82 protein-coding genes, 1 pseudogene and 1 riboswitch are annotated in these 101,707 nt (G+C 71.5%); of the genes and pseudogenes, 41 read left to right on the forward strand and 42 right to left on the reverse strand.

Going from position 1 to position 101,707, the window contains the following annotated elements:
* The first annotated feature begins 387 nt into the window (after positions 1 to 387).
* Positions 388 to 1,317, forward strand: a complete 930-nt coding sequence (locus tag ACIRJT_RS31080; protein ID WP_403915690.1) for an aminoglycoside phosphotransferase family protein — start codon at positions 388 to 390, stop codon at positions 1,315 to 1,317.
* Positions 1,318 to 1,565: 248 nt separating this feature from the next.
* On the opposite strand, the gene ACIRJT_RS31085 is transcribed toward ACIRJT_RS31080, so the two are convergent.
* The 7 genes from ACIRJT_RS31085 to ACIRJT_RS31115 form a co-directional block, all read right to left on the reverse strand.
* Positions 1,566 to 2,240 (reverse strand): response regulator, encoded by a 675-nt coding sequence (locus tag ACIRJT_RS31085; RefSeq protein WP_403915692.1) that lies wholly within the window; start codon positions 2,238 to 2,240, stop codon positions 1,566 to 1,568.
* Position 2,241: 1 nt separating this feature from the next.
* A complete protein-coding gene (locus ACIRJT_RS31090; protein WP_403915695.1) occupies positions 2,242 to 3,426 on the reverse strand; it encodes a sensor histidine kinase in 1,185 nt (394 codons plus the stop codon).
* A 4-nt stretch (positions 3,427 to 3,430) separates the two neighbouring features.
* Positions 3,431 to 5,752 carry an MMPL family transporter gene (locus tag ACIRJT_RS31095; protein ID WP_403915698.1) on the reverse strand — a complete coding sequence of 774 codons (2,322 nt, stop codon included), beginning with the start codon at positions 5,750 to 5,752 and terminating at the stop codon, positions 3,431 to 3,433.
* 102 nt (positions 5,753 to 5,854) lie between these two features.
* Complete coding sequence (locus ACIRJT_RS31100) at positions 5,855 to 6,592, reverse strand: MerR family transcriptional regulator (RefSeq protein ID WP_403915700.1); 738 nt, start codon at positions 6,590 to 6,592, stop codon at positions 5,855 to 5,857.
* Between the two features lie 265 nt (positions 6,593 to 6,857).
* Positions 6,858 to 8,432: an alpha/beta fold hydrolase gene (locus ACIRJT_RS31105; protein ID WP_403915703.1), complete on the reverse strand. Its 1,575-nt coding sequence runs from the start codon at positions 8,430 to 8,432 to the stop codon at positions 6,858 to 6,860.
* 98 nt (positions 8,433 to 8,530) lie between these two features.
* Positions 8,531 to 9,796, reverse strand: coding sequence for a peptide synthetase (locus ACIRJT_RS31110; protein WP_403915705.1), 1,266 nt, complete (start codon positions 9,794 to 9,796; stop codon positions 8,531 to 8,533).
* Positions 9,797 to 9,841: 45 nt separating this feature from the next.
* On the reverse strand, positions 9,842 to 10,516 hold the full coding sequence (locus ACIRJT_RS31115) for a DUF3159 domain-containing protein (protein ID WP_403915707.1): 675 nt from the start codon (positions 10,514 to 10,516) through the stop codon (positions 9,842 to 9,844).
* 385 nt (positions 10,517 to 10,901) lie between these two features.
* On the opposite strand from ACIRJT_RS31115, the gene ACIRJT_RS31120 reads away from it, so the two are divergent.
* The 12 genes from ACIRJT_RS31120 (at position 10,902) to ACIRJT_RS31175 (ending at position 25,159) form a co-directional block, all read left to right on the forward strand.
* Complete coding sequence (locus ACIRJT_RS31120) at positions 10,902 to 11,558, forward strand: GntR family transcriptional regulator (protein ID WP_403915710.1); 657 nt, start codon at positions 10,902 to 10,904, stop codon at positions 11,556 to 11,558.
* A gap of 50 nt (positions 11,559 to 11,608) precedes the next feature.
* Positions 11,609 to 12,511: a dihydrodipicolinate synthase family protein gene (locus tag ACIRJT_RS31125; RefSeq protein WP_403915713.1), complete on the forward strand. Its 903-nt coding sequence runs from the start codon at positions 11,609 to 11,611 to the stop codon at positions 12,509 to 12,511.
* Positions 12,508 to 14,262, forward strand: coding sequence for an L-arabinonate dehydratase (gene araD / locus ACIRJT_RS31130; RefSeq protein WP_403915716.1), 1,755 nt, complete (start codon positions 12,508 to 12,510; stop codon positions 14,260 to 14,262). The genes ACIRJT_RS31125 and araD overlap by 4 nt, the downstream gene beginning before the upstream one ends.
* 217 nt (positions 14,263 to 14,479) lie before the next feature.
* Positions 14,480 to 15,412 (forward strand): carbohydrate ABC transporter permease, encoded by a 933-nt coding sequence (locus tag ACIRJT_RS31135; RefSeq protein WP_403915718.1) that lies wholly within the window; start codon positions 14,480 to 14,482, stop codon positions 15,410 to 15,412.
* Positions 15,409 to 16,320, forward strand: a complete 912-nt coding sequence (locus tag ACIRJT_RS31140) for a carbohydrate ABC transporter permease (protein ID WP_403915721.1) — start codon at positions 15,409 to 15,411, stop codon at positions 16,318 to 16,320. The genes ACIRJT_RS31135 and ACIRJT_RS31140 overlap by 4 nt, the downstream gene beginning before the upstream one ends.
* The gene (locus ACIRJT_RS31145; RefSeq protein ID WP_403915723.1) at positions 16,317 to 17,522 is read left to right on the forward strand and encodes a Gfo/Idh/MocA family protein; all 1,206 of its coding nucleotides are present in this window, start codon (positions 16,317 to 16,319) and stop codon (positions 17,520 to 17,522) included. The genes ACIRJT_RS31140 and ACIRJT_RS31145 overlap by 4 nt, the downstream gene beginning before the upstream one ends.
* A complete protein-coding gene (locus ACIRJT_RS31150; protein ID WP_403915725.1) occupies positions 17,519 to 18,373 on the forward strand; it encodes a PmoA family protein in 855 nt (284 codons plus the stop codon). Before ACIRJT_RS31145 ends, ACIRJT_RS31150 begins: the two co-directional genes overlap by 4 nt.
* Positions 18,370 to 19,974: a family 43 glycosylhydrolase gene (locus ACIRJT_RS31155; RefSeq protein WP_403915728.1), complete on the forward strand. Its 1,605-nt coding sequence runs from the start codon at positions 18,370 to 18,372 to the stop codon at positions 19,972 to 19,974. The genes ACIRJT_RS31150 and ACIRJT_RS31155 overlap by 4 nt, the downstream gene beginning before the upstream one ends.
* Positions 19,971 to 21,305 carry an ABC transporter substrate-binding protein gene (locus ACIRJT_RS31160; protein WP_403915731.1) on the forward strand — a complete coding sequence of 445 codons (1,335 nt, stop codon included), beginning with the start codon at positions 19,971 to 19,973 and terminating at the stop codon, positions 21,303 to 21,305. Before ACIRJT_RS31155 ends, ACIRJT_RS31160 begins: the two co-directional genes overlap by 4 nt.
* Before the next feature lie 115 nt (positions 21,306 to 21,420).
* Positions 21,421 to 22,269: a rhamnogalacturonan acetylesterase gene (locus tag ACIRJT_RS31165; RefSeq protein WP_403915734.1), complete on the forward strand. Its 849-nt coding sequence runs from the start codon at positions 21,421 to 21,423 to the stop codon at positions 22,267 to 22,269.
* 87 nt (positions 22,270 to 22,356) lie between these two features.
* Complete coding sequence (locus tag ACIRJT_RS31170) at positions 22,357 to 23,700, forward strand: polysaccharide lyase family 1 protein (protein ID WP_403915737.1); 1,344 nt, start codon at positions 22,357 to 22,359, stop codon at positions 23,698 to 23,700.
* Between the two features lie 241 nt (positions 23,701 to 23,941).
* Complete coding sequence (locus ACIRJT_RS31175; RefSeq protein WP_403915740.1) at positions 23,942 to 25,159, forward strand: pectinesterase family protein; 1,218 nt, start codon at positions 23,942 to 23,944, stop codon at positions 25,157 to 25,159.
* Here the strand turns inward: ACIRJT_RS31175 and ACIRJT_RS31180 are convergent.
* Together ACIRJT_RS31180 and ACIRJT_RS31185 are read right to left on the reverse strand one after the other, a co-directional pair.
* On the reverse strand, positions 25,147 to 26,709 hold the full coding sequence (locus tag ACIRJT_RS31180) for a polysaccharide lyase family 1 protein (RefSeq protein ID WP_403915743.1): 1,563 nt from the start codon (positions 26,707 to 26,709) through the stop codon (positions 25,147 to 25,149). The genes ACIRJT_RS31175 and ACIRJT_RS31180 overlap by 13 nt on opposite strands.
* Before the next feature lie 319 nt (positions 26,710 to 27,028).
* Positions 27,029 to 27,589 (reverse strand): TetR/AcrR family transcriptional regulator, encoded by a 561-nt coding sequence (locus tag ACIRJT_RS31185; protein ID WP_403915746.1) that lies wholly within the window; start codon positions 27,587 to 27,589, stop codon positions 27,029 to 27,031.
* A 35-nt stretch (positions 27,590 to 27,624) separates the two neighbouring features.
* Between ACIRJT_RS31185 and ACIRJT_RS31190 the strand changes: the two genes are divergently transcribed.
* A complete protein-coding gene (locus ACIRJT_RS31190; protein WP_403915749.1) occupies positions 27,625 to 28,518 on the forward strand; it encodes an SDR family oxidoreductase in 894 nt (297 codons plus the stop codon).
* A 145-nt stretch (positions 28,519 to 28,663) separates the two neighbouring features.
* Here the strand turns inward: ACIRJT_RS31190 and ACIRJT_RS31195 are convergent, their stop codons facing one another.
* The 3 genes from ACIRJT_RS31195 to ACIRJT_RS31205 form a co-directional block, all read right to left on the reverse strand.
* Positions 28,664 to 30,136, reverse strand: coding sequence for an FGGY-family carbohydrate kinase (locus ACIRJT_RS31195; protein WP_403915751.1), 1,473 nt, complete (start codon positions 30,134 to 30,136; stop codon positions 28,664 to 28,666).
* A gap of 142 nt (positions 30,137 to 30,278) precedes the next feature.
* Entirely contained in the window at positions 30,279 to 31,055 is a 777-nt protein-coding gene (locus ACIRJT_RS31200) for a DeoR/GlpR family DNA-binding transcription regulator (protein WP_097869533.1), read from the reverse strand.
* Between the two features lie 5 nt (positions 31,056 to 31,060).
* Positions 31,061 to 31,711, reverse strand: coding sequence for a histidine phosphatase family protein (locus ACIRJT_RS31205; protein WP_403915755.1), 651 nt, complete (start codon positions 31,709 to 31,711; stop codon positions 31,061 to 31,063).
* Between the two features lie 202 nt (positions 31,712 to 31,913).
* Between ACIRJT_RS31205 and ACIRJT_RS31210 the strand changes: the two genes are divergently transcribed.
* From ACIRJT_RS31210 to ACIRJT_RS31235, 6 genes are all read left to right on the forward strand, one after another.
* Positions 31,914 to 32,969: a 2-hydroxyacid dehydrogenase gene (locus ACIRJT_RS31210; RefSeq protein ID WP_403915757.1), complete on the forward strand. Its 1,056-nt coding sequence runs from the start codon at positions 31,914 to 31,916 to the stop codon at positions 32,967 to 32,969.
* A 123-nt stretch (positions 32,970 to 33,092) separates the two neighbouring features.
* On the forward strand, positions 33,093 to 34,559 hold the full coding sequence (locus ACIRJT_RS31215) for an FGGY family carbohydrate kinase (protein ID WP_403915759.1): 1,467 nt from the start codon (positions 33,093 to 33,095) through the stop codon (positions 34,557 to 34,559).
* A gap of 167 nt (positions 34,560 to 34,726) precedes the next feature.
* Positions 34,727 to 35,761, forward strand: a complete 1,035-nt coding sequence (locus tag ACIRJT_RS31220) for a substrate-binding domain-containing protein (RefSeq protein WP_403915761.1) — start codon at positions 34,727 to 34,729, stop codon at positions 35,759 to 35,761.
* 58 nt (positions 35,762 to 35,819) lie between these two features.
* Complete coding sequence (locus tag ACIRJT_RS31225) at positions 35,820 to 36,674, forward strand: ATP-binding cassette domain-containing protein (RefSeq protein WP_403915763.1); 855 nt, start codon at positions 35,820 to 35,822, stop codon at positions 36,672 to 36,674.
* A complete protein-coding gene (locus ACIRJT_RS31230; RefSeq protein ID WP_403915766.1) occupies positions 36,671 to 37,927 on the forward strand; it encodes a sugar ABC transporter permease in 1,257 nt (418 codons plus the stop codon). The genes ACIRJT_RS31225 and ACIRJT_RS31230 overlap by 4 nt, the downstream gene beginning before the upstream one ends.
* A 57-nt stretch (positions 37,928 to 37,984) precedes the next feature.
* Positions 37,985 to 39,157 (forward strand): hypothetical protein, encoded by a 1,173-nt coding sequence (locus tag ACIRJT_RS31235; protein ID WP_403915768.1) that lies wholly within the window; start codon positions 37,985 to 37,987, stop codon positions 39,155 to 39,157.
* A gap of 6 nt (positions 39,158 to 39,163) precedes the next feature.
* Here ACIRJT_RS31235 and ACIRJT_RS31240 read toward each other — a convergent pair whose 3' ends face one another.
* From ACIRJT_RS31240 to ACIRJT_RS31265, 6 genes are read right to left on the reverse strand one after another with little or no spacing between them, the layout of a single operon-like run.
* Entirely contained in the window at positions 39,164 to 39,931 is a 768-nt protein-coding gene (locus ACIRJT_RS31240) for an urease accessory protein UreD (protein ID WP_403915771.1), read from the reverse strand.
* A complete protein-coding gene (gene ureG / locus ACIRJT_RS31245) occupies positions 39,928 to 40,680 on the reverse strand; it encodes an urease accessory protein UreG (RefSeq protein ID WP_403915774.1) in 753 nt (250 codons plus the stop codon). Before ureG ends, ACIRJT_RS31240 begins: the two co-directional genes overlap by 4 nt.
* Positions 40,673 to 41,338, reverse strand: a complete 666-nt coding sequence (locus tag ACIRJT_RS31250) for an urease accessory protein UreF (RefSeq protein ID WP_403915777.1) — start codon at positions 41,336 to 41,338, stop codon at positions 40,673 to 40,675. Before ACIRJT_RS31250 ends, ureG begins: the two co-directional genes overlap by 8 nt.
* Entirely contained in the window at positions 41,338 to 43,041 is a 1,704-nt protein-coding gene (locus ACIRJT_RS31255) for an urease subunit alpha (RefSeq protein WP_403915780.1), read from the reverse strand. Before ACIRJT_RS31255 ends, ACIRJT_RS31250 begins: the two co-directional genes overlap by 1 nt.
* A 1-nt stretch (position 43,042) precedes the next feature.
* A complete protein-coding gene (gene ureB / locus ACIRJT_RS31260) occupies positions 43,043 to 43,387 on the reverse strand; it encodes an urease subunit beta (RefSeq protein ID WP_403915783.1) in 345 nt (114 codons plus the stop codon).
* Positions 43,384 to 43,686: an urease subunit gamma gene (locus ACIRJT_RS31265; RefSeq protein WP_403915785.1), complete on the reverse strand. Its 303-nt coding sequence runs from the start codon at positions 43,684 to 43,686 to the stop codon at positions 43,384 to 43,386. Before ACIRJT_RS31265 ends, ureB begins: the two co-directional genes overlap by 4 nt.
* A gap of 527 nt (positions 43,687 to 44,213) precedes the next feature.
* Between ACIRJT_RS31265 and ACIRJT_RS31270 the strand changes: the two genes are divergently transcribed.
* Both ACIRJT_RS31270 and ACIRJT_RS31275 read left to right on the forward strand, forming a co-directional pair.
* Positions 44,214 to 45,404: an NAD(P)/FAD-dependent oxidoreductase gene (locus ACIRJT_RS31270; protein ID WP_403915788.1), complete on the forward strand. Its 1,191-nt coding sequence runs from the start codon at positions 44,214 to 44,216 to the stop codon at positions 45,402 to 45,404.
* A 10-nt stretch (positions 45,405 to 45,414) separates the two neighbouring features.
* Complete coding sequence (locus tag ACIRJT_RS31275) at positions 45,415 to 46,353, forward strand: sigma-70 family RNA polymerase sigma factor (protein WP_403915791.1); 939 nt, start codon at positions 45,415 to 45,417, stop codon at positions 46,351 to 46,353.
* Positions 46,354 to 46,371: 18 nt separating this feature from the next.
* Here ACIRJT_RS31275 and ACIRJT_RS31280 read toward each other — a convergent pair whose 3' ends face one another.
* Positions 46,372 to 47,043 (reverse strand): hypothetical protein, encoded by a 672-nt coding sequence (locus ACIRJT_RS31280; RefSeq protein ID WP_403915794.1) that lies wholly within the window; start codon positions 47,041 to 47,043, stop codon positions 46,372 to 46,374.
* Between the two features lie 297 nt (positions 47,044 to 47,340).
* On the opposite strand from ACIRJT_RS31280, the gene ACIRJT_RS31285 reads away from it, so the two are divergent.
* Together ACIRJT_RS31285 and ACIRJT_RS31290 are read left to right on the forward strand one after the other, a co-directional pair.
* Positions 47,341 to 47,904, forward strand: a complete 564-nt coding sequence (locus ACIRJT_RS31285; protein ID WP_403915796.1) for a GNAT family N-acetyltransferase — start codon at positions 47,341 to 47,343, stop codon at positions 47,902 to 47,904.
* A gap of 182 nt (positions 47,905 to 48,086) precedes the next feature.
* Positions 48,087 to 51,431, forward strand: a complete 3,345-nt coding sequence (locus ACIRJT_RS31290; RefSeq protein WP_403915799.1) for a S8 family peptidase — start codon at positions 48,087 to 48,089, stop codon at positions 51,429 to 51,431.
* Between the two features lie 180 nt (positions 51,432 to 51,611).
* Here the strand turns inward: ACIRJT_RS31290 and ACIRJT_RS31295 are convergent, their stop codons facing one another.
* The 4 genes from ACIRJT_RS31295 to ACIRJT_RS31310 form a co-directional block, all read right to left on the reverse strand.
* The gene (locus ACIRJT_RS31295) at positions 51,612 to 52,199 is read right to left on the reverse strand and encodes a hypothetical protein (RefSeq protein ID WP_403915802.1); all 588 of its coding nucleotides are present in this window, start codon (positions 52,197 to 52,199) and stop codon (positions 51,612 to 51,614) included.
* On the reverse strand, positions 52,196 to 53,719 hold the full coding sequence (locus tag ACIRJT_RS31300; RefSeq protein WP_403915805.1) for an ATP-binding protein: 1,524 nt from the start codon (positions 53,717 to 53,719) through the stop codon (positions 52,196 to 52,198). The genes ACIRJT_RS31295 and ACIRJT_RS31300 overlap by 4 nt, the downstream gene beginning before the upstream one ends.
* Positions 53,716 to 54,399: a response regulator gene (locus ACIRJT_RS31305; protein WP_403915808.1), complete on the reverse strand. Its 684-nt coding sequence runs from the start codon at positions 54,397 to 54,399 to the stop codon at positions 53,716 to 53,718. The genes ACIRJT_RS31300 and ACIRJT_RS31305 overlap by 4 nt, the downstream gene beginning before the upstream one ends.
* A 93-nt stretch (positions 54,400 to 54,492) precedes the next feature.
* The gene (locus ACIRJT_RS31310) at positions 54,493 to 55,119 is read right to left on the reverse strand and encodes a class I SAM-dependent methyltransferase (RefSeq protein WP_403915810.1); all 627 of its coding nucleotides are present in this window, start codon (positions 55,117 to 55,119) and stop codon (positions 54,493 to 54,495) included.
* 116 nt (positions 55,120 to 55,235) lie between these two features.
* Between ACIRJT_RS31310 and ACIRJT_RS31315 the strand changes: the two genes are divergently transcribed.
* Positions 55,236 to 56,054 (forward strand): APH(3'') family aminoglycoside O-phosphotransferase, encoded by an 819-nt coding sequence (locus ACIRJT_RS31315; protein ID WP_403915812.1) that lies wholly within the window; start codon positions 55,236 to 55,238, stop codon positions 56,052 to 56,054.
* On the opposite strand, the gene ACIRJT_RS31320 is transcribed toward ACIRJT_RS31315, so the two are convergent.
* Positions 56,041 to 58,017, reverse strand: a complete 1,977-nt coding sequence (locus ACIRJT_RS31320) for an NAD-binding lipoprotein (RefSeq protein ID WP_403915815.1) — start codon at positions 58,015 to 58,017, stop codon at positions 56,041 to 56,043. The genes ACIRJT_RS31315 and ACIRJT_RS31320 overlap by 14 nt on opposite strands.
* Before the next feature lie 171 nt (positions 58,018 to 58,188).
* A complete protein-coding gene (locus tag ACIRJT_RS31325; protein WP_403915817.1) occupies positions 58,189 to 59,016 on the reverse strand; it encodes a class I SAM-dependent methyltransferase in 828 nt (275 codons plus the stop codon).
* Positions 59,017 to 59,314: 298 nt separating this feature from the next.
* On the opposite strand from ACIRJT_RS31325, the pseudogene ACIRJT_RS31330 reads away from it, so the two are divergent.
* Both ACIRJT_RS31330 and ACIRJT_RS31335 read left to right on the forward strand, forming a co-directional pair.
* Positions 59,315 to 59,524 (forward strand): annotated as a pseudogene (locus tag ACIRJT_RS31330) (TetR family transcriptional regulator); the annotation flags it as partial.
* 71 nt (positions 59,525 to 59,595) lie between these two features.
* Positions 59,596 to 60,141 (forward strand): MOSC domain-containing protein, encoded by a 546-nt coding sequence (locus ACIRJT_RS31335; protein ID WP_403915820.1) that lies wholly within the window; start codon positions 59,596 to 59,598, stop codon positions 60,139 to 60,141.
* Positions 60,142 to 60,276: 135 nt separating this feature from the next.
* Here the strand turns inward: ACIRJT_RS31335 and ACIRJT_RS31340 are convergent, their stop codons facing one another.
* Entirely contained in the window at positions 60,277 to 60,501 is a 225-nt protein-coding gene (locus tag ACIRJT_RS31340) for a hypothetical protein (RefSeq protein ID WP_403915823.1), read from the reverse strand.
* A 479-nt stretch (positions 60,502 to 60,980) separates the two neighbouring features.
* Here ACIRJT_RS31340 and ACIRJT_RS31345 point away from each other — a divergent pair, with 479 nt between their 5' ends.
* The 3 genes from ACIRJT_RS31345 (at position 60,981) to ACIRJT_RS31355 (ending at position 64,197) form a co-directional block, all read left to right on the forward strand.
* Positions 60,981 to 61,853, forward strand: coding sequence for an alpha/beta fold hydrolase (locus tag ACIRJT_RS31345; RefSeq protein ID WP_403915826.1), 873 nt, complete (start codon positions 60,981 to 60,983; stop codon positions 61,851 to 61,853).
* Between the two features lie 988 nt (positions 61,854 to 62,841).
* Complete coding sequence (locus ACIRJT_RS31350) at positions 62,842 to 63,498, forward strand: DedA family protein (protein ID WP_403915828.1); 657 nt, start codon at positions 62,842 to 62,844, stop codon at positions 63,496 to 63,498.
* 147 nt (positions 63,499 to 63,645) lie between these two features.
* Positions 63,646 to 64,197 (forward strand): tellurite resistance TerB family protein, encoded by a 552-nt coding sequence (locus ACIRJT_RS31355; protein WP_403915831.1) that lies wholly within the window; start codon positions 63,646 to 63,648, stop codon positions 64,195 to 64,197.
* 125 nt (positions 64,198 to 64,322) lie between these two features.
* Here ACIRJT_RS31355 and ACIRJT_RS31360 read toward each other — a convergent pair whose 3' ends face one another.
* From ACIRJT_RS31360 to ACIRJT_RS31370, 3 genes are all read right to left on the reverse strand, one after another.
* Complete coding sequence (locus tag ACIRJT_RS31360; protein WP_403915834.1) at positions 64,323 to 64,520, reverse strand: ferredoxin; 198 nt, start codon at positions 64,518 to 64,520, stop codon at positions 64,323 to 64,325.
* Positions 64,521 to 64,525: 5 nt separating this feature from the next.
* Entirely contained in the window at positions 64,526 to 65,776 is a 1,251-nt protein-coding gene (locus tag ACIRJT_RS31365; protein ID WP_403915835.1) for a cytochrome P450, read from the reverse strand.
* 344 nt (positions 65,777 to 66,120) lie between these two features.
* Positions 66,121 to 66,612, reverse strand: a complete 492-nt coding sequence (locus ACIRJT_RS31370; protein ID WP_403915838.1) for an FBP domain-containing protein — start codon at positions 66,610 to 66,612, stop codon at positions 66,121 to 66,123.
* Between the two features lie 82 nt (positions 66,613 to 66,694).
* Here ACIRJT_RS31370 and ACIRJT_RS31375 point away from each other — a divergent pair, with 82 nt between their 5' ends.
* Both ACIRJT_RS31375 and ACIRJT_RS31380 read left to right on the forward strand, forming a co-directional pair.
* Positions 66,695 to 67,267, forward strand: coding sequence for a TetR/AcrR family transcriptional regulator (locus ACIRJT_RS31375; RefSeq protein WP_403915841.1), 573 nt, complete (start codon positions 66,695 to 66,697; stop codon positions 67,265 to 67,267).
* A 40-nt stretch (positions 67,268 to 67,307) separates the two neighbouring features.
* Positions 67,308 to 68,492: a GDSL-type esterase/lipase family protein gene (locus ACIRJT_RS31380; protein WP_403915844.1), complete on the forward strand. Its 1,185-nt coding sequence runs from the start codon at positions 67,308 to 67,310 to the stop codon at positions 68,490 to 68,492.
* Between the two features lie 196 nt (positions 68,493 to 68,688).
* Here the strand turns inward: ACIRJT_RS31380 and ACIRJT_RS31385 are convergent, their stop codons facing one another.
* Entirely contained in the window at positions 68,689 to 69,267 is a 579-nt protein-coding gene (locus ACIRJT_RS31385; protein WP_403915847.1) for a snapalysin family zinc-dependent metalloprotease, read from the reverse strand.
* Positions 69,268 to 69,547: 280 nt separating this feature from the next.
* Between ACIRJT_RS31385 and ACIRJT_RS31390 the strand changes: the two genes are divergently transcribed.
* The 3 genes from ACIRJT_RS31390 (at position 69,548) to ACIRJT_RS31400 (ending at position 72,927) form a co-directional block, all read left to right on the forward strand.
* Positions 69,548 to 70,438 carry an NAD-dependent protein deacetylase gene (locus ACIRJT_RS31390; RefSeq protein ID WP_403915850.1) on the forward strand — a complete coding sequence of 297 codons (891 nt, stop codon included), beginning with the start codon at positions 69,548 to 69,550 and terminating at the stop codon, positions 70,436 to 70,438.
* 174 nt (positions 70,439 to 70,612) lie between these two features.
* A complete protein-coding gene (locus ACIRJT_RS31395; protein WP_403915852.1) occupies positions 70,613 to 72,028 on the forward strand; it encodes an NAD-dependent succinate-semialdehyde dehydrogenase in 1,416 nt (471 codons plus the stop codon).
* A 68-nt stretch (positions 72,029 to 72,096) separates the two neighbouring features.
* Complete coding sequence (locus tag ACIRJT_RS31400) at positions 72,097 to 72,927, forward strand: aldo/keto reductase (protein WP_403915855.1); 831 nt, start codon at positions 72,097 to 72,099, stop codon at positions 72,925 to 72,927.
* Positions 72,928 to 72,999: 72 nt separating this feature from the next.
* Here the strand turns inward: ACIRJT_RS31400 and ACIRJT_RS31405 are convergent, their stop codons facing one another.
* The 5 genes from ACIRJT_RS31405 to ACIRJT_RS31425 form a co-directional block, all read right to left on the reverse strand.
* Complete coding sequence (locus ACIRJT_RS31405) at positions 73,000 to 74,022, reverse strand: ABC transporter substrate-binding protein (RefSeq protein ID WP_403915857.1); 1,023 nt, start codon at positions 74,020 to 74,022, stop codon at positions 73,000 to 73,002.
* A gap of 16 nt (positions 74,023 to 74,038) precedes the next feature.
* Complete coding sequence (locus tag ACIRJT_RS31410) at positions 74,039 to 74,821, reverse strand: ABC transporter ATP-binding protein (protein WP_403915860.1); 783 nt, start codon at positions 74,819 to 74,821, stop codon at positions 74,039 to 74,041.
* A complete protein-coding gene (locus ACIRJT_RS31415; RefSeq protein ID WP_403915863.1) occupies positions 74,821 to 75,930 on the reverse strand; it encodes a FecCD family ABC transporter permease in 1,110 nt (369 codons plus the stop codon). The genes ACIRJT_RS31410 and ACIRJT_RS31415 overlap by 1 nt, the downstream gene beginning before the upstream one ends.
* A 100-nt stretch (positions 75,931 to 76,030) precedes the next feature.
* Positions 76,031 to 76,157: riboswitch (cobalamin riboswitch) on the reverse strand.
* Between the two features lie 105 nt (positions 76,158 to 76,262).
* The gene (locus tag ACIRJT_RS31420) at positions 76,263 to 77,387 is read right to left on the reverse strand and encodes an endonuclease/exonuclease/phosphatase family protein (protein WP_403915865.1); all 1,125 of its coding nucleotides are present in this window, start codon (positions 77,385 to 77,387) and stop codon (positions 76,263 to 76,265) included.
* Positions 77,388 to 77,410: 23 nt separating this feature from the next.
* On the reverse strand, positions 77,411 to 78,022 hold the full coding sequence (locus ACIRJT_RS31425; RefSeq protein WP_403915868.1) for a M15 family metallopeptidase: 612 nt from the start codon (positions 78,020 to 78,022) through the stop codon (positions 77,411 to 77,413).
* A 164-nt stretch (positions 78,023 to 78,186) separates the two neighbouring features.
* Between ACIRJT_RS31425 and ACIRJT_RS31430 the strand changes: the two genes are divergently transcribed.
* Genes ACIRJT_RS31430 through ACIRJT_RS31440 form a run of 3 tightly spaced genes read left to right on the forward strand, consistent with a single transcriptional unit; the run spans position 78,187 to position 80,328 of the window.
* Positions 78,187 to 78,885 (forward strand): response regulator transcription factor, encoded by a 699-nt coding sequence (locus tag ACIRJT_RS31430; protein WP_403915870.1) that lies wholly within the window; start codon positions 78,187 to 78,189, stop codon positions 78,883 to 78,885.
* Entirely contained in the window at positions 78,878 to 80,002 is a 1,125-nt protein-coding gene (locus ACIRJT_RS31435; RefSeq protein WP_403915872.1) for a sensor histidine kinase, read from the forward strand. The genes ACIRJT_RS31430 and ACIRJT_RS31435 overlap by 8 nt, the downstream gene beginning before the upstream one ends.
* A complete protein-coding gene (locus ACIRJT_RS31440; protein ID WP_403915875.1) occupies positions 79,999 to 80,328 on the forward strand; it encodes an antibiotic biosynthesis monooxygenase family protein in 330 nt (109 codons plus the stop codon). Before ACIRJT_RS31435 ends, ACIRJT_RS31440 begins: the two co-directional genes overlap by 4 nt.
* A gap of 90 nt (positions 80,329 to 80,418) precedes the next feature.
* Here ACIRJT_RS31440 and ACIRJT_RS31445 read toward each other — a convergent pair whose 3' ends face one another.
* Positions 80,419 to 80,964: an AAA family ATPase gene (locus ACIRJT_RS31445; protein WP_403916052.1), complete on the reverse strand. Its 546-nt coding sequence runs from the start codon at positions 80,962 to 80,964 to the stop codon at positions 80,419 to 80,421.
* A gap of 142 nt (positions 80,965 to 81,106) precedes the next feature.
* On the opposite strand from ACIRJT_RS31445, the gene ACIRJT_RS31450 reads away from it, so the two are divergent.
* Positions 81,107 to 93,877, forward strand: a complete 12,771-nt coding sequence (locus ACIRJT_RS31450) for an amino acid adenylation domain-containing protein (protein ID WP_403915877.1) — start codon at positions 81,107 to 81,109, stop codon at positions 93,875 to 93,877.
* Positions 93,878 to 93,969: 92 nt separating this feature from the next.
* Here ACIRJT_RS31450 and ACIRJT_RS31455 read toward each other — a convergent pair whose 3' ends face one another.
* Positions 93,970 to 94,161: a DUF4236 domain-containing protein gene (locus tag ACIRJT_RS31455; protein ID WP_403915880.1), complete on the reverse strand. Its 192-nt coding sequence runs from the start codon at positions 94,159 to 94,161 to the stop codon at positions 93,970 to 93,972.
* Between the two features lie 221 nt (positions 94,162 to 94,382).
* Positions 94,383 to 94,736, reverse strand: coding sequence for a PRC-barrel domain-containing protein (locus tag ACIRJT_RS31460; protein WP_403915882.1), 354 nt, complete (start codon positions 94,734 to 94,736; stop codon positions 94,383 to 94,385).
* A 467-nt stretch (positions 94,737 to 95,203) separates the two neighbouring features.
* Here ACIRJT_RS31460 and ACIRJT_RS31465 point away from each other — a divergent pair, with 467 nt between their 5' ends.
* Positions 95,204 to 96,091: an SIS domain-containing protein gene (locus ACIRJT_RS31465; protein ID WP_403915885.1), complete on the forward strand. Its 888-nt coding sequence runs from the start codon at positions 95,204 to 95,206 to the stop codon at positions 96,089 to 96,091.
* 53 nt (positions 96,092 to 96,144) lie between these two features.
* Positions 96,145 to 97,014 carry a ketose-bisphosphate aldolase gene (locus ACIRJT_RS31470; RefSeq protein WP_403915887.1) on the forward strand — a complete coding sequence of 290 codons (870 nt, stop codon included), beginning with the start codon at positions 96,145 to 96,147 and terminating at the stop codon, positions 97,012 to 97,014.
* An 81-nt stretch (positions 97,015 to 97,095) separates the two neighbouring features.
* On the opposite strand, the gene ACIRJT_RS31475 is transcribed toward ACIRJT_RS31470, so the two are convergent.
* The 4 genes from ACIRJT_RS31475 to ACIRJT_RS31490 form a co-directional block, all read right to left on the reverse strand.
* A complete protein-coding gene (locus tag ACIRJT_RS31475; RefSeq protein WP_403915890.1) occupies positions 97,096 to 98,133 on the reverse strand; it encodes a hydroxyacid dehydrogenase in 1,038 nt (345 codons plus the stop codon).
* Positions 98,130 to 99,059: a carbohydrate ABC transporter permease gene (locus ACIRJT_RS31480; RefSeq protein ID WP_403915893.1), complete on the reverse strand. Its 930-nt coding sequence runs from the start codon at positions 99,057 to 99,059 to the stop codon at positions 98,130 to 98,132. Before ACIRJT_RS31480 ends, ACIRJT_RS31475 begins: the two co-directional genes overlap by 4 nt.
* Positions 99,056 to 100,066 (reverse strand): carbohydrate ABC transporter permease, encoded by a 1,011-nt coding sequence (locus ACIRJT_RS31485; RefSeq protein WP_403915896.1) that lies wholly within the window; start codon positions 100,064 to 100,066, stop codon positions 99,056 to 99,058. Before ACIRJT_RS31485 ends, ACIRJT_RS31480 begins: the two co-directional genes overlap by 4 nt.
* 80 nt (positions 100,067 to 100,146) lie before the next feature.
* Complete coding sequence (locus tag ACIRJT_RS31490) at positions 100,147 to 101,454, reverse strand: ABC transporter substrate-binding protein (protein WP_403915899.1); 1,308 nt, start codon at positions 101,452 to 101,454, stop codon at positions 100,147 to 100,149.
* Between the last annotated feature and the right edge of the window lie 253 nt (positions 101,455 to 101,707).

The following is a 101,707-nucleotide window of genomic DNA, read 5'->3' on the forward strand; positions in this document are numbered from 1 at the left end:
CCACCAACCAACCAACACAGAACAAACACGCTAACAAAACGGATGTATGGTTTAGAACACAACCCACACCAATGGCCGAAAACAACCACCACCCCGCAGGACGACCGACACTCTCCGGGCCCGGAGGGTGTCGGCGGAGATGCTGATGAAGGTCCGGCCACCTCGCCGTCCGGCGCAAGGCCCGAGAGCGTACGGGCGACAGGTCTGTATAACGTGGATGCACACGCACGACGCCGAAGCCGAAGCCGAAGCCGAAGCCGAAGCGTTCAACTTCAGCGCTCCGCGAAGGCACCTTCAGCGAACCCACACCCCGAAGCAGCCGCCGCAGAAGGCCGTCACAAGCTGACGTCGCGGTGGTAGGCCCACTTCTCCCAAGGACACCTCCTCATGAGTTCGCCGCAGGACCTCGAAGTCCCTGACGCCCTGGTCGCGTCGTACACGAGCAACGGGAACGAAGAACAACGCACCTGGATCGCGCAACTGCCCGCATTGGTGGCAGAGCTGCTCGACCGATGGGAACTGGAGCGCGATGGCGGCACCAGGTCCGGCGAAGCGTCATTGGTAGTGCCGGTGCGCCGCAGAGGCGAGGACGGTGCCCTCGCCGCGCTCAAACTCCAGATGCCCCGCGACGAGACGACCGCCGCGCTGATCGGGCTGCGGGCGTGGAACGGCAAGGGCATCGTGCGGCTGCTCGACCACGACCCCGAGAGCAGCGCCATGTTGCTGGAACGCCTGGACGGTTCACGCACCCTGGCTTCCGTCGAGGACGACGACGTGGCCATGAACACCTTGGCCGGACTCCTGGCCCGGCTGCACTCCGTCCCGGCCCCCGAGGGCCTGCGCGGCCTCGGTGACATCGCGCGCGACATGCTGGCGTCCGTGCCGACGGCCGTCGCCGCCCTACCGGACCCCGAGGACCAGCGGAGACTGCACGGCTGGGCATCAGCGGTCACCGAGTTGGCCGGCGAACCCGGCGACCGGATGCTGCACTGGGACCTGCACTACGACAACGTGCTCGCCGCCGAGCGCGAGCCGTGGCTGGCCATCGACCCCGAACCCCTCGTCGGCGAACCGGGCTTCGACCTGTGGCCCGCGCTGGACACCGGCTGGGAAAAGCTCCAGGCCACCGGGGACGCTCGCCGGACGGTGCGACGCCGCTTCGACCTGCTGACCGAAGCGCTCGGGCTGGACCGTCAACGCGCGGTCGGCTGGACCCTGGCCCGGCTGCTGCAGAACACGCTGTGGGACATCGAGGACGGGCGGACCACCATTGGCCACTCACAGACCGCTGTGGCCGAGGCACTGCCCCGCCGCTGAACACTTCACCACCGAGCGCGACACTCCCGAAGGAGGGGACCCGTCGTCGGGCAGGCAGGCAGGCAGGCAGGCAGGCAGGCAGATGATGCGGAACCACCTACCGCTCAACGCGGACTGCCTCAAGAGCACCATCACAAAACGGCCACACTCACCAGCGACGCCCCATCCACCCCATGAAGGGCGGCCACCTGTGCCATCACACGCATAGGCCCACTACCCGCCTGCCGGGCGCCGGTCCGGAAACGACGTCAACCGCCTTCCGCTGCCCCCCGGGGCCCGTCCAGCAGCCCGAGTTCGAGTGCCCTGACCACGGCGTGCGTCCGGTCGCCGACGTCGAGTTTGGCGAAGACCCTCAGCAGGTGCGTCTTCACCGTCGCCTCCGCGATGACCAGTCGGCGGCCGATCTCCACGTTGGACAGTCCGTCCGCCACCGCGCCCAGCACATCCACCTCCCGTCTCGTCAGCGCCACCGGCTCGGGCCTGCGCATCCGGGCCACCAGCCGCGCCGCGACGCGGGGAGCCAGCACGGTCTCACCCCGGGACGCGGAGTGGACGGCATCCACCAACTGCTCGCGGGTGGCGTCCTTCAGCAGGTAGCCGATGGCGCCTGCCTCGACGGCGCGTTCGATCTCCGCGTCGCTCTCGTACGTGGTCAGGATCAGCACCCGGGTCCGGGCGGGCCCGGCAACGATCTCAGCGGTGGCGCTCGTCCCGTCGAGGACGGGCATCCGCAGATCCATCAGCACCACGTCGGGCTCCAGCCGTTCCGCCAGACCGACGGCCGCCCGGCCGTCCTCGGCCTCGCCGACGATCTCGATGCTGGGTTCGTCCGCCAGCAGGGCGACGATCCCGGCACGCATCACCGTGTGGTCGTCCGCCACGAGGATCCGGAGCTTCTTCTGCGCTGTCGGCCCGTGTGTCATCTCAGCCCTGCCTGTCGGTGGGAATCATGGCCAGGACGCGTGTACCGTCGCCGACCGAACTGGTGACGGTGAGCTCGCCGCCGAGCTCGTCCAGGCGCTTGCGCATTCCGTGCAGCCCGAATCCGTGCGAGTCCTCGGTCACGAAGCCCCGGCCGTCGTCGGTGATCTCCAGCTCGATCCCGTACGGCTGCGCGGTGAGGACCACCTCCACCGTGGAGGCCTCCGCGTGCTTGCGGATGTTGGCGAGGGACTCCTGGGTGCAGCGCAGAAGAGCGATGCGGGTCTGCTGGTCGCAGGTGACGTCCGGCAGTTCGAAGGTGACGCCGGTCCCGGTGTCCTCGGCGAACCGGTCCAGGGTCCGTCGCAGGGTGTCCGCCACCGAGCCTGCGGCGACACCGCTCGCCGGGGCGGAGCCGACGAGGACGCGCGCCTCGGCGAGGTTCTCGCGCGCGGTGTTCTCGATCGCGAGCAGGTGCTTCCCGCTCCTGCCCGGGTCGGTCGCCAGACCGGATCTTGCAGCCTCCGCCAGCACGATGATGGACGCGAATCCCTGGGCGAGCGTGTCGTGGATCTCCCGCGCGAGACGTTCGCGCTCGTCCGCCGCCCCCTGGCGGTGGTGTGCTTCGATGAGCCGGAGCCTTGCTTCCTCCAGTTCGGCGCTCAGTCGACGGGCCCGCTCGTCGGCGTCCTCGGTGATGTGGCGCACCCCCAACCCTATGAGCACGCCTGCCGCGTACCCGATGAGCGTGAAGATCACGTTGCCGGTGAAGAACTCCCCGTCCCAGCCCTGCCGTACGACGTTGCCGGCCACGACGCCCGCAGCGGCGAGACCGCTCAGGGCGATCGCGGCACGCGCGCTCGCGCTGTAGATCCAGAAGTGCGGCAGTGTCACCACGAAGAGCGCCGCACCGCCGTCGAGCAGGTACGACATGGCTCCGAGGCCGACGACGAGGACGTACAGGTAGGGGCGGGGGCGCAGGGCGGGGTTGCCGGGGAACAGTCCCACCGCGCCGTACGACAGGGCGAGCACGGCCAGCAGCCCCAGCACCGGCAGGCGCGTCGTCCCGGGTGCGTCGGCGACCGCGAGGGCCGGCGGGACCAGGCCCAGCAGCACCCAGAAGACGGCGTTCCACCGGTGCAGCGAGGGTACGGTCAACGCGGTGTCGGGCTGCGGCCGTTGATTCACCGCGTCAGCCTACTTCCGCCAGGGGCCCGGCGGCGGGTTCCTGCGACCGCCGGACCCGCCCGGCACGGCCGGGACTCCGGGCCGGCCACCAGGCACGCTCACCGAGGAGCAACAGCACCGACGGCAGGACCATGAGCCGGATGACCACGGCGTCCAGCAGGACGGCCACGGCCAGGCAGAATCCCATCTGCTTCATCTCGGTGAGGTGCAGGGCCACGAACGCGCCGAACACCGTCACCATGACGATCGCCGCGCTGGTCACCACCTTGGCCGACCGGTTGATGCCCTCCAGGACCGCCTCGCGGGCGGACATGCCGTTCTGTCTGGCTTCCTGGATCCGGCTGACCACGAACACCTGGTAGTCCATCGACAGGCCGAAGAGGATCACCACGAGGAACAACGGAACCCTGGACGCGATCGCCCCGAGGGAGTCGAAGGCCAGCAGTTCCTCCGCCCACGTCCCCTGGAAGACCAGGACCAGCATGCCGAGCGAGGCGCCGGCGGAGAGCAGGTTCAGTACGACTCCGATCGCGCCGATCACCACCGAGCGGAACGCCCACACGGTCATCAGGAAGGTCATCAGCAGCAGGAAGCCGAGGACCAGCGGCAGTTTGTCGCTCTCGTGACCCACGTAGTCGCGGCCCCGCGCGACGTCACCGCTCACCGTCGTCTCCACGCCGGGCAGTCGGCCGACGGTCGCGGGGATGTGGTCCTGGCGGAGGTGGGTGAGCGACGCGATCGCCTCGGCGGAGGGCGCGGGATGGGGGACCGAGAGCGCCAGCACGCTGATCCGGCCGTCGGCCGACGTGCGGACCGTCGGGTGGACGTTCTCCGGGGATTTCGGGCCCGCCCCCGGGTTCGTCAGGTCTCTCGCGTCCTCCACCTCCTCCTCCGCGTCCTCCACGGTCTTTGGGCTCTCCGGGTTCTCCGGGGCCTGGGCGAAGAGAGGGTCCGCCTGGACTCGTCGGCCGAGATCCTCCAGGGCCTGCTTCACCTGTGCCGCCTGCTCCGGCGTGGAGCGGGTGACGACCTCGTGGGTGACGAGGAGTTCGGGGAAGCTCTCGGTCAACCGGTCGTAGACCCGCATGGCCGGGATGTCGCGGGAGAAGGTGTCCTTTCCCGGGTCGATCAGTTTCAGACCCAGCGCGGGCACGGCCAGACCCAGCATGACGAGGACCGACAGGCACAGGGTGAGAGCGGGACGGGTCCGGGCCGGGCGCAGCAGAGCGGCGAACACCCGCCCCGTCTCCGGCTTCCCGGCCCGGGCCGGCTTGCCGCGCGCGGCCCGGCGGGCGGCCCTGCGGGGAGCGAGCCGGTCGGTGCGGCGGCCGATGACGACCAGCAGCGCGGGGAGCACGCTGAGCGAGCTGACCACGGCGACGGCCACGACGAGGATGGTCCCGGTCGCCAGTGAGGAGAAGATGACGTCCGTGGCCAGATACAGGGTGGCCGTGGAGACGATCACGGCAAGACCCGAGATCGCGATGGCCCGGCCCGCTGTCGCCGCCGCCAGTTCCACGAGGGCTTCCGGGCCGAGCCGCCCGTCGGCGCGCGCCCGTTCCTCCCGTTCCCGCTTCAGGTAGAAGAGCGTGTAGTCGACGCCGACCGCCAGACCGATGAGGAGGATGAGGTTCGTCCCGACCCCCGCGTCGGGCATGACGTGCGAGGCGACCATGGACAGTCCGATCGCCGCGGCGATCGAGGAGAGTGCCAGCAGCAGCGGCACACCTGCCATGATCACCGAGCCGAACACGATCAGCAGGGTGATGACGGTGACGGGCAGGCTGATGCGTTCGGAGAGCGCGAGATCCTCATCGCGCTGGTCGTTGACGCCCTTGCTGATGGCGGGGGATCCGGTCTCCTCCACCACCAGGTCCGGGTGGTCGGCGCCCACCGCCGCCGTCTGCTCCAGGAGCGGTACGACGTTCTTCTTGCCCTCCAGTTCGGGTCCGTTCAGGACCACCGAGACCAGCAGGACCTCGCCGTCCTTCGAGCGGACGGGAGCGGCCACGCTCTCCACTTCGGGCAGCTCCCGCATCCGCACGGTCACGTCGCGGGCCGCCGCACCGGCCGCTGCCATGTCCAGCTCCCCCGACCTGGCCCGGATCGTGATCCGCTCGGTGGGGGAACGCTCCAGGCCGCCCTCGGTCGCCGTCGCCTCGGCGCGTCCCGCCTCGCCGACCCAGAAGTCCTTGGTGGTGGCCTCGTTGGTGCCCAGCGCGATGCCGGCCGCGAGCCACAGGGCGACGAACGCGAACCAGCCGGCGATCGCCCGCCCGGCGTGCCGGGCGCTCCATCGGGCCATACGTACAGGTAGGTGTCTCATGGCGGAAATCCTGGCCGCAGGGGTGCGGCGCCCGACACGTCCTGCCGACTGAACCTGTTGTCCACCGACCGGTGGACAAAGGAGCCGCCGGGGGCCGCCGGGTCAGACGGCCGTGTTTGCCTCCGGCTGCGCGAGAAGAGTCCTGAGGCGGCGCATCACGTCGACCTGGGCTGGGTTGTAGAGGTCGGTGATCGCTCTGCCGATGGTCTGCTCGGTGTGCTCCGGGCCGCGGGGGGCGTCCGAGGAGAGATCGCCCAGTCCGGGGTGTTTCACATGCAGTGCGCGGACATAGGGCACGAGGCGTTCCGCGAGGTCTTGGCGCTTCGGTTCGTCGGCGTCGGCAGGGAGGTCGTCGAGTTCCAGGGCGACCGCGTCGGGGTCCTGGCGCAGCATGTCCGCGTAGGCGTCCATGCCGCTCGGGCCGAGGATCGTGCCCAGGACGGTGACGAACGAGCGGTCCGGGTCGGGCAGTTCTGCGGGGTCGTCCGCCTCCGCGAACCGGAGTGGCAGATCGGTGGCCGCGGTCTTCTTCAGCAGTGCCGCGACCTCCACGCGGGCCTGTTGGAGGCGTTCGATGGTGGCGGCCAGTTCGGCGTCGAGGGTCTGCAGAGCGTCCCGGGGGTGCTCGTGGTCGCGCAGGGCGGCGATCTGGGCCAGGGAGAATCCGAGGGCCGTGAGGCGTTTGACCCGCAACAGCCGGACGAGGTGGGTGACGCCGTACTGTTTGTAGCCGTTGGAGCGCCGCTCCGGCTCGTCGAGCAGCCCGATGTCGTGGTAGTGCCGCACCGTCCTCAGGCTGGTGCCGGCGAGCTCCGCGATCTCGCGGGTGCTCCACGCCATGATGGGTCTCTCCCTCGGCAGCCGGTGGTGTCGGCGCGGTCGCGCCGAAGGGGTCCAGTGGAAACCATGCCGCAGCGGCATGGTCAAGTGCGGGGGTGCGGGATGGGGCGCACCTGGCCCCCGGCAGCGTACGGGCACGTCGCGCCGGGAAGCGCAGGGTGTCCCTCCCACCTCAACCGCGGTGTCCTTCTTCCCCCGCTGTTCGGCCGGGGAAGAAGGACACGGAACGGGCGCGGACGCTCGTCGGCGGGCCCCGGTGGGGAGTTCAGAGCACGCAGGTGGTGCTTTCGGACGGGGTTCGCAGGTGGATGAGATAGTCGGCCACGGCCTTGTTGACGCAGGCGTTGGCCCCTGACGCGGCGATGGTGTGCTGCTCCCCCTTCACGGTGAGCAGGCTGCCGTCGAGGGTCTCGGCCAGGTTGACGCCCGCCTGGTGCGGGGTGCTCGGGTCACCGGTGATCGAGATCGTCAGCGTGGCGGGCAAGCCGTCGACGCGGTCGGGGAAGGGGTACGTGGTCTTCGGCTCGGCCGGCCAGAACTCGCAGGTGTCCCTGGCTCCTTCGGTACCGGTGCCGGGGTCGACGAACGGCGCCGACCTGTAGATCCTGCCCCGCATCTCGACCGCTTGCTCGGGGGTCATGCGTGCCTCGTCCATGCAGGTGATGGCGTAGTTGGCCACGTCGAAGTTGCTGCCGCTCCCATCGGGGCCGCGCCCGCTGAAGGCGGCGGAGATGGCCAGGAGTTGTTCGGGGTTGCCCGACCGCACCTCGGCGATGCCCTTGGTGATCTTCGGCCAGACAGCTTGGTAGTAGAGGCCGGAGATCACGGCGTCCATGAGGTCGTTGTACGTGAACCGCATCCCCTGCCCGTAGGTGAGCGGCTTGTCGAGCAGCGGGCGGGCGATCTTCTGGAACTTCTCGGTCGCTTGCCCGGGATCGGCGCCCAGGGGGCAGTCCTTGCCGGCGGCGCAAGCCCCGGCCATCTTGTCGAAGGAGCGTTGGAAGCCGATGTACTGGGACAGTCGCCGCTCGCTCCCGAGGTGGGGATCGACGGCGCCGTCGAGGACCATGCCGCGTACGTTGCCCGGGTACCGCTCGGCGTACAGCGCTCCGATGCGGGTTCCGTAGCTCTGGCCCAGGAAGTTCAGCTTCTTCCCGCCGAGGGCGGAGCGCAGGAGGTCCATGTCGCGGACTGTGTCGCGGGTGCTGACGCTGCCCAGGTTCTGTTCGCCTCCGGAGCCCCGCGCGCATTTTGCGACGAGTCGCTCGGTGTCCTCCTCGGTGAAGCGACCGGCCGTCAGGACGAGTTCGGTCCGTACGTCACCGGCGAGATAGTCCTCCTTGCCGAAGCAGCTGATCGCCGGTTCGGACGCTCCGACGCCACGGGGGTCGAATCCCACGAGGTCGAAGCTCTCGGTCACGGGGCTCTTCGCCAGAGCCGTGCCGGTCTGCGCCGCGAAGTTCTGGCCGGTGCCGCCGGGGCCGCCCGAGTTGAGGAGCAGGGGCCCCTTCGACTTGCTCCGTGCGGGAACCCGGAGCACCGCGATCTGCCCCGTCCTGCCGGCGGGTTCGCTGTAGTCCAGCGGCACATCCAGCCGGGCGCACTGGAGACGGGGATCCGCGAAGGCCTTTTCGTCCGCCGGAGTGGTGCCGTACCCCTTGCACGAGCCGAATGCGAGGTTCTGGTCGTAGAAGCGGTCCAGCTCACCGGGTGCTTTCGTCGAGGCTTTCGCCGACTGCGAGGCGTCGGACGTGCTCGGGCTGCAGGCTCCGACGAGAAGCAGCAGCGGCACGGCCACCGCGATCGTCATCGGACGCAGTCGGGTCGGCAGGTGGGACAACGTCGCTCCTCGTGGGGGCTGTATGGGGGATGGGGCAGGGCGTGGGGCCGTGTGCGGCGGGCCTGCTCCCGTCGGGCCCGCCGCGCGGGCGGGAACCGTCACGAGGGGCCGTCGTCCCGGTCCGAGGCCGCGCAGGCACGGGCGAGAACAGCGGTCATCTCCGGGAGCAGGCCGGCCACGGGGTCGTGGGTCAGTTCGGTCATCCGCAGGCGCCCGCCGATGCTGACGACACCGAGGACGTGCTCCCCTCGCACCTGGGTGATCTGCGCGGGGCCCCAGAGAGCCGTGACGGACGACGGGACCGATCCATACGCTTCCGCCGCACCGAGGTTGGTGATCTGGATGTCGGCCGCTGTGACCGCGACCATCATCGCCTCGGCGTCCTCGGGGGTCTCCGGTGGGCTCTCGGAGAGAGCCGCGGAACCTGCCCGGAGCGCCTGCGGTGCGCGTTGCCTCGCGAGCGACGCGTGGTGCCGCCGGGCGAGGTCCCAGAAGTCGTCGGCCTGCGTCGCCTCACTCGCCGTCCGAGCCCCGGCGAAGCGGTTGGCGACATCGTCGGGCAGGCCGGCCGCGCGGCGCAGGTCGACCGGACTCAGCACCCGCACGAAGTCGCGGCCCCGCCGGTGGAACACCGTGGAGGCGGCGGAGCAGAGAGCCGCGTGCACCGACGTGCCCTCCGTCCGGCAACGGCCGACGAGCCTCGTGGTCAGTTCGCGGTCCAGGGCAAGGGCGGACACGTGCGGCAGCGGCGCGGAGAACGGGACGAGCTCTCCGGGTGCGCTCATACGCTCGTCCTCGGCCGGTGAGACCGCGGGAGCCGCGGCGTCGCCGATGTCCGTCCGGACGTCGAGGCCGGCGAGGAGGTCCTCCTGGGCCCGCGGTACACCGTCGGCCCTCTCGCGTTCGCCGCCGTCGAGAGCCTCGATCAGCTCCAGCAGCACCCGTAGGCCGCCGACTCCGTCGGTGATCTGGTGGGCGAAGGTCAGCACGACGGAGCAGTCCGCGTCTCCGGGGATCAGGACAGCTCGTAGCAGGGGGCCCGGTTCCGGCGGAATGGGGCAGGTCTGTTCGGTGGCCACGACCGCCTGCCACGGGGTGCCCGCGGCACGGGTCGTGACGTCGACGGCGCCCTCCACCGAGCGGTACAGGGTTTCCACCGCGCTGCGGTCGACCGAGGCCGCGAGCAGGGGATGCCGCTCCTGGAGGCGCGCCAGCGCCCGGGCCAGCGTCACCGCCGATACCTGCCGGTCGATGCGGGCCACCAGGGAGAACTGGACAGGATTTCTGTGCATATAGAGATCGATGGTCTTCTCGAATGCGCCGAGCGCGCGCAATGCCGTTCCCCGGCTGATACTGGTCGTCACTTCCCCGCCCTTTCCGAATGATGTCGTCGTGTGTGCTCGGGCTGGTCAGGGCTCACGGATCAGCCGTTTACTGCTCCGCCGGAAAGCCCAGGCGGCGACAAGCGCGGCCACAATCGTCAGTGGGGTGCCCATGGCGACCTTCGCGAACGCCAGCCAGCCGGTGAAGTCGTGGACGTAGAGCCACTGCTTGACGACGAATCGGCCGCCGAACACGATCGCCGCGGCCAGGGTGGCGATGTCGTGCGCCCGCAGCACCACCGGGTCCTCCCGCCAGGCGTGCTCGCCGCCGTGGAGGAGGTTCCAGGCGGCACCGGTCAGCGGCCTACGGATCAGGAGCGAGCCGAGAGCGGCGATGAATCCGGCGAGGGCCGCCCAGATCCCGAGCAGGAAGAAGTCCTTGGCCGAGCCGGTCAGCGCGACGATGCCCGCGGCGAACGCCACACCGGCGAGCCCGCCGACCGCCGAGGCGAAGCGCTCGCCTCGCAGGAGGCGCACCACGGTGAGCACCACGCCGGTGGCCATGGCCACGGAGATGGCCACCGCTGTGGTGCCCAGGGAGTTTCCCACCACGAAGACGACGACCGGAATGGTGGAGTAGACGAATCCCGCCGGGCCTCCCATGGATTCGAGCACGGTCGGTTTCGGATCAGGACCCGGCGCGGATGCCAAGGGTGCGGCGGACTCCTGAGGAGCGCTGCGGTCACCGTCCAGAAAAGTCATGAAGTTCTCCTGGGTAGTCGGTTCCAGGACCGCCCTGAAATCGAATGCAATCCCTTTCCCCAGGTCGTCCCGTTTCCGTCGACCGACGCCAGGGCTTGGGTATCAAAGGGCGTTTACCTCGTCGATTCCAGGCGAAACCCGTGACGTTACGGCACAGTTCGACAAAGGGGAGGTCGCGCGCGTCGCACGGCGGAGCCCTGCCCCACCGATGGGGCCCGCCCGGGCGGGCGGCACGCGCACCGCAGTCGTCAAGTGACGCTCGGGCCGCAGAAGTTCTTCGGTCGGAAGCGTTGACGAAACATTCCACGTGGCTCTAGCTTCATCGCGTCGTACTTCGTACGTCATATATGAGACGCGATACGCGAGATGTGAGAGCCCGTCACCCATGACCTTCGCCCCTGCCCCGATCCCGTCCCGGACCCAGTACGTGCTGGAGGCCATCAAGCACGCCATCCTCACCGCGCAGTTGAGACCGGGACAGGCGCTGGTGGAGACCGAACTCGCCGCGCAGTTCGGGGTGTCGAAGACTCCGGTACGCGAGGCGCTCAAGACGCTCGCGGGCACGGGGCTCGTGGTGATGAGCCAGTACAAGGGCGTCACCGTACGCCTCGTCGACGCGACCATGGCCCGGGAGGTGTACGACGTCCGCCTCCTGCTGGAACCGGAGGCGCTGCGCCGCTCCATCACCCGGGGCGCCTCGCTGGAGGAGGCCCAAGAGGCCCTGGAACGGGCCGACTCGGCGGCCGACACAGCAGACAGGTCGCTGGCCAACAGGGACTTCCACCGGGCCCTTTACCTGCCGTGCGGCAACCCGCTGCTCTCCCGGATGCTCGACGAGGTTCGCGACCAGGCGGCGCTCGTGTCGACCGTGGCCTGGTCGGCCGTCCCCTCCTGGGAGCGCGAGGCGGCCGAGCACCGAGAGATCCTGCGGCTCGCCCTCGCCGAGGACGCGGAAGCCGCCGCCGGGGCTCTGCACCACCACATCGCGTCGTTCGTACGCCGCGCCTTCCCCGACGACGAAGACGGGGGCGGCGCCGCGTGAACCGCCCGCTGGACACGCTCCACCAGCACCTCGACGAAAGGCCAGTCCGCATGGACCACTCTCCGCTGAAGGCGGCCCTCGCAGACGTCGTGGCGATCCCGGTGACACCGTTCGCCGAGGACGGAAGCATCGACACCGCGACCTACCGCGCCCTGACGCGCAGGCTGCTCGACGGCGGCATCCGCGTCGTCACCCCGAACGGCAACACCGGGGAGTTCTACGCCCTCACCCCGGACGAGCGGCGTCTGGTCACCGAGCTGACCGTCGAGGAGGCCGCGGGGCGCGCCACCGTCCTGGTGGGCGTCGGTCACGACGTGCCGACCGCGGTGGCCGCCGCCGAGCACGCCGCCGAGGCCGGTGCGGCGATGGTGATGGTGCATCAGCCGGTCCATCCGTACATCGCGCAGGAGGGATGGGTCGACTACCACCGGTCGATCGCCGAGGCCGTGCCGCAGCTCGGCGTCGTCCCCTACATCCGCAGCCCGCGGCTGGCCGGCGAGCGGCTCGCCGAACTCGCCGACGCCTGCCCCAACGTCGTGGGCGTGAAGTACGCGGTCCCCGACGCGGCCCGCTTCGGCGCCTTCGCCCGGGACGCCGGCCTGGAGCGGTTCGTCTGGATCGCCGGCCTCGCGGAGCTGTACGCCCCCTCCTACTTCGCCACCGGCGCCACCGGCTTCACCTCCGGTCTGGTCAACGTCGCCCCGGCCGTCTCCCTCGACATGCTGGAGGCGCTGCGGGCCGGGGACTACGTGGCGGCGATGAAGGTCTGGGAGCGTATCCGCCGCTTCGAGGAGCTCCGCGCCGAGGAGCAGTCCGCCGACAACGTCACCGTCGTGAAGGAGGCCCTGTCCGCGCTGGGGCTCTGCCGCCGTGAGGTACGCGCTCCGAGCCGGGTCCTGCCCGAGGGCCGCCGCGCCGAGGTCGCCGGGCTGACAGCCGAGTGGTCCCTGTGACCGGCGCGTCCACCCGGGGCCCGGGAACCGGCCGTATCGCGCCCGAGGAGCTGCGCAGCCACCGGTGGTTCGGCACGGACGGGCTGCGGTCCTTCAGCCATCGGGCCCGCACCCGTCAGCTCGGCTACCTCCCCGAGGAGCACCTCGGCAAGCCGGTCATCGCGGTGCTCAACACCTGGTCCGACATCAACCCCTGCCACAGCCACCTGCGCGAACGGACACAGGCGGTCAAGCGGGGGGTGTGGCAGGCGGGCGGGTTCCCGCTGGAATTCCCGGTCTCCACCCTGTCGGAGACCTTCCAGAAGCCGACCCCGATGCTCTATCGCAACCTGCTGGCGATGGAGACCGAGGAGCTGCTGCGTTCCTACCCCGTCGACGGGGCCGTGCTGCTGGGCGGCTGCGACAAGTCGACGCCCGCGCTGCTGATGGGCGCCGCCTCCGTGAACCTGCCGACCGTCTTCGTGCCCGCCGGGCCGATGCTGCCCGGGCACTGGCGCAACGAGGTCCTCGGCTCCGGCACGGACATGTGGAGGTACTGGGACGAGCGGCGGGCCGGGACCATCGGCGACTGCGAGATGGCCGAGCTGGAGAACGGTCTGGCCCGCTCCCCCGGCCACTGCATGACGATGGGCACCGCCTCCACCCTGACGGCCGCCGCCGAGGTGCTGGGGGTCACCCTGCCGGGCGCCTCGTCCATACCGGCGGTCGACTCGGGGCACGAGCGGATGGCCGCGGCTTCGGGGCTGCGGATCGTCGACCTCGTCATGCGACAGGTGACGTTGTCGCAGATCCTGACGCCGGAGGCGTACGAGGACGCCGTCGCCACCGTTCTCGCGCTCGGCGGCTCCACCAACGCCGTGATCCACCTGATCGCGATGGCGGGCCGGTCCGGCGTGAAGCTCACCCTGGACGACTTCGACCGGATCGCCCGTACGGTGCCCGTCCTCGCCGACCTCCGGCCCGGCGGGCGGTACTTGATGGAGGACTTCCACTTCGCCGGTGGTCTGCCCGGCTTTCTGGGGCGGCTCACCGACGTACTGCACCTGGACCGGCCCACGGTCGCACACACCACTCTGCGCGAGCAGCTCGACGGTGCCCCCGTCCACAACGCCGACGTCATCCGCGAACGCTCCGACCCACTGGCCGGGGAAGGCGGGGTGGCGGTGCTGCGTGGCAACCTCTGCCCGGACGGGGCCGTCATCAAGCACATCGCCGCCGAGCCGCGCCTGCTGCGCCACACCGGGCCCGCCGTCGTCTTCGACGACTACCGGGAGCTCCAGCGCACAATCAACGACCCGGCCCTGGAACTCACTCCGGACCATGTGCTCGTGCTGCGCAACGCCGGGCCCCAGGGCGGCCCCGGCATGCCCGAGTACGGCATGCTGCCGATCCCCGACTACCTGTTGAAGCAAGGTGTGCGGGACATGGTGCGGATCTCCGACGCGCGGATGAGCGGCACCAGTTACGGGGCGTGTGTCCTGCACATCGCGCCCGAGTCCTTCGTCGGCGGGCCGCTCGCCCTCGTCCGCACCGGCGACCTCATCACCCTGGACGTCGAGGCCCGGCTCCTGCGGCTCGACGTCGACGACGAGGAACTCCAGCGGCGCAGGGCCGCCTGGTCCCCGCCACCCGCCCGCTACGGACGGGGCTACGGGGCGCTGTACCAGGACCAGATCACCCAGGCCGACACCGGATGCGACTTCGCGTTCCTGGCCCGGGAGGGAGAAGTGCCCGACCCGTACGCGGGATGAACCGGGTCCCATGAACGCACGCGGGCCCCGTGAACGCACCCGGGTCCCGCGACCCTACGCGGGCTCCGTGACCGTACCCGGGCGGAGCCTGCGAACGTCCTTTTGCACCGCTCCCCCGGGTCGCTCCAGCTCTTCGCAGCAAGCGCTTTCACAACCAACGGCCAGCAGGCCCGAACGTCCAGCGCATCCAGCACCTCCCAGAGATCGGAGACGCGTCATGGCCCCAACCGTAGCCGTGGCCACACCGCCGCCCAAAGAGACCCGGCGCCGCCGGGCGAGCCCCCGCCGCCTGCCGTATCTGCTGATCGCGCCGGCGGGCCTCCTGATGCTGGGCTTCATCGCCTACCCGGTGCTCAGCGTCTTCTACTACAGCCTGCAGAACTACAACGTCACCAAGCCGTGGCGGAACGGCTTCGCCGGGCTCGACAACTTCCGGCGCGTCTTCACCGAGGACGACCAGTTCTGGCCGACGCTCGGGTTCAGCGCCCAGTGGGTCTTCACCCAGGTCACGCTCCAGCTGCTCCTTGGCCTGGCGCTCGCCCTGATCGTCAACCAGACGTTCATCGGCCGCGGCATCTCCCGGGCCATGGTGTTCTCCCCCTGGGCCGTCTCCGGTGTGCTGACCAGCACGATCTGGATCCTGCTCTACAACTCCTCGACGGGCTTCAGCCGCTACCTCGCGGACGCCGGGATCGGCGAGTACGGCACGTCGGTGCTCTCGGACACCGGAACCGTCTTCTGGGCGGCCACCGTCACCGAACTCTGGCGCGGCGTCCCCTTCTTCGCGATTCTCATCCTCGCCGACCTCCAGTCCGTCTCGAAGGAGTTGTACGAGGCGGCGTCGGTCGACGGCGCGGGCCGGCTGCGGCAGTTCTTCCACATCACGCTGCCCCACCTGCGGGACGCGATCATCCTCGCCACCCTGCTGCGCGGCGTCTGGGAGTTCAACAACGTCGACCTGCTCTACACCCTCACCGGCGGCGGGCCCGCCGGTGAGACCACCACCCTGCCGCTCTACGTGGCCAATACCGGTATCGAGGGCCACGACTTCGGGTACGCCTCCGCGCTCACCACCGTCGCCTTCGTGATCCTCCTCTTCTGTTCGATCGTCTATCTGCGCCTGAGCAAGTTCGGAGGCGACCGCACGTGACCGCCGTGCTCACCGAGAAGAACGGAACCGCTCGGCGGTCCTCCGCCCCCGGCTCCCCTCCGTCCGCCCCGCGCCGCCGCCCAGGGCGGGAGCGCGCTTTCGACGACGTGCCGCGCTGGCAGATCTATCTGCCGCTCGGTCTCTACCTGCTCTTCACGCTCATCCCGTTCTACTGGATGCTGCTCTTCGCCGTACGGCCCGCCGGTTCCACGTCGCTGGTGCCCTGGCCGATGACCGGAGCGCACTTCTCCAAGGTCTGGAACGAGCGGAGCTTCGCCGTCTTCTTCCAGAACAGCATGATCGTCGGCGTCGCGACGCTCGTCGCCACGACCCTGGTCGCTCTGGCCGGCGGCTACGCCCTGGCCCGGTTCGACTTCAAAATCAAGGGCGCGTTCATGCTCGCGCTGCTCTGCTCGCAGTTCATCCCGGGCGCCCTGATGCTCGTACCGCTCTTCGAGATCTTCCGGAACCTCCAGATGATCAACTCGCTGGGGAGCGTCGTCATCGCGGAGACGGTGTTCCAGCTTCCGCTGTCGATCATCCTGATCAGCGGCTTCATCAAGAACGTCCCCGTCTCCCTGGAGGAGGCCGCCTGGGTCGACGGCTGCTCGCGCTTCACGGCCTTCCGCACCGTCGTCCTGCCGCTCCTGCGTCCCGGGCTGATCGCCGTCGGCTCGTTCGCGTTCGTGCACAGCTGGAACCACTTCCTCTTCGCCCTGATGTTCCTGAGCGAGCAGGACAAGCAGACGATCCCGGTCGGTCTCAACACGCTGATCGGCGCGGACAGCGTCGACCTGGGCGCGCTCGCGGCGGGCGGCGTCATCGCGGCCGTCCCCGTGGTGATCGTCTTCGCCTTCATCCAGAAGTGGCTCATCACGGGCTTCAGCGCCGGCGCGGTGAAGGGATGAGGAAAGTGACCGTCCCCGCCACGAACCCGGCCGCCCCCGTGCCCGTCGTCCTGGCGGGCGCCCGGGGACACGGCCGGTGGCACCTCGCCAATGTGCGCCGACTCCAGCACCAGGGCCGGGTCAGGCTGGCCGGGATCTGCGAGCTGGAGCCGCTGACCGCCGCTGAACTCGCCGCCTCCGGTTTCGGCGCCGCCGAGTCGCCCGAGCAGTCCGCCGACTTCGGGGCGCTCCTGGACGTCACCGGAGCACGGGCGGCCATCATCTGCACCCCGATCCAGACCCACACCGAGCTGGCTCTCACCGCTGCCGCCCGGGGCGTCCACCTGCTGCTGGAGAAGCCGCCCGCCGCCGGCTGGGCCGACTACGCGCGGATGGCCGAAGGCGTCGAACGCGCGGGCATCGCCTGCCAGGTGGGGTTCCAGTCCTTCGGGTCGCACGCCCTGCCCGCCATCCGCGAGCTGGTGGCCACCGGTTCCATCGGGACCGTCACCGGCTTCGGGGCCGCCGGCGCGTGGGTCCGCGACGACGCCTACTTCCGGCGGGCGCCCTGGGCCGGGCGGCGCAGGATCGGCACCACCGACGTGGTCGACGGCGTCCTCACCAACCCCCTGGCGCACGCCGTGGCCACCGCACTCGAACTGGCCTGCCGCGGCCGGGCCGACGAGGTCACCTCCATCGAGACGGAGCTGTTCCGGGCGCACGCCATCGAGGCGGACGACACCAGCAGCGTACGCGTCACCACGGCTGCCGGGCCGCGCGTCACCGTCGCCGTCACCCTGTGCGCCGAACGCCCCGGGGAGCCGTACGTCATCGTGCACGGCGAGAAGGGCCGGATCACCTTCTGGTACAAGCAGGACCGCGTCCTGGTGCAGCGCGCCGGGCGGGGCCCCGAGGAGACCGTCCACGGGCGGACCGATCTCCTGGAGAACCTCCTCGACCACCTGGAGCACGGCACACCGCTGCTGGTTCCGCCCGCGTCCGCGGGGGCGTTCATGCGCGTGGTCGAGGCCGTACGCAACGCCCCCGAACCCGCCCCGCTGCCCGACCTCGCCTGGGAGACCCGGCACGACGGACCGGACGGCGGGGCGCGTCGGGTCGTGCCGGGCATCGACTCCCTGGTCGACGCCGGGGCCGAGTCCCTCCGCCTCTTCTCCGAACTGGGCGCCCCCTGGGCCCGGGTGGGCGAGGCGGCCGCCTCATGAAGCAGCACGCCACGGACCCGTTCCCCGACCTCCCGGCCACCCTTGCCTGCGGCGCCGACACCGTCGCCCACTACGGCTACGCGCCAGGGTCGGACGGCCGCCCGCGCCTCCACCCCGTCACCACCCTCGGCGGGGTCACCGTCACCGAGGAGAGCCCCGCCGACCACCTCCACCACCTGGGTGTCTCCGTCGCCGTCCCCGATGTGGCCGGGTACAACTTCTGGGGCGGGCGCACCTTCGTACGGGGTCGGGGACCCACCGCACTCGACAACCACGGCGTCCAGCGCCATCTCGCCCGGCCGCACCGGAGCCCGAACGGCTTCACGCAGGAGCTCGGCTGGGAAGCGGCCGGCGTCGAACTCCTGCGGGAACACCGCACCCTGTCGGCCACCCGGATCTCCGGCACCGCCTGGGAGCTGGACTTCTCCTTCGTGCTCACCAACGCCGGGGACACGGACCTCTCCATCGGCAGCCCCGCGACCAACGGCCGTCCGGGCGCCGGGTACGGCGGCTTCTTCTGGCGCGCCCCCAAGGAGGCCGCACCGCCCACCGTGTTCAGCGCCGCGCACGAGGGCGAGAGCGAGGTCCACGGCCGCACCGCCGACTGGCTGGCGCTCTCCGGGGACGGCTGGACGCTCGTGTTCGTGGGGGCGACCGGGGAGACCCGGCGCGATCCGTGGTTCGTGAGGACCTCCGAGTACCCGGGCGTCGGCTCCAGCCTCGCGGCGCACGAGCGGCTGCCCGTACCCGCCGGGGCGTCGGTCGTACGTCGGATCATCACCGTCGTCGTGGACGGCAGGACGGACCGGGAGACCGCCGCGCGGTACGCCCGCGAGGCGGTGGCCCGGTGAGCCGGCCCTGGACCTCCGACCTGGGTGACGGGACGTACCGCAACCCGGTCCTGAACGCCGACTGGTCCGACCCGGACGTCGTCCGCGTCGGTGACGACTACTACCTCACCGCGTCCAGCTTCGGCCGGTCCCCCGGGCTGCCGCTCCTGCACTCCCGCGACCTGGTCAACTGGACCACCGTCGGGCACGCGCTGGACCGTCTCGAACCGGCCGACGACTTCGCCGCTCCCCGCCACGACCGCGGGGTCTGGGCGCCCTCGCTGCGCCACCACGAAGGACGCTTCTGGATCTTCTGGGGCGACCCCGACCACGGTATCCAGCAGATCAACGCGGATCGTGTCGAGGGGCCTTGGAGCCCCCCGCATCTGCTGAAGGCGGGCAAGGGGTTCATCGACGCCTGCCCGCTGTGGGACGAGGAGACCGGCGAGACCTATCTCGTCCACGCGTGGGCCAGGTCCCGCTCCGGCGTCAAGAACCGCCTCACCGGCCACCGGATGAGCCCCGACGGCCGGGAACTGCTCGACGACGGAGCGACGTTGGTGGACGCCGACCGGATACCGGGCTGGTTCACCCTCGAAGGCCCCAAGCTCTACCGGCGCGACGGCTACTTCTGGATCTTCGCTCCGGCCGGCGGCGTGGAGACCGGCTGGCAGGGCGCGTTCCGTTCACGGGACTTCTTCGGCCCGTACGAGGAACGCGTCGTCCTCGCCCAGGGCCGCACCGACGTCAACGGCCCCCATCAGGGCGGCTGGGTGCACACCTCCGCGGGCGAGGACTGGTTTCTCCACTTCCAGGCCCGGGGAGCGTACGGGCGGGTCGTCCACCTCCAGCCGATGCGCTGGGACGCCGAGGGCTGGCCCGTCATCGGCGACGAGGGCGAACCCGTCCCGCTGCACACCAAACCCGTCGCCCCCGCCCAGCCGGTGGCGGCACCCGCCGTCGACGACGACTTCCCCGGCGGCCGCCCGGGTGCGCAGTGGCAGTGGACGGCCAACCCGCACCCCGGCAGGGCCGCCCGGCACAGCGGGGACGGGCTACGGCTCACCTGCGTACGGACCGCGTACGAGCACGACCTGCGGCTGCTGCCGGGCGTCCTGGTCCAGCGGCTGCCCGCCGAGGAGTTCACCGTCGACGTGGATCTCGCCCTGGACAGCGGCGAACCGGGAGCCAAGGCCGGACTCGCCGTCATGGGCGACGCCTTCAGTTGGATCGGCCTCGCCATCGCGGAGGACGGCACACCACGGCTCGTCCACCGCTTCGCCGAGGGCGTCGCCGCACACGAACGGGACGCGGCCGGCTCCCGCGCGTCCCCCGACGCACGGGCCCGGCTGCGCGTCGAGGTCACGGCGGGAGCCCGCTGCCGCTTCTTCGCCGACACCGGCGACGGGTTTCGGCCCTCGGGCCAGGTCTTCGCCGCCACCCCGTGGCGCTGGGTCGGGGCCCTCCTCGGGCTCTTCGCCACCGCACCGGCCGGGACGGGAACCGCCGGAACGGCCCGCTTCACCGCATTCCGCGTCACCGGCCCCAACCCCCCGCAGAAGTGCACACGTCACGATCCATCACACCCGCATCACCAGCAGACAGAAAAGAGCCGACGATGAACATCTCGAAGACCCAGCGGGGGCGTGCCACGGCCGCGATCTCCCTCACCGCGGTGCTCGCGCTGACGGCGACCGCGTGCGGCGACGACGGCAGCGGCTCCGGCACTGAGGGCAGCGGCAAGGGCGAGATCACCTTCTGGGACAACAACGGCGGTCCGCGCACCGCCGTCTGGACCGAGATCATCAAGGATTTCGAGAAGCAGAACCCTGACATCAAGGTCAAGTACGTCCCGATCCCGATCGCCGACGTCCAGTCGAAGTACGACACCGCGATCGCGGGCGGCGGGCTGCCCGACGTCGGCGGCGTCGGCACGGCCTACCTGGCCAACATGGTCTCCCAGGAGGCCCTGGAGCCGGTCAACGACCGGCTGGAGACGTCCGCGCTGAAGGGCAAGCTGGTCGAGTCCATGGTCGAGAGCGTCCGCGCCGCGGCCGGCCGGGGCGACGACGTCTACTCCGTACCGACCTCCGCGAACAACGGCGTGCTCTGGTACCGCACCGACCTGTTCGGGCAGGCCGGTCTGAAGGCTCCCGACACCTGGGCGAACTTCTACACGGCGGCCGAGAAGCTGACCGACGCGAAGGACAACAGGTTCGGCTACACGATCCGCGGCGGCGCCGGCTCCATCGCCCAGGCGCTGGACGCCGTCTACGGACAGTCCGGCATCACCGAGTTCTGGGACGGCGACAGGACGACGCTCAACGACCCGAAGAACGTCGCGGCTCTGGAGAAGTACGCCGGGCTCTTCAAGAAGACCACGCCCGCGGCCGACGTCAACAACGACTTCACCAAGATGGTGGCCCAGTGGGACACCGGCACGATCGGCATGCTGAGCCACAACCTCGGCTCCTACCAGGACCACCTCAAGGCCCTCGGCGAGGACAAGTTCGCGGGCATACCCTCACCCATCGGGGACAGCGGCACCCGGGTGCAGGTCTCCAACCCGGTCGACGGCCTCGGCCTCTTCCGGTCGAGCCGGAACAAGACCGCGGCGTGGAAGTTCATCGAGTTCGCGGCCTCCCACGCGTCCAACAGCAAGTGGAACGAGTCGGCGGGCGCCATCCCGGCCAACACCGAAGCGGCGAAGGACCCGTGGATCAACGAGACCGAGTCGACCGCGCTGGCCGCGAAGACCCTGACCGACGGCTCCACGAAGATCGTCGACCTGCCGTACTACCTGCCGGACTGGAACAACATCAGCAAGGCGGACAACGAGCCGAAGTTCCAGAAACTGCTGCTCGGCAAGATCACGGCCAAGGCGTTCCTGGACGAGATGGCAGAGGAGCTGAACGCCGCCCACAAGGAGTGGAAGGAGATCGGCAACGGCTGATCCGGCATCCTCTTCTGTTTCTCCCCCGATGACGGGGGCCGGCGGCGGTACGGGTCCCGCTCCGCCGCCGGCCCCTCTCCCGCGCAAGCGCGCACCCCGAGAGAGGCAGCCCTCCATGTCACTCACCCGCAGACGGACCGCCACCGCACTGCTCACCCTGCCCCTCGTCCCGGCCCTCGCGCTCACCACCACTCCCGCGCACGCGCACGGCGGCGGGGGCGGACGCGGCAGACCCCGGCCCCGTACGATCCACATCGCCGGTGACTCCACGGCCGCAGCGAAACACCCTGAGGCCGCGCCCGAGACGGGCTGGGGCATGGCGCTCCCCTTCTTTCTGGCCGATCGGCTCCGGGTCGCCAACCATGCGGTGAACGGCCGAAGTTCGAAGAGCTTGCTCGACGAGGGCCGCCTCGCCTCGCTCCTGAACGGTGTCCGACCCGGCGATCTCGTCCTCGTCCAGTTCGGCCACAACGACCAGAAGACCGGGGACCCCGCCCGCGGCACGGACCCGTACACCACCTACCAGCAGTACCTGCGCCAGTACGTGAAGGGCGCCCGCGAACGAAGTGCGCGGCCGGTGCTGGTCACCTCGGTCGAACGCCGCCGGTTCACGGACGACGGCACCGCCCTGTCCAGCCTCGGCGAGTACCCGGCGGCGATGCGCGCCCTGGCCGCCGAGGAGGACGTCCCCCTGGTCGACGTCCAGGCCCTCTCCCTCGCCCGCTGGCAGGAGCTGGGGCCGGACGGCACCGAGGCCTGCTTCCTGTGGCTGGACCCCGGCGACTCGCCCAACCATCCCGACGGGGCCCGGGACAACACCCACTTCAGGCCGGCGGGCGCCATCGAGGTGGCCCGGCTGACCGCACGGGCGCTGCTGGGTGAGGGCGTGCTCGCCGCGCGCGACCTCCGCCGTCTGGACGACCGGGTCCCGGTGGAGTGGATCACCTGGTCCGGACCGGCCTGACGCACTCTCCCTCCCGCCGTCCTCTTCTTCTCCTCTTCTCCCTTCCCCCTCCTCCTTTCCCCTTCCGACGACACAGAAGGATTCGCCGTGCCCGCACGCAAGCGTCACACCCGCGCCATCGCCGTGACCCTGGGCTGCGCCTCCCTGGCCCTCGCCCTCAGCACCCCGGACCGGGCCACCGCGCACCCGCGCCACCCCGGCCCCGGCGTCGAGCGCGCCGTACTTCCCGCCGGAGACGGCTGGGCCGCCGCCGAGGGTTCCACCACGGGTGGCGCGAACGCCGCCCCCGACCACGTCTACACGGTGACCAACCGGGCCGAACTCATCGCCGCCTTCGCCGAGGCGGGCGACGCGCCGAAGATCGTCAGGATCTCCGGGACCGTGCACGGCAACTCCGACGTCCACGGCACGCCGATCGGCTGCGAGCAGTACCAGACCGGCGGCTACACGCTGGAGAGGTACCTCGCCGCCTACGATCCCGAGGTCTGGGGCCGGGACGCGGTCCCCTCGGGTCCGCTGGAGGAGGCCCGCGTCGCCTCCGCGAAGCTCCAGGCGGCCGCCGTCAACATCAAGGTCCCCTCCAACACCACCCTGGTCGGTGTGGGGAGGAACCCCAAGGTCATCGGTGCCTCACTTCAGGTGAGGGACGTCTCCAACGTCATCATCCGCAACCTCGGCTTCGAGGACACCTACGACTGCTTCCCCCAGTGGGACCCCACGGACGGGGCCGAAGGCGCCTGGAACTCCGAGTACGACAACCTCGTCGTCTACGGATCCCGCCACGTCTGGGTCGACCACAACACCTTCAGCGACGGCGACCGCCCCGACGCGGACCAGCCCCACTACTTCGGCCAGGTCTACCAGCAGCACGACGGCCTCTTCGACATCGTGCGTGGCGCCGATCTGGTCACCGTCTCGTGGAACGTCCTCAGAGACCACGACAAGACCATGCTCATCGGCAACAGTGACGGCGCCGGTGCCACCGACCGGGGCAAACTGCGCGTCACGCTCCACCACAACCTCTTCAAGGACGTGAAGGAGCGGGCCCCGCGCGTGCGGTTCGGTCAGGTCGACTCGTACAACAACCACTTCGTGGCGACGAAGGACAGCGCCTACGGATACACGTACGGCATCGGCGCGGAGTCTCAACTGGTCGCCGAGCACAATGCGTTCACCCTCGCGCGGAACGTGGACCGGGCGACGATCCTGAAGAAGTGGTCGGAGTCGTCACTCACGGCAGAGAACAACTACGTCGACGGGAGGAAGACCGACCTGGTCGCCGTGCACAACGCGGGTGTGCCGGGCGAGCAGCTCACCGAGGGCGCCGGCTGGACCCCCCGACTGCGGACAGCGGTCCACCACCCGCTCGTCGTGCCGGTGCTCGTGGCGCTCCACGCGGGATCGGGCAGGGCGAGCATGACCGGCCGCTGAGCACGAACGCCCGACCGCACGTACCCGGACGTACCCGTACGCGGACGCGACCGCCCCCGGACCTCGTCCTGGCCGGATGCGAACGGCCCCGGACCTCATCGGCCCGGCCCTGACCGGCTCCGCATCCCATCACCTCTCGACCCGACCGATCCCGAACCGGCCGGAGCGGCACCGCATGCTCTCCACCACCCCCGGAGAGCGCCGCTCCGGCCTTTCGCCGCTCACCCCGAGGAGCCCCATCATGCCCAGCGGACCTTGCCCGACCAACGGACCTTCTCTGCCCAGCAGCCCTTACCCGACCAGCAGACGCACCGCCCTCTCCCTGCTCGCCGGAACGGGTGCCGCCCTCGGCCTCGGCGCGCCCGCCGCCCACGCCGGGCCGGCGGGCTCCCGCCCCTTCGGCCGCTACGGCTCACCCGCCCGGCGCCCGGACCCGCGCACGCTGTACGTCGACGCGTACGGCCGCGGCGACCACACCGACGTACAGTCCGCCGTCGACTCGGCGACCGGCACCGGCCACACCCTCGTGATCGCCCCCGGTGTGTACCGGGCGACGGTGTTCATCGGCCCCGCCCACGAAGGGCTCACCCTGATCGGTGCGAGCGGAAACGCCCGGGACACCGTGCTCGTGTACGACAACGCGGCCGGTACGCCCAAGTCCGACGGTTCCGGGACCCTGGGCACCAGCGGATCAGCCTCCGTCACCGTCCGAGCGGCCGGGTTCACCGCCCGCGACCTGACCTTCGCCAACGACTGGCTGCGCTCCGACAACCCCGAGTACACCGGCACGCAGGCCGTCGCCATCAAGGTCCAGGGGGATCGGTCGGCGTTCCACGGCTGCCGGTTCCTCGGCCACCAGGACACCCTGTACGCCGACTCTCTCACCGTCACCGCGTTCGCCCGGCAGTACTACCGCGACTGCTACGTGGAAGGGGACGTCGACTTCGTCTTCGGCCGCGCCACCGCCGTCTTCGACCACTGCCACTTCCGCGCGCTGACCCGCACCGACCTGGCCTCGGCCCCCTACGGCTACGTCTTCGCGCCGAGCACCGCCGGGAGCAGTCCGTACGGTTTCCTCGTCCTCCGCTCGCGGGTCACGAGCACCGCCCCCGACGCGCACTACAAGCTCGCCCGCCCCTGGGTGCCCTCATCGGACCTCACCGCGCACCCCATGCTGACCGTCCGCGACAGCCGGCTCGGCCCCGGGATCGACGCGAGGACGCCGTACACCACCATGTCCGCGGGCTTCCCGTGGCAGGACCAGCGCTTCGCCGAGTACCGCAACACCGGCCCCGGCGCCCGCGTCACCGTCCCCGCGAACCGGCCACAGCTCAGCGCGGTCGAGGCCCGCGGCCACACCCCGGCCCGCTGGCTGGACGCCCGGGACCCGCACCTCCCGACTGCGTGGGAGATGCGGGTCGTGGATCGTGGGCGCGGCCTGCGTGGTCAGCCCGCGTAGGTCTCGAACTCGGCGATCCTCGGAGTGCCGGTCGAGCCGGTGATCTCGAAGGTGACCTTCCGCAGGGAGGTACGGGGGAAGCTGATGGCGCCTGCTCCTTCGCCGGAGGTCAGGACGGCGCCGGTATCGCCGTTGAGGAGCCGCCAGGCCTTGATGGCTCCGGTGGAACCCGCTGCCTCACGGATGACGACCGAGGAGACATGGGTGGCGGAGGCCCACTTGATCGAGGCCGAGCCGGTTGGGCCGGCGGGTGACCAGTAGGTGTTCGGGTCGCCGTCGCGCAGATCGCCGTAGCTCGTGCCGGCGGCCTTGCTGGAGCCGTCGGAGCCGGCTCCGATGCTGAGGTTGGTCCCGGTGGGCGGGGTGGGATCGGTCGGTCCGGGAGTCGGGTCCGTCGGTCCCGGCGTCGGGTCGGTCGGCGTGGGCGTGGGCGTCTGCGGTGTGCAGTTGCCGTCCGAGACCTTCAGGCCCGTGTCCGCGCCCGCCGTGCGGCTGACGACGTCCGGCACGCAACTGGCCGTGTCGGCACGGTAGGTGTAGGGGATGTCGACCGTGGTGGTGGACTTCATGTCGGGCCCCGCGGGGTTGGTCGTGCCGCCGGGGCTGGACCAGGTCACGTTGTCGAGGGTGTTCCCGCTGACCTGCCAGTAGCCGGCCTCGTCGGTGTAGAAGGTGCCGAGGACGTCCTTGGAGTCCTCGAAGTAGTTGTTCTCCACCTTGGCGCGGGCCCCGGCCCGGGAGTTGATACCGGACTCGTTGAGCTGCACGTAGTGGTTGTTGTAGATGTGGGCGATGCCGCCGCGCAGCAGGGGCGCGCGGGAGTCGATGTTCTCGTACAGGTTGTGGTGGTAGGTGACGAAGCCGTTGGAGCGGTCGCTCTCGCTGGACCCCACCAGGCCGCCGCGGCCCGAGTCGCGCAGGATGCTGTACGAGAGGGTCACGTACTGCGTGTTGGCCTTCATGTCGAAGAGGCCGTCGTAGCCCTCCGACTCCCCGCCCGACGCCTCCAGGGTCGTGTGATCGACCCAGACGTTGCGGACGCCGGACTCCATGCCGATGGCGTCACCGCCGTTGGAGGTGGGCGAGCCGGACTTCTTGACGTTCCGGACGGTCACGTTCTGGATGATGATGTTGCTGGCCTCGCGCAGGTGGATGCCCAACTGGTCGAAGAGGGCCCCGCTGCCGACGCCGACGATCGTGACGTTGCTGATCTGCTTGAGCTCGATCACGCCGGCGGCGGTGTTGCAACTGCTGCCGGACACCTTGGTCGTGTTGCCGTGGTTGATCGTGCCCTCGACCTCGATCACGATCGGGGTACTGCTGTCGGCCCGCCCGCACAGCGCCTCGTGGATCTGGGTCCCGGTGGTGGCGCGGACGGTCTGTCCGCCTGCCCCGCCGGTGGTCCCGCCGTTCTGGGTGGCGTAGCCGGTGGCACTCCCGGTGGCCGCCACTGCCTCGGGCGCCGACAGCCCTGCTCCGACCGCGGCCGCGGCCGCGATGGCCAGAGTTGCCACGGCGGCCTGCAACCGCCGTGCGACTGGTCGTTCCATGTTCGTCTCCCCTGCGTCTTCGGTCGGTCGGTGATGGATGACAGAACACGCCAGCATGGCGTGCCCATGACACATGGGAGCGCTCCCGCATGCAGCCGTGCGGAAGCGGCTCGATCCGTCCGGGGGCATGCGACAGCGCCCAGGCGTCCCGGGCTCCACATCGGAGGCGACGGGACAGCAAGCGCTTTCTAAGGTGAACGTAGAGGGGTCCGACCAGCATGGCAAGGTGCTTGCGGCAGCGGTTTTTCCGAGACCACTTCCGCGTCGAAGCACCATGCCCCACAGGCCTGTTCGGGCCGGGTCGACGCCAACAGCCCGCTCATCGGGCACCGATCGCACCACGAAGGGTCCAGCGGATCAGGTCATCGACGCCGTGGCGCGCGACGAGCCCGTCGCCGGTCGCGTGGAGGCCGGTGTAGACGATGCTCCACAGCATGCGCTGGATCCACTGGGCCGGGACGGCGGAGTCGAGTTCGCCGTCCCGTTGCCCTCGCCTGATCTCCGCGAGGAGGATCTCGTCGACCTCGCCCGCGACCGAGGCGTCCGCGCGGGAGGGGTCCTCCCCCGTCGAGGCGAACAGGAACAGCACCCGGTCACCGACGTGGACCATGGCACTGACGATCCGGTCGATCACCTCCGGCACCGAGCCCGAGCCGGGAGCGGCCTCCACGATCGCCGCGTGGAGGGCAACCCAGGAGTCGCTGGTGAGCGCAGACCGGAGATGTTCGCGGTCGGGGAAGTAACGGTGGACGGTGGCGCGGCCGACACCGGCCGTCGCGGCGATGCGCCCCAGACTCACGGCGGGATCCTGCGCCCACTCACCGGCCGCCGCATCGAGGATGGCACGACGCGTGCGCTGCTTCTGCGGTGACAACTCCATTGCCGGATCATAAGGCACAGTGCCATTATGAGACTATGAAGTCTCACTCTGATAGTTCATTGCCTCTCACCGTCGTGACCGGTGCGACCGGCGTGCTCGGGCGGCGCGTCGTCGATGGGCTGCTGAGCGTCGGCCGGCCGGTGCGAGCCGTGTCCCGACGGCCCCGGCAGCGCGTTCTGCCGCCTGCCGTGGAGGTGGTCGCCGGCGATGTCCACGAGCCGTCGACGCTCGGCCCCGCCTTCGAGACGGCCAGGGCCCTGGTGCTCATCGCGGTGCCCGAGACGGCCGTCGAGGTCGTCGCACGCGCGCGGAAGGCGGGAATCGAGCACATCGTGGTCGTGTCGTCCGCCGCCGTGACCGCGGGCCATGACACCACCTACAACCTGCCCGTCGAGCGCGCGGTGCGGGCGTCCGGGCTCGACTGGTCGATCATCCGGCCCGGTGAGTTCGCCACCAACGCCCTGCTCATCTGGGGTCCGTCCATCCGCTCCGGCCGACGGGCGGTCGAGCCGTTCCCCGACCAGACCGGCAACCCGATCCACGAGCAGGACATCGCCGACGTCATCGTCGCCGACCTGCTCGATCACGACCGCCGCGGACGCATCGACACGATCATCGGCCCCGACACGCTCACCAAGCGCGAACAGGTCGCCCTCATCGCCGAGGCGGTGGGAGAGGACATCGCCCTCGACGAGGTGACCTCCGAACAGGCGCTCGGCTTCTACCGCGAGCAGGGCGGGTTCGCGGCCGACAACGCCGACTGGCTGTACGGCCTCACCAGTTACGACGGGGTGGAAGGCGTCACCGACGAACCCCGGGAAGCGCACCCCGCCCCCGACGACGCCTACCTCACCCTCGCCGAGGTGCTCGGCCGACCGGGACGCTCCTACGCGCAGTGGGCCCGCGACCACGCCTGCGACTTCACATGAACGGCCGACTGAGCCGATCTCCCGCCTCTGCGCGCCCGGCAGGCACGGGCCCCGGCCGACGGATCCACTGCTGCCGTAGGCGTCCGGGCCGGCGGTGCCGCTCCGGCCGGCGGTGAGCCGTCGCGTACGTGCGGGGCACCACGCGTCAGTCGTCGGGGAGCCAGCCCCGCTCGCCCAGCGCCGCGACGAAGCGGCCGTGGGCGTCGTCCAGGGCGGGGCGTTCATCCGGCACCGGCTCGACGAGGGCGCCGCCGCGCACCATCGCCGCGGCGCTCGCCGCGAGGTCCTCGTGGAGCGTGCCGGTCGCGGCGAGGAGCGCGGCGCCGAAGGCCGTCTCCGCGCGCTCGACGACCCGGATCGGGCGGTCCAGGACGGTCGCCCGGATCGCCGTCCACACGGCGCTGCGGCTGCCCCCGCCGGCCGCGTGCAGGGGGCCGAGGACCGGAACGCCGAGACGCTCGACCCGGTCCAGGGCCAGGCGTTCGACGAAGGCGACTCCTTCGAGAGCGGCCCGGTGGGCGTCCGCCTCGTCGCGGGGACGGCCCAGCTCGAATCCGCGCGCCGCGCCGGAGACGAAGGGGAACCGTTCGCCGTCGCGGCGCAGCGGGTAGCGCACGTACGAAGCGGGGCCCCGGGCCGCCGCGGCGGCGTCCAGCGCGGGCAGGCGGCCCGGGGCGACGTCGGCCAGGCACTCCCCCCCGGTGTTGGACGCACCGCCGGGGAGCCACCAGCCGTCGGGGTGACGATGGCTGTAGAACGCACCGGTCGCGTCGCGGACCAGGTCCGCGGAGACTCCCTTGAGGACGTACGTGGTGCCGAGCACGCCTACGAAGCGTCCCGGCTCGACCGCCCCGGTGGCGATCTGGCCCGCGCAGCCGTCCGTCATCCCGAGGCGTACGGAGCACCCTCGGGGCAGACCCGTGGCCTCGGCCGCCTCCGGGCCGACGACTCCCGCCTCCGTGGCGGGGGCGCGTACGGAGGGGAGCAGCGCGAGCGGGAAGGCGAAGGCGTCGAAGACCTCGTGCGCCCACTCCGCGGCACGGGCGTCGTAGCCGGACTTGAGCGCGTGGCTCCAGTCGGTGGCGACGGGACGGCCCGTCAGCGCGCGCCCGACGACCTCGGGGGTGTGCAGGACCTGACGCAGGGCGGAGCCGTATGTCCGCAGGCACCAGACGGCCCGGCCCAGCGCCGCGGTGGGCCCCACGGACAGACCGAGCGCGTCCCACCGGGCGCTGCCCGCCCGCTGGGCCTCGGCGTTGGCGTCGGCGGCCCGCCGGTCGTCGTACATCAGGGCCGGGCCGAGCGGGACTCCGTCGGTCCCGGTGGGCACGATGGTGCCGGACGTGGCGGACACGGCAACCGCGATCACCTCACGGCCGCCCCGGGGCAGCGCGCCCGTCGTGCGGCGCAGCGCCGACCGTACGGCGGGCCACCATGACCGGGCGTCCTGCTCGCTCGTCCCGCCGGCGGTCCGCACGGGGGGCGGCAGTTCGCCCCGCGCCTCGGCGAGTACGCGCCCCTGGCCGTCCACGCACACCGTGCGGACGGACGCGGTGGCCACGTCGATGCCGATCACGGCCGGGGCGTGGACAGTGGTGCGACGGGATGCACTGCTCATGGCGGAAAGCGTCCTTCCCCGGCGGGACGGGCCTTGATGTCCACCGATCAGGCGGCGGTCCGTCGCGGTGGCTGCGTGCGTGTGAAATCAACATGCGTTCCATCATGGCGGGAGGAACGGGCCAGTGGTGGAGAGAACGGCGTCAGGGGGCAACGGCCGCCACCGTCACCCGGGTCCGTTCGCGGAGTTTGCCGAGCAGTTCGGCGTCCGCCCCGTCGTCCACGACGAGATGGTCCAGGTCGCCGACGGGCCCCACGCGGTGCAGCGCGGTCCGGGCGAGCTTGGTGTGGTCCATGAGCATCACCTTCGTGGCCGCCGACGTGAGCATCGCCCGCTTCACCAGCACCACGTCCTGCTCCTGGTGGTAGGCCGTCCTGGCGTCGAGGGCCGAGGTGGAGACCGCGACGAGGTCGACGGAGAGCGCCTCCACCGCCTCGACGCAGGGCATCCCGAGGAAGGAGTCATGGGTGCGCGAGTACTCGCCGCCCAGGGCGATCAGGCGGATGCCCTCGCACCCGGTGAAGACGTCGAGCACCCGGCGGGCGTTGGTGACGACGGTGAGCGGGGCGAGGTCGACCAGCAGGCCGGCCATGACCAGGACCGTGGTGGAATCGTCGAGCATCACCGACATCCCGGGCTCCACCAGCGCGGCGGCGGCGCGCGCGACGGCGTTCTTCTCCGCCGTGTTGACGCCGAGCCGGTAGTCGAGACTCGACTCGAACACGGTGGACGGCAGGGCGGACGCGCCGCCGCGGAAGCGTCGCAGCACCCCTTGCCGCGCGAGGTCGTCGAGGTCGCGGTGGACGGTCATCAGGCTCACGCCCGTGAGCTGGGCGAGGGCGGCGCCCGTGGCCGTGCCCTGCTCCACGACATGGTCGGCGATGAGCCGTCGCCGTTCTTCGGCGGATCTCTTGGTCATGGGGGTCAGTCTCCCGCAGGGCTCGGGCCGGGCGCGGGGGCGGGGGGCGCGAGGGTGGGCACGTTGAGCGAGCGCAGCGCCGTCTGCGCGCCGCGGATCTCGATCTCCGTGACGGCCCCGTTGTCCAGTCGTGGAAAGATCCGCCGGTAGCGTCCGAGGGGGAGCCCGAGGAGTTCGCACAGGGCGATGCGCAACAGGGTGTTGTGGGCGACGACCAGCACCTTTTCCCCCTGGTGACGGTGCGCGAGGTCGCGCAGGGAGCCGGTCGCCCGCGCCGCGGCCAGGGCGACCGGCTCGGAGCCGGGGAAGGCACCGGAGTCGGCGTCCTCGCGGAACCGCCGTACGGCTTCGGGGTCCTCCTCGGCCATCTCCTCGATGGTCCTGCCCTCGCCCCATCCGAAGTCCACTTCCCGCAGCCCCTCCCGGACATCCGCCGTCAGGCCCAGCGCCGCCGCCGTGGGAGCCGCCGTCAGGCGGGCGCGGCCGAGCGGGGAGCAGGCGACCGCGTCCACGCCGCCGCGGGCGGCCCAGATTCCGAGGTCGGCGCCCTGGGCCACGCCCTTGGGCGTCAGGGCGACGTCGGTGACACCGGCATAGCGGTTCTCCGCGTGCCACTCGGTCTCGCCGTGGCGTACCAGCAGGAGACGAGAGGTCATGGAGAGGCCCTTTCGCGTTCGAGGCGCAACCGCAGGATGAGCACCAGGCCGCACACGCCGGGTGCATTGCCGGTTCACGTGGGCGCTGTTAAATTTAACAGAAATTCCACAGCCCAGGACCGGTCCGTCGCGGCCCGGAGCACGCTCCGACCTGCTCGCGACGCGAGCCCACCGGCTCTCCTCGCAGAAGGAATCAGACGTCATGCGCATCCTCGCCGCAGGCGACCACTTCGTCCGTCCCTCGTTGATTCGCGCGGCAGTGTGCCAGGAGCTGTCCCGCACGGGCCGGGAGCTCCCGGAGTTCGCGGAGCTGACCCTCCCCTGGCCCCACGAGCCCTTCGGTCCGGTCGCGGAGGTGCGCGAGGCGAGCGGTACGGAGGACGAGCTCGTCGAGGCGCTGACCGGGGCCTCGGTCTGCGTGACGCAGATGGCCCCGTTCACCGGGCGTGTGTTCGCCGCGGCGCCCGCGTTGCGCCTCGTCGCCGTCTCCCGGGGCGGGCCGGTCAATGTGGACCTGGCCGCCGCCACCCGTCACGGAGTCAGGGTCAGCTTCGCCCCCGGCCGCAACGCCCAGGCCGCCGCGGAGTTCGCCGTGGGGCTGACGCTCGCCGCGATGCGCCGCGTCACCGCCGCCGACGCGGAGCTGAAGCGGGGCGTCTGGCGGGGCGATCTGTACGCGTACGAGGAGAGCGGCGGCGAGCTCGGCGGGGCCACGGTCGGACTCGTGGGCTACGGCGCCATCGGCCGCATCGTGGCACGGGTGATGCGCGCCTTCGGGGCCCATGTGCTCGCGGCCGACCCGTACGCCGATCGGGCGGTGATCGAGGCGGACGGGGTCGAACCGGTCGAGCTGGACGCCCTCCTGAGCCGGAGTTCGGTGGTGAGTCTGCATGCCCGCCTGACGGAGGAGACCCACCACCTGATCGACGCCCGCCGCCTCGGGCTGCTGCCGCACGGCGCGGTCCTGGTGAACTCCGCCCGTGGCGGGCTGCTCGACCACGCGCCGCTGCCGGAGCTGCTGCGCGGCGGCGCTCTTCGGGCGCTCGCCCTCGACGTGTACGACATCGAGCCGATCCTCGCCGACTGGGCCCTGCACGACGTCCCGAACGTGATCACCACCCCCCACCTCGCGGGCGCGACCCGGCAGACGGCGCACCGGGCGGCGGCCATCACCGCGTCCGAGGTCGGCCGCTTCCTGCGCGGGGAGGAGCTGGCCCACCTCGCGAACCATGACGTCCTGACGGCCGGTCGGACCTGACGGCCACCGCCGTCGCCGTGACGGTCGCCCGGGAACCCATGGGCCCCATCGACCGCCATCGACCCCTGTCTGCTCGTATCTGCTCGTATCTGCCCACATCGTCTCGTACGGGAGGCACCAGGCGTGAGCACCATCATCGGTGTGGACATCGGGACGTCGGTCACCAAGGCCGTGGCGTTCGACGGGACGGGCGGCGTCCTGGCCTCCGCGAGTCGGCGCTCGCACCTGGACATGCTGCCGGGCGGGCGCGTCGAGCAGGATCTCGACGACGTCGTGGCCGGTGTCGGCGATGTCGTGCGCGAAGTCGCCGCCGCGGCAGGTCGGACGCCGGACGCCGTGGCGCTCACCGGTCAGGGGGACGGTCTGTGGCTGCGGGACTCCGAGGGCCGCCCGGTGCGACCCGCCATCTCCTGGATGGACGCGCGGGCCTCGGACGTGGTGGCCCGCTGGCTGGTGGACGGCACGGTCGGCACCGCGTACGCGCACACCGGCTCCGGCATGTTCCCGGGGTGCCACGGCCCGCTGCTGAACTGGCTCCAGGAACACGAGCCGGAGTCGCTGGACCGGGCCGCCGTCGCGGGGTACTGCGTCGACGCCGTCGCCCAGCGCCTCACCGGCCGGGTGTGCCTGGACGCCTCCGACGCGACGCTGCCGTTCCTGGACCCCCGAACCCGCCGCTACGCACCGCAGGCGTTGGCGGCGTGCGGGGTCGAGGAACGGGCGGGTCTGCTGCAGCCTCCCGCCGCTCCCGGAACGGTGCTCGGGCTGGACGGCCGCGGCGCCGGACTCCTGGGGCTGCCCGAGGGGCTGCCCGTCGTGGCGGGGCCGTACGACCTGCCGGCCTGCGCGATCGGCAGCGGGGTGCGCGAGGTGGGGGACGGTGTCCTGATCCTCGGCACGACCCTCGCGAGCCAGGTGCTGACCGACCGCGTCGATCTCGATCCGCTCGCCGAGCCCGCCGGCATGTGGCTGTGCACACCCGCCCCCGACCGCTGGCTGCGCGCCATGCCCGCCATGGTCGGGACGGCGGCGCTGGAGTGGGTGCTCGCCCTCGTCGGCGCGACCACGGCCGACGTGGACGCCCTGCTCACCGACAGTCCGCCCGGAGCCCGGGGCGTCCACGCCTTCCCGTTCCTGTCCGAAGCGGGCGAACGGGCCCCGTTCGTCGAGCCGTCGGCCGGGGGCAGACTCGACGGGCTCAGCCTGGCCACGGGCCGGGAGGACGCCGTGAGGGCCGTCTGCGAGGCCATCGGCTACGCCGCCCGGCACTGTCTGGACACGGCGGGGCTGAGCGGCACCCTCGCGCTGTGCGGCGGTGGCACCCGGTCGGTGATGTGGGCCCGGCTGATCGCCGACGTCCTCGGCCGGCCCGTCCGCGTTCCGCTGGAGAAGCAGGTCGGGGCGCTCGGCGTGGTGTCCGTCGCCAGGGCCTCGCTGTCCCCCGGGTACGAGGCGCCGCCGGGGCGCCACCAGGTCGTCGAACCGCGTGCGGACGTACGGGCGCTGTACGAGGACGGATACGAGCGGTATCGGGCGGAGTTGGCGACGGCCCGAACCGAATGGCGGGCTCGCGCGCGGTTCAGCGATTGACCGGCCGCCTCTCGACGAGCCCACCAGCCTGTTATTTATGACATGCCCATTGACACTACTAACACGCTCGCTGTTAATTTGACGCGAAGGAGGGCTCTCCGCCCGAAGACCGGGAGATTCCAGTGAAACAACGCTCTGTCAGGTCGTTCGCCGCTGCCTTGTCCGTGATGACGGTGCTCTTCTCCGCGCCCGCTTGTACGACGAAAGCGCCGAACAGCACGGACGCCACGTCACCGCAGGACGCGAAGATCGCGTTCCTGATGCCCGATATCGCCTCCACCCGGTACGAGCTGTACGACGCCCCCCTCTTCAGGGCCAGGGTGAAGGACCTCTGCGGTGGTTGCGAGGTCCTCTACCAGAACGCGGGCGGCGACGCGGCGAAGCAACAGCAGCAGGCCGACTCGGCTCTCGCGCAGGGCGCCGACGTCATCGTGATCGATCCGGTGGACTCCGCCGCGGCGGCCAGCACCGTCCGTACGGCGCAGGGCCGAGGGGTCCCCGTCATCGCGTACGACCGGCCGATCCCGGCGGTCGAGGCCGACTACTACGTCTCCTTCGACAACGAGAAGATCGGCTCCATGATCGGCGCGTCCCTGGTGGAGCACCTCAAGGCCACCTCCGCGAAGGGTGGGCTCCTCCAGGTCAACGGATCACCGACCGACGCGGCGGCGGGCCTGATCAAGAAGGGCATACACAGCGCCGTCGACTCCAGCGGATTCGATCTCCTCGCCGAGTACGACACGCCCGCCTGGGAACCGGGCAAGGCCCAGAGCTGGGTCAGCGGCCAGATAGCCAAGTTCCCGGGGAGGATCGCCGGAGTGGTGGCGGCCAACGACGGCACGGGCGGCGGCTCCATCGCCGCGTTCAAAGCGGCCGGAGCGACGGTGCCGCCGGTGACCGGGAACGACGCCGAACTCGCCGCCGCCCAGCGGATCATCAAGGGCGACCAGTACAACACCATCTCCAAGCCCATCAAGACCGTCGCGGAAGCCGCGGCCACCGCGGCGTACGCCTTCGCCGAGGGGAAGAAGCCCCGGGGCGAGACGACGCTCTTCGGCACCCCCTCGGAACTCTTCACCCCCACCGTGGTCACCCGGGAGAACATCGCGGAGGTTCTGGTGGGCGACGGAAAGCCGCTGAAGACCGCCGAGGTGTGCACGGCGACGTACGCCGACGCCTGCGCCGAGATCGGCCTGACCTAGCCGGCGCTCTCCCCTGTCTCCTCTGCCCGTCTGCCCGTCTGCCTCGGAAGGTCGGTCGATGTCCGCTGACTCCTTGCCCTCCCCTCACGAGGCGTCGGGGGGCTCGCTGCTCTCACTGCGCGGAATCAGCAAATCCTTCGGCGCCGTCGCCGCACTCACCGATGTCGACCTCGACGTCGCCGCCGGGCAGGTCGTCGCTCTGGTCGGCGACAACGGAGCGGGGAAGTCCACTCTGGTCAAGGTTCTCTCCGGGGTGCACCAGCCGGACGCCGGAACCGTCGGCTTCGGCACCGGGACCGTATCCATCCCGTCCCCGGCCGCCGCACAGCGACTCGGCATCGCGACCGTGTTCCAGGACCTCGCCCTGTGCGAGAACCTCAACGTGGTGGAAAACCTCTTCCTGGGACGCGAGTCGCGTGGGCTGCGCCTGGACGAGGTGGGCATGGAGGTCCGCTCCCGCGCTCTGCTCGGGGAGCTGTCGGCGAAGATCCCCTCGGTACGCGTCCCGGTCGCGGCCCTGTCCGGCGGCCAGCGGCAGACGGTCGCCATCGCGCGTACCCTCCTGGGCGACCCCAAAGTGATCATCCTGGACGAGCCGACGGCCGCCCTGGGCGTCGCGCAGACCGCGGAGGTCCTCAATCTGATCGAGCGTCTGAGGGAGCGCGGCCTGGGCGTCATCATGGTCAGCCACAACATGGCCGACGTGCGGGCCGTCGCCGACACGGTGGCCGTCCTGCGGCTCGGCCGCAACAACGGCGTCTTCGACGCGGCCGGGACGACGGCGTCGGAGCTGGTGACCGCCATCACCGGAGCCGCCGACAACGTGGTCAGCCGCCGCGACCGGACAACGGGCCACGGTGCCGGAACGGCGCACGAGCAGACCGGATCGGCGCACGAGGGGAAAGCATCATGACGGAACCTGCCGCTGTCACGAGCCCGGAGCTCCCCCGGGGCGAGCCCCTCAAGCCGCCGTCACGGTCCGCCCGTCCGCGCGACCGCCTGCGGACGCTGTCCGTCCGGCTGCGCGGCGGAGACCTCGGCCTGCTGCCCGTCCTCGCCGGGCTGGTCGTGATCTGGGTCGTGATGCAGATCCTCAACCCCGTCTTCCTCTCGAGCGCGAACCTCACGAACCTCGCCCTCGAAAGCGTGCCGGTCGGCGTCATCGCCCTCGGAGTGGTCTGCGTCCTCCTCGTCGGCCAGATCGATCTGTCGGTGGGCTCGATCAGCGGCCTCGGCGCTGCCGTTCTGGCGGTCCTCTTCGTGGACCGCGGGCTGCCGGCCTGGCTCGCCGTCACCGTCTCACTGGCCCTCGCGGGTCTGATCGGGTGGTTCTACGCCCAGGTGCACAACCGGATCGGGGTGCCCAGCTTCGTCATCACCCTCGGCGGCCTCCTCGGCTTCCTCGGCGTGCAGCTGTGGATACTCGGGCCCAAGGGATCGATCAACCTGCCCTTCGACTCGGGTCTGGTGGGTTTCGCCCAACTCCATTTCCTGCCGCCCTGGTTGGCGTACACGCTGGTCGGCGCGGGCGCGGCGGTGCTGTACGCGACCGGTGCCGCCCGTGCGGCGGAGCGCCGTCGGGCGGGGCTCACCGCCTCCTCGCGGCGCCTGCTCGCCGGACGGAGTCTGGCGCTGCTGGCCGGCCTCGGCGCGGCGGTCTGGTATCTCAACCGGGACCGGGGGGTGGGCTGGATGTTCGTGTTCTTCCTCGCCCTGGTGCTGGCACTGCACTACGTCCTGTCCCGCACCTCGTTCGGCAAGTCGATGTACGCGGTTGGCGGCAACATGGAGGCCGCCCGGCGTGCGGGCGTGAACGTGAAGGCCGTCCTGACCACCGCGTTCGTGCTGTGCGCGACGCTCGCCTGTGTCGGCGGCGTCCTCTCCGCCTCACGGCTCGCGGCGGCCAACCAGAGCAGCGGCGGCGGTGACGTCAACCTCAACGCCATCGCGGCGGCCGTCATCGGCGGGACCAGTCTGTTCGGTGGCCGGGGCACCGCGTTCGCCGCGCTGCTCGGTGTTCTCGTGATCCAGTCCATCTCCAGTGGGCTCACGCTGCTGAATCTCGACTCCGCGTACCGCTTCATGGTGACCGGCGGGGTACTGCTGCTGGCGGTGTCGTTGGATGCCGTGGCCCGTCGTTCGCGGGTCTCCCACGGCAGGGCCTGAGGCATCGCTCGTCCCTGCCGACGCCGCACATCCCAGGACCACGATCCCGGAGGACCCATGCGAAGCCGAGCACCGGCGCACCTCGCCGCCCTGTTCCTGTCGATCGTCGTCGCGTCGGCCCTCCTGGCGGTGGGCGCAGGCGCGGCCCACGCCCGTACACCGTCCCCGCCCCCGTCCCCCTCACTGCCCGCTTCCGTCGACGGCGGGGCCTGGTCGTCCGGGCATCTCCAGGGCACGGCCATCGACCGCCGCAAGGGCCACATGTACTTCTCCTTCACCGATCTGCTGGTGAAGACCGACCTGTCGGGCAGAGCGATCGGCTCGGTCACCGGCTTCACCGGGCACCTGGGCGATCTGGACTTCAACACCGGCGACGGCCGGGTCTACGGCTCCCTGGAGTACAAGGCCGCAGAAGCGTTCTACGTCGCGATCTTCGACGGAGCCCGCATCACCCGGATGAACATGGACGCCCGGACCACCGATGTGGTCTCGACCGTCCATCTCCGGGAGGTCGTTCGCGACTACACCGCCGATATGAACGGCGACGGGGTCTTCGACGGCAACACCGGCGCTACGCCCGACCACCGATACGGCTGCAGCGGCATCGACGGCGTCGCCTTCGGCCCCGACCTGAACCGCCGGGGCGGCGGCCGGCTCACCGTCGCGTACGGCGTCTACTCCAACACCGCCCGCACCGACAACGACCACCAGGTGCTGCTCCAGTACGACGTCCGCGACTGGAGAAGGTACGAGAGGCCGCTCGTCGAAGGCGCCCACCACACCAGCGGCCCCGCCTCCCCCGACGGCAAGTTCTTCGCCTACACCGGCAACACCACGTACGGCGTCCAGAATCTGGAGTACGACCGGCACAGCGGCAACTGGCTGATGGCCGTGTACAAGGGCAGGAAGTCGGCCTTTCCCAACTACTCGCTGTACGTGGTGGACGGCTCGGAGCCCGCCCGCCGGGGTGAGGTGAAGGGACAGCCGCGCCCCGAGTCCGGCCGTGTCCTCACCCTCCTCCCGCGCGGGCTGCACCACGAGCCGTCCGGTGTGTACGGATACGAGTCGGCCGGCCAGTACGGTCTGGTCTCGCTCGACGACGGCCGGTTCTACGTGGCCGAAGCGGGCACGGCCGACTCCGGAGGAACCACGCTGCAGACCGGACGCGCGGTGCTGCACCGCTGGACGGGGGCGGTACCCGACCCCTTCACGGTGCTGGGACGCCCCTGACGAGCGTCATTCGCTCTCGTTCTCGGTCAGCCAGTGTTCCCACAGTGCCGACAGCTCCGCTTCCAGCGCCGGCGCCTCGGTGTCCAGCAGCCGGACCTGGGCCCCGGGGCCCTCGAAGTCCGTCCGGTAGGGATGGGGCGGTCCGGGCGGGCGGGCGCCGAGGGCGGTGACGGAGCCGATGACCCGGTTCGGGCCGAGGACGCCGGGGAGTTCGCGTATCTCCGGGTCGGTGAGGTCGAGGTCCTCCACCAGCAGTTCCCGGCCGTCGCGCACGGCCCGGGTGCTGGCCCGGACGTGGCCACCGCGTTCACCGGAGCGGCCCAGGACGAGGGTGTCGCGCAGAAGCATCCGGGCGCCGGGCGCGAGTGCCACCTCCATCGTGCGGTCGACCCACGCTCCGTGCGCGACCACGAACGGCTTCCCGTCCCAGTCCAGTCGTCCTCCTGCGGCGATGTCGATCCTGGCCCGCCACGCCGATCTGCCGCCCCGGTGGTCGTACGCCACCAGGCCGGAGGGTTCGACCAGTTCCAGGCGCGCTCCCGGGCCGACCGAGACGTGCAGCCGGAGATCGTCGCCGGCCAGCAGCCCCGCCCGGGTGCCGACGAGGGCGACCCGCAGACGGTCCTCGCACGGCAGCAGGGGACGGGGGGCGAGGAACGCCCCGGGAGACAGCTCGCGGGCGAGGTGCCTCCCGGAGGCGTCACGCTCGACGGCGACGACCGTGGGGTCGTCGGGCTCGGCCGGGTGGGCGGCGGGCGCGAACGGGCCGCTCACGAGCCGTCGTGGCTGTGGCTGTGGGGCGCCATCGGGCCGGGGTCGGTCGGGACGTGGGTGCCGGAGCGGTGGCGTACCAGCACGGCCCGTACCCAGTCGGCCAGATGCGCGATCGACTCCGGGTCGTGCTTGGACAGCGCGAGGACGGGCAGACCGTCGCGGGCCCGTTCGGCGTCGGCGACCATCGCGGCCACGTCGACCTCCACATGGGGGGCCAGGTCGGTCTTGTTGATGACCAGGAGGTCCGCGCCGGTGATGCCCGGCCCGCCCTTGCGGGCGACGTCCCCGCCGCCGGCGACGTCGATGCTGAAGAGCTGTGCGTCGGCGAGGGCGGGGCTGAACGTGGCGGTGAGGTTGTCGCCCCCGCTTTCGATGAGCACCAGGTCCAGCGGCCCGTAGGCCTCCTCCAGGTCCTCGACCGCGTCGAGGTTGGCGCTGACGTCGTCGCGGATCGCGGTGTGGGGGCAGGCGCCGGTCTCGACGGCGCGGATGCGCTCGGTGGGCAGGACGCCGGCCGAGCGGAGGAAGCGGGCGTCCTCGTCGGTGTAGATGTCGTTGGTGACGACGGCCATGGAGAGCTCGCCGGCCAGTTCGCGGCAGAGGGTGGCGAGGATGGAGCTCTTGCCGGTGCCGACGGGGCCGGCGACACCGATGCGCAGGGCGCGCGGCTGATTGAGCGGCTGGTGGTAGTGCTCGTTGGGGCCCTGGGCGGGCTGTCCGGGCTGCTGGGCGGATGCGTTGTCAGGCAAGGAAGAGTCTCCGTTCGCGTCGGTCGTGTTCGAGTGCCCACTGCTCGGTGAGCGGTGGTGTTCGGGCGGGGAGTTCGGCGGGGGTGCGTACGGCCAGCGCCTCGGTGACGGTGGCCGCGGCGTCCGCCTCGGCGGCGATGATCCACGCGACCGAGTCGAGGGGGTCGCCGGGCAGCAGCTTGAGCGCGGCGGAGGCGATGGTCTGCAGTTCGTCGTAGACGACGCCGTGGACCAGCGCCTCCTCCTCCACTCCCAGGACGGCCCCGAGCGCCCCGAGGGTGACCGGCCGCAGGGGACGCGGGTGGAGCAGGGCCAGGGCGGTGACCGCGGGATGGTCCGGGGCCAGTCGGCGGGCGAGGCGGTGCACGCCTCGGCCCAGTGCGGCGGACGCTTCGCGCAGCGGCGCCGTCGGCGTCCGGGCGGCGAGCGCCTCCTGCACGGGTGCGTAGTCCACCGGATCGCGCACGGCCGCCCGCAGGGCGAGTACGGCGGCGGCCGCTTCGGTGACGACGGTGGTGTGCAGGCGGGCCCTCAGCAGGGCGGGGATCTGCGCGCGCGTGAGACCCGCCGCGACGGCCGGCTCCAGACCCGCGCTGTAGGTGTGGGCGCCGACCGGGAGCCGCCCGTCGGCGAGGAGATAGGGAGCGAGCAGCGCCATCAGAACATGCTGTACCGCTGGGCCAGCGGCAGTTCGGCGGCGGGGGCGGGCTCGACGAGCTCCCCGTCGATGCGGATGGCGAAGGTCTCCGGGTCCACGTCGATGTCCGGGAGTGCCGTGTTGTTCGGCAGGTCCGCCTTCGTGAGGTGCCTGGTGGGCCGCACGGCGACCAACTCCCTTACAAGGCCCAGCCGTTCGGCCAGCCCATCGGCCAGTGCCAGCGGGGAGACGAAACTGACCGAGAGGTGCGGTGCGGCCTCGGCGGCGGAGGTGGCGCGCAGGAGGACGGGCTGGGTGGTGGGGATCGCCGCGCCCGCGTCGCCGAGCGGCGCGTACACGGCCATGCCGCCCTTGATGACGACGGCGGGTCGGATCCCGAAGAAGGCGGGGTCCCAGAGCACCAGGTCCGCGAGCTTTCCGGGCTCCACGGAGCCGACGACGTGGTCGATGCCGTGGGCCACGGCCGGGCAGATCGTGTACTTGGCGACGTAGCGGCGCGCCCGCTCGTTGTCGGCGGGCAGTTCGCTGCCGCGGTCGCCGAAGCGCTGCTTCATGACGTGGGCGACCTGCCAGGTGCGGCAGACGACCTCGCCGATGCGGCCCATCGCCTGGGCGTCGGACGAGGTGATGGAGAGGGCGCCGATGTCGTGCAGCACGTCCTCGGCGGCGATGGTGGTGGCCCGGATCCGGGACTCGGCGAACGCGAGGTCCTCGGGGACCCGGGGGTTGAGGTGGTGGCACACCATCAGCATGTCGAGGTGTTCGGCGACGGTGTTGACGGTGTGCGGGAGCGTCGGGTTGGTGGACGCCGGAAGGATGTTCGGGTGGGAGGCCATGGTGATGATGTCGGGAGCGTGGCCGCCGCCCGCGCCCTCCGCGTGGAAGACGTGGATGCCGCGTCCGGCGATGGCGCCGAGGGTGCCTTCGACGTAGCCGACCTCGTTGAGGCTGTCCGCGTGCAGCGCCACCTGGAGGCCGTAGGCGTCCGCCGCCCGCAGCGCGGCGTCGATCGCGGCCGGGGTGGCGCCCCAGTCCTCGTGGACCTTGTAGCCGCCGGCGCCGCTGAGGGCCGCCTCGCGCAGGGCTTCCTCGCCGACGGTGGAGCCCTTGCCGAACAGCATGACGTTGAGCGGAACGCGGTCCAGGGACCGGTGCATCATGGCGAGGTTCCAGGCGCCGGGGGTGACGGTGGTGGCCTTGGAGCCCTCGGTGGCGCCGGTGCCGCCCCCGATGACGGTGGTGGTGCCGGTGGCGAGCGCCTCGTGGAGGGTCTCCGGCATCAGGAAGTGGACATGGGTGTCGACGGCTCCGGCCGTGAGGATGCGCCCCTCGCCGGAGATCACGTCGGTGCCCGGGCCGATCACCAGATCCGGATGGACGCCGTCGCTGATGTCGGGGTTGCCGGAGCGGCCGAGGGCGACGATCCGGCCGTCGCGGACGCCGATGTCGGTCTTGACGACACCCCAGTGGTCCAGGACGACCGCGTTGGTGATGACCAGGTCGGGCGCGCCCTCGGCCCGGGACGCGGTGGCCTGCGCCATCGATTCGCGGATGGACTTGCCGCCCCCGAAGACGGCCTCGTCGCCGCCGAAGCACCGGTCCTCCTCGACCTCAATCCACAGATCGGTGTCGGCGAGGCGGATCCGGTCCCCGGTGGTGGGGCCGTAGAGCGAGGCGTAGGCGGCGCGGGTCAGCTGGGCCATGTCACAGGTCCTCCGTTCGAGGCGTGGGGGTGCGGGTGGGTGCGGGTGTGCGGGTGTGCGGCAGCACGATGCCGGGAACGCGGCGGCGGCCTCGGAGTTCCACGAGGCTGACGTCGACGCCGACCCCCGGTTCGAAGCGCAGGGACGTGCCCGAGGGAATATCGAGCCGAAAACCCCGAGCGGCGGCCCGGTCAAAAGAAAGTGCCGGATTCGCGTCGGAGAAATGCAGATGAGATCCGACCTGAATGGGCCGGTCTCCGTCGTTCACCACGGTGAGAGGCAATGCCGTGCTTTCGGCATTGATGTGCACCACTCCGGAGCCGGTCCGGATCTCGCCCGGGATCACGGGATCGGCGAGGTGATCGTGACGAGCTTGCGCCCGTCCGGGAAGGTCGCCTCGACCTGGACGTCGTGCAGCATCTCGGGCACGCCTTCCAGCACTTCAGCGCGGGTGAGCACCGCCCTGCCCGCAGTCATCAGCTCGCTGACCGCAGCTCCCTCGCGGGCCCGTTCCATCGCCCAGCACGCCAGCAGGGCGACGGTCTCCGGGTAGTTGAGGCGGACGCCGCGGGCACGCCGGTCGCGGGCGATCATTCCGGCAACACTCAGCAGCAATTTCTCCGTGTCGGACGGAGTCAGAAACATGGGAAACCTCCATGGCGGCCTCCCCGGAATTCCCGGCGGCGCCTGAACCACATGCCTCTTATAGCTCTTCTCTTCGCGGCGTGGCAAATTCCTGCGCACGGCAAAAAGTCCCTTTTTGTGGTTACGACCCACTACATACGGGCAAAACGTACAAAATTCGGTCGGCTGGCCAGCGGACCCAGCGCGCCGGAGCGGTCCGATCGGAAGGTTCCGGCGGTGACCCCTCGCCCGGTCCTCCCTGGTGGCGCTCGGAGCGCGGTTGCGACCGAACGACGTCGCCGGTCCGCGCCCCCGGAAGGTCCGGAGTCTCGAAACGGGGCGCAAGATCAGGGGTGAGCAGTGATCGCGTCCGGGTCATCGATCCCACCTGCTCCTTCGGAAGGAGTCCTGGCCCGCCCTCACCAGTGATGCGGAGCCGGACGGCGAAGGAACGGGGCCGCCGGGTGACCTGCCTCACACCGGACCTCTGTCAGCAATCGGAGCGCTGTCCCGTTCAGGGGGTACGCGAACGAGACAGGAGCCATGACATGAAGCACCGCATCGTCGTCCTCGGCGCCGGCTACGCCGGGGCTTTCGCCGCCGGCAACCTGGCCCGTCGGCTCTCCCCCGCCGACACGGAGATCACCGTCGTCAACGCCGCCCCCGACTTCGTCGAGCGGATGCGGCTCCACCAGCTCGCGAGCGGCCAGGATCTCGCGTCCCGCAGGCTCGTCGACGTGTTCGCGGGCACCGGGGTGCGGTTGCGCCTGGCACGGGTCACCGGCTTCGACCCCGAGCACAGGACCGTCGCCGTGACCGGCGAGGACGGCGCCGGTGAACTCGCCTACGACACCCTTCTCCACGCGCTCGGCAGCTCCGTCGCCCACCATGACGTCCCCGGCGCGGCCGAGTACGCCTTCGATGTGACCGGCCGGTCCTCGGCGCTGCGCCTGCGTGAGCGCCTGGACGGCCTGGGCGTGGGCGGCACCGTCGTGGTCGTCGGCGAGGGGCTGACCGGCATCGAGACCGCGACCGAGCTCGCCGAGTCACGCCCCGGGCTCTCCGTCGCACTCGCGGCCCGCGGCGAGCTGGGCGCCTGGCTCTCCCCGAAGGCGCGTCGTCATCTGCGCGGCGCCTTCGACCGGATCGGCGTCACCGTGCACGAACGCACTCCTGTCGAGGCCGTCGAGCCGACCCGGGTGGTCACCGCGGACGGCAGGTCCATCCCGGCCGATGTGACCGTGTGGTCGGCCGGGTTCGCCGTGCACCCCATGGCGGCCGCCGCCGGCCTGGAGGTCGCCGGGACCGGCCAGATCGTCGTCGACAGCTCGATGCGTTCGGTCTCCCACCCGGACGTCTACGCCGCGGGCGACTGCGCGTACGCGATCGGCGAGAGCGGCCGGCCGCTGCCGATGTCCTGTGCCTCGGCCGGTCTCACCAACATGCGGGCGACCGCCGCGATCATCGCGCGCCTGACGGGCGGCGAGGTCCCGGCCACCGGGCTGAAGTACTTCGGCAACCACATCAGCCTCGGACGGCGGGACGCCATCTTCCAGATGGTGGACGGGGACGTCCGGTCGAAGACCTGGTACCTGGGCGGCCGAACCGCCGCACGGCTCAAGTCGGGTGTGCTCAAGGGGGCCGATTGGGGTATCGCCCATCCGGCCTTCGGTCTGCCCAAGCGCAGGCACCGCCTTGCCCCCGCGCCCGGCCGGACAGGTGCGCGGGCGGCCGCCTAGGCTGTCGCGCATGGACAGCGCTGCCGTCGATCAGTTCGAGGCCGGCCGGAGCAGGCTGGCCTCGCTCGCGTACCGTCTGCTCGGTTCGGCGGCCGACGCCGAGGACGCCGTGCAGGACACGTTCCTGCGCTGGCAGGCCGCGGATCGCGAGCGGATCGAAGTACCGGAGGCGTGGCTTACCAAGGTCGCCACCAACCTCTGCCTCGACCGGCTCCGCTCGGCACAGGCGCGTCACGAGCGAACGGCCGGCGCGTGGCTGCCCGAACCGCTCCTCGACGGCGACCCGATGCTCGGTCCGGCCGACACCTTCGAGCAGCGTGAATCGGTGACCCTGGCCGTGCTGACCCTCCTGGAGCGCCTGTCGCCGGCCGAGCGGGCCGTCTACGTCCTGCGTGAGGCGTTCGCGTACAGCCATGCCGAGATCGCCACGATCCTCGACATCACCGAGTCGGCGAGCCAGCAGCACGCCCATCGGGCGCGTACGCGGGTCGCAGCCGAGCGCCGCCGCGGCGGCGCGGCCGATCCCGCGTCCGCGCGCCGGGTAGTCGAGGAGTTCCTCGCCGCCGCCACGTCGGGGCGCACCGATCGGCTGGTGGCGCTGCTCACCGACGACGTGACGGCGGTCTCGGACGGCGCCGGACTGGCCACGCGGCTGCTGCGGTACAGGTCGCGCGAGCGGGTCGCCTCCTTCGTACGGGCGGGTTTCAAGGCGACTCCGGCGAAGCGGCGGCTGGCCGGCGGCCCGCTGGCGATGCATCTCGCGCGGGTCAACGGCACCCTGGCCGTCGTCGCCGTGGTCGCGGGACGGGTCGTGGGCGCCGTGGCGTTCGAGGTCAGCGACGGCATGGTCGCGTCCCTGTACGGCATCGCCGCCACGGACCGGCTCGCGCGCCTCGACGAGGCGTGGCAGCAGCACGAAACCGGCGTACCGGTCATCGACGCGTGGTGAACGGCCCGTGGTGGACGCTCACCAGTCGATGTGGGCGCTGATCCAGGCGTCGAGCGCGGTCGCGTCGGCCGCGGGCGGCAGTTCGGGCGCGCAGGTGAGAGGAGTGAGGGACAGCTGGAGGTGGGTGAGGTAACCGTAGGGACCGTTGTCGGCCGCCGGGCCGAGGACCAGGGCGTGGGTGGAGGTCCGCCAGACGCGGTGAGTCATCGCCGGGCCGGTGACCACCGCGGCGTCCGACAGGAGGGTCCGCTCGGGTGCCGCGCCCAGGTGTTCGGTCACGGCCCGGGCGGCTCCCGCCAGGGTCGCTTCGCAATCCTGCTCGCTGGACGGCTCGCAGCTCTCCCAGCCCGTCGCCCGCCCCCAGAGGTCCATGCGTGCGCGCAGCCAGGGCTCGTTGGTCATGCTCTCGTCGTGCTCGTCGACGGGGTACAGCTCTCCGAACACGAGAAAGCTGCGGACGTCGGGCTGCCCGAAGGGGTTCCTGCCGTCGGAGCAGAGCACGTGGCCGTGCCCCGTACGGAAGGAGTCGCAGACCAGTTCGTGCTCCCAGTCCCATCCGCGGCGCGCCAGCTCCGCGTCGAGAGCTTCGAAGTCGTCGCCCACCGGCGGATCCGTCGGCAGCGCGACGAACTCCGCGACCGCCGCGGGGGTGAGCGGCCGACGGGCGAGAACGTGGACAGGGGTGGGCATGCCGGTCACTCCAGGAGGTCGTCGTGCGGTCGGAGGGGCCGAGAGCTGTGGACGGTCGGCCCGACGGCGCCGGCCGTGCGAGCGGCTCGCACCGGGCGGACGCACTTGTTCCACCGCGAACCCCACACTCTCACGAAGACGATCGTATGACCGGTTCGGGTCCATCGTGCCCGTGAACACCCGGGCCACCCTCTGCGGTGTCGACCGGAACCGCTCAACCAAGCTGCCACCGGGCCCCGTTGGCCGCCCGGACGCCTGCCCGCCCCTCCCGCGCTCGGACACGATAGTTTGCCCGCCATGACCGAACTCGGATGCCTCGCCTGGCCACCTGACCCGATCCACACGGCGCGGCTCGTGCTCCGTGGATCCGAGGCCCGGGATCGTGCGGCCTTCATCGAGTTGTTCGCATCGCCGGAGGTGGGCGTCCACCTCGGCGGCCCCCGTCCGCGTGATGAACTCGAACGGGACGTTCCCGAGGTGCCGAGACAGCGCCGAGGTCTCTTCGTCGTGGAGCTCGGCGGAGCGATGGTCGGCACGGTCACGCTCGAACGCCGGGCCGCCGAGCGTCCGGGCGACCCCGGTCCGGGCGACCCCGGTCCGGACGGCGACCGCGCCGAGCTCGGCTACATGTTCCTGCCCCGGGCGTGGGGGTCCGGATACGCCACCGAGGCATGCACCGCCGTTCTCGGCTGGTTCGCCACCGCGCGGCCCGGCGAAGCTGTGGTGCTCTGCACACAGATGGCCAACGACCCCTCGATGCGGCTCGCCCGGAAGCTGGGGTTCACCGAGGTGGCACGGTTCGAGGAGTACGGCGCCGAGCAGTGGTTCGGCGTGCGGAATCCGGGCACTCGGTCCGGTTGATCCCGGGGCCGCACGCCCTCGCGAGCATGGCGGATCAGAGCGCTCCGCTGTTACACAACGATCATTGAGTGGGTCCGAACGGCCTCGGCATACTTCAGGAATCCGGGGCCGAACGCATATCCGAACGCGCCCCGTGCGGCCGGGCCTTCGCCCGCCCGAACCACTCCTGAGCAGGGGCAATCTTGCGAAAAAGATCAACGAGGGCGTACGCGCTCCTCGCCGCGGCCTCGGTCGCCCTGACGGCGGGCATGACCGCTCCGGCGTCGGGGAAGACCGTCGGCCCGGACACGGCGTCCCCGGCCACCGCCAAGGCCTTGGAGGCAGGCGACCGGACCGTCGAAACCGTCACCCTGATCACCGGCGACCGGGTCCTCGTGGACGCCAAGGGCCGGGTCGGCGGCATCCAGCGGGCCGAGGGCCGGGAGGACATCCCGTTCTTCACCGAGCTCCACGACGGCCGCACCCACGTGGTGCCGCGTGACGCCCGGCAGCTGATCGCCGAAGGCAGGCTGGACCGGCGGCTGTTCGACATCACCGCACTGGCCAGGCCGGAGAGCCTCAAGGCCCACCGGGCCGGGCTCAAGGTGATCGTCGGCTACCGGGGAGCGGCGGCCGGGTCCGCCCGCGCCGAGGTACGGTCCGCGGACGGCACCACCGTCCGCCGGACCCTGTCGGCCCTCGATGCCGATGCCGTCACCAGTGCCGCCGCCACCGACGGCGAGGGCGCGTTGTGGGACGCCCTGACGCGTCAGCGGGAGGACGGTTCGGCGGCCACCGCGTCCGGCATCGCACGGATCTGGCTCGACGGTGTGCGCAAGGCCTCGCTCGACCGCAGCACCGGCCAGATCGGCGCCCCTGCCGCCTGGGCCCGGTCGTTCGACGGCACCGGTGTGAAGATCGCCGTCGTGGACACGGGCATCGACGCCACCCATCCGGATCTGGCGGGCCGGGTGGCCGCCGAGCGCAACTTCAGCGCCTCCCCGGACGCCAAGGACCGTGACGGGCACGGCACGCACGTGGCCTCCACGGCGGCCGGCACGGGAGCGAAGGACGCCAGGTTCAAGGGCGTGGCCCCCGGAGCCCGGCTGATCAACGCGAAGGTTCTCGACGACCGGGGCGTCGGTGACGACTCCAGCATCATCGCGGGGGTCGACTGGGCCGTCGCCCAGGGCGCCGACGTCATCAACATGAGCCTGGGCGGCCTCGACACCCCCGGAATCGACCCGCTGGAAGCCCAGGTCAACAAGGTCTCCGCGGAGAAGGGCGTGCTGTTCGCGATAGCAGCGGGCAACAACGGGCCGGACCAGGGCACGGTCGCGTCTCCGGGCAGCGCCGACGCGGCCCTGACCGTCGGCGCCGTCGACGACAACGACCGGATGGCCGACTTCTCCGGCGTCGGCCCCCGTACCGGTGACAAGGCCGTCAAGCCCGACATCACCGCACCGGGCGTGTCGATCACGGCGGCAGCGGCGGAGGGCGTGGCGGGGCAGAACCCGCCCGGCTACCACAGCCTGAACGGCACGTCGATGGCGACTCCGCACGTCGCGGGAGCCGCGGCGATCCTCAAGCAGAAGAACCCCGCCTGGACGGGCGCCCAGATCAAGGCCGCCCTGACGGGCTCGGCCAAGGACGGCTCCCACTCGGTCTTCCAGCAGGGCGCGGGCCGCCTCACCGTCGACAGGGCGATCGACCAGACGGTCGTCGCCGAGCCCGTCTCCGTGAACCTGGGCGCCCAGACCTGGCCCCACACCGACGACACCCCCGTCACCAAGCAGGTGACGTACCGCAACAACGGCAGCGCCGACGTGACGCTGGACCTGTCGCTGTCCGCGCCGACCGGCGGGGACGGGCAGCCCGCCCCGGCCGGCTTCTTCACCCTCGGGGCCCAGCGGGTCACGGTCCCGGCGGGCGGCACCACCGCCGTGGACCTGACGGCCGACACCCGCCTCGGCGGTACGGTCGACGGCTCCTACTCGGCCACGGTCGTGGCGTCCGGGGGCGGCCAGAGCGTGCGGACGGCGGCCGCGGTGGAGCGTGAGTCCGAGTCGTACGAGGTCACCTTCAACGCCAAGGGACGGGACGGTGCGCCCAGCACCGGCTGGCAGGCGGACCTGAAGGGGTACGCAGGCAACGCCTCGGGCCTGCGGTTCTTCCCCGACCTGTCGTCCGGTTCGGTCACCGTCCGGCTGCCGCGCGGCACCTACAACCTGTCGGCCGACATGCTGGTCGACCCCGCGGTTCCGGGCAAGGGCGCCGACCTGATCAACAACCCCCAGTTCTCGGTGACCGGCCCGACCACGGTCGATCTCGACGCCCGGACCACCCGTCCGGTGACGTTCAAGGTGCCGGACGCGGCTGCCACTCCGACGCGCGCGGGGATGATGTACGCCCTGAACACGCCGGAGACCGGCATCACCCTGTGGAGCGACTTCACGAGTTTCGACAACGTCCGCACCGCGCACCAGGGCTCAGCCGTGACCGGTGAGTCCTCCCTGTACCAGCAGTGGTCCGCCCACTGGAAGCAGGGGGCCGCCGAGTACAACGCGCTCGCCGGCAGCCTGGTCCCGGAGCTGGCCACCGGCTACAGCAAGACGTACACGACCCGGAACATGGCTCTGGTGAAGGTGCGGATCGGATCGTCCGTGCCCGGCCTCGACGGGATCGTCAAGGCGGACGGCGAGCTGGCCAACGGAGGCGTCGCCCCGCTCTACTCCATTCACCCCCTGCCGGAAACGCGCAAGGTGTACCTGTCCACGGACGACGGAGCGCTCTGGAACATCGCGGCAGGAGTGCTGGGAGAGAAGGGTCCGGCGGGCGACCGGCAGATCGAAGGGGCCTACTCCTTCGCGCAGTCACGACGTTTCGAGCCGGGAACGACGCACACCGAGACCTTCCACGCCGGTGTGATGGGGCCGCAGATCAAGGCGGGCGACGGGCTCGTGCGCGACGGCGACAACCTCTACGGTTCGCTGGCGCTGGTCAGTGACGGGCCGGGCCATCCCGGATTCGCCCGGTACGCCGGTGCGAGCACCACCATCCACCGCGACGGCGTGCTGTTCGCGAAGGAGGACGCGGCCATCGACGAGCGGTTCTTCGCGCTGCCCCCGGAGTCCGCCACGTACAAGGTGGCGACCACCATCAACCGGAACCCGGCGGTCTACCGCGCCGGGAACCGGATCGACGCCTCGTGGACCTTCACCTCGGCCCGCACCGAGGCCCCGGCGACGCTGCCGGTCTCCACGGTCCGCTTCCTGCCGCAACTCGCACTGGACTCCACCGTTCCGGCGGGCGCGAAGCAGACGTTTCCCGTCGTGGTGCAGGGCGCGGCGGCCGGATCCGGCCTGAAGTCGCTGCGGGTGACGGTGTCGTACGACAACGAGAAGTGGCTGCCCGCCAAGGTCACCGCGGGCAAGGTCACGGTGAACGCCCCGGCGAAGGGCAAGGCGATCTCGTTGAAGGCCGTCGTCACCGACACGAGCGACAACGAGTCGACGGTCACGATCCACAACGCCTTCTTCGGCAGGTGAGGCTCACCCCGGGCGGAACACCGCCCGGGGTGATGCCGAGCGCAGCGGCCCGTCGGAACGGAGGTTCCGGCGGGCCGCTGTGCCGCATCGCTGCACCGACCGGTCGGGGCTGGCGGCGGGACGGTCGATCCCGTCCCCGTCCCTCTCCGCCGTCCCTCTCCCCGTCCTTCTGCCGCGGGCTCAGCGTGCCGGAGCCGGGACCGGACGGAGGGAGCAGTCGGCGGGGGCGAGGCTGTCGTCCTGTCCGACCAGGGTGACGGGCATGGCCCCCTGCGCATGCGCGGCAAAGGCTGCCGTGCAGACGAGCTGGTCGCGGGCGGAGGCGGACAGCTGCCTCACCCGCAGGTTCAGGCGGACCTCCACGGTGGTGTCACGGGTCACGACCCGATCGGCGACGGACGCCTCGCCCGGCAGCGAGGGGGCGTTGCGGAGCCCGGCCCGCCGTTCGGCCTTGTTCGGCCCGTCGAGCAGCGCGGTCACGGCCGTCAGGGGTGACAGGGCCTCGCTCGCCTCCTCGCCCTCCGAGGGTGAACTCCCGGGGCCGCCCTGCCAGGGGACGTCGACGATCCGTGGCACGGGCAGCAGTTCCTCGTCGGGAGAGAAGAAGAACAACAGCACCCGTGAGTCACGCGGGGGCAACAGGTCACCGACCGGCGGTCTCCCGGCCCCGACCACGCCCGTCTCCTGGATACCGCAGCCGGAGAGCGGCGCCCCGGCGAGCAGCAGCAGCGCGGTGAGCCGGACCGCGCGGAACACCCGCCTCCTCACGCGGTGGCCTCCGTGCGGTCAGGGTCGGCTCCCGGCCCCGCACCCGGTGCGGCCGCCGAGGCATCCGGCGCACCGCTCCCCGACGCGGGCCCGTCGAAGGGCAGTTCCACCGTGAACAGCGCGCCGTCGCCTGGCGCGCTCGAAGCGCGGATCGTGCCGCCGTGGAGTCGCACGTTCTCCAGGGTGATCGCGAGGCCGAGGCCGCTGCCCGATGAGCGGGACCGTGCGGCGTCCGCCTTGTAGAAGCGGTCGAAGATGTTCGGCAGCGCGTCGGGGGCGATCCCGGGTCCGCTGTCGTGCACCTCGGCGACCAGCGCCCCCGCGCGGGTCGACAGCCGTACGGTGACCGGTTCGGCTCCGTGGTACAGGGCGTTGCCGACGAGGTTGGCCACGATGACGTCGAAGCGGCGCGGGTCGAGTCGGATGCGGACGCCCTCGGGCAGCTCCGCACGGACCCGGTCCTGCCACTGCCTGCCGGACAGCGTTCTGCGTACGGCCTCCGCCGCGTCCACCTCGTCGGTGTTGAGTCCGGCCGCGCGGGCGTCGAAGCGGGATATCTCCATCAGGTCCTCCACCAACACGGCCAGTTTGCCGGTCTCGGCGCTGATCAGGCGCACCGCCCGGGCGGTGTCCGGGTCGAGCGTCCCGGCGTCCTCGTCCAGCACGTCCGTGACGGCGAGCATCCCCGCGAGGGGGGTACGCAGTTCGTGCGAGACGTCCGAGGCGAAGCGCCGGGCCCGCGCCCCGGCGTCCCGGAGTTCCTGTACGGAGTGTTCGAGGCGGGCCGCCGAGCTGTTGAACGTCCGGGCGAGGTCGGCCATTTCGTCCCTGCCGCGTACGGTGATCCGCGTGTCGAGCCGCCCGCCGCCCATGGAGTGCGCGGCACTGCGCAGTTCGCGGACGGGGCGCAGCACGCTGCGCGCCGCGAACAGGGCGGGCACCAGGGCCACGGCCAGTCCCGGCAGCGCGCCGTCGCGGGCGGCGGTCACCAGTGCGTCGATGTCGGCCTCCTCGTTCGCCATGGGCATCACGGCGTAGAGGACCAGACCGCTGGGCACCGCACGGCCGCCCGCGACGACCCGTGTCATCACCGGCATTCCGATCGTCAGATACGCCCGCCCGTCCTTGACGACCCGTTGGAAGCTGCCGTGCGGCGCGGTCCGCGCGGCACGGCGCAGCTCCCCGGTCAGCACGCCGGAGACGGGCCGGTCGCCCGAGGAGACACGTGCCGAGCCGTACTCGGCGAACACGATCCACGGATGGGGTTTGGATCGGGCCGCGATGTCGTAGAGCTCCCACCGGACCGATTCCAGGTCCAGGGGCAGGCCGGGGACGAACCGCTCGACCTCCTCGCGGAAGGAGGCGACGGCCGTGTCCTGTGCGCGTTCGAGGACCGCGCTGCGCGCCTCCCGGTAGGTCAGCGCGGCCGTCGTGACCGCGCTGACCGCGGCCACCAGGAGGAACGCGAGGATCAGTCGGGTGCGCACCCCGAACGCGGCGGCCGCTCCGGGTATCTTCACAGCGGGCCGAAGCGGTAGCCGAATCCCCGCAGGGTCTGAATATAACGAGGGCTGTCGGACAGGTCTTCGATCTTGATGCGGAGCCGGCGCACGCAGGCGTCCACCAGGCGCACATCGCTGTGGTAGCTGTGGTCCCAGACCTCTTCCAGGAGGCGCTGCCGGCTGAAGACCTTTCCCGGCGCCGCGGACAGGAACAGCAACAGCTTCAGCTCGGAAGGTGCGAGGGCGACCGGCTCGCCCGACTTCACGACGGTGTGACCGGCACGGTCGATGTCCAGGTCTCCGTGGTGGTCGACGGCGGGCCGCACACCGACCGGGGCTTCGATGCGGCGCAGCACGGCACGGATGCGGGCCTCGATGACCTCGGTGCGAGCGGGCTTGACGACGTAGTCGTCCGCACCGGCCTCCAGGCCGACGACGATGTCCACGTCATCGCCGCGCGCGGTGAGCATGATGATCGGCAGCTGGCTGTTCGCGCGTACGCGGCGGCACACCTCGACGCCGTCCATCACGGGCAGCATCAGATCGAGCAGCAGGAGGTCGGGGCGGAACACGTCCAGCGCCTCCAGGCCGGCCTCGCCGGTCGCGGTGGCGAGGACCTCGTGCCCGCGGCGGCGCAGGCCCATCTCGACGCCGTCGCGTACGGACGGATCATCTTCGACGAGGACGACGCGTGGCATGCCGGTATCTCCAGGTCCTGGGGCAGGAAGGATCGCGAAAGGGGGCTTTCGGTGAGCGAGCGGCGGGAGCGGACTCCCGGAGAGGCCGTCGGCTCACGCGGCGGGACGGGTGTGCACGCTGACCGCGTAGCCGCCGCCGTCGTCGTAGGGGTCTCCGCTCCAGGTCGCGTAGCGCTGCCGCAGGGTCAGTCCGGCCCCGGCGCACCACTGGTCGAACTCGGCGATGGTCACCGGCGCTTCGTCGAGCGGCAGATGTTCCGCGTCCAGTCCCATGCCGGTGACCAGCAGGCCGCCCGGGCGCAGAGCGTCGGCCAGGTGCCCGACGACAGTCGCCCCGGTGCCGGGGGCCAGCAGGGGAACGACGTTTCCGGCGGCGAGCACCAGGTCGAAGTCGGGATCCAGGCCGAGGGCGTCCAGCCGGGCCAGGTCGCCGAGGAGCCAGTCCTGTACGGGTGCTTCGCGGCGGGCGACGGCGAGCATCGAGGAGTCGACGTCCACGCCGGTGCAGCGGTGGCCCAGTTCGGCGAGTCGGGTCGCGATCCGGCCGGTGCCGCAGCCCGCGTCGAGCACTCGGGCGGCCGGTTCCAGCAACGCGGCGCAGAAGGAGGCCTCGCCGTGGATGTCGTGGCCCGACTCGGCGAGCCGTGCGAACCGCTGGGCGTATTCCTCCCCCGCCTGTCCACCGGTCAGTTCCGCCCAACGGTCGCGTTGCCCAGTCATGTTCAGCTTGCCTTCCGGTCAGCCCCCAGCGGGAGCATAAACGAGCCTGTCACATGGAGTCCGGTTCGGGTGGCTCCGGGCCGGGCCGGTACGCCGGGCTGGCTAGAGTCTCCGCCATGAGTGATCACTGCGAGCCCGGGGCCGTCTCGCCGTTGCTGTTCGGCGCGGGGGGCGACTGGCTGCCTGTCGCCGCGGGCGAATCGGGTGCCTCCGTCTTTCGCGCCGCGGACGCCACCCGGTACGCCAAGTGTGTGCCCGCCACGGATGCGGCCGGTCTGGAGGCGGAACGCGACCGGATCGCCTGGCTGAGCGGTCGGGGCGTACCGGGTCCCTGTGTGCTCGACTGGTACGCCGGTGATGCGGGCGCCTGCCTGGTCACCCGTGCCGTCACCGGCGTACCCGCTGATCAGGTGCGTGCCGAGGACCTTCGCGCTGCCTGGGGGCACATCGCGGACGCGGTCCGCCGGCTGCACGAGGTGGCCGTCGCCTCGTGTCCGTTCCGCCGGGGGCTGGACTCCGTGGTCGACGTCGCACGTGATGTCGTGGCCCGGGACGCCGTGAATCCGGAGTTCCTCCCGGAGGAGCAGCGACTCGTGCCCGCCGCGGAACTGCTGGCCCGCCTCACCGGGGAGGTCCCCCGGCGACGGGATCAGGAGGCCGCCGACACGGTCGTCTGCCACGGAGATCTGTGTCTGCCCAACATCATCCTCGATCCGGAGACACTGGAGGTGTCGGGCTTCATCGACCTGGGCCGCCTCGGAGCGGCCGACCGTCACGCCGACCTGGCGCTGCTGCTCGCCAATGCGCGCGAGACCTGGGTGGACGAGGAGCGGGCAAGGGTCGCGGACGCGGCGTTCGCCGAGCGGTACGGCATCGCCCCGGATCAGGAGCGGCTGCGCTTCTACCTCCATCTCGACCCGCTCACCTGGGGCTAGGGGCAGAGTCCGGGGCGGCGGATTCGTCCGGTCCGGCGGCGACCGTGGGCAGGTGGTGGGCCGTGGCGACCACCACCACCTGGTCCTCGGCGTGCCAGACGCGCCGCTCGCCCTTCGGTGGGTTGAGCCGGATGCCTTGGTCCCCGGGCCCGGTGCGGGCGGCGTCGTGCCGGCGGTAGCCGATCGCGCATTCGCCCCGGTCCCGCGCGGCGGCGACGACGCCGGCGAACGCGGCCTCGGCTCCTGGGCGAATGTAGGCGGCGGCCGGCCGCAGACAGACGTTGTTGCCCTCTGCGGAGAACAACTCCTCGAAGACGGGAGCCAGATGCCGGTTCTGGGCGATCTGAGCCATGAGAAGGCCGAATAGCAGCCCGCTGACGATGACATCGGAACCGCTGTTCACGGGCGCCAGCGGGCGGTTCCGGTCATCGACGAGCTCGGTGACGACACGCGTCTCGCGTCCGGTCCGCCGTTCCAGCAGTCGCACGGCCAGGAGCGCGACCAGGGTCCAGTCGTCCGGGTGGTCGGGGCCGTCGCCCCGGTCCGGGCCGAGGACGACCACCGCGTCGTACGGATCGAGGTCGAGGCCGAGCAGGGTCTCGGGCCGCGACAGGGGAGCCGACCGGAACCGCACGTCCGGCCCGACCGCTTCCCCGCCCCCGTCCTCCGGCTCTCTCGGTCCGGGTACGGCACTGTCGACGAGCACGTCCACGACGGAGCCGGGACGGGCCGTGCTCCGCAACTCGTCCAGGACCAGGGGGGCCCGGCGGTTCCAGCCGAGCAGCAGCAGCCGCGAGGGACTGGCCCGCTCGGGTCGTGCAGCGACGATCGCCGAGACGTCGACGAGGTGCCGGCAGTCCTCGACGCGGGTGCTGTCGTCATCGCGCGCGAGCACGATCAGGCGGCTTCCCGGCGGGACGACGGTGTCGGCGGGCGGGTTCAGCAGCGTACGGCCTTCGGGGGTGAGCAGCCCCACCACGCAGGAGTTCGGGTGGCTGAGCAGGGTCGCTCCGAAGGGGCCGTGGTGGAAGGCGGTGGCGTCGGCGAGATGGAACTCGTCGCCCGCGAAGTCGAGAAGGTCGCGCAGGACGAACGAGAGGCCGGCCCGGCCGACGCACTGCGCAATCAGCCGGGCCGTGACCGTGTCGGTCTCCAGGACCGTGCCGCGGGGGCCGGCGGCCAGCCGTGCCGGGGCCCGGTACCGGTCGTCCCGGACCGCGGCGAGCACCGGCGGCCCGTCCGTGTCCTCGCCGAGGACCGCCCGCAGGGCCAGCAGGATGCGCAGCACCTCGGCGTCGGCGGTCGGTTTCGCCGACGGCAGCACCACCACGGTGCTCGCCGACCTCGGGCTGACGAGCGCGAGTACGTCCGGGTCACTGGCGGGACCGCTGCGGCAGATGATCCGGGCGCGGGGAGCCGGGGCGACCCGCGCGGTCAGTGCCTCCTCCATCTCGGCCTTGTCGCGGTCGGCGAGCAGCACGATGGCGCGCGGGCGCCGCGGGGTCCGGGCGGCGACCAGTTCGGCCACCACGGTGGTCACCTGGTCCGACCAGCCGAGCACCAGGACGTGTCCCTGCTCCAGGACCGTGGACCGTCCCCTGCTCAACTCCGCCATCCGCTCGGCCAGTCCGGTCGTGATCACCCCGACGAGGGTCGAGACGCAGAGCAGAGCGACCAGCCCGAGCACCGCGGAGAGCAGCAGGCGCAGTGGCGTACCGGTGGCCGCGCCCAGCCGCAGCGTCTCGGCGCTGATCCGCCATGTCGCGATCAGCCGCTCCGAGAGGGACGTGGGCGATCCGGGATCCGTCCACACCAGCAGCAGACTGACCGGGACGACGACGGCCAGGCAGGTGATGACCAGCCAGCCCATCAGGGTGCCGGTGGAACGGGCCAGCGTGCGGTCGAACCGGTAGCGTGCCCAGTCCCGCAACGGCACTCGTGGCCGGCCCTTGGCTGATTCCATTGCCACTCTCCCTCGCCCGCCGCCGCACCCAGGGTGGGTGCGGCACCGGCCGTCCCTCTCGGCAGAGTGCGGCCTCCGTCCTCGGGGCACGCCGGGTTCGGCGGCCGATTCATCCTTTCGGGCGCTCGGGCGCTACGCGACGCATACATTCCGGCCGGTGGCCCGTGCCGGTCAGCCCGTGGGCCTCCCGGGCTTCCGCCCCCAGGCCATGAGCATGCCGGCCGACAGCGCGGCGCACGCGTCGCTCTCCAGGTACCGCACCGCCGCGTCGACGGCCGCGTCGTCGATCATGCCGGTGGAGAGCATCGCCTCCCTGCTGCGCTGCCAGGTGTCGGCCCAGAAGCGGCTGATGGCGGTGCCGGGGCCCAGCGGTGGCACGTGGATCTCCGCCGCCACCTGTTCGAGCCCCGCCCCGCGCAGGAGGTGCGGGTACGACGGGACCCAGGAGACGTCGGTGCCGATCGTGGTACGCAGCCCCTGCCACATCGCCCGCATCGCCGTGGTGTACGGGGTGGGCGGCGTCCGGTCGCTCGTCAGGTCGACGGCGTCGCTGAGCACCAGGACACCGCCGGGCGTGAGGAGTTCGGCCAGGTGGCCGATCAGGCGGTACCGCTCGGGCAGATGCATCAGTACGAAGCGCGCGTGAACGAGCCGGAAGCCGCCGGGCGCGAAGCCGGGGCGGGTGATGTCGGCCTGGAGGACCTGAAGGCCGGGCACTGGGCGTGCGCTCAGGAACCGTACGTCGCGGTCCACGGCGAGCACGCTCGCCACCCCGGTCTCCCCCAGCAGTCGGCGGGAGACCGTGCCCGTTCCGGCGCCGATGTCGAGGCAGCGCCATCCCGGGCCGACTCCGAGGGAGCGCAGTCGGGCCATCGTGAAGTCGTCGTAGGCGATGGCGCCGAAGTCGATGCGCTCCTCCTCCCCCGCCCGGTCGGGGCGGAAGCAGTCCTCGCCGTAACGGCCTTCGCCCGGCGCGCTTCCGGGCGGAGGGGCGTTCACGCCGTCACCGGTACGGCGTCGTGTCGGGCGTCCCTGTTCCGTCGCGGCCCTCGGCCGCCGGTCGGGGGGATCAGCTGATCGTCGAGCGGTTTCACGGCCGGGCCTCTCCACGCGACAGGGCGGTGCGGGCGGGGGCGGCCCCGGCCGCCCCCGGCCATCCTCCACCTGCGCCTGTCCACGCGGACGAGGCTCGCCGCACCCGGAGCCGATCGATGCGGACCGGGCGGGTGCGCGCGTCCCCGGGGTCAGGGCTGGATCGGCATGGACCAGCAGTTGGAGGTGGACGGTTTGCCGGAGAGTCCTCGCGGAACTCCTCGCCCGGCGATCCGGCGGCAGCGCCGGCGCGCTGGGAACGAAGGTGCACGCGGCGACGCCCAACGGCGCGCTGCGCGCGGCGGCCGAGGAATTCGCCCAGCGTTACGCGGACGACCCCGAGGCGTCGGGCGAGGAGATCACGACCTGCGTCCTGGCCGCTCCGCGAGCCGCCTCGGAGGGCCTGCCGTACTGACCGGCGTCCGGGCCCCGGACAGGCCATCCGTACGATCGGGCGGTGACGGACGACGACACACGGAGGGCACCATGGACGGCAGAGTCACCGCGGTGAGCCGTAACGAGCGGTACGGGTTCAGCAAACCCACCCACCCGTTCATCACCCTGCTCGCCGGGCTCGGCGTGGAGGGGGACGTGCATGCGGGAACGACGATTCGCCACCAGTTCCGCATGACGTACGAACCGGACCTGCCCAACCTGCGCCAGGTCCACCTGATGCACGAGGAACTCTTCGAGGAGCTCGCGCTCAAGGGCTTCGACGTGTCGGCGGGCCAGCTCGGCGAGAACGTCACCACCGCGGGAGTGGATCTCCTCGGCCTTCCCACCGGAACCCTGCTGCGCCTCGGTGCGGAAGCGGTGCTGGAGGTGACCGGGCTGCGCAATCCGTGCGCGAAGATCAACGACTTCCGCCGGGGGCTGCTGGGCGAGGTCTTCGCCCTGGACCCCGTGTCGGGCGAGTTCACCTTCAAGTCGGGCGTCATGGCCGTGGTCCGCGCCGGCGGGACGGTCCGCGCCGGCGACACCGTCGTGGTCGAGCTGCCACCGCCCCCTCGCCGGGCCCTGGAGCGCGTCTAGACGACCCGGCCCGGGAACGCGGAGCTGCCCCCACCGGTCAAGGCCGTCCGGTCGCAGCCGGCAGCTGGTTGCCGCGGCGGACATGGCCCCGTCGCGACCGGAGAGCGGGCACCGGGACCACGTTCCCGCCCGCCCTCAACCCTGCTGCTCCAAGGAGTCCGCGAACGCGCGCAGCGCATCGGCCAGATCCTTCTTCGTGGGCAGCTCGTCGACCTTCTTCTCCAGGTCGTCGATCCGCTGGGCGACCTCCGCGAGATCGACCGGAGCCGTCGGCGAAGGGCTGGGGCCGACCGTGGGGCCCGGGCCACTCGGGTGGGCGCTGGGCTCGGGCCCCCCGGCGGATCCGGAATCGCCGCCCACCGACCCCCCGGAACCACTTGCGCTCCCGCCACCGTCCGACTCTCCGGAGCCGCCGTCGGCGCCGCCGGAGCCACCCGTACTCGCGCCGCCGTCAGAGCCACCCGTACTCGCGCCCCCGTCAGAGCCGCCCGAGACTTCGCCGCCACCGCTCGACCCCGCGGGCACGCTCTCCACGGGCACCGGGTCCGGTCCGGTCGGCCCTTCGCCCGACGTACCCACGGCCAGCGCACCGCCGACTCCGAACACCACCGCGGCAGCGGCTCCGACCAATGCCGCCGTCACACGTCTCGCCCGTCGATTCCCCATGGTCTCCATGCCACAGACCCTAGCCATCGCACCTGGCGGAGGGACGGGTTCCCCCATCGCGGATTTCTCGACCGACCCCACCACACTCCCTCTAACCCCCCTCATCCACTTGACAGGTTAGATCGGAGCGACATGATGATGCTAACCAATAAATTCACCTAGAGGGGTTAGCCATGACTGCGGTCCACCACCGCTACGCGGACGTACAGGGACGGCGGATCTTCTACCGGGAGGCCGGCGACACCGACGCACCCGCCGTCGTGCTGCTGCACGGCTTCCCGACCAGTTCGTTCATGTTCCGCGACCTGATTCCCGCACTGGCCGAGCGCTTCCACGTGATCGCGCCCGACCACCTGGGTTTCGGTCTTTCCGCCGCCCCCTCGGTCGACGCGTTCACCTACACCTTCGACGCACTGGCCGAGTTGACCGCGCGGCTGCTCGATCAACTGGGGGTGAGCCACTACGCCATCTATGTCCAGGACTACGGGGCGCCGATCGGCTGGCGGCTCGCGCTGGCCGACCCAGGTGCCATCACGGCGATCATCACGCAGAACGGCAACGGCTACGACGCGGGCTTCATCGAGAGCTTCTGGAAGCCGATCCGGGACTATCAGAGCGAGCAGACACCCGAGAACGAGGCGCGTGCGCGCGGCGCGCTGACCCTGGACGGCATCAAGTGGCAGTACGTCACCGGCACTCCGGACGAGAGCACCGTCAGCCCCGACACCTGGCACCACGACTTCGCCCTCGTCTCCCGCCCCGGCAACGACGAGGTCCAGCTGTCGCTGTTCCGGGACTACGCCAGCAACTCGCCGCTGTACCCGGCACTGCACAGCTACCTTCGCGCCCACCGGCCGCCGGTTCTCGCGGTATGGGGCAGGAACGACCCGATCTTCGGCCCCGACGGCGCCCGCGCCTTCGCCGATGACGTTCCGGACGCCGAGATCCACCTCCTCGACGGCGGGCACTTCCTGCTGGAAAGCGCCGGTGACACGGTCGCCGCGCTCCTTCTCGACTTCCTGGGCCGCGTCCACAGCCCGGCCTGACCACGCCAGGGCCCTTTCGGCGGGAAGCCGGAGGCGGCGTGCGCCCGGTGCCGGTCACCGACCACGGCCGGCGCCGGGCGCACCCGCGCGCCCGTCGGTCCCTGCGGCCGACGCGACCCGCCGCCCTGCCGGACCGGTGGACGAACGGACGCCGCAGCGCGTGAGCCGTACGGCGAAATGAGCTTCAGGTTCGCTTCAGTTCGGGCTGTTAGAGTGCAGTCCTGCGGCGGCAATTCGCCGAGCGGCTTCGGCACTTCGCCCAACGAGCCGAATCGACCGGGACAGGGAGCGTAGGAATGCGCTGCAGGGAGATGCTGGCCTTCTACGCCGGCATCGCCGTGCTCCTGATGATTTCCGCGTTCGCTCTCGGCACCTCCACTCAGACCCTGCAGTCGGTCGGCACGGCATCTCCTTCTCCGTCCGTGTCCGTATTCGACGGGTCGGGGCCGAGCACTCCGCTGGAGGGCGTCGATGGTGACGTCACACTCCAACACCGCCACAAAGCGGGAAGCTCGACGGCCTCACCTCCCGTACAGGCAGGTATTCCCTCCTCATCACCGGATCTCCACGACTGCGCGACGGATGTCGCCCGGCAGCATTCTTCGCACTCCGGATCGCGAAGCCCTGCCCGTGTCCAGATCCTTCGCTGCTGAGCGGAGCCTCCGATCATCCTGCGGCAGCCCTCCGGGCCCCGCACAGCCTGACGCCCTTCGGCGGCTCGGCGCTCGACGCGGTGGGTCGCGCCACGATCGACCCAGCCGGCGAGCAGGCCCCGATGGCGCCCAGGCCCTGATCTCCCGCTCGCGAATACATGCCATCACCTTCCGCGTCATGCGGAATTCGGCCGCGATTCGATCGTGATGGGCCTCACATTCCTCTCTGGGTATCCGACCGAATCCTGTGGGATTCACGGACCCAAAAAGTTATGACGCCGAGTTGGTCAGCACTCCGGCCTCGGCCTTCCTACTCAGCCCTGGAGCAGACGCACATGCAGCATTTCCCCCTCGCCTCGGAGCCGGCGAGCGGCATCGCGGGGTGGGCAACCAGCCTTGTCGAGACCATGGGCGGCCCCGGGGCCGGACTGGCCATCGCCTTGGAGAATCTCTTTCCGCCGTTGCCGAGCGAAATCATTCTGCCACTGACGGGTTTTGCCGCGGGGCAGGGAGTGATCAGCCTGTTCTCCGCCCTGTTCTGGACGACGCTGGGGTCGGTGGTGGGCGCTGTCGCCCTCTATCAGATCGGCGCTCTCTTCGGCCGGGACCGCATGTACGCCCTGTGGGAGCGGCTTCCCCTGGTGAAGGTGTCCGACCTCAAGAAGACCGAAGAATGGTTCGTCAAGCACGGCATGAAGGCCATCTTCTTCGGCCGGATGATTCCGATCTTTCGCAGCCTGATCAGTGTCCCGGCAGGCGTTGAGCGGATGCCTCTGCCGATCTTCGTACTCCTCACCGCTCTGGGCAGCTTCATATGGAACTTCATCCTTGTCATGGCCGGATATCTGCTGGGTGATCAGTGGGAGCTCGTGGAGAGTTACGTCGGGGTGCTCTCGAAGGTTGTTCTGGTACTGGTGGTCGTGGCGCTGGCCGTGGCGGTCGGTCGCAGGATGCGTTCCCGTCGAGGCGATCGGCAGAAGGACCACGCGTGATCGGTTCGATGAACCACCCGGAGCCTCCTGCTTCGGGAGGCTCACCGGTCACCGGGCGAGGACCGCCAACGAGCGGTCCACGAAGAATGGTTGCAAGAGGCCGCGCACATCGCGCGGACCATCGATCCGATCGACAAGGTGGCACGCATGGCTATGTGGGACCGCATCAAGGACCAGGCCAAGGGGCTGCAGCAGCAGTCGCAGGGCACGAGGGGCCCCGCCGGCCAGCGGCACGCGGGTACGGGAGCCGCGGGCGGCTCGAAGGAGAAGTTGGTGGGGCTGCTCAAGTCGCAGCTCGGCTCCCTCAAGACGGAGCTCAAGAGCGGGGCGTACCGGGACGCCAGTATGGCGATGTGCGCTCTGGTCGCGGCCGCCGACGGGACGGTCGACCCGGCCGAGCGGCACCACGTGGAGACCCTGATCCTGCAGAACGACGTCCTGCAGAACTTCCCGCCCGAGCAGTTGCGGCAGAGGTTCAACAAGCATGTCGATCAGATGATGTTCAACTTCCAGCAGGGCAAGACCGAGGCCATGCAGGAGATCGCCAAGGCCGCGAAGAAGCCGGTGGAGGCCAAGGCGGTCGTCCAGACCGGTTTCGTGATCGCCGGCGCGGACGGGTACATCGCCCCGGCCGAGGCGCAGGTTCTGCGGGAAGCCTGCATGGCGCTCGGGGTGTCCCCGCAGGAGTTCGGCCTCTGATCCGGCCGGTGCGTTTCCCGTAGCGGCGGAAACCCGGCGGGCGCGACCGTGTCGCGTCCCGCCGGGGCCCGTCCCTCCCGTCGAGCGCGTACCTCCCACCCCTCCGGTCAGACCCGTCAGGCCCGTCAGTCGTCGATCAGGGAGACCGCCCCGACCGGGCAGGCCCGCACGGCCTCCCGCACCAGCGGGTGGTCCCCCGGCTCCGGCGGGCGGCCGGGAAGCATCTCGCTGAACCCGTCGTCGTCCTGCGTGAACACGTCCGGCGCGGTCAGGGCGCACATGCCGGCCCCCACGCAGCGTTCCTTGTCGACCTGGACGCCCATCCCGCTCACCAGGCCACGGGCAGTTCCAGCAGACCCTGGATCGTGTCTCCGGGTTTGTGCTGGATCTCGTGCGCGGGCACGGCGAGCCTGAGCGCCGGCAGCCGCTCGAAGAGCGTGCGCAGGGCGATGTCGAGCTCGGTGCGGGCCAGATTCTGGCCCAGGCACTGGTGGACACCGAAGCCGAAGGCGAGATGGTGGCGGGCGGACCGGTCCCAGTCGAGCGTCTCCGGGTGGTCGTACACCTCGGTGTCGCGGTTGATGAGCGAGGTCGAGAAGAGCACGCCCTCGCCCTCGCGGATCGTCGTCCCGTCCACCTCGATGTCCTCGGTCGCCAGCCGCTGCAGACCGTCGGCGATGGACAGGAACCGCAGCAGCTCCTCGACCACCGCGGCCGTCGTCGCCTCTCCGGACCGCAGCGCGGCCAGTTGCCCGGGATGCCTCAGCAGCGTGAACGTACCGAGCGAGATCATGTTCGCCGTCGTCTCGTGCCCCGCGACGAGCAGAATCAAGGCGAACGAGACGAGGTCGTCCCGGTCGACGGGTCCGCCCGGGTGGTCCCGGTGGATCAACTCGTCCAGGAGGCCCTCCCCCGGCTCCGTCCGCTTGCGGTCTATCAGGGCGCCCAGATAGTCCTCCAGCTCGATCCGGGCCTTGTCCACATCGGCCGCGCCCGAGCCCCGCAGGAGCCGCCGCGAGCAGCCCTCGAAGAACTCGTGGTCGGCGTACGGAACACCGAGGAGCGCGCAGATCACCATCGACGGCACCGGCAGCGCGAAGTCGGCGACCAGCTCGGAGGGCGGCCCCTGCCGCTCCATCGCGTCCAGCAATCGGTCCACCGTCTCCTGGATGCGGGGGCGCAGCGCGGCGATCCGCTTCACGGAGAAGCTCGGGATGAGCATCCTGCGCTGGGAGTTGTGCTCGGGGTCGTCGACGCCGAGCAGAGCCACGCGCCGCCGCTGCACGTTCGCGAACCGCTCGGCCGGCACGGGGAAGTCGGGGTGGGTGCGATCGGTGGACAGCCGCGGATCCGCCAGCAGCCGGCGGGCCAGGGCGTGGCCGGTGACCGCCCAGACCGGACGTCCGTCGAAGAGGGTGACCCGGCTCAGCGGCCGGTCCGCGCGCAGCGGTTCGTACCCGGCGGGCGGGTGGTAAGGGCACTCGCGGTCCTGCGGGAACGGTGTCGCGGAGGTCGGTTCGGTGGAAGGACCGGTGAGAGCGGGGTCCTGGCGGGCCGGTTCCGTCGTGGATTCCGTCATGGGAGCGGTCGCCTCGCAGTGCTCGGTGATAGGTGCGGAGCGGGCCGCTCCGCACCTCACCCAATTGGATGCCCCAGGCACCTATTGGGTCGACGCCCGGACCGGCCACTTCGCGGGACCGCGGGATCTGGCCGGTGTCTTTCGCACACGGTCGAACGGTTTCGCATTCGCTCAGGTCCAGCGGGTGCGGCGGAGCGGCACCCGGGAGAGCACCGCCCCTTCCGCGGCCTGAATCGTTCACCGCAGCGTCCGGAACCATGCCGTCCATCGACACTTCCCACGGCAGGCGGAGCGCGCACACACCTACCGTGCCGCACGAGCGACGCCCCTCAGGCCGCGTCGGGTCACGCCCTCACCTTGGCGACGAACGCCGCGAGATTCGCCACGGTCCGCTCGATCTGCTGCTCCAGAGTGAGGGACTCGCGGAGCCGTGACCCGGTGCCCGCGTCCTTCTTCCCGCGTACGTAGAGCGAGCAGGCGAGGTCGCTGCACATGTAGGCGCCGACCGAGTTGCCCTGCTGGCCCACCTTGCCCGACTTGGGGGCCACCAGCAAGGAGACGCCTCCGGTGTGGACGGTCACACACAACGAGCACATGCTGCGGCGGGTCTGCCAGGATCCGGCGTCGGAGGAGCGCAGCTGGATGGCGACGGGGCCCTCGCCCGGGGCGAGCACCAGGTAGGCCCGGTCGGGAGCCTGAGGGTCGCGCCAGCCCAGGAAGTCCAGGTCGTCCCAGGGCCGGTCGGCGAGGTCCCGGGGAACGGACAGGCGCTTGGCCTCGCCCTTGGTGCAGTTGACGAAGGCGGAACGGATCTCTTGCTCGGTCAGGGGCTTCATGGACTTCACGCTAATTTGCCTAATCTCATTAGGCAAATGTATATTTACTTAGGCAATCACAGGGGAGCGTTCGGAGGGCCGCATGGCACGAGCAGGACTGGCCGCGGAGCGCGTCGCGCGGGCGGGGGCCGAGCTGGCGGACGAGATCGGCTTCGAGCAGGTGACCCCGTCGGAGCTCGCCCGGAGGCTGGGCATCAAGACCGCGAGCCTGTACTCGCACGTGAAGAACGCCCACGACCTCAAGACGAAGATCGCCCTGTTGGCCCTGCGGGAACTCGCCGACCAGGCGTCGACGGCACTCGCGGGACGGGCGGGCCGGGACGCGCTCACCGCTTTCGCCAACGCCTACCGCGACTACGCCCTCCAGCACCCTGGGCGCTTCGCCGCGGCCGGGTTCCGGCTCGACGCGGACGCGGCGGCCACGAGCGCAGGCGTCCGGCACTCCCGGATGATGCGGGCGATCCTGCGCGGCTACGACCTGACCGAGCTCCAGCAGACGCACGCGGTGCGGCTCCTGGGCAGCGTCTTCAGCGGCTATGTGGGGCTGGAGGCGGCCGGCGGTTTCAGCCACAGCTCACCCGACTCCCAGGAGAGCTGGACGGAGATCCTTGACGCGCTCGACTCCCTGCTGCGCAGCTGGCCCACTCCTTCCTGACCTCGCCTCCCGCCCCTCGACGACCGGAGAGACCGAGAAGATGACCCCCCGGCACGACTGGACGACGACCCCCATCAGCACCGAGATCCTGCGGGGCGCGCTCGACCTGGAGCGGACCGAGCGCGGAATGCTGCCGCACCGGCTGCCCGCGCGGGCCCGGCGGCAGATTCCCGACGACCAGTTGGCCATGGCCGAATCGCAGCCCTCCGGGGTCCGACTGGCGTTCCGCACGCGGGCCACCGCCGTCGAGCTGGACGTGGTGGCCACGAAGCGGGTCTATCCCGGAGCGCCACCGCGCCCCGACGGCGTGTACGAGCTGCTCGTGGATGGCCGCCCCACGGCCCGGGCCAGTGCCCCGGACGGTGACACGCTCACCATGGACCTGGCCTCGATGACCTCGCGGACCCGGCCCGGCCCCGTGGAAACGCTCCGGTTCACCGGCCTGCCGGACACGGAGAAGGACGTCGAGATCTGGCTGCCCCACGACGAGACCACGCTCCTGGTCGCCCTGCGCACCGACGCGCCGCTCCGGAGCCCCCGGCCGAGCGGCCGGCCGGTCTGGCTGCACCACGGCAGCTCCATCAGCCACGGATCCAACGCCGCCGTCCCGACCGGCACCTGGCCCGCCCTGGCCGCGAAACTCGGCGAAGCCGAGCTGATCAACCTGGGATTCAGCGGCAGCGCCCTGCTCGATCCGTTCACCGCCCGCGCCATGCGCGGCACTCCCGCCGACCTGATCAGCGTGAAGATCGGCATCAACCTCGTCAACGCCGACCTGATGCGGCTGCGAGCGTTCGGCCCGGCGGTCCACGGCTTCCTCGACACCATCCGCGAAGGCCACCCCACCGCACCGCTGCTGGTGGTCTCGCCGATCCGTTGCCCCATCCACGAGACCACTCCGGGCCCCAGCGCCCCGAATTACAGCGCGATGAGCGAGGGGCGGCTCCGGTTCGTGGCCATGGGCGATCCCGCGGAGAGCGCCGCCGGGAAGCTGACCCTCACCGTCATCCGCGACGAGCTGGCCCGGATCGTCGCCGAACGCGCCGCCACCGACCCCCATCTGCACTACCTCGACGGCCTCGACCTCTACGGCGAGAGCGATCACGCCGAACTCCCGCTCCCCGACGACCTGCACCCGGACCCCGCCGCCCACCGGCTCATCGCCGAGCGCTTCGCACGCCTCGCCTTCGGCCACGACGGACCGTTCACGCCGAGCAACCCGTGACGCCGGGCACAATCGACGCGCGCACGGGGGCACGGTGAGCCGCTGAGCCGTCCGCGTCCCCGTCGGACGCCACCGTTCCGCAAGCAGGGAACCCGGCCCCCCGCTGCCCGGTTCCGGCGGCGAGCCGGCCGGGAACGGGGGGACCGAGCGCCGCTTCAGGTCAAGGCCGGCACTTCGTAAGCCCTCGTACAGCCGATTACGAGGCGTCGACCAGGACGCGTCCGTCAGCCGGCACACGCGGGGCGAGGCCGCCCGCGTAGGCGGACTCGACACGGGACTGCTCGGCCGCGTTCGGTACGGCGTTCTTGCAGCTGGTACCGGCGCTGGATCCCGACATCAGCTGGGAGCAGGGGCCGGGCTTGGTGTCCGGCAGCCCCAGGCTGTGGCCGATCTCGTGGGCGGCGATGCGGGTCTTGTCGTGACCCTGGGCGACCGCCTGGCTGCCCAGCTCCACCCTGACCTGGCCGCCGGGCCGGACCGGGCCGAGGGTGGCCTGCGGCCAGCCGCTGGTGGCCACGATCTGTATCTCGGCACGCGTGCCGGGCGCGGCCTCGACCAGCTTGACGTTGTCGACGGTGGAGTTCCACGAGGCGACCCCTGCCGCGATCTGCGCCTCCCAGCCGCCGGCCCGGCTGTCGTCGTACCGGAGCGTCACCACCGCCGACGCGCCCTCCGCCGCCGGGTCCGGCGCGGGAGCGGCCTGCGCCGCCGTAGCTGTGGCCAGGGTGATCGCCGCGGCGACACCGACTGCCTTGAGCCATCTGGATTCCAGCATTGCTGTCCCTTCACTCATGGGGGGCTCGGCTCCGCGCGGAGCCGAGGGAGTGGGAGGGCGGTCGTCGCGAACCGTACGGACGCACGGGCCGGCCGCCGATCCTCCCGGGGCCGCAGAACGTATGCCGCGATCGCAGCTTGATCATGCACCTGTCATGAAATGAGGCCGGAAACGCACCCTGTCCGGATCTTGACCCGGGCCCCTTCGTCCCATGGGGTCGCTCTCGCGGCCCTGTCGCCCGTCCCGTCGCCATCGGGGGCGCGTTCCGTACCCTGAGGGCATGCGCATGCGACCCACCCTGAGCTGGACCCCCACCGAGGAGCCGCTGCCGGGCACCACGGACCTGGCGCCGGTCGTCGAGGCGCTGCGCGGTGGCGGTGTGCTGGTCCTGAGCGGTGCGGGCATCTCCACGGAGTCGGGCATCCCCGACTACCGGGGCGAGGGCGGGAGCCTGAGCCGACACACACCGATGACCTACCAGGACTTCACCGCCGACGCCGGGGCCCGTCGCCGGTACTGGGCGCGCAGCCACCTCGGCTGGCGTACGTTCGGCCGCGCCCGGCCCAACGCTGGGCACCGGGCCGTGTCCGCGTTCGGGCGGCGAGGTCTGCTCTCGGGTGTGATCACCCAGAACGTCGACGGCCTGCACCAGGCCGCCGGCAGCGCGGACGTCGTCGACCTCCACGGACGTCTGGACCGGGTCGTCTGCCTGTCGTGCGGCGCCTTCAGCCCGCGCCCCGAGCTGGCGCGCCGGCTGGAGGAGGCCAACGAGGGGTTCGCGCCGGTGGCCACCTCGATGAACCCGGACGGCGACGCCGACCTCACCGACGAACAGGTCGGGGACTTCCGCGTGGTGCCGTGCGCGGTCTGCGGCGGAGTCCTCAAGCCGGACGTGGTGTTCTTCGGCGAGGCCGTGCCCCCGCAGCGGGTCGAGCACTGCCGCGAACTGGTCCGCGGGGCGAGCACCCTGCTGGTCCTGGGCTCCTCGCTGACGGTGATGTCCGGGCTCCGATTCGTCCGCCAGGCCGACCGGGCCGGAGTGCCGGTGCTGATCATCAACCGGGACCCGACCAGGGGCGACCGGCACGCCCTGACCCGTGTCGGCCTCCCGCTGGGTGACACCCTCACCACCGCGGCCCGCCGACTGGGCGTTCCCGTCGACCTCCCGTAGGGCCTCGGAGCGGGGCAGGGGAGCGCGAGCCTGCGGTTCCACGACTCTGCGTGAGTGCGCGATTACCGATATAGGTGCTTATAGGCAGTTTTCTGCCCACCTAGTCGGGTACCCCACAGAGAGGCGGAGCGCACCGTTCCGTCCCCGCACCACAACCGTCGTTCTGGAGATTCCATGTCAGAGCAGCGCAAGAGTTCGTTCGCCACCGTCAATCCGTACACCGGGAAAACGCTCGCGGAGTTCCCGGCCATCGAGGGTGGGGAAGTCGACGCGGTGCTGGAAACCGCCGACGGCGCGTTCGACGCGTGGCGGAAGCGACCCGTCGAGGAGCGTGCCGCGCTGGTCGGCCGTGTTGCCGGGCTGATGAGGGAGCGCAAGGAGACCTTGGCGCAACTCATCACCCTGGAGATGGGAAAGCTCATCTCCGAGGCACGGGGAGAAGTGGATCTCGCCGCCTCCATCCTCGCGTACTACGCGGAGCACGGGCCCGGTTTCGCGGCCCGCGAACCCCTCGACGTCGAGGAGGGACAGGCGTACCTCGTCCACGAGCCGCTCGGAGTCCTGCTCGGCGTCATGCCGTGGAACTTCCCGCTCTATCAGGTGGTGCGCTTCGCGGGACCCAACCTGGTCCTGGGCAACACCGTCCTGGTCAAGCACGCCGGAATCTGCCCGCAGTCCGCCCTGGCCCTGGAGGTGCTCTTCCGCGACGCGGGCGCGCCCGAGGGCGTCTACACCAACCTGTTCGTGAGCCACGAGGAGATCTCGCGCATCATCGACAGTCCGGTGGTCAAGGGCGCGTCGCTGACCGGAAGCGAACGCGCGGGGGCCCAGGTCGCCGAGCGGGCCGGGCGGAACATGAAGCCGAGCCTGCTGGAGCTGGGCGGCAGTGATGTCTTCATCGTCCTCGACGGTGAGGGGCTGGAGCGTACGGTCGGCGCCGCGGTGGCCGGCCGGATGGCCAACACCGGGCAGAGCTGCGTGGCATCGAAGCGGTTCATCGTGCTGGCGGACGTCTACGACGCCTTCGTGGAACGCATGCGACGCGCCTTCGAGGCCCTGGAGCCCGGCGATCCGGCCGACGAGGCGACGACGCTGGGGCCGCTCTCGACCGAACGGGCCGCCTCCGACCTGGTCGAGCAGATCCGCGAAACAGTGGAGCAGGGAGCCGAGCTGCTGACCGGCGGCGACCGGATCGACCGTCCCGGAGCCTTCGTCCGGCCCACGATCCTCACCGGCGTCAAGCCGGGAATGCGCGCGTACGCGGAGGAACTGTTCGGCCCGGCCGCAGTGATCTACCGGGTCGAGGACGAGGACGAAGCCGTCGCGCTCGCCAACGACAGTCAGTACGGCCTGGGCGGATCCGTCTTCTGCGCCGATGTGGAGCGGGGCCGCCGGGTGGCCGAGCGGGTGGAGACCGGCATGGTCTGGGTCAACCACCCGACCTCGACCCAGCCCGATCTGCCGTTCGGCGGGATCAAGCGGTCCGGCTACGGCCGGGAGCTGTCGAAGCTCGGTATGCAGGAGTTCGTCAACCGCAAGCTCGTCCGGGTGCTGCCGCCCGACGCCGAACTCCGCGGCATCGCCGGCTGAGCGGCGGCCCCGCCCCCGTACCTCTAACCACACCGCCACCCGAGGCGTCGACACAGCAAGGAGCAATCGTGCCCTCAGTACCCTCCATCACGCTCAACAACGGTGTGACGATCCCCCAGCTCGGCTTCGGCACCTTCCAGATCCCGCCGGACGAAACCTGTGAGACCACGCTCGCTGCCCTGGAGACCGGCTACCGGCACATCGACACGGCGCAGATGTACGGCAACGAGAAGGAGGTCGGCCAGGCGGTCCGCGAGTCGGGACTCGACCGCGCCGACGTCTTCGTGACGAGCAAGCTGGACAACGGCGCGCACGCACCCGACGAGGCGCTCCGGGCGTTCGACCGCTCCATGGAGGAACTGGACCTCGACCACTTGGACCTCTTCCTCATCCACTGGCCCCTGCCGGGGGGCTCGGGGGACTTCGTGGAGACGTGGAAGGCCCTGGAGGAGATCTACCGGTCCGGACGCGTCAAGGCGATCGGGGTCTCCAACTTCCAGGAGAACCACCTGCGGCGACTGCTGGACAACAGCACGGTGGTGCCCGCCGTCAACCAGATCGAGGTGCACCCGTACCTCACGCAGGATGCCCTGCGCGCCTTCGGGGCGGAGCACGACATCGCCACGGAGGCGTGGTCGCCCATCGCCCAGGGCAAGGTGCTCGCCGACCCGACGGTCACACGCATCGCCGAGCGGCTGGGCAGGACCCCCGCGCAGGTGGTACTGCGCTGGCACCTGCAGCGTGGGGACATCGTGTTCCCCAAGTCCGTGACGCTGAAGCGCATCCAGGACAACTTCGCGCTCTTCGACTTCGAGCTCACCGAAGGGGACCTGGGCGAGATCGCCGCCCTCGACCGGGGCGAGCGCACCGGGCCCGACCCGGACACGTTCAACGGCTGAGCCGACCGAGCGGGGCCCGGCCCGGGAGGGACCTCCGGGCCGGGCCCGCCCCGCCTCACGCGGCGGCCGCACCTACCGGGCGAACTTCCTCAGGTCATCCGCCAACGAGCTGATGGCCGCGGGATTGCGCGGGCTCTCGACCAGGTCCACGTAGTCGAGTACGACGATCCGGTCGTCCAGAATCGCGGATACGCCGGCAAGCGGCTTGTAGGACTTCAGGAATTTCCGCTTCTCGTCCGCTCCGGTGTCGCCGTAGTTGTTGATGACGATGACCTCGGGATCACGGTCGACCACGGTCTCCCAGCCCACCGTCGTCCAGCTGTCCTTGAGATCCTTCATGATGTGGTCGCCGCCGGCCTTGGTGATGATGTCGTGCGGCCCGGCGTACGCGCCCGAGGTCAGCGGCTTGTCCTTCCCGTCGTCGTACAGGAAGACGCGGAGGCGGTCACCGCCCTTGGCCGCCTTCGCCCGTGCGTCGGCGACCTCCTCGCGGAACGACGTGATGAGGGTGTCCGCCCGGTCCTCGACGTCGAAGATCTTTCCGAGGTTCCGCAGGTCGGTGTAGAGCGCTTCGAGCGGGGGCATGACCCCGCGGGCCTTGCCCTGGCCGTTGCGGCACGACTCGCTGAGCAGATACGAGTCGATGCCCACGCGCTCCAGTTCGGCGGGGGTGAAGCCCTCCCCCTCGTTGAATCCGTAGTTCCAGCCGGCGAAGACCAGGTCGGCACGCGCGTCGAGGACCAGTTCCTTGTTGATCCGCTCCTTGGAGAGCCACTTGGTCTTCTTGTAGCCGTCCTTCCAGGGGACGGACGTCATGTCGCCCTTGTCGTCGGGCATCACGTACCCGGCCATGTGGTCCTCCAGCCCGAGGGCGAACATGATCTCGGTGATGCCGGTGTCGTTGGTGACGACGCGCTGCGGGGCTTTGTCGTACGTCTTCTTCTCCCCGCAGTTCTCGACGGTCACCGGGTAGTGGCGGTCGGCCTCGGACGTGCGGTCCTTCCCGTCGGCCCGTGAGGTGACGTCCGCTCCGCAGCCGGTGAGGGCCAGGGCGGCCGCGAGCACGAGAGCTGCGGGGCGCAGGAGGTTGGGCATGGTGGTCGAGGCTCCTTCAGGAGGTGGGGCGGGCGGCGGGAAGGTCGAAGAGCAGTTGGAGCGCGCCGGTCTCCGGATGTGCGACGCGGTGCGCCCGTACGCCGAAGACGTCGGCCAGCAGTTCGGTGGTCAGGACCTCGTGCGGGGCCCCGGAGGCGACGATCCGGCCGCGGTCGATGACGTGGACCACGTCGCAGTGCAGGGCTGCCAGATTCAGGTCGTGCAGGGCGGTGAGCACGGTCAGGCCGCTGCCGCGGACCAGGGCGAGGACCTCCAACTGGTGGGCGATGTCCAGGTGGTTGGTGGGTTCGTCGAACACCAGGACCCGGGGCTGCTGGGCGAGGGCGCGCGCGATCAGGACGCGCTGCCGCTCGCCGCCGGAGAGGCTGAGGAAGCCGCGTTCGGCCAGGTGTCCCGCGCCGACCCCTGCCAGCGCCTCGTCGCAGAGGCGGCGGTCCTCGTCGGATGCCCGGGCCACCGGCCCCTGGTGCGGCAGCCGCCCCATGGCGACGATCTCGGCGACGGTGAAGTCGAATTCGGCGACCGCGTCCTGCGGAAGGGCGGCCAGCCGCCGGGCGCCTTCCCGGGCGCTCAGGGTGTGGAGGTCGTCACCACCGATCCTGACGGCGCCCGCCGATGGGCGCAGGGCCCGGTAGACGCAGCGCAACAGGGTCGACTTCCCGCTGCCGTTGGGACCGACCAGGCCGACGAGCTGCCCGTCGGCCGCGCCCAGGGTGACCTGGTCCACCAGCCGCGCACCGGCGATCTCGACGGTGAGCGCGTCGATGTCGATCCGCATCAGATGCCTCCGAAGGAGTAGGCGCGCCGGCGCATGAGGAGGAGGAAGCAGGGAACGCCGATGACCGCGGTGAGGACGCCCACCGGCAGCTCGGCCGGCGCCAGCACCACGCGCGAGAGGATGTCCACCCAGATCAGCAGGACGGCTCCCGCCAGGGGTGCGACGGCCAGGAGTCGGCGGTGGTCCGCGCCGACCAGCATCCGTGCGGCGTGCGGGACCATCAGGCCGACGAAGCCGATCGCCCCGCTCACCGCGACCACCGCCCCGGTCACGGCCGCGGAGACGAGGAAGAGCTCCTTGCGCAGCCTCCCGGGATCGACCCCGAGGGCGGCGGCGGTCTCGTCCCCCATGGCGAGGGCGTTCAGGCGCCGTGCCGACCAGCCGAGGTGCGCGAGGCCGGCGAGCACCGCTCCGGCGGCGATCGGCACGGCGGCCCAGTTGGCCCCGCTCAGGCTGCCGAGCAGCCACATCATCGCGGAGCGGGCCGCTTCCCCGCGCTCGGCCGCGAACACCATGAACGTGGTGACGGCGGAGAACCCGTAGTACATCGCGGTCCCCGTCAGGACGAGCCGGAGCGGGGTCAGTCCGCGTTCGGTGCGGGCGACCGCGTACACGAGCAGCATGGCGAGGAGCGCGGAGAGGAACGCCGCCGTGGACAGGGCCCAGATGCCCAGCGCTCCCAAGGCCCCGAAGATGAGTACGGCGTTGGCGCCGACCGCCGCGCCCGAGGAGATGCCGAGCACGAACGGGTCGGCCAGCGCGTTGCGCACCATGGCCTGGACGGCTACGCCGATGGCGGACAGGCCGGCCCCGACGACGGCGGCCAGCACGGCTCGTGGCAGGCGCAGTTCCCAGACGATGGTGTAGCCGGGGACCTCGTCGGGGCCGATGGCTCCGCCGGTCAGCCCTGCCCACAGGTAGCGCGTCACCTCCGCCCAGGAGAGCCCCGACGCCCCGAGTGCCGCTCCGCAGACGAGTGAGAGGGGCAGGGCCGCACACAGGCCGGCCAGGAGAAGCGGCAGGGGCACGCGCCGGGGTGGCGCCGGTCCGGTGCCGGGGTGCGCGGGGCGCGACGGCTTGGGGGGTATGCGGTCGAGAGACGTGGCCACAGGCAGGTCGCTTTCGCCTTGGGCCGTGCGTCGCGCGATGAGGAGCGGCCCCGGGCGGCGGCCGCCCCGCGCAGCGCCCATTCGCAGTCCACGGCGAATCGTCAGGAGCCTTGTCCGCCGCGGGTGATCGGGCTCACGGAACCCGGGGGCTCCGTCTACCGTTGCGGGTCAGCGCCGGATTTCGACCGGACTTCCCCCGTGGCGGAACGCAGCCTAGCGCGTGCGTTCATCCCGTCCCGGCGGCGGGTGAACCGCAGCAGGACGTGGAAGGTCCGATCGCCCGCCCCGAGAACGTACGAGAATTGCGGGCGCGCCCAAAACCTTCCGCGGTCTCACCAGCTGAGGCGGGCCGCCACCGGCAGGTGGTCACTGCCGGTCGCGGGCAGTACCCACGAGCTCTCCGGCTCCACGCCCCGGACCAGGATCTGGTCGATCCGCACCACCGGGAACGTGGCGGGCCAGCTGAAGCCGAACCCGTCGCCTGACGCCTCCTGCGCCGATCGCATCCGCGAGGTGATGCCCGCGTACGCGCGGTCGTCCAGGGTGCCGTTCAGATCGCCGAGCAGCACCACCCGATCGTTCTGCTCGGCGGCGAGGGCCTGGCCGAGCGACCGCGCGCCGGCGTCCCGTTGGCCCGACGAGAGGCCCGCCCTGGGATTCACCCGTACGGATCCGAGGTGCGCCACGTACACCGCCAGGGGCCCGTGGTCCGTGGCCACCGTGGTGCGCAGCCCACGGTTGTACTCCAGCTTGACGTCGGCGGGCTTCGCGTCCCCCAGCGGCCCCGCGTCCATCTCGACGTCGACCGGCCGGGTGTCCGACAGCGGCAGTCTGCTCCACACGCCGACCGTGCCCAGCACCGTGTGGTGCGGGTACGTGGTCGCCAGCTCCCTCTCGTACGTCCTGCGGGCCCCCGGGTCCAGCTCTTCGAGTGCCAGCACGTCCGCACCGGAGGCGACCAGGGCGCGGGCGGTTCCCGCCGCGTCGGGGTTGTCGGCGCCGACGTTGTGGCTGACCACGGTGAGGTCGCCGCCCGGGTGGGACTTGTCGCTGAGCAGGCCGCCGAAGAGGTTCAGCCACACGACGGCCGGCAGCAGCAGCGCGACGGCCGCGAGGACGGAGCGGCGCAGCAGCGCCCCGCCCAGCAGCAGCGGGACGAGCAGGCCGGACCACGGGAGGAAGGTCTCCACCAGGCTGCCGAGGTTCCCGATCCGGTTCGGGATGCTCGCGTGCAACAGCATGAGCAGGCCCAGCAGCAGCGACGCCGCCGCGAGCACCCGGCCGCGCTTCCAGGTGCCTGCCCTCGCGCCGGTGTGCCGGGGGCCGGTTTCCCCGGGGTCCGCGTCCCGGAGATCGGTGTCGCCCTGCCGGGGACCGGCCGTGTTCACGTCGCTCTGTGCCGTCCCGGCCGTATACCCGTGGCCCTGTGCGGTCCCGGCCGTGTCCACCCGCGTCATCGTCCGTCCTCGCTCGCTGCCGGTCACTGTCGCATCCTCGGGTCCTGGGCGGGGTCGGCATACATACGCGGGCAACCCCGGTCGATCGCTTCCGCGCGCAGTTCGTAGTGCCAGGGTTCGTTCCGGTAGGTCTGGCACAGCCCGTATCCCGCGCCGTGCTCGGACAGCCACTCCGTCGCGTCGGCCGGTCCGATGTCGACCGCGTCCCCCGACACGTGCGGTGACGTCTTCGCGGTGGCCACCCATCGGGCGGCCTCGGCCTCGGACCCGTACCGCGCGATCGCCTTGCGGAGCAGCCGATTCTGGTACTCCGGTGATCGCCAGCCGCTGTTGACGGCGAACTCGACGCCGCCCCGCGCCGCCTGACGTGCCGCCCGGCGGAGGGCCGTGAGCAGATCCGGGTCGAGGTTGGCTACGGCCGGGATCCCGTCGTCGAGCACCGTCACGCCCTCGGGGACGGCCCCGTCGGCCTCTCCCAGAGCTCCACCGAGCTCACGGTGGAGCGGAGGGTGCAGGGGTGCCGGCGCCGAGGAGGGAGCGGCGGACGGGAAGTGCCGTGAGGCGGAGGGCGAGGGCGACGGGGCAGGTGAGGGGTTCAGCAGGGCGTGGCCGAGGGCCGTCGCGATCGCTGCCACGACGGACACCGCACCGACGACGAGGGGCCCGCGCGTCCGGCGGGGTGTGGTTCGCGCTGACGGAGGTGGTCGAGTCATACCGCCAGTCAAGGCGGCGCGGTGTTGCCGACCCGTATGCGGTTTTCGATACGCCGACGATAGGTGCCGACTCGTAGCATCGAACCATGCGCGTGCTGATCGTCGAGGACGAGCCCTATCTGGCGGAGGCCGTCCGCGACGGCCTGCGTCTCGAAGCGATCGCGGCGGACATCGCGGGCGACGGGGACACCGCTCTGGAGCTGCTGCGCGTCAACACCTACGACATCGCCGTCCTGGACCGCGACATCCCCGGGCCGTCCGGCGACGAGATCGCCGAACACATCGTCGCCTCCGGCAGTGGCCTGCCGATCCTCATGCTCACAGCGGCCGACCGCCTCGACGACAAGGCATCCGGGTTCGGGCTCGGCGCCGACGACTACCTCACGAAGCCCTTCGACCTCCGGGAGCTCGTGCTCAGGCTCAGAGCGCTCGACCGCAGACGCGCCCACAGCAGGCCCCCCGTGCGGGAGATCGCGGGTCTGCGGCTGGACACGTTCCGCAGGGAGGTCTACCGGGACGGCCGCTACGTCGCTCTGACCAGAAAGCAGTTCGCGGTGCTCGATGTCCTCGTGGCCGCCGACGGCGGTGTCGTCAGCGCCGAAGAGCTCCTGGAACGCGCGTGGGACGAGAACGCCGACCCGTTCACCAACGCCGTACGCATCACCGTCTCGGCCCTGCGCAAGCGCCTCGGCGAACCGTGGATCATCGCCACCGTGCCGGGCGTCGGCTACCGCATCGGCCCAGCGTCCGGCACCGGTCCCGGCGACGGAGTGGACCGTGGCTAGGCGGCCCGGGCTGAGCGTCCGCCTCAAGCTCACCCTCAGCTACGCCGGATTCCTCATGGTCGCCGGCATCCTGCTGCTCACGGCGGTGTGGGTGTTCCTCCTGGAGTACGTTCCCGACGACTGGGACAAGCGGATGCTCCACGAGAACCCCAACCGCCAGCTCCTCGCGTACACGTTCGCCCCGGCCGCGGCCACCGTGCTGGCGGTCCTCCTCGTCTTCGGTCTCCTGGGGGGATGGGTCCTCGCCGGCCGTATGCTCGCCCCGCTGACCCGGATCACCGAAGCCACCCGCGAGGCCACGCACGGGTCGCTCTCCCACCGGATCCGGCTGCCGGGCCGCAGGGACGAGTTCCGGGAGCTCGCCGACTCGTTCGACACGATGCTCGCCCGGCTCGAAGCGCACGTCGCCGAGCAGGAGAGGTTCGCGGCCAACGCCTCCCACGAACTGCGTACCCCGCTGGCGATCTCGAAGGCGCTTCTGGAGGTGGCCCGCACCGATCCGGACCGCGACACCGACGAGATCATCGACCGCCTGTACGCCGTCAACGGCCGGGCGATCGACCTCACCGAGGCGCTGCTCGTACTCAGCCGCGCCGACCGGCGTTCCTTCTCCCGAGAACGCGTCGACCTGTCACTGCTTGCGGAAGAGGCCACCGAGACCCTCCTTCCCCTCGCGGAGGAACAGGGCGTCACCGTCGAGACAGACGCCGGGACCGCCCTCGCGATCGGGTCGCCGGCGCTCCTGCTTCAGCTGACCACGAACCTCGTGCACAACGCGATCGTCCACAATCTGCCCGAACGGGGCAGCGTCCGGGTGACCACCGGCGTCCGCCGGGAGACCGCGGTACTCACGGTCGAGAACACAGGTGCGCAGGTCACCCCCCAGCTGGCCTCGACGCTCACCGAACCGTTCCGGCGCGGCGCCGACCGGTTGCACGCACACCACGCGGGCGTCGGTCTCGGCCTGGCCATCGTCAAGACCATCACCCGCGCGCACGACGGAACGCTCACACTGGCCCCGCGCGCGGAGGGCGGGATCCGCATCACGGTGGAACTTCCCGCGACGGCCCCGCCCGCCGACGGCGCCCGGGCGTCGTACGGCAGGATGGAGCCATGAGCGTAGTCAAGATCAATGTGCTGACCGTCCCCCAGGAACAACGCGAGACGCTGGAGAAGCGCTTCGCTTCCCGAGCCCAAGCCGTGGAGGGTTCCGACGGATTCGAGTGGTTCGAGCTGCTCCGGCCCGTCGAGGGCACGGACGACTACCTCGTCTACACGCGCTGGCGTGACGAGGCCTCCTTCCAGGCGTGGATGGAGGGGCCGATGAAGGCGGCCCACCAGGGCGGCGGCGCCGGGAGCGGTGAGCGCCCCAAGCCGGCGGCCAGCGGGTCCACGGTGTGGTCCTTCGAGGTCGTGCAGCAGGCGGGCCCGACCGGCGCGTAGCCGAGCGGGCGCAGCTGTGTGACCTGCCCGGTCCGGCACACGGCCGGCCGGGCAGGTCGCTGCCGCCGGGCCGTGGGCCGGCCTCGCGTGTCAGCGGTCGACAGGCGGCAGGCAGGCCAGGCCGGTGTCGCGCATGATGCGGCCCACGGTCACGGCCAGGATGCTGTCGGGACCGATCACGGTCTCTACACCGTCGGGCAGCACATCGCGGGGCCGGTACCAGTCCCGCAGCTGGTTCTCGTCGACCGCGTCGGCGATCGGCTTGGTGGCGTGCCGGGCCACGGTCTCGGCGAACGGGACGTCCAGGTAGTACCCGTGGGTCGGGCCGCGGTGGTCGGCACGCAGCCGGGCGAGCATGTCGCCGTAGTGGTCGGCGTAGAGGATGCCCTCGACCACCACGTGGTAGCCGGCGTCCAGGGCGTAGCGCGCCGTCAGGTCGATCAGGCCGATGTTCGCCGCCCCGGGCCGGTCGCGTTCGCGCAGCACGGTGCGGCGGAGGTTGTCCTGGCCGACCACGGCCAGTCCCCGGCCGAAGCTGTCGCGGAGACCGGCCGCCACGCTCGACTTCCCCGTCGCGCTGTTGCCGCGCAGGACGATCAACCGGGTCTCCTCGGTCCCCACGTTCACGGTGGACACGCTAGCCGCTGCCGGGCCCGGCTCCGGACCGAACCCCTCCATCAGGTCACTCCCAGGGTGCATGCGCTCTCCTCCCGACGGCTGATTCCCCGCGACCTGAGCGTTTTTAAGATCATTCTCCGAGGAACGAACCGACGGACCGGTGGAACACGACATGACATTGCTGGATGTACTACTGGACGCGGTCCGTGAGGCTCCCGGGCAGGTCGTCGTGCATGTCCGCGGGGACGGCGACGAGCTGGCGGTCGGTCTGGGCGAGCTCCTGGAAGATTCCCTGCGCGTGGCCGGAGGCTTCCGGGAGGCAGGGGTGGCACCCGGGACCTGTGTGCCGTTGCTCGCCGACCGCAGCGAGGACTTCCAGCCGATGTTCTGGGGTGCGGTGGCGGCCGGTCTCGTTCCGGTTCCGCTGGCGCCGGACGCCCGTCGGGTGCTGCCCGTCTGGGAGCACCTGGGGCGGCCGCCGGTCGTCGTGGACGCCTCGACGGCATCGCTGACCGGTGAACTCCCCGACGCCGTACACACCCTGACCCTCGATGCCCTTCGGGAGGGACCCGTACTGCGGGAGCCTGTCGCCGCCGGGCTCGACGACGTCGCGTTCGTGCAGTTCTCCTCGGGAAGCACCGGTGCGCCCAAGGGGGTGGAGGTGACGCACGGCGCGGTGCTGGCCAATCTGGAGCAGATACGGGCCGCCTCGGCGCTGGGCCCCGACGACGTGGTGGTCAGCTGGATGCCGTACTTCCACGACATGGGGCTCATCGGCACCCATCTCGCTCCGCTGGCCGCCCGGGCCCGGCAGGTCAAGATCGGTCCGCTGTCGTTCGCCAAGCGGCCCCGCCTGTGGTTCGAGGTGGCGGCCCGGCACCGGGCCACGGTGCTGTCCGCGGCCAACTTCGCCCTGGCGCTGGCCGTACGCCGTGTTCCCGACGAGGTCCTGGCCCGGCTGGACCTCTCGGCCGTACGGCTGATCCTGGTCGGGGCGGAGCCGATCGCGCCCGCGGTGTGGCGTGCCTTCGCCGACAGGACCAGGCCCTCGGGGCTGGATCCGGCGGCCGCCCAGCCGGTCTACGGCCTGGCGGAGGCGACCCTGGCGGTGACCTTCCCACCGCCGGGGGAAGTGGCCGAGCCCCTGGTCCTGGACCGGGCGTCGTTGAGCCGTGGCGTGGCGGTGGACGCCGAACCGGGCGAAGGGGCAGTCGAGTTGATGGACGTCGGGCGGCCGGTGGCCGGCTGCGCCGTGCGCATCGTCGACGACGCGGGCACCGTCCTCGGGGACCGGCGGACCGGGCACATCATGGTGAGCGGCCCCCAACTGGCCCGTGGCTACCACCGTCTTCCCGACGTGAGCGCGCAGGTGTTCGCCGGGGGATGGCTCCGCACCGGTGATCTCGGATTCCTGCGGGACGGCCGACTGTGCGTCACGGGACGGCACAAGGAGGTGGTGTTCCTCAACGGCCGCACCTTCCACGCCACGGACATGGAGGAGGTCGCTGCCGCGACGCCCGGGCTCCCTCCCGGCGCCCCGGCGGTGGTCGGGTCGACCGACCCGGTCACCGGTGCCGAGCGCGTCGTGGTGTTCGTCCCCTGGGCACGGCCCCCGCGCGGGGCGGCGGAGGTACTCGAACGCGTCGCCGCCCGGGTGCGCGAGGCCCTGCTCCACGACGATGTGCGGGTCCTGGCCCTGCCGCCGGGCGCGTTCCCGCGTACGACGAGCGGCAAGCTGCAACGTCGGCGGCTGCGGGAGCGTTTCGAGGAGGGTGCGTTCGGGTCAGGTGAGCGGCGGCCCGGTGGGCCGGAGGCGGGTGAGGGCGCCGCGGGTGACGGCGGTGGTCTCCCGTCGGCCGTACCCGGTCCGGCGGGAGCCGCACGGCCTGCGGCAGGACCTCTCACGACGGCGCCCCGATCCGGAGCGGAGACCGTCGAGGTCGTGCGGGAGGTGTGGGCGCGGGTCCTGGGCCGGCCCGCCGGGTCGATCGGGGCACAGGAGCCGTTCGGGAGCCTCGGGGGGACGTCGCTCAAGGCGATGGAGGTGCTGGTGGCGCTGGAGGACGCCTTCGGTGTGACACTGCCGCCGGCGGTCATCCGCGACCACGGCACGGTGGCCGCGCTGGCCGGTCACCTTCTGACGGTGGCGCCCGGCCCTGGAGCATCCGGCCCGGGAGCGCCCGATGAGGAAGCATCCGACGGGGAAGCCGTGGAGGGCGCCCCACAGCTGACCGGAGGAACGGCCGCGGTGGACGCGACCGGGCCCCGTGGTGCCGCCACCGCTGCGGCCGTCATCGGGATGGCCTGCCGGTTCCCCGGCGCCGACAGCCCAGAAGCCTTCTGGGACCTGCTCGTCGACGGGCACGACGCCGTCGCCCCCGTACCACGTGGACGATGGGACGACGGCCAGGACCTTCCGGGTGCCCGACCGGGATCGGCTCCGGCAACTCCGTCAACTCCGGCAGCTCCAGCAACACCGGCGGCTCCCCGGAAGCGATGGGCTGCGCTGCTGGAGGATCCGGCCGCTTTCGACGCCGGCTACTTCGGCATCGGCGAGGACGAGGCACGCGCACTCGACCCGCAGGCCCGGCTCTTCCTGGAACTCGCGCACGAGGCACTCGAACGTGCCGGATACGCGGGTCCCCGCCGACGCGGTCGCAGGATCGGTGTGTTCGCGGCGGTCGGGGACTCCGGCTACCGGGAGGTCCTGGAGCGGGCCTCGGCCGACGGCTCCCCGCTGCCCGGGGTGCTCACCGGAAACCTGCCGGCCCTCGTCGCTGCCCGGGTCTCCCAGAGCCTCGACCTCGACGGTCCCGCACTGGCGGTGGACACTGCCTGCTCCTCGGGCCTGGTGGCTCTGCACCTGGCCCGGCGCAGCCTCCTGGACGGCGAGTGCGACCTCGCCGTCATCGGCGGGGTCAACCTCCACCTGACCTCGGCCCCGCACCGGCTGCTGGAAGAGGCCGGGGCCCTCTCCCCCACCGGGCGCAGCCGCGCCTTCAGCTCCGACGCCGACGGCTTCGTGCCCGGAGAGGGCGGCGCGGCCATCGTCCTGACGCGCCTCGACGCGGCCCGCCTCGCGGACGATCCGGTGCTCGCGGTGGTCCGGGGCACGGCCGTCAACAACGACGGCCGGTCGATGAGCCTCATGGCGCCCAACCCGTTGCGGCAGCGCGAGGTCATCACCCGGGCGTACGAGGCGGCGGGCGTCGATCCCGCTTCGGTGGGCTATGTGGAGGCCCACGGGACCGGCACGGCCGTGGGGGACCCGATCGAGCTGCGTTCACTGGCCCACGCCTTTCCCGAACGCCCCGACGGCGAACCGCGGTTGGTCGGTTCGGTGAAGACCAACATCGGGCATCTGCTGAACGCCGCCGCACTGCCCGCGCTGGTGAAGGTCGTGCTGGCGCTGGGCCACCGCAGGCTGCCACCGTCGTTGCATCACGCCCCTGCCTCGCCGGGCCTCGCTGCCGCCGGTTTCACCGCGGTGACCGAGGCCCGGCACTGGACGTCCGCCGAGCCCCTCGTCGCGGGGATCAACGCGTTCGGTTTCGGCGGCACCAACGCCCATGCCGTCCTCGAACAGGCCCCGCCCCCGCGGTCCCCGGCTGCCACGGCTGCCACGGCTGCCACGGTCTCCCGGTCGGCGGGTGTCGCGGGTGAAGTCGCCGTCGAAGGTCCTCACTTGCTGACCCTGTCGGCGCGCAGCGCGGGCGCGCTGCGGGACTCCGTGGTCCGGCTCGCCACGCACCTGGAAAGCCGTCCGCATCTGCGGGAGGGCGACGTCTGCCGGACAGCGAGCACGGCCCGGGACGATGGGCCCCACCGGCTCGCCGTCATCGCCGACGGTGATCTGCGGGACCAGCTCTCCGCGATCGCCGCCGCCGGAACGGGAGAGCCGGGCGGGCAGGCCGGGAGCCTCGTCCGTTCCCGGCCGCGCGTGGCCTTTCTGTTCCCCGGTCAGGGTTCGCAGTTCCCCGCCCAGGACCGGGCGCTGTACCGGACGGCGCGGGTGTTCCGGGACACGCTCGACGAGGCGTCCACGCTCCTCGGCCCGGTGTGCGGGCGGCCCCTGCTGGACTGGGCGCTGGACCGGGAAGTGAACCCCGCGGCGCAGGCTGTGACAGAGGTGGCGCAACCGCTCGTCGTCGCCTCCGGGGTGGCGCTCGCCCGTCAGTTGCGCACCTGGGGCGTGGAGCCGGACGCGGTGGCCGGGCACAGCGTCGGGGAGATCACCGCCGCCTGTGTCAGCGGGGTGCTGACTCTCCGGGAGGCGGTGCGATTCGCAGCCGAACGCGGCCGTCTCATGGGCGCGTTCACCGCACCTGGCGCCATGATCGCCGTCCACGGAGGTGAGGAGGCCGTCGCCGCGGCGGTGGCGGAGTCCGACGGGGCGCTCGGCGTGGCCGCGTACAACGGTCCGGGGCTCCAGGTCCTCTCCGGGGGCGTCCGTGCCGTGGAGCGCGCCGCCACCGACCTCGAAGCCCTGGGCTTCCCCACGCGTCGGCTGCGGGTCTCCCGGGCCTTCCACTCACCGCTGATGCGGCCGGTCGCCGACCGGCTCGCCGACGCGGCCCGCGCGTTGACGCCGCAGATCCCGTCCGTTCCCCTCATGAGCACCGTCACCGCCGAGTGGCAGCCGGTCCTCGGCCCGGAGTACCTGCGTGACCACGCCGAGCGTCCGGTGCGGTTCGGGGCGGCCGTGGAGCGCCTGGCCCGGGAGGGGTACGACACGTTCGTGGAGGTCGGCCACGGCGCGACCCTGTCGGGTGCGGTCCGCGCGACGACGGCGGCCTACGCGGCCGACCTACCGGTGAACCGCGCCGGCGTGGCTGGAACGTCCCGTACGTCCGCCACATCCGGCACATCCGGCACATCCGGCAACTCCGGCAACTCCGTCACGTCCAGCGCACCCAGCGCACCCATCGGCGGACCGATCGTGGTGTGCGCCCTGCCGGGACGTTCCGGCGGTCGCACGGACGCGGAACGGCTCCCCGATGACGGGCCCGGCGGGCGCAGGGCCCTGCTGGGAACCATCGGCCGCCTGTGGTCGCACGGCGTGCCGCTGGACCGTACCGCGCTCGACGCGGAGCACCACCGGATTCCTCTGCCCACCTACCCGTTCCAGCGCAGCCGCTACTGGGCCGATCCGCCGGCGTTCCCTCTGCTGCACCGGGTCCGGTGGGAGAACGCCGCCCTGCCCGGGACGGCAACGGCGGCCGTGCGTTCGGTGCTGCTGACAGGGCCCGACGCCGCGTACGTCGACCGGCTCGCCTCGCAGCTCTCCGCCGAGGGGGTCCGGATGTACGAAGCGGGCGACGGGTCGCCGGATGCCGTGGTCCTGGTGGCCGGTCCCGCTCCCGGCCAGGACACCGCCGACGCGCTCGGCCGGGCCCAGGACGCCTCGCTGGCCGCCTTCGGCGAGGCCCTCGCACGGTTCGACGAGGCGCGCGCGGACCGGCTGCTGGTGTTGACCGAGGACGTCCACGCCACGGGGGCCGTACGGGAAAGGCCTCGGCCGGCCCACGCCGTGCTCGGCGGACTCCTGCTGGCGCTGCCGCAGGAGACTCCGGGCGCCGCGGCCACCGCGCTCGACCTCTGCTCACTGGACACCCCGTCCCAGCGCCTCACCGCCGTTCTGGCCGAGCTGGCCGAACTGAAATCGGGCGCCGGCACGCCGGGCTCGGTCACCACCGTGGCCTGGCGCTCGGGGCGCAGGCTCACCCGCCGCTTCGCACCACTGTCGAGCGGCTCCACAGCACCGGACGGGGCGCCGCGGTCACCGCTGCCGCCCGACGGCACCTTCCTCATCACCGGAGGCTGCGGCGGAGTCGGCGCCGCGCTCGCCCGGGACCTCGCCGGCCGGGGCGGCCCCACCCTCGTACTCGCCGGGCGCTCCCCCCGTCCTCCCGCGGGACTGACCGAGGAACTCCGCTCGCTGGGCGCCACTGTCCACTACCGCGTGGCCGACGTCTCGGTGGAGCAGGACGTCGACGCACTGCTCGCCGGACTGCCCCGCCTCGACGGCCTCTTCCACGCCGCGGGGGCAGTGCGGCCGGGCACCCTGCGCAGCAGGCGCGCGGAGGAGACGGCGGAAGCCCTGGCCGCGAAGACCCGGGGCAGTCTGCTGCTCTCGCTGGCACTGCGCCGGCACGGCCTCGACCCGGCGGTCCGTGTCGCGTTCTCCTCCGTCAGCGCCGCGCTGCCCGGCCTGGCGGGAGCGCTGGGCGATTACGCCGGCGCCAACGCCTTCCTCGACGCGTTCGCCGCGTCGGAACGGCACGCCGGCAGGCCCTGGCAGTCGGTGAACCTCGCGGCCCTCACCGGCACGGGCATGGCGGCGGCCCTCGGAACGGGGGCGGGAGGCGGCTCCACCACCGTGCGGAGCCCCGGGGGACGGCCCGTTGCCCTCGGTCCCGCGCTGGCGGCGCTCCGTACGGCGTGCGGCATCGACGCGGCGCAGCTGCTCATCGCCGACCTCACACCCTCCTCGGGGCCCGCGGTCATGGCGGGCCCGACCGCGCCGACGGAATCCAAGGGAACGGAACCCGGCACGGAACCGACGCCCTCGGACCATGCACCCCGCACCGGCACGAGTGTGAACAGCAGTACGAGCGCGGGCGCCGGACCCCGTACCGGCACCGCGGCGTTGCTTCGGGGGCTGCTGGCCTCGGCGCTGCGTCTGCCCGAGGCCGGGGTCCTCGACGACGAACCGTTCCTCGCCCTCGGCCTGGATTCGCTCGCCGCCGTCGACCTCGTCAGGCAGCTCGAACGGGAGTTGGGCAGGCCGCTGCCCGCCACCCTCTTCTTCGAGTACCGGACGGTCGCCGAACTGGCCGCGCACCTCGACACCACGTCCTCCCCCGCACCGCCGGCCGACTCCACGCGCTCCCTCTCGCCCGCCGCGACTCCCGTGCCGGACGGGCTCGCCTTCCCGCTCACCTCCGTCCAACTGGCCCTGCACACCAGCAGTCGGCTCCACCCGGACGTCCCTGCCCGCGGTTACGTCCGCCAGACCGTCCGGGGCCCCCTCGACACCCAGCTCCTGGGCCGGGCGCTCACCGTGCTCGCCGACCGGCACCACATGCTCCGGATCCGCATCGAAAGCACCGTAAGCGCCGCCAGCACCGGAAGGACCGACGAGGAGACGGGGGACGGGAGCGGCTCGGCGACACCGGCGCAGTACGTCGCGCCGCCCGCCGCACTGTCCGCCTGGTACGAGGTCCGCGAGCTGACCGGCCGCATCGAGGAGCTCGAAAGGGCCCTGTGCAACCGGCCGTTCGACCTCTCCGCCGAGCCTCCCGTGCGCGCGCTCCTCGCCCGGGAGAACCCGGAGCTGTCGCATCTGGTCCTGGTCATCCACCACGCGGCCGGTGACGGATACAGCCTCAACGTCCTCGCCGGAGAGCTCTGGTCGCTCTACACCGCCCTCGCCGAGGGGCTCCCACCGACCCTGCCCGAGCTCGGCACCGACTTCGCTCGGTACGCTGCGGCCGCCTCCGACGAACGGTCCTCCACGAACGGTGTGCGGGCCCTCGCCGCCGACCGTCTGTACTGGTCGCGCCGGCTGGACTCCCTGGGCGAACCGCTGCGACTGCCGTACGACGGTGATCCGTCCGCCCTGCCCGCGGCGCCGATGACCACGCACCAGAGCGCCCTCGACCCGGTGCTGACCGCCGCGTTGGCGAGGCGGGCCGCCGCTCACGAGGTGAGCCTCTTCCATCTGCTGCTCGCCGTGCACGTACGCTGTCTGGCCCGGTGGAGCGGACAACGGAACATCGCGGTGAACGTCGCGCGCGCCCGCCGGGACGATCGCCAGGCGGGCCTGGACCGGCTCGTGGGGCCGCTCGCCGACACCCTCCCTCTGCTCTGCGGGACGGACCCGGACGAGTCGGTGGAGGCCCTTGCCGAGCGGCTGGCGGGGATCTGGCTGGAGAGCGAGCAACACGCGAGCCTCACCGGCCTGGACCTGGCCCGGCTGCTGCCGGCGGACCCGTCCGGGTCCGGCCCCCGGACGGTGAGCCCGGCCGGCTTCAGCTTCTCGCGCTTCCCCGCCGCTCTCGACGGGCGTTGTCCGGTGAGCGTGCGGCCGACCGCGGCCGGCACCGCCACCGCCGCGACCCGTCTGAGCCTGCTGTGCTGGCAGGACGAGGCGGTGCTGCGCTTCTCGTGGAACTTCCCCGTCCGGCTCTTCGACCCGGCGACGGTGGCCCGCCTGGATCTGGACTTCCACGACGAGTTGGCCGCACTCGTCGAGCCACGGTCCGACGTCCCGGCCGTCACGGATCCCATGCCGGTCCACGGCACCGGTGCCGGATCCGGCACCGGATCCGCCACGATCGTGCGTCGGCTGCTCGAGCGGTTCCGGGCCACCCCGGACGAGGTCGCCGTCGACACCGGCGCCACCACCCTGACGTACGCCGAACTCGACCGTGCCTCCCACACCCTCGCCACCTCGCTCCTGGCCCGCGGCGTCACCCCGGGAAGCCTCGTCGGGCTTCTCACCGAACCCGGCGCCGATACCGTCGTCTCGGTCGTCGCGGTCCTGCGCGCCGGGGCTGGCTGGGTTCCGCTGGACGCCGGCCACCCCACCGCACGGCTGACGGACCAGCTCACACGCTCGGGCGCCTGTACGGTGCTCTGCCACGCCGCCACCCGGGCGGTGGGGGAAGCGCTCGGCGACGTCGCCCTGGTGTCCGTCGACGCTTCGGCGCCGCCCTGCAGGGGCGCGGGTTCCGAGCCTGCCGGAGGCCCGGACCGGGTCGCCGGTCCCGTCCTGTCGCCGGAGGGACTCCCCGTACCCGACGGCCCGGTCGCCGCCGACGACATCGCCTACGTGATCTTCACTTCCGGGTCCACCGGCCGCCCCAAGGCCGTGCCCATCACCCACCGTTCGATGGAGAACTACCTCGACTGGGCGATCGACACCTTCGGATACGCCGAGCACGACCGGCTCGCCCAGACCGCGTCGCCCTGCTTCGACGCCTCCGTCCGCCAGCTCCTCGCCCCGCTGCTCGTCGGCGCCACCGTGGTCACGGTGGCCTGGGACCTGCTGCGCGATCCCGACCGGCTGCTGACCCACGTCGTACGCAGCCGGATCACCGTCTGGAGCTCCGTCCCCACACTCTGGGAACAGCTCCTCGGCGCTTCCGAGGAACGCGTACGCAACGGCGCGCCGCCGCCGGACCTGTCCGCGCTCCGGTGGATCCATGTGGGCGGCGAGGCCCTGTCGCCCGCCCATGTACGCCGCTGGTTCGACCTCTTCGGCGACGGCCAGCACATCGCCAACCTGTACGGCCCGACCGAGGCCACCATCAACACGAGCTGCCACATCATCCGGGCCCGGCCCGGCGACCAGGTGCGGCGGCTTCCCATCGGCCGTCCCGTCTCGGGCGCGGAGGTGGAGGTCGTCGGCCCCGACGGGGAGCCGGCGCTGCCCGGCGAGGCCGGTGAGCTCCTCATCTCCGGAGTCGGCCTCACCCCGGGCTACCTCGGCGAACCGGCCCTCACCGAGGCCGCGTTCACGTTTCGGCGCGGTCTCCGCTGGTACCGCAGCGGCGACCGGGTGCGGTGTTCCGAGGACGGCGTCCTGGAATTCCTCGGGCGGCTGGACGACCAGGTGAAGATCCGTGGCAACCGGGTCGAGCCGGGGGAGATCGAGGCGGTGCTCCAGACCCACCCCGACGTCACCCAGGCCGTCGTCCTCGCCGAGAACGGACGCCTCACCGCCTTCGTGACACCGGGGCCGACGTCCTGCGGAGCGGACGCCGTGGCGCTCCGGCTCCATCTCGCGGAGTCACTGCCCGCGTACATGCTTCCGTCCCGGATCACCCGTGTCGGCAGGATGCCGCTCACCAGCACGGGCAAGATCGACCGGCGTGGGCTTCCGGCACTCCAGGAAGCGACCGAACCGCCCGGGGTGGACACGGACACCGGCAGCGGCGTGCGCGCGGGCGACGTCCGTACACCGCCCCGCACTCCCACCGAAGTCCGGCTGGCCGCCATCTGGTCAGCCCTGCTCCAGGCCGACGACGTGTCCCGCGAGGACGACTTCTTCGTCCTGGGCGGCGACTCCCTTCTCGTGCTGGAAGTGTTCGCCCGGCTGGAGAAGCAGGGAGGTCCGCTCCCCCGGCCGACCGCCATCTACCGCAACCGCACACTCGCGGCTCTCGCGTCCGCGGTGGACGCAGCGGGGGTCACCCCCGTCGACCCCACGGATGCCACGGATGCCACGGATGCCGGCGTGGGCGCTCTGGAGGCTGTGGACGCCTCCGACGCCGCGGCGGACGCGTCGCCCCGGGAACGCGACGCAAGTGGTGGCCGCACCGGGACGCCCGATCCGGGCGCCGCTCCCCCGCCCTTCCCGCTCACACCCACCCAGCGGGGCTTTCTGCTCGCCGAAGCCATCGCACCGGGCACGACATCTTCCTGGCTCACGCGGTTGCGTCTGCACGGCCGCCTCGACACCGCCCGCTTCCAGAGCGCGGTGGACACGCTCGTCGAGCGCCACCCGATGCTCCGTACCGTCTTCCCCGCCGGGGCGCGCCCGCCGGTCCAGCAGGAGCTTCCGTCCTCACTGCGCCTGCCGGTCGACTTCGAGACCCTCACCGACCCGGGGCAGGTGGCGGAGCGGATCACCGCAGAACGGGCACGCCGTTTCGAACCCTGGGCCTGGCCCCTGTTGCGCCTGCGGGTGCTCACCGTCGCACCCGACGAACACGTCCTGGTGGCACACGCCCACCACATCATCGGCGACGGCTACAGCGCCGCCCTCCTGGTACGGGAGCTGACGGCCGGGTACGACTCCCTGTCCAGCGGCGAGGAACCGGCCCCGGCCCCTCTGCGCAGCACCTTCCGCGACCACGCCCTCCAGCTCGCGGAGCGCAAGGCCACGGCCACGGCTCCCTCCGCGGCGGCCCCCGGGCCCACCCCCGGTACGGGCTCCGTCCCACCGACCGCGCCACCTCGGCCGGGCGCCCCGACCGACGCGGACCGGTGGGCGCGGCTGAGCGCGCCCTACCGGCCGCCCTTGCTCGCCGCCGGGGCGACCGTCACCGGCACACCTCCGGACAGCGGCGGCGGCCCGCTCTTCCACAGCTGCGGGTTCACGGTCGACGCCGACCAGGTGGAGGCGCTGCGCGAGCTCGCGGCGCGCACCGGATCCACCCTCCACACGCCAGTGCTCACCGCCTACTACCGGGCGCTCGCGGCCATAACGGGAAGGTCGGATCTGGTACTCGGCCTCGCGGTGAGCGGCCGGGACCGTGCCCTGCCCGACGCACACCGGGTGTTCGGCCCCTTCGCCACGGCCGTTCCCCTGCGGCCGGCGGGTCCGGCGTCGAGGCGATCCGACAGCACGGGTTTCGAGGACGATCTGCGGCGCGTCGCCGCCGAGGCCGCCGAGGCGCGGGCATACGAGGGGGCCGTGCCGCCGTTGTCCAACGGCCTGCCCATGGCCTCGCAGTTCTTCTTCACCTATCTGGACTTCTCCGCCCTGGGGCCGGAGAGCGGCAGGAGGCTGACGGTCACCCGGGAGGGCGGCGACAGTGTGTACACGCCACCACCGGCCGGTACGGACGTGTTCCTGGCGGCCGGTCCGGACGGCGGGCGGCTGCGGATCACCGTGCGCGCGGCGGCGACCGCGTTCACTCCGGAGGCGCTGGCCGCGTTCGCGGACTCGGTGCGCGACACGCTGGCGCACGCGGCGGCCTCACCCCGGCCCGGCCCCGGTTGCCTCGACGACCCGGGCGGCCCCGGCCGGGACGCACCGTTGGACGCCGCGCTGGTCGGGTATCTGCCGTCCCCGGCCGACCTCGCCCGGCTGGCGGGTCTGCCCGAGGAGGCGCTGCCGCGCGAGCAGGTGCGGAGCCTGCTGTTCCCGGACGGGCGGCCACGGCTGCTGGAGACCCTGATGACGCCGCTGGGCGGTTCGGGCTTCGTGTGCGTCCCGCTCTTCGCGGACGAACTCGCCCCCGGCGACGACCTCCTCGGGCACACCACGCGGGGAGTCGAGCTCGCCTCGTCCCTCGGTGCGCGGACCGTTTCCCTGGCGGGCATGATCCCCTCGCTCACGGGCTACGGCTTCGATGTCCTGCGGGCCGTCGGCACGACCGGAGCCTTCGCCGGTGCCCCCATGGACCCCGCTGTTCCCACCGCCCCCGCCGTCACCACCGGTCACGCGGCGACCGTCGTGTCCGTCGTCCGGACCGTACACGCGGCTCTCGACGCGACCGGGCGGCAACTGGGCTCCCTCACCGTCGCGTTCGTGGGGCTCGGCTCGATCGGCTCCTCCTCGCTGGAGTTGCTGCTCACCAGGTCCCAGCGGCCTCCCGGCCGGCTGCTGCTCTGTGACCTCCCGGGCAGCGGGCCACGGCTGAAGGAACTGGCCGAGAACCTCCTGGAACGCGGCCTCGTGGAGATCGTGGAGGTGGTCGAGTCGGATCACGGTCTACCCGACGCCGTGTACGACGCCCGCCTGATCGTCGCGGCGGTCAGCGGGGGCGGCGCACTCCTGGACATCGACCGTCTGGCGCCGGGTACGACGGTGGTCGACGACTCCTTCCCGCACTGCTTCGACACGTCCCGCGCCATCGGCCGGATGGAACGGGCGAAGGACATCCTGGTCGTGGGCGGCGGGCTGCTGAGCGCCGGCCCGGCGGAACGGCGGGTGACCGAGGGCCTCCCGGCCGCCGCCGTGGCCGGATACCTCGCGCAGCCGATGGTGCCGGACACCATCGCGTCCTGCCGGCTGGAGTCCCTGCTCCACGCCTCGGGGGCCGATGTGCCGCTCGTCCACGGTCCGGTCGACGCGGCCACCGGACTGGCCTACTGGGACGCGGCGGAGGCGACCGGCATCCACGCCGCGCCCCTGCACCTGCTCACCCGCACCGTCGTTCCGGACATGCTCGCGCAACACCACTGGAGTTCATGACCGTTCCCTCGCGTCGCTGAGAACCACCGCGAAACGCGGACCCCCGGTCTCTTCGACCGCGGGGTCCGCGGACGGACGTGTTGTCTCTCCCATCAACCACGGCGCGTCCTGCGCCAGCCGAAGGGGCCCGGCAGATTCATCGAGGTGGTCCGCCGACCGGTGCTGCTACGGGTATGGCGGGGGCCGCTCCTACCGCCACCAGTGGTGACGGACCAGGACTTGCGATTGATGTTGAGTCGGACACCCGGAAAAATCCTCAGACTCTTACGAAATGTCAGCGGCATGAGCTCTCACTTTTCTCCACGCATATCACAAATGAACTACGGCTGAGCGCAGACCAGTTGCTCTACATATGCTCGATTCTCCTCTTAGCATGCCTCTCGCGCCCGATTCCGCACCGGCGCCCTGCTCGGGGAATCCCGCCGCGAGGCACGAAGAGCACGGCGACGGCGGGCGGGGCCGGAAGCGTGATGCTTCCGGCCCCGCCCGCCCCACACAGCGCAAGTCAGACGCGGCGGTGGCGACCGTAGTACTCACCCGTCGTGCGGTGGAAGTCCGCGTCGCCGATGTGCTTGTCCTTGTCGAACTCCGGGGAGCCCTTGATCTGGTCCTTCGTGAGGTCGATGTAGACCTTCTTGTCGTCGCCGTCGATCCGGCTCACCGTGCCCGCCGGAAGCAGAACGTGCTTGCCGAAGATCCATACGCCGGTGTCGACCACCAGATACGAGGACGACACGTCGTCGGAGTGCTTGTCGACCTTGCCGATGCTGCCGTCCGTCGCCTCGACCTTGTAGCCGATCAGGTCGGTCCCGGCGGTGTGACCGGCAGTCGGCTGGTAACCCCACAGATTCTCACTCATGAAAAACTCCTTCGTTCGTTCGGAAACGCAATGACGTATTTGGGGTTGTCTTCAGGCGGGCGCTGCACCAGTTCGCTTACCGTCCGGTCGAACGGCCCTTCCCTCATCAACCGCTGACAGCCTCGTGCCCCATGTCGCGCTGCACATGTCCGCGAAATCTTTTTCTTTTCGATCCGATGAGGGGGAATGTGGGCGACCCGTGGCGCGCCTGATTCCGTCGGCCTCACGGGGGAACCTTCTCGACCTTCGCTGAACAGCGCCCCTCGTCGAGTCCGAAACCGCGGGGCCCGCCGACACCCTCGCCCCGACCGGACCCGGCCTCCGCGGCCCGCAGCCGCCCCACAGCCACCGCCCAGGACCAACGCGAGCCGGGACGCGCCGAACCTGTCGCCGCGTGCTTGATATTGCTTGAAATGCTTGCCTAATATGCAGCTTCGAGCATAGATCGCCGGGAACAGGGAGCACAGATGACGCACGTGGCGCAGGAGCTGGCCAGTCAGCCCGACTGCTGGCAGGTGGCCGCCGGGATGGCGGACGGGCTCGCCCACCGGCTTCCGGCGGCCGGCGAGCGCATCGCCGTCGTCGGCTGCGGTACCTCGTACTTCATGGCCCAGGCCTACGCGGCGCTCCGGGAGGGCAGCGGCCAGGGCGAGACCGACGCCTTCGCCGCTTCGGAGTTCCCGACCGGCCGCCCCTACGACCGGGTCGTGGCGCTGAGCCGCTCCGGCACCACGACGGAGGTGCTCGGGCTCCTCGGGGAGATCGGTGACACGACCCGCCGCACGGTGGTCATCGGCGACCCCGACACCCCGATGGCGGCGATGGCCGACGACACGATCGTGCTCGAGTTCGCCGACGAGAAGTCCGTCGTGCAGACCCGCTTCGCCACCTCGGCGCTGACCCTGCTCCGCGCCCATCTGGGCCTGCACACCGACGCGGTCGTCGAGGACGCCCAGGTCGCGCTCGCCGAGCCGCTGCCCAGCGGTCTTGTGGAGTGCAGCCAGTTCACCTTCCTCGGGCAGGGCTGGAGCGTGGGGCTCGCCAACGAGGCCGCGCTGAAGATGCGCGAGGCCGCGCTCGCCTGGACCGAGGCGTACCCGGCGATGGAGTACCGGCACGGCCCGATCAGCATCTCCACCCGCTCCACCGCGACCTGGATGCTCGGCGAGGCCCCGTCCGGACTGATGGACGAGGTGCACGCGACCGGCGCCCGGTGGGTGGCCGGCGGCCTCGACCCGCTGGCGGAGCTGGTCCGGGTGCAGCGTCTGGCCCTGGCCATCGCGAACGCCCGCGGTCTCGACCCGGACCGGCCGCGCCACCTCACCCGCTCGGTCATCCTCAGCAGCACGGCCTGACGGCCCCGGCCGCCGCCCCTCCCCGCCTGACGGACCCTCACCCCGGAGTCGCCATGCCCATCGCCGCCACCGGCGATCTGATCGCCGAGGCCGCCGCACAGCACCGTGCGGTCGCCGCCTTCAACGTCATCACCCTGGAACACGCGGAGGCCATCGCCGAGGGCGCGGAGGCGGCGGGATCGCCGGTGATCCTGCAGATCAGCGAAAACGCGGTCGCCTACCACCGGGGCCGGCCGCGGCCGCTCGCCCGCGCCGCGGCGGAGGTGGCCGACCAGGCCGCCGTCCCCGTCTCCCTGCACCTCGACCATGTGCAGTCGACCGAGCTGCTGCACCGGGCGGCGGACTGCGGCTTCAGTTCGGCGATGTTCGATGCCGCCCGGCTGCCGTACACGGAGAACCTGGCGGCCACCCGCGCCGCCGTCGCATGGGCGCACGAGCGGGGCCTGTGGCTGGAGGCCGAGCTGGGGCAGGTCGGCGGGAAGAACGGGGAGCCCGCGCTCGACGCCCATGCGCCCGGGGCCCGTACGGATCCCGACGAGGCGCGGTCGTTCGTCGCGGCCACCGGCGTCGACGCGCTGGCCGTGGCGGTCGGCACCTCGCACGCGATGACCTCGCGGGACGCCGTCATCGACCACGGTCTGCTGGCCGGCCTGTGCGCGGCCGTACCGGTTCCGCTGGTGCTGCACGGTTCGTCCGGAGCGTCCGACGAGGAACTGGCCCGCGCCGTGGTGGGCGGGATCCGGAAGGTCAACATCGGTACCGCGCTCAACATCGCGATGACCGGAGCGATACGGGAGCGACTGGCCCGCGACGACCGGGGCGTGGATCCGCGACGCTATCTGGCGGACGGCCGGGACGCGATGGCCAGCACGGTGGCCCGGATGATCGCGGTGCTGCCCTCGGGTCGGGTCCGCGCCGCGTGACGATACGCCGGAGGACGTCCCGACAGGGGCGTCCCCCGGCGGGCGGGACCGGTGTACGGGCAGAGGTGGCAGAGGTACGGGTCAGGCCTGCTGGTGCAGGGTGCGGGGGTCCACCGGGTGGGCGAACGGCAAGCCGTGCGCGTAGCGTTCGAGCTCGTCGACTGCGGCGTCCGCGAGCCGGTGGAGTTCGCCGCCCTGCGACCCGGCGACGTGCGGGGTCAGGAGCACGTTCCGCAGGTCGTAGAGGGGCGAGTCGGCGGGCAGGACTTCCGGTTCCGTGTGGTCGAGCACGGCGTTCAGACGACCGGTGACCAGTTCCTTCACGAGCGCGTCGGTGTCCACCAGGGAGCCGCGCGCGGTGTTGACGAGGGTCGCCCCGTCCCGCATGAGGGCGAGGCGACCGGCGTCGAACAGGTGCCGCGTCGAAGGGAGTTCGGGGGCGTGGATGCTGACGACGTCGCTCCGTGCCGCCAGGTCGTCGAGGCCTGCGCGCTCCACGCCCAGGGCCCGGGCGCCGTCCTCGTCCAGATACGGGTCGTGGACCAGGACGCGCAGATCGTAGGGGCGCAGCAGTTCGACGACGCGGCGTCCGATGCGGGAGGCGCCGACGATGCCCACGGTGCGGCGGTAGTTGCCGACGGTGGGGAACCGCCTCAGGACGTTCACCCGGGAGCGGGCCTCGCGGTAGACGCGGGCGCTCTCCAGGACCTGCTTGTTGGCGAAGAGGATCGCCGCGACCGTGTACTCCGCGACCGGGAGGGCGTTGGCCGTCGCGGCGGTGCTGACGGCGATGCCCCGGTCCCAGACGTCCTGGGTGATGTGGTGCTTGACGGAGCCGGCGGCGTGGACGACCGCGCGCAGCCGGGGCATGGCGCTCAGTGCCGCCGGGTCGAGCGGCGGGCAGCCCCAGCCGGTGAACAGGACCTCGGCCTCGCGGAGCCCGGTGCGCTGGGCGGGGTCGTCGGCGCCGAAGTCGGTGACGAGGAGACCGGGGACGAGGTCGGCGACGCGGGCGAGCCGGTCCAGGGCTTCCGGTGCCAGGATCGCCGCCCGGGTCTCGCCGCTCATCGCCAGGACGGTGCGGGGACGGGTCCGCTGGGGCGCGGCGGAGTGACTCACTTGACGGCTCCTGCGGTGAGGCCCGAGCGCCAGAAGCGCTGGAGGCAGAGGAAGGCGACGATCAGGGGGACGACGGCCACCAGCGAGCCGATGATGACCAGCGGGTAGAGCTCGGGCTGCTGGTAGACGTTCTGGTTCCACATGTAGAGGCCCAGGTTGACCGGGTAGAGCCGGTCGTCGTTGAGCATCATGAGCGCGCCGTAGAAGTTGTTCCAGCTCGCGGTGAAGGAGAACAGGAAGATGGTCACGAAGCCGGGCGCCAGCATCGGCAGGGCGACCTTGACGAAGGTCCGCACTTCCCCCGCCCCGTCCATCCGGGCCGCTTCCAGGACCTCGCCCGGTACGTACCCCTCGGAGAAGACACGGGCCAGGTAGACACCGAACGGGTTCACCAGGCTGGGGATCAGGACGGCCCAGTAGGTGTTGACGAGGCCCAGTTCGGAGGCCATCAGGTAGAGCGGGAGCTGGACGACGGTCGAGGGGATGAGGACGCCGACGAGGACGACCCCGAACCACTTCTCCCGGCCGCGGAAGGCGTACTTGTCGAAGGCGTAGCCGCAGGCCACCGAGATGAGGGTGGAGAGCCCGGAGGCGACGACGGTGTACAGGAGGCTGTTGAGCAGCCAGCGGACGAAGACCCCGTCGTTGTATACGAGGAGGGCGTCGAGGTTGGCCAGGAACTGGAAGTCGCCGAGGCTGAACGGGTTGGTGGCGAACAGGTCCCGGTAGCTCTTGGTGGAGGCGATCAGGAGCCAGGTCAGCGGCATCAGGGTGTAGACGGCGACGACGGCGAGGACGCCGTTGACCATGACGCGGGAGGTGATCCCCCGGCCCCGGCGGTCGGGCTGCGGGGCGGAACGGCGTCCGGCGCGACGGGGCGGCGTCGGCGCGGGCGGTGCGTCGGGGGCGGCTGTCTGGGTGCTCATGAGGCCTTCCACCGGTTGCCGAGCTTGGTGACGACGAAGGACAGCAGGCTGGCGACGAGGGCGAGAAGGAGGGAACTCGCGGCGGCCAGGCCGTAGTCGTGGCCCTTGAAGGCCGCGGTGTAGATGAACATGGTCGGCGACCAGTCCTCGCCCATGGTGTTGGCGCGCAGTTGTACGAGCTTGGGGGCGTCGAAGAGCTGGATGGCGCCGACGCAGGTGAACAGCAGGGTCAGGACGACGGTGGGCCGGATCATGGGGATCTTGACCTGGAGGGCGGTGCGCAGGGCTCCGGCTCCGTCGACGGTCGCCGCCTCCAGGACCTCGCGGGGAACGGCCTGGAGGCCCGCGTAAAAGATGATCATGTTGTAGCCGGTCCACTGCCAGGCGGAGATGTTGACGACCGAGAGGATCGCCTCGTCCTGGCCGAAGAAGTTCCACTGGGCGCCGAGCGCGTCGAGGGCGTCGGTGATGGGGCTGAGACCCGGTGTGTAGAGGTAGAGCCAGATCAGAGAGGCGATCAGGCCGGGTACCGCGTGCGGCAGGAAGTAGGCGATCTGGAAGAAGCGGCGGGCCCGGGCCATGGTCGAGTCGACGAGCAGGGCCAGAATGAGCGCTCCGCCGACCATCGCGGGGATGTAGAGCGCGCAGTAGAGGGCGATGTTTCCGAACGAGCGGAGGAACGCCTCGTTGCCCAGGGCTTCGGTGAAGTTGCCGAATCCGGCGAAGACCCGCTCGGTACCGCCGAATCCCAGGCCGGAGGACTCCTCGCGGTAGAGGCTCATCCAGGCCGCGTAGATCATCGGCAGGACCGTGACGGCGGTGAACAGGGCGAAGAACGGGATCGTGAAGAGGGCGACCGCCCGGCGCTGTCCGTGTCGGGTGCCGGGGCCGCCCGGCTTTCCCGGTCGGGTGGAAACGGCCGGACCGGCGGGAGCCGCGGGCCCCGCGGGCGGCGGCGCGGCCTGGGGCGCCGGGGTCTTGGCCGGCCGGGCGAGTGGGGCTGCCACCTGATGCTCCTTCGGCTGGTTGGGGTGGGCGGGGAGGGGGGCGCGGGCTGTCCGGCACAGCGTCCCGGGCAGCCGTGCGGCTACTTGTCGAGCTTCAGGCCGCGGTCGGCGATAGCGGTCTCGCCCTTCGCCTGACCGGAACTGAGCATCTTCGTGTGGTCGCTGCCCGCGGCCATCTGCGCCGAGACGACCTGCTGCTGCACCGGGCCCCAGGTCCAGCCGGGCACGATGGTGTCGGCGGCATCTCCGGCCACGGCGTAGACGTCCTGGCCGGCGAAGTAGGAGGTGTCGAACTCCTTCGCCGCCGCGGCGCGCATGCCCTCGTTGGCGGGCAGGGCGCTGCTGGGGGCCTTGAGGGAGCTGAGGCGTGCGGTCATGGCCGCGGGGTCGGTGGTGACCCACTTGATGAACTCGGCGGCCGCCTCGGTGTGTTCGCTGCCCTTGGGCACGATGTAGGAGGTTCCGCCGTACATGCCGGTGCTCGGCTCGCCGTCCCAGGTGGGCAGGGGGGCTATGCCCCACTTGCCTTTGCTGTCGGGGTAGCTGACGGGAAAGGTTCCGGCGCTCCAGGCGGCGCCGATGACGGTGGCGACCTTGCCGGTGGAGCGCTCCTTGGCCTCGCCCTCGCCCCAGAGCGGGGTCCTGGAGGCGAGGCCGTCCGTGAGGAGGTCGTCCCAGTAGGCGGCGACCTTGCGGGAGGCCGGGTCGTCGATGTTCACCTTCCAGGCGTCGCCGTTGGTGCCGTACCACTGGGCGCCGGCCTGCCAGGCGAGTCCGGAGAGCAGGGCGGGGTCGCCGCCGCCGAAGTTGGTGATGGCGACGTCGGGGTCGGCCCGGTGGATCTTCTCGGCGGCCGTGCGGTATTCGGCCCAGGTCGCCGGCACCTCGACGCCGTGCTTCTCGAACAGGTCCTTGCGGTAGAAGAGTTGGATGGGCGTGACGTCGAACGGCACCGCCCAGGTGGAGCCGCCGAGGTTGACCAGGGACTGGACCGCTTCGGGGAACTCCTTCTTCACCAGTTCTCCGGAGCTGGGCGTGAGGTCCACCAGGTTGCCCTCGCTGGCGTACTCGGGCAGCGCGGAGTAGTCCATGGTGGCCACGTCGGGGGCGTTGCCGCCCTTGACCGCGTTGGACAGCTTGGTGACGCCCTCGGGCCCCGCGGGCACCAGGGAGAACGTGACCTCGATGCCGGTCTGCGTCTTGTTGAACGCGTCGGCCGTCTCCTTGGCGCCCAGGGCGGACGACCAGAAGGTGAGGGTGACGGGCTTGCCGTCGCCGGGACCCGAGGCGTCCGAACCCGATCCGCCGCCGCAGGCGGTGGCGAGCAGGGCGAGTGAGGCGGCGGACGCCGCGAGGGCGAGGCGGGACGTGCGGGCGATACAGAGCATGGGCCGACTCCTACGGGACCTCGAACTGCGGGAGATGAGGTGAACGGCACACATCATTTTGCGCGGAAGTGATCGCCGTCAAGAGCAAATGACCAATTCAATCAAATCGATCACCTGTGAGCCGGAGTTCCACCTCCGATTCGCCCCCCGGCCCGGGGGGGGGGGGGGGGGGGGGGGGGGGGGGGGGGGGGGGGGGGGGGGGGGGGGGGGGGGCGCCGGGGGCCGGCCCGGCGGGGGCGGGCGGCGGCGGCGG

This window comes from Streptomyces sp. NPDC102283 (genome assembly GCF_044766265.1).
Classification (GTDB): Bacteria; Actinomycetota; Actinomycetes; order Streptomycetales; family Streptomycetaceae; genus Streptomyces.

What these genes read in the sequence shown, in the direction of transcription:
- ACIRJT_RS31080 (WP_403915690.1), top strand. Translation starts at nt 388, where the DNA reads ATGAGTTCGCCGCAGGACCTCGAAGTCCCTGACGCCCTGGTCGCGTCG.
- ACIRJT_RS31085 (WP_403915692.1), bottom strand. Translation starts at nt 2,240, where the DNA reads ATGACACACGGGCCGACAGCGCAGAAGAAGCTCCGGATCCTCGTGGCG.
- ACIRJT_RS31095 (WP_403915698.1), bottom strand. Translation starts at nt 5,752, where the DNA reads ATGAGACACCTACCTGTACGTATGGCCCGATGGAGCGCCCGGCACGCC.
- ACIRJT_RS31100 (WP_403915700.1), bottom strand. Translation starts at nt 6,592, where the DNA reads ATGGCGTGGAGCACCCGCGAGATCGCGGAGCTCGCCGGCACCAGCCTG.
- ACIRJT_RS31115 (WP_403915707.1), bottom strand. Translation starts at nt 10,516, where the DNA reads ATGACTTTTCTGGACGGTGACCGCAGCGCTCCTCAGGAGTCCGCCGCA.
- ACIRJT_RS31120 (WP_403915710.1), top strand. Translation starts at nt 10,902, where the DNA reads ATGACCTTCGCCCCTGCCCCGATCCCGTCCCGGACCCAGTACGTGCTG.
- ACIRJT_RS31125 (WP_403915713.1), top strand. Translation starts at nt 11,609, where the DNA reads ATGGACCACTCTCCGCTGAAGGCGGCCCTCGCAGACGTCGTGGCGATC.
- ACIRJT_RS31135 (WP_403915718.1), top strand. Translation starts at nt 14,480, where the DNA reads ATGGCCCCAACCGTAGCCGTGGCCACACCGCCGCCCAAAGAGACCCGG.
- ACIRJT_RS31145 (WP_403915723.1), top strand. Translation starts at nt 16,317, where the DNA reads ATGAGGAAAGTGACCGTCCCCGCCACGAACCCGGCCGCCCCCGTGCCC.
- ACIRJT_RS31150 (WP_403915725.1), top strand. Translation starts at nt 17,519, where the DNA reads ATGAAGCAGCACGCCACGGACCCGTTCCCCGACCTCCCGGCCACCCTT.
- ACIRJT_RS31160 (WP_403915731.1), top strand. Translation starts at nt 19,971, where the DNA reads ATGAACATCTCGAAGACCCAGCGGGGGCGTGCCACGGCCGCGATCTCC.
- ACIRJT_RS31165 (WP_403915734.1), top strand. Translation starts at nt 21,421, where the DNA reads ATGTCACTCACCCGCAGACGGACCGCCACCGCACTGCTCACCCTGCCC.
- ACIRJT_RS31175 (WP_403915740.1), top strand. Translation starts at nt 23,942, where the DNA reads ATGCCCAGCGGACCTTGCCCGACCAACGGACCTTCTCTGCCCAGCAGC.
- ACIRJT_RS31180 (WP_403915743.1), bottom strand. Translation starts at nt 26,709, where the DNA reads ATGGAACGACCAGTCGCACGGCGGTTGCAGGCCGCCGTGGCAACTCTG.
- ACIRJT_RS31185 (WP_403915746.1), bottom strand. Translation starts at nt 27,589, where the DNA reads ATGGAGTTGTCACCGCAGAAGCAGCGCACGCGTCGTGCCATCCTCGAT.
- ACIRJT_RS31190 (WP_403915749.1), top strand. Translation starts at nt 27,625, where the DNA reads ATGAAGTCTCACTCTGATAGTTCATTGCCTCTCACCGTCGTGACCGGT.
- ACIRJT_RS31195 (WP_403915751.1), bottom strand. Translation starts at nt 30,136, where the DNA reads ATGAGCAGTGCATCCCGTCGCACCACTGTCCACGCCCCGGCCGTGATC.
- ACIRJT_RS31200 (WP_097869533.1), bottom strand. Translation starts at nt 31,055, where the DNA reads ATGACCAAGAGATCCGCCGAAGAACGGCGACGGCTCATCGCCGACCAT.
- ACIRJT_RS31205 (WP_403915755.1), bottom strand. Translation starts at nt 31,711, where the DNA reads ATGACCTCTCGTCTCCTGCTGGTACGCCACGGCGAGACCGAGTGGCAC.
- ACIRJT_RS31210 (WP_403915757.1), top strand. Translation starts at nt 31,914, where the DNA reads ATGCGCATCCTCGCCGCAGGCGACCACTTCGTCCGTCCCTCGTTGATT.
- ACIRJT_RS31220 (WP_403915761.1), top strand. Translation starts at nt 34,727, where the DNA reads ATGACGGTGCTCTTCTCCGCGCCCGCTTGTACGACGAAAGCGCCGAAC.
- ACIRJT_RS31225 (WP_403915763.1), top strand. Translation starts at nt 35,820, where the DNA reads ATGTCCGCTGACTCCTTGCCCTCCCCTCACGAGGCGTCGGGGGGCTCG.
- ACIRJT_RS31230 (WP_403915766.1), top strand. Translation starts at nt 36,671, where the DNA reads ATGACGGAACCTGCCGCTGTCACGAGCCCGGAGCTCCCCCGGGGCGAG.
- ACIRJT_RS31235 (WP_403915768.1), top strand. Translation starts at nt 37,985, where the DNA reads ATGCGAAGCCGAGCACCGGCGCACCTCGCCGCCCTGTTCCTGTCGATC.
- ACIRJT_RS31250 (WP_403915777.1), bottom strand. Translation starts at nt 41,338, where the DNA reads ATGGCGCTGCTCGCTCCCTATCTCCTCGCCGACGGGCGGCTCCCGGTC.
- ACIRJT_RS31255 (WP_403915780.1), bottom strand. Translation starts at nt 43,041, where the DNA reads ATGGCCCAGCTGACCCGCGCCGCCTACGCCTCGCTCTACGGCCCCACC.
- ACIRJT_RS31265 (WP_403915785.1), bottom strand. Translation starts at nt 43,686, where the DNA reads ATGTTTCTGACTCCGTCCGACACGGAGAAATTGCTGCTGAGTGTTGCC.
- ACIRJT_RS31270 (WP_403915788.1), top strand. Translation starts at nt 44,214, where the DNA reads ATGAAGCACCGCATCGTCGTCCTCGGCGCCGGCTACGCCGGGGCTTTC.
- ACIRJT_RS31275 (WP_403915791.1), top strand. Translation starts at nt 45,415, where the DNA reads ATGGACAGCGCTGCCGTCGATCAGTTCGAGGCCGGCCGGAGCAGGCTG.
- ACIRJT_RS31280 (WP_403915794.1), bottom strand. Translation starts at nt 47,043, where the DNA reads ATGCCCACCCCTGTCCACGTTCTCGCCCGTCGGCCGCTCACCCCCGCG.
- ACIRJT_RS31285 (WP_403915796.1), top strand. Translation starts at nt 47,341, where the DNA reads ATGACCGAACTCGGATGCCTCGCCTGGCCACCTGACCCGATCCACACG.
- ACIRJT_RS31305 (WP_403915808.1), bottom strand. Translation starts at nt 54,399, where the DNA reads ATGCCACGCGTCGTCCTCGTCGAAGATGATCCGTCCGTACGCGACGGC.
- ACIRJT_RS31310 (WP_403915810.1), bottom strand. Translation starts at nt 55,119, where the DNA reads ATGACTGGGCAACGCGACCGTTGGGCGGAACTGACCGGTGGACAGGCG.
- ACIRJT_RS31315 (WP_403915812.1), top strand. Translation starts at nt 55,236, where the DNA reads ATGAGTGATCACTGCGAGCCCGGGGCCGTCTCGCCGTTGCTGTTCGGC.
- ACIRJT_RS31320 (WP_403915815.1), bottom strand. Translation starts at nt 58,017, where the DNA reads ATGGAATCAGCCAAGGGCCGGCCACGAGTGCCGTTGCGGGACTGGGCA.
- ACIRJT_RS31335 (WP_403915820.1), top strand. Translation starts at nt 59,596, where the DNA reads ATGGACGGCAGAGTCACCGCGGTGAGCCGTAACGAGCGGTACGGGTTC.
- ACIRJT_RS31345 (WP_403915826.1), top strand. Translation starts at nt 60,981, where the DNA reads ATGACTGCGGTCCACCACCGCTACGCGGACGTACAGGGACGGCGGATC.
- ACIRJT_RS31350 (WP_403915828.1), top strand. Translation starts at nt 62,842, where the DNA reads ATGCAGCATTTCCCCCTCGCCTCGGAGCCGGCGAGCGGCATCGCGGGG.
- ACIRJT_RS31355 (WP_403915831.1), top strand. Translation starts at nt 63,646, where the DNA reads ATGGCTATGTGGGACCGCATCAAGGACCAGGCCAAGGGGCTGCAGCAG.
- ACIRJT_RS31360 (WP_403915834.1), bottom strand. Translation starts at nt 64,520, where the DNA reads ATGGGCGTCCAGGTCGACAAGGAACGCTGCGTGGGGGCCGGCATGTGC.
- ACIRJT_RS31365 (WP_403915835.1), bottom strand. Translation starts at nt 65,776, where the DNA reads ATGACGGAATCCACGACGGAACCGGCCCGCCAGGACCCCGCTCTCACC.
- ACIRJT_RS31370 (WP_403915838.1), bottom strand. Translation starts at nt 66,612, where the DNA reads ATGAAGCCCCTGACCGAGCAAGAGATCCGTTCCGCCTTCGTCAACTGC.
- ACIRJT_RS31375 (WP_403915841.1), top strand. Translation starts at nt 66,695, where the DNA reads ATGGCACGAGCAGGACTGGCCGCGGAGCGCGTCGCGCGGGCGGGGGCC.
- ACIRJT_RS31380 (WP_403915844.1), top strand. Translation starts at nt 67,308, where the DNA reads ATGACCCCCCGGCACGACTGGACGACGACCCCCATCAGCACCGAGATC.
- ACIRJT_RS31385 (WP_403915847.1), bottom strand. Translation starts at nt 69,267, where the DNA reads ATGCTGGAATCCAGATGGCTCAAGGCAGTCGGTGTCGCCGCGGCGATC.
- ACIRJT_RS31390 (WP_403915850.1), top strand. Translation starts at nt 69,548, where the DNA reads ATGCGCATGCGACCCACCCTGAGCTGGACCCCCACCGAGGAGCCGCTG.
- ACIRJT_RS31395 (WP_403915852.1), top strand. Translation starts at nt 70,613, where the DNA reads ATGTCAGAGCAGCGCAAGAGTTCGTTCGCCACCGTCAATCCGTACACC.
- ACIRJT_RS31405 (WP_403915857.1), bottom strand. Translation starts at nt 74,022, where the DNA reads ATGCCCAACCTCCTGCGCCCCGCAGCTCTCGTGCTCGCGGCCGCCCTG.
- ACIRJT_RS31410 (WP_403915860.1), bottom strand. Translation starts at nt 74,821, where the DNA reads ATGCGGATCGACATCGACGCGCTCACCGTCGAGATCGCCGGTGCGCGG.
- ACIRJT_RS31420 (WP_403915865.1), bottom strand. Translation starts at nt 77,387, where the DNA reads ATGACGCGGGTGGACACGGCCGGGACCGCACAGGGCCACGGGTATACG.
- ACIRJT_RS31430 (WP_403915870.1), top strand. Translation starts at nt 78,187, where the DNA reads ATGCGCGTGCTGATCGTCGAGGACGAGCCCTATCTGGCGGAGGCCGTC.
- ACIRJT_RS31440 (WP_403915875.1), top strand. Translation starts at nt 79,999, where the DNA reads ATGAGCGTAGTCAAGATCAATGTGCTGACCGTCCCCCAGGAACAACGC.
- ACIRJT_RS31455 (WP_403915880.1), bottom strand. Translation starts at nt 94,161, where the DNA reads ATGCCGCTGACATTTCGTAAGAGTCTGAGGATTTTTCCGGGTGTCCGA.
- ACIRJT_RS31460 (WP_403915882.1), bottom strand. Translation starts at nt 94,736, where the DNA reads ATGAGTGAGAATCTGTGGGGTTACCAGCCGACTGCCGGTCACACCGCC.
- ACIRJT_RS31465 (WP_403915885.1), top strand. Translation starts at nt 95,204, where the DNA reads ATGACGCACGTGGCGCAGGAGCTGGCCAGTCAGCCCGACTGCTGGCAG.
- ACIRJT_RS31470 (WP_403915887.1), top strand. Translation starts at nt 96,145, where the DNA reads ATGCCCATCGCCGCCACCGGCGATCTGATCGCCGAGGCCGCCGCACAG.
- ACIRJT_RS31480 (WP_403915893.1), bottom strand. Translation starts at nt 99,059, where the DNA reads ATGAGCACCCAGACAGCCGCCCCCGACGCACCGCCCGCGCCGACGCCG.
- ACIRJT_RS31490 (WP_403915899.1), bottom strand. Translation starts at nt 101,454, where the DNA reads ATGCTCTGTATCGCCCGCACGTCCCGCCTCGCCCTCGCGGCGTCCGCC.